Source organism: Cycloclasticus sp. P1 (assembly GCF_000299965.1).
Taxonomy (GTDB): domain Bacteria; phylum Pseudomonadota; class Gammaproteobacteria; order Methylococcales; family Cycloclasticaceae; genus Cycloclasticus; species Cycloclasticus pugetii.
Map to the genome: position 1 here is coordinate 1,383,319 of NC_018697.1, position 115,343 is coordinate 1,498,661.

Here is a 115,343-nt window from a genome sequence, read left to right on the forward strand (position 1 = left end):
ATGCAAGCAGTTTCTCTTTTTCGTAATAGCGTATTGTCTGCACGGAGCATCCGGTCAATTTGGCTAGCTCACCAATTTTCATCCTTCTTCCTCAAAGCTTGACTCTATAGTTACTATAGAGTTTAAACTATGCAGTAATGGTAAAACAAGGGCTCAAATATGACTGATTCGTGTGATGGGGGATGTGCTGACTCTGCTGATAAAAGCATAGCCATGCCGCTGCATAGAACGCGGGGCTCTGGAGGCTTCGCCAGCGTATTTACGATACCCAAGATGGACTGCCCCTCTGAAGAAAGCATGATCCGAATGGCTGTTAGCGCCATCGACCCTTCTGTCGCACTCGAATTTGATACACCGAATCGTAAGGCCACCGTGTTTCATGGCGACAATTTTGCACCCATTCAGGCCGCTATCGAAAATCTTGGACTGGGGGCAACCGTAGATGATACGCGACCCATTGATGGGGAGGACTTCTCAGCAGCGGTCACCTCCGCGCAGGCAACCAACAGCAAGGAAGCTGGCGTCCTCAAGTGGCTATTAGCGATCAATGCCCTCATGTTTGGGGTAGAAATCAGCATCGGTTGGGTTGCACAGTCGACTGGACTAATTGCCGATTCCCTGGATATGTTTGCTGATGCTGCCGTTTATGGATTGGCCCTCTACGCCGTAGGCCACAGCGCTCGCATGAAGCTACGAGCGGCACACTTTTCCGGTTGGTTACAAATGATTCTAGCACTTGGCGCGCTGAGTGAAGTCATCAGGCGATTTATATTTGGCAGTGAGCCCTTATCCATGCTTATGATGAGCTTTGGTTTACTCGCATTGATTGCCAACTCCCTGTGCCTGGTACTGATCAACAAGCAAAAAGACAGTGGTGTACACATGAAAGCAAGTTGGATTTTTTCGGCCAACGATGTGATCGCTAATTTAGGGCTTATCATGGCAGGTTTACTGGTTGCACTAACCGATTCACGTTATCCGGATTTGGTGATTGGTTTCGTGATCGGCTTAATCGTTTTGAATGGCGCACGCCGTATTTTGCAATTGAAATCGTGAATGCAAAAAAGGTAACTTAATCCGTTATGCATAATCACAATCATGAATCATCTGACTCACGCATTGGTTGGGCGTTCTTTCTCAATCTTGGATTCACCATTGTGGAATTTATTGGTGGCTGGCTCACCAACAGCACAGCAATCATGGCGGATGCCATGCATGATCTTGGCGATAGCTTATCAATCGGGCTCGCCTGGATTTTAAGCAAAATAGCGCATAAACAAGCTAACGACACCTATAGTTATGGCTATCAAAGATTTTCCTTGTTAGGCGCACTGGTTAATGGCGCGGTTCTCATCGGCGGGTCTATATGGGTATTAAGCGAAGCAATTCCCCGCTTATCCGATCCAGAAATGCCCCATGCACAGGGCATGATTGTTCTGGCCATATTTGGAATAGCCGTCAATGGATTCGCCGCTTATAAGCTTAGCCATGGAAAATCATTAAATGAGCGCGTTTTGAATTGGCACTTATTAGAAGACGTTTTAGGCTGGGTGGCAGTTTTACTCGTTGCTGTTGTGCTTAGCTTTGTCGATCTCCCTGTGCTCGATCCACTTTTATCCATCGGATTTACCTTGTTCATATTATTCAATGTCACCAAGACACTCATCGACACCATTAAGATTTTTCTTCAGGCAACGCCAGACACAAAAGTTCGGCAGGATATCATTAGCGACTTGAAATCTCTTGAGAAAATTAGGAGTGTACATCACGTCCATATCTGGTCGCTTGATGGTGCTAATGATGTATTAACCGCACACCTTGAACTCGAAAAGGCGATAAGCGATTTAGGCCAACAGGAGCTAAAACGAGAAATTTCAAGGACTCTACAACGCTACGACTTATCGCATACAACGATAGAATTAGAATTCCCCGATGAAGACTGCCGAGATAGCGAAGCAACTTCAACCAAAACAACATTGCCAACAAGTCCTTGAAGTCAACCATAAATGAAAACAGTCGAATTTTTAAACAATTCTACTAAGAATCTTGATCAGATAGACATATTTAGTATCAAACGCATTAACCGTATAGATTATACAAACCGAATGGTATAGAATTAATAGTATGTTGCGGCCATTCATCTCATACCTGTTTATCTTTTCGCTACTCTTTATGGGTATCGAAAGCGCTGTCGATATTACCGGTGGTGAACACCCCCACGGTGACGAATATGCGCATGTCCTGGACAGCGATGACTCGCATTCATCTGATTCAACTACTGACAACGACCACTGCTCACATTGCTGCCACGGTCATACCGGCAGCATTGCCGGTCATGCTCCAGTACTGAACTGTGACATGGCTAATCAACAGTTTTCTTTCTACCAGCCACACTTCCTCAACTTTACCCAAGCACCACCCACTCCGCCGCCCAACGTATAAATCATTTCTGATCTTTATCAGCATACCTACTGTTGTGGAGCGACATTCGCTTACAACAACTACGTGTGCACGAATGTTTATGGAATATCGGACTATGATTTATGCAAACACGAAACATTATTGCTGCCTTACTTTTAGGTAGCCTATCCTTGGTGAGCTGGGCGGATTCGATTAAATCGCCTATGCAAAACACCGAACAAGTGTCGCGGCGCGTCAATGCTTCCACAGCGCTAACGCTGGAAGATGCCATCACCCGCACCCTGAAAAACAACCCGCAGTTGTACCAATACCGTTTTCGTCAGCAGAGCCTTGTGGCACAGCGCGAAAGCAGCTCGCTCTCTCCAGCCCTGAATCTGGGACTGGAAGTCGAAAACATCGCGGGCAGCGGAGAGTTTAACGGGCTTGATAGCGCGGAAACTACCCTTGCACTGTCTTCTGTGATTGAGCTGGGAGCCAAGGCGCGTTCACGGGTTGCGGTGATTGATGCCAGAACCGACCGCTTGAATTTTGAGCGCCAGGCGACAACGCTGGATGTACTCGGTGAACTAACGACAACGTTTATTCGTTCTCTTTCCACCCAAGAGAGCATTGCTCTTGCAATGGAGGCTGTTGCGCTATCAGAGCAAATGCTAAAAACCGTTGAACAGCGAGCGTCTAAAGGTGCTGCCCCTGAGGCGGAGGTTATGCGCGCTAAAGCAGCACACACTCGTACATCTATTCGCCTACAGGCATTGCGCAGCAGTTTTAAGCGTCAGAAGGTAATGCTAAGCAGCTTCTGGGGGAGTACCAATCCCCACTTTACTGAACTCAGCGGTAGCCTATCTGCGCTTGGCTCTTCGGATGATTTTGCCAGTTTATTACAACGCGCCAAGCATTCCCCTGCCATTGCTATTTTTGCCAGCGAGGCTCGGCTAAAAGATGCCGAAGTCAATCTGGCTCAGGCACAAAGTCGCGTGGATATAGGCTGGCAATTGGGTGTCAGGCGTTTCGAAGCAACCGATGACACTGCGTTAACGGCGGGCATTTCGATTCCGTTGTTCAGTGGTAAACGTAACCGTGGGAGCGTCGCCTCGGCATTGGCCGAGCGCAATGCCGTGGACTACCAACAAGCTGATGCCCAGCTCAAGCTACACAACCGCTTGTTCGCTGCCTTCTCTCAGCGTGAAGAGAATAAGGCTGCTGTCGAGCAGTTCAGCACTCAGGTCTTACCCGCGCTGGAGCAGGCATTACTTTTGACACGACAAGCCTACGAAAACGGTCGCTATCGCTATCAAGACTGGATTGCCGCACAGGAAGAACTGCTCACTGCCAAGCAACAACATATTGAAGCCGCTACTGCAGCACAGCTCAATCAAACACTCATCGAGCAATTAATTGCAGAACCACTGGCAGCTAACGCTTTATCTTATTAACACAGCATTTTGGCAAATAAAACACTTTGCCAAGAGCGCAAGGAATTAACGATGAAAACTTTACCACTCTATTTAACCCTGACAATCGCAGTGATTATCGGCGTAACAAACCCTGCTTTTGCTCAGGCAGACTCTGATGATCACGACCACGATCATGAAGCCCATGCCACCGAAGATACCCAACAGGGTGAGAGCGAGGATCATAAGCACCAAAATGAACATGGCGACACAGACAATCAGTCCCACGATGACGAAGAAAATACCAGTCGTATTGATAGCGATATGGCTGTCCAAGTCGGTATTGGTACAACAGCCGCCACAGAAAAAACCCTTCACCAAACCATCACCAGCTATGGTGTGCTCTCAACCGGGCCGGAACAACTCAGTCATATGCGGGCACGTTTTTCTGGGTTGATTACCTCTGTTAAGGCCAGTATCGGCGATACGGTCAAAGCAGGCGACTTACTCGCCGAAGTGGAATCCGATGAAAGCCTGAAGAAATATTCGGTGCGCGCTCCCATTTCTGGGACGGTCGTACAACGTCACGCCAACACCGGCGAAGTCACCAAGGATCAGGTGTTATTTTCCATCGCCGATTTTGGCACTCTATGGGCCGAACTGCGTATCTACCCAGCGCAACGGGATAACGTCTCTACAGGGCAAACCGTTGAAATTGCCTCAGACAAACAAACCATTACTGGCAAGATCAGCCATATCATTCCTTCCCTAAACAAACCCTATCAACTCGCTCGCGTACAGCTGGATAACAGGCAGCTGGGGCTATCGCCCGGCTTGCTGGTCGAGGGGCATATCGTCATAGCCGAATTTAAGGTGCCGTTAGCTGTTGAAAAAGCGGCTGTGCAACAGTTAGGCGGACGTTCCGGTGTTTTTATTCAAGAGGAGGAGACTTACCGCTTCGCCCCCTTAACACTTGGCCGTGCCGATGAGCATTACGTCGAAGTACTGGGAGGTATTAACGCGAGCCAGCGCTATGTCAACCAAAACAGCTATCTGATCAAAGCAGATATCGAAAAATCCGAAGCCGAACACGAACACTAAGGGGCGCACCATGATTGATTCTATACTGCGCCTTGCCATTGAACGGCGCTATTTATTTCTCAGTTTAATATTTGTTGTGATCGGTATTGGCGTCTGGAGTTACCAAAAATTACCGATTGATGCCGTGCCTGATATTACCAATGTGCAGGTACAGATTAACACGGCAGCACCCGGTTATTCGCCTTTAGAAGCAGAACAACGCATTACCTATCCGGTAGAAACGGCGTTATACGGGCTGCCCAAATTGGCATACACCCGGTCGCTATCGCGTTATGGCCTCTCACAAGTCACCGTCGTCTTTGAGGAAGGCACAGACATCTATGCCGCGCGCAACCTGATTGATAATCGATTGGGGGCGATTCAAAGTGTGTTGCCACCCGGCATTGAACCAGAGATGGGGCCAATCTCAACCGGGCTGGGTGAAATCTTTATGTACACCGTGCAAGCATCGCCCGATGCCACCATGGCGAATGGTCAACCTTATGATGCGACCGCCTTGCGTGAAATTCAGGACTGGATCATCAAGCCCCAGTTGGCACAGGTCAAAGGTGTGATCGAAGTCAACAGCATTGGTGGTTTCAACAAGCAATACCACGTTACGCCCGACCCAAAAAAGCTGCTGTACTACCGCATCAGTGTCGAAGAACTGGTCAATGCCCTGCAAGCGAATAATGATAATCGCGGCGCGGGATACATCGAGCGCAACGGGCAGCAATTACTGGTGCGTTCTCCCGGTCAATTGGCGACCGTGGAGGACATCGGCAATGTGATCATTACCGAGCACGACAGCGTGCCGATAAAAATTCAGGATGTGGCCGACATTGGCATTGGCAAAGAGCTACGCTCTGGTGCTGCCACGCAAAACGGCAAGGAAACTGTACTCGGTACAGCCATGATGCTAATCGGTGCTAACTCCCGCACCGTGGCGCGCGATGTCGCCAACAAACTCGAAGCCGTACAAGACTCATTACCCGATGGTGTCAGCGCGGAGCCGGTCTATGACCGAACCCGTCTGGTGGACAAGGCCATTGCTACTGTTGCCAAAAACCTGCTTGAAGGCGCACTGCTGGTGATTGTCGTGCTGTTTACTCTACTTGGCAATTTTAGGGCGGCACTCATTACCGCTGCGGTCATTCCACTTTCCATGCTAGCCACCATGACCGGCATGGTACGCACAGGGGTTTCCGCTAACCTGATGAGTCTGGGTGCACTGGATTTCGGCCTCATTGTCGATGGCGCTGTCATCATTGTCGAAAATGCAGTGCGGCGTTTGGCAGAAGCACAACACAATGGCAACCAACAAACATTGCGCGAGCGTCTGGATACGGTATATGCAGCCACAGCTGAAGTCATCCGGCCCAGTTTATTCGGCGTGGCGATCATTACCGTTGTCTATATCCCCATTTTCTCTCTTACCGGTGTTGAAGGAAAAATGTTCCATCCGATGGCAGCCACGGTGGTGATGGCATTGCTGTCGGCGATGGTGTTTTCTCTGACGATTGTGCCTGCCGCTGTCGCTGTTTTCCTACGCGGCAAGATCAGCGAAAAAGAAAGCGTGGTGATAACCAAGACTAAATCCTTTTATAAACCACTCTTACTGCTGGCGCTTAAATTTCGCTGGGTAGTCGTCAGCTTTGCTGCGCTACTAATCGCGGGGTGTATCTGGTTGGCGACTACGCTGGGTTCAGAATTTGTCCCACAGTTAAACGAAGGGGATATTGCGCTACACGCCATGCGAATTCCAGGCACAGGGTTAGAGCAGGCGGTAGAGATGCAGGAAATTCTTGAACAGCGCATCAAATCTTTCCCGGAAGTTGATAAGGTGTTTGCACGCATTGGCACGGCAGAAGTCGCCACCGACCCTATGCCACCCAATGTTGCCGATAACTTCGTGATATTAAAGCCGCGCAATGAATGGCCTAATCCTGATAAAACCAAGGATGAGCTGGTCACTGAAATGGAAACCGCACTCGAAGAACTGCCCGGTAATAACTACGAGTTTACCCAACCGATACAAATGCGCTTTAACGAGCTGATATCCGGTGTACGTGCAGATCTCGGCATTAAAGTCTTTGGCGACGACCTCGATCAACTGGTATTGACGGCTAACGATATACTCAAGGCAATCAACCAGGTGCCGGGAGCCGCAGATGCTCGTGTTGAGCAAGTCACTGGCCTACCGACCTTGTCGATAATTCCCAAACGTACCGCCCTGGGTCGATACGGGTTAAATGTGGTGGAACTGCAAGACTGGGTCTCTGCGGCAATTGGTGGTGAATCGGCAGGCTTATTGTACGAAGGTGACCGGCGCTTTGAGTTGATTGTTCGCTTACCTGAAACGCTACGCCGCGATATCGACCGTCTCTCGTTTTTGCCCGTACCTCTGCCCAATGGCGACTACATCCCTCTGGAGGAAGTCGCTACATTAGATATTTCACCGGGGCCAGCACAAATCAGCCGCGAAAACGGGAAACGTCGGGTAGTAGTGACTGCCAATGTTAGAGGTCGTGACCTCGGCAGCTTTGTTACCGAAGTCAAAGCACGCATTAACAACGACGTTGATATACCACCGGGTTACTGGATCAATTACGGCGGTACCTTTGAGCAATTGGAGTCTGCCAGCCAACGCTTAGCCCTCGTGGTACCCATCACCCTGCTTATTATTATTGGTTTATTGGTGATGGCCTTTGGCTCACTCAAAGATGCGCTAATTATTTTTACCGGCGTCCCTTTGGCGCTAACCGGTGGGGTTCTCTCTCTATGGTTGCGGGATATGCCACTGTCGATTTCGGCAGGCGTTGGTTTTATTGCCCTATCTGGAGTCGCCGTGCTCAACGGTTTAGTGATGCTGGCCTTTATTCGTGATCTCTGGCATGAAAAAGGTGATCTTCTGACATCAGTTGTTGATGGTGCATTAATTAGATTGCGTCCAGTATTAATGACCGCACTGGTTGCCAGCCTCGGTTTCGTACCCATGGCACTCAATACGGGAACTGGCGCTGAAGTGCAGCGACCTCTGGCAACTGTTGTGATTGGGGGCATTATTTCGTCGACGTTGCTAACACTTTTTGTCTTGCCCGTGCTGTACCACTGGGTACATCGTCATAGCAAGCAAGGTGTCGAAGCCGGATAAACTTGAGAGCACACCCTCCTCCTTAGGGGGTGTGCTAATTTTCGTCCCTACCCAAAGGGACAGATGAAGACCAAAAGGTAAACCCAGGAATTTTGGTTTGGTGACTAAAAATCAGCGTTACGGATGACACCAACAACTATCACTCTCGCTATCAAAAAATCTTACATCCATATTTTCACCTAATTCATCAGATATAAGCTGTGCGACGCGCGTACAGTAGCCTTGATCATTTCCAAATACTGAAATTGCTATTTTTTCGATCCCTGATTTAGCGATTCTGCGCAAAATATGGAGATCATGTTCTCCAATTCCCCAACCGTATAAGACAAGCTCAGAGGGTAAATTGGCCAATACTTCGCGATAAACTGTGTTTAGGTAATAGCTGCCCTGAATGGATTTTACTTTCTGCTGGCTAGTGCCCTCACTAACAAATAGCGGTACGTAACTACCGGCCTCCCATTTGTTTAAGATTTGGTCAAGTAGACTGATCCCTCCTGAGGTTATTTTCCTTTCGTTTTCTATTTTGTCTCTAGCCAGCACCAAACTTCCATGGGGATAGAAAACTAAGGTGCAAGACTGTTCTCCACCAATAGGATCGCGAAAACGAGACCAATCATCGTCAAACTCTGACTGCAAGAAACAGTCTTTAAAAGCATGGCGATCCTGAATATCCAATCCATACATCATCGCCCAATAAACAATCAGGTCATAGTTCAATGGTATGACAGTGTTGAAACTTTTAAGAAAGTTATAGATATTCGGAATGCTTTCCGAGACATGCTCGTACTCAGAATGAATATCTCTAACTGCCGCAATTAGGCAGTCTCTTACATGCAGGTATGCTTGCTCTGTCTTTTCATCTTCAATCTTTAAGGATTTATTTACATTGGTCGCCTGCCATACAATTCTGAGAATAAGCTCAAAGTCATCTGTATGGAAAAAGTCGAACAGACTCTGTATATCGTCAGTTAGCAAGCCATTGTCAGTCGCATGCTCCTTCAATGACCCATAGGCAAAACTATCGTCAATCGCGATGCTTGCTCCGTTCCCCAGCAAGATTGCCCCGCCATTGAATTCGTCTTTGATATCAGACCACTGAAATATTTTGGTCGGCAACTGCACATCCTCCTGATCTATAAAGACAGCTTGTCCACAAATAATGCCGAGCGACAATACACTGATCTAGCTGTAACTGTCACCCTCAAACCCAATGCAAGAGGGTATCACCAGGTACCTTTTAGTGCTGCGGTGAGGTCGAAACCAGACTTTTTAATCATGTAATCAGCAATCCTCTGGCTTGCCTCTCGGAGTTTTGTCATGGAAGGGTGAATATAATGTGCATCCACGCCTTCCCTGGCATGGCTTAGTAATTCATCAATAAGGATTGGGCTGATTTCCAGTTCTGCTCCAATAGACTTGTAGGTTCGTCGCAAATCATGATTCGTAACAGATACTCCAGACGCGTTTTTAACGATCTTTCGAGCATCCTTTGTGTCCCTGTAATGCCCGCTGCCAGTAATTCCCGGAAATAGATACTCCGTCTGTTCAGGCAAATTCGCCAATCGATTACGAACAATCGTTTCAGTGGCAGTGTTCAGGGGTAATTCCACCTGCTTGCCGCCCTTCTTGATAATCTTGAAAGTATGCCTATTGAGATCAATACCGGCGATCCGGATAGTCACCGTACCCGTCAACCTTACACCCGAGAACAGCATAAATAACAAAGCATCCCGCCCATTCCGAAAGGCGGAAGTGTGATCATGCTCCCGGAGGCCCAGCACCGCTTTAAGATAGGGTTTGAAATCGCCATCATCCAGGCGCTCGGTGCGACGGTTAGAGCGATTGATGTTAACACCCAGTTGCTTCATCGCCCGGCTAACCGGATTTCGGAGAAAAAGGTCCGACTCGTCATATTTCGCCTGAGCCCAGTTCCATACTGATCTCAATATGCGCATCGCATTGTGCAATTGGGTTTCGCCTTTACCCACTTGCTGGAGGTATACGGCCTTCACCTGCTCTGCCGATATGCTGTACAGAGGCTCATCCAGTAAGTCCACCAACAAAGCCTCACATTTATTTTTGATATCTATCAAATAACGGTCACCGGGACGCCTCTCCGCAACAAAGCCATCGGGTAAATACTCCCCTTCCTGATCTGTTGGTGAGCCAAATATCATGTCTCTGAAAGATCGCTTAGCCGAGAATAGCTGTTGCTCATTATCCTGCTCTGCGGCTAACTGCTGGGCAAGTAACTGGGGGTCACGCCCTTCTTGTATTTCTAGGAACAGGCTATCCGCTTTCTGCCTCAACTCCGAGATCGGTACTTCCGCGTTTCTCGCTTCGCCGACCTTCATAATTTGCCGCTTATACAGCTTACTTTTTTGCTGGCCGCGAATACGAATCCTTTCGTATACACAGAACGCACTATCTGAATATGATTGATTGGGCCTGACTCTTATGGCCAGATGACTACCATTATCATAAAGGTATGATTCCTTGGTAAACTCACCGCTATTAATTCGGCGCTCAATTGCGGTTAAGGTTGGCTTGCTGAATTTGATCCGGTTTTCTGATGATCTTCCCATGAACAAGAACTCCTTTTCAGGCGATGATGGGGCTAGATTTGGGATACACCTGGGATACAAAACAGAGTAATTTTTGTATCCCAGAGGAAATATCGAGTAACAGTGAAAATTGACGAACCAGGAAAGAATAAGGCATTAAATCCTTATATATCAACCACTTGAGTAGCGAAAATCAACTTTAAGGAACTTCAATCAACACTGAGGAATGATTATACGAGAAGGATTCAAAATCCGGTTTCTTCGGAAGTGCCGGTTCGATTCCGGCCCTCTACCACTTAAGTTTTCAGCAATAGACTGAATCAGACCTCAAAGCCCATTACTAAACGGCTTTGAGGCTCTAAACCCTCTCTTTACTTTCCGCAATAAACCGCATTAAACGGCATCTTTTGTCTTTCATTTACGCCATTTTTACGCCATTTTTACGCCACAATTTACGCCACAATTTACGCCACAATTTACGCCACAATTTACGCCACAATTTACGCCACAATTTACGCCACAATTTACGCCACAATTTACACCAAGTTATTTTTAACGGGGGCGTTGGTGGCTAAACCGAGAAAAGTTCGTAATAAATGGCGAGTTGAATTCAGGCGTAGTAGTTGTACTGAATGAGCTTATTGATCTGCTTAATAAGCGCTGGTGGGTATTGTGCTAAATATTCATTTATTGGCATCTGAGTTTATTGCATCTATTGCGCTGCTAAAGCAACATAGAACAAGCCAAAACCCGTGAGGTGCTTATTAAGATTAATAAGCACCTCACGATCGTAACCAGTGTTACTTTTCGTTAAACACGTCAACCAGCTTGCTAACCTCAACATCGCTAACAATGCTGTGAGCTAACAATACAGCTTCAATGGCTGCTTTGTCTTCTTCAGTTGCTGAACCATAACGGTCATGTGAGGTAACAAAGCCTTCAAACTGCTCATTATCGTTATCCAGGCTAATTAACAAGTTTTTGTCTTCTGCTACATCCGCGAATGCTTCAAGAAATTCCTCGAATTGTGTATCAGAGTCGATATCAACTTTACAGGTGAACTCAAAACCCATTATAGCGAATTCGCCTACATATAATTTTTTGCGCAGACGTCTGCTGCGACCTATTTCTTTAGCCATGATATTTATTGCCTTTATTTAAGATACGAGATAAGAGTGTGTGATCCGTATTGCCCAAAATGCTTCGTTAGGAATCCTTCCAAGCTATTGGACAGAGCGCGCATATTAGCACAAACAAGAAGGCTAGAAGTGGTGTTAATGAGCATCCTTAATATTCGCACTGATAAAGGTTATAACTTACTTAAGAACACCTCGATAGCAACAAAAAAGCCATGCTTAAGTTAAACGCATGGCTTTTTTATGAGATCGTTTGTAATTAATTAAAATTAGCCACAAAGTACCCACGCTTCTTTCTCTGAGCTAAACATTTTTTCTTTCCAGTCATCACATAACGGAATGACTACTTCGGTGGTTACCCCTGATAAATAGTCTCGCGTATCAATATAATAATACTCAATCAACCCATCTATAGTACCGCCTTGGATTATAGGCATACCTAGCGCTTCTAACTCCGGCAAAAGAGCTTCAAACTCTTCCTTTGAGCACATTGAAGGAAAGAAATGATGCACGCCTTCACCCTGCTCTTTTAAAAAATCGTGATACACGCATTTATCTGACTCTGGGGTAATGAGCTCTAAAGCAAACTCACCCACACGGCCAACATGGTTATTATATTTATGATAAACCTGTTCACCAAAGTACGTCGTGTCGCTCATGGTGACACCCGATTCAATTTTAAATTCAATCCAATCTGTCATTGAGAATAATTTCGTTAAGCCTGCCTTGGCCACATCCCTATCTTTACAAACCACCCCAAGGTGTAACATATTGGCTGTTGGTAATAATTTTGGACCTAATAGCGTCAGGTCAATATCAAACACTTCATCAGGCGTCATGGATGCTTGCCAATTTTCTGTTTTTGGGCAAACCACTTCAAACATCACGTTGGACACCAATGAGCGCGTATCTAATAAATAAACATCTGCCACGTCGTAAATGGTGCCAGTTTGACGAATACTAATGTCTAGTTCATCGAGTGTTTTATTTAACGCGTCAACGTTAAAGGCCGTTGATTGAGTCAGGCTAACATGATGAACGCCTTCGCCAACGGTGTCTAACATATGTTGAAAGCTAGATGGCCCGTCGATAGGCTGTATTAACTCTATCGCTAAATCTTTATTTCGCCCCATAACTCGTATAAAGCGGTGCTCAACCAATTCACCTTCAAAGCGTGTATTTGTTAAATGGTTACCGTCATAACGAAAAACCTCCCAGTGACTAATACCAAAAAATCGTGCGTAATTGGTTACCACTTGGCGGTAGTCATGAACCACTATGGAGGTACTATGCCAGCCGTCTATAGGTATGCTTAATGCCATTTATTTCCCCTTAAAATTATTATTGTTATTAATCAAACGTAACATCTTCACCAAGGTCGGCAATTCGTGCGTATGTCGGTGGTGCAACCACTTCTAGAAACATGCCACCTAATTGCTCACGGGTGTCTAAGTAATAAAGTTCTGCAACCCCTGCAATATTGCAATAATTTCCAACCTTTACCCCTTGGCGAGTATATTCTTTAACTAACTCTAAAGGGTTAGGGTGTGATAAATCACCCACATGTTGCATGCCGTCCCCGTGTTCTTTAACAAAATCATCAAACACGGTTTTACCCGAAACCGGCTCGCATAATTCGACCAAGGTATCGCCCATACGTGCAAAAGCTGATATCCAAACAAATTCAGCTGGCTCACCATAGTATTCGGATGTTTCCATCATATCTGATGAAATTTCCATCACTCGCCATGTTTTTATACCCATTAACTTGGCATAGCTTTTTGCGGTTACTCTCCAGTCCTTTACTGCCATTGCCACATGGTTGATAGGCCCCATACTAATGTCTAAATTACTCATTCTTTGCTCCTATTGATTGCTTTTTTGTTGTTCTTTTTGCTCGAGCATTTCTTTTATTTCTGGGCCCAAAACCTCATTAGCCACTTTTAAGCCCAATACCATTGCAGGTGCTCCTAAATAAAAGACGGTTTGGAATAAAACCTCAATAATTTGCTTAGGTTTCATCCCAGCATGCAACGCGACTTTCATATGGTCTTTTAAGGGCCCTTCACGTCCTAATGCTAAATCAGTGCCCATTAAGATCAACGACCTTTCTTTTAACGTTAAACCTTCTCGCTCATATAAAGCTCCCCATGTTTTAGAAAAAACATAGCCCAGCTCATCACCAAACAGAGGGTTATCCAGCAAAGATTCAATATGCTCAGAGGATTCTTCTCCCAACACTTCACGCATCAACGATAGGCCTTGCTTAAAGTCCTCTCCTTCACGTGAAAAAGGAAAACCATCAGCATATTTATTGTCAATATCAGTCATTACTACCCCCTATTTATATTAAAAAACTTAAGTCGTATATTTCGCCATCACAATTAAGCAGTACTACTTTTTTGCTGGTCATTTTCCATTCACCGCCTTGCTTAACTAATTTGTGCTCGCAATTAGCTGCCATTGTTTGTAATGGGTAAAACCGATCTTGCCGATTGGCACGGTACTCATGCAAGGTAAGGTATGAGTCAATAATGACGACTCCATCCACTGTTTTAACCCGTACGTTATTTACTGAGTGTTGCGTTCTTGAGCCAGGTATTTGTGCATGACAAGCTCCGCTTTGTAGCCGTTTAATGCGCTCATCAAGCATTTCCATATCATCATAAATAATGGATACATGTTTTGTTGGATCTACATTGACATCACGGCTATAAGGTAACCAATATAATGCATCCGCAGTGAATAGCTTTCTCCACTCATTCACCTCGCCTTGGTCAAGTAAACATGCTTCAGCAAATAAAAAGTCTTCTGCTTCAGCTCGTGTCATTTGTTCTGAATTATTAGCACTCATGATTGGCTCCCTAACGTCATTAAACGTCTGTATTCAAAATAAGGTGCTCTTTGCTGTGTTTCTTGCGTATGCCCACCATAACGACGCCCGTGCTCATCGACCTCTTCAGATTTAATACCACGATTAAATAAAATCCACGGCACCATGTCTGCCTTCATGCCTTGGCCAGCTCTATCAAACATGGCGTAGTCATCTGGCCCACCAAATGCTGCGGGGCTATAAAAGAACTCATGCTCACGTACGCGTCGAGTATTTATATCATCAGGCGCATCTTTTAACATCGTGTGATACATACGTACTTCTGTTTTGTCGACCCCCATAGGGCGAATCACTCGGAATTGATATTCGAGTATGGCTAAATTGGGGAATATCACTAAATTGAAACGATGACGTAACACATGCATTGCACGCTCTTTGCCATGTTTTTCAATCATTAGGTCAATATACTCAGCAGGCCAGCGTTTATAAACCGCCTCATCCGGTAAGCTATAAACTTCTAAGAGATTATTACCGTAACCGCCATCAAGGCCTTTTGTTCCATAGCCTTGATAATTAGGGGGCATGCCCATTTTTCTAACCATAATATCAAAGGCCGTCGAATGGGTGACCGGTGCATGATAGCCCTCTACACTACCTTCAGTTTGAATCTTCCAGTTGGCATGATAGTAATGCTTGTTAACACCACTATTACCGACAATAATTTCACCAACAGGGGAAAAGTCCATATACATATCTATATATTCTTTTACTCCTCTTAGTTTTTCATCCAATGAAATATCGGGAACAGATAACAGTGAAGCAAAGATAATACCGCGATAACTTTCGACCTTTTTGGCAGCGACTAGCCCTAAACTTTTAAAGTCTAATTCGCCTTCGTTATAACCACGCGGCATCGACACAGCTAATAACTCACCGTCCATACCATATTCCCAGCCATGATATTGGCAAACAAAACTAGGGGTATTACCTTTCTCTAAAGGACACACTGCTACCCCGCGATGAGTACAACGGTTAATAACAACGTTTATTTCATTATTTTCTCCACGCGTTACAATAACTGGAACATCACCCATAAAGGTCGTTTTGTAATCACCCGGATTCGGGATTTCACTTTCGTGTGCGACATATATCCAGGAGCGATAAAAAATCCGTTCCATTTCATCGCTATACACCCCTTGATCGTTATATAAGCTAACATGTGTTCGATCTATTCGAGCCAAATCATCATAGTCACGTTCTACTGACATAATCCTATCTCCCCTAGTTTATTTATTCTAATTTTTATGATCGTGTTACTAAAAAAATAACATACAATAGAAAATACTAATTTACAATATGATTATATTGAATAGAGAAATTGTCTTACGAAGTATTTATTAGGTGTAGCAACAAGTTATGCAGAAAAAATCTGCATAACTTGTTTTAGGTATTAGGCAGGAATGGTTGTTATTGCTGTATAAAAAAGCCCCGCGCAACACGCAAAGCCCAAGCCAAAAGCACTGAAACGCAAGGTTGCCATATTGGTTAAATAGGCAATAAAGTAAACGCCGCGTATAACCACGAAAGAAATGCAGAGCATGGTAACCGTTTCATTTATCGCATTGGTGATAAAAACAGCCAATACAGCGGCTGAAAAAAGCCCTAATGCTTCCCAGCAATTGGCATGTAAATATTGTGAACGAGCCCCTGCACCCACTAGCGTTGCGGCTTGTACACGTGGGTTAACAAGGTCATATTTACCTGTTTGTGAAATTCGGTAATAACCACCAATTGATGAGGCCAAATAAGGCATAAAAGCAATACAAGTCAAACAAATCACAACGGTCAACATAAGAAATCTCCTCTCTCGATTATTTTTAAATTAGTACGTGTCGTACCCGAGTGAGTATAAACATTATTTTCTCGCTTAACACCCATCAACTGTGGCCGTTTAATCGGCATCAACTGATAAAACTTCTCCACTTATTAACAATTGCTCAATGTCTTAATTTCTAAGCAACTTACTATTAATCGAGCATTAGAAAAATCATGTTATTAAAGATACTATCTACTTTCGATTTTCATTTACGACATTCGTAAAAAAACGGTTGCTTTGTATACAGTTAATCCGACCTAACCAAGCGCCTATCTTCATTCCTAGCCAATATCTTCTTCACTGCTATTCTTTATCAAAACCATCAACAATAATCGCTCCCATAGAAGCAGGCATCGTAATAATAATTAGTCGCTTCAAAGCTATCACCGGATCTAGCATTACAGGGAACTTATTTAATGACAACAACACCAAAGCAACCACACAAGCGGCTATAAAATAGGCAATAAATATTCTGCTTATAAATATTGATGTTCTATATTTTATATCGCCTTGAAATACAATTTGATAGGCAAAAAAGCTTAAAAATACAATCGACAAAATAAAAACAAGAAACAGGTTTGCAAAAGGAAGAGTTTCCCCTAGTTTCCAGGCCTCTTCGGAAAACGAAATAGGCACTGCCAAAGCAAAGGACCCAATAACTACCTGACTGGCGTCTTCTTTATTAAAGTTAAGATTCATAGCTAATTACCTGGCGGCTTGTTGACTGTTATGCATTATCGGCTGGCGATTCACGCCTTAACACCACCTTTATTGTTATCATCAGGGATGCTTTTTGCCTCGCTATTATGTCAGATCCTGATAAGGGTTGTAGGCCACCTCCCAGTAATAGCCTTCCGTATCTTGAAAATAACCGGAGTAACCGCCCCAGAAAACCTCCAGCGCGGGTTTAATCAGTCGAGCACCAGCAGAGACCGCTTGATCAAGCACAGCATCCACGTCTGACTTACTTGCAACATTGTGGGCCAGCGTTATGCCAGAGAAACCAACCTGATTCGAATCCGTTAACCCAATATCTTTAGCCAACTCTTCGCGCGGATAGAGCGCCAACCACGTTCCTTCCAAACTAAAAAACGATATATTGTCACCTTCAACATTATGCGTTGGCAAACCAAGGCCCTCACTATAAAAGCGAGTCGCTCTTTCTAAGTCATCTACACCAAGAGTAATAATGCTGATTTTCGGTTTCATAATTCCCTTCCTAACACTTTAATATAAGACGCACGCTTCATTTACCTATCGTCATTGTCACACTTACAAAAACACAATAGGTTTGCCAGCCACAACCGTGCTACACATTAAATCCATCTCCACCCAATTCTTCATACTTATAGCCAACACTGTATACAGATTTAATTAACTCTTGGTCTTTATAGTGATGAGCAATCTTTTTTCTCAGGTTTTTAATATGGCTATCTACGGTCCGATCAGTCACTACACGGTTATCTTCATACAGTTTATGCATTAACTGCGATCGCGAAAATATTCGCCCCGGTTGTTTTACCAATGTGCTCAGTAAACGAAACTCAACTGGGGTTAAATCCAACGCCTGCCCTGCTACTGTTGCTAATATTCGCTGTTCATCCAAGGTTACCAATTGATTCTCAACGGTTGATATCTGTTGCCGGTAAGACAACGTACGAAACAAAGCCTTAATTCTTGCCATCACCTCACGAGGGCTAAAAGGCTTGCAGATATAATCATTAGCACCTATCTCCAAGCCCAAAACTTTATCAATTTCTTCTACCCGTGCAGTAATCATAATGATCGGGATGCCAGAAAAATGTCGTATTTCCTGACAAAGAGTAATGCCATCTTTACTCGGCAGCATTAGGTCTAATAAGATAAGGTCCGGCTGCTCTTGCTGCACCCAGTCAATAACAGCGTCTCCATGGTTAATCCAATGAGTGTTATATCCCTCCTTATGGAGATAGTCTTGCAGTAATTGCGCTATCTTAGTTTCATCTTCAACAATTAGAATGGTACGTTCTGGTTCAGCAGTATTCATAGCGTGATTATCCTGATGAAATGGGTAGCTCCAAGGTGATTTTCAGCCCACCCAGTGATGAAGGCTCGGCTGTCAATTTTCCCTCGTGTGCTTCTGCAATACTCTGCGCAATAGATAAACCGAGCCCAGAACCACCGGAATCTCGGTTACGAGAATTATCTACTCGAAACAACCGTTCAAATAAACGTGGTATCAATTCTGGCGAAATACCGGGTTCGCTATCTTCAAAACAGATCGTTAACGAAGCTTCCTTTTTACATTGTATCTTTACGCGACCTCCTTCATGGGTATAACGAAGGCTGTTTTCTAATAAATTTGTGAACAGCTGAGTAAGTCGCTGAGGGTCAGCCAATACCAGGGGACAGCTTTCATCGCATGCTACGCTCAAAGTAATCTTCTTCTGTTGCATTGGGAGCACATAGCCTTCCGCTACATTTTGTAACAACAAAAATGGATTCACTGCTACCTTTTCATAGGTCAGCGAGCCTTGGTCGGAAAGAGAAAGTTGGTACAAATCATCAACCAGCCGTTGTAAATGCTTAACCTCCAAAGAAAGGGATTGAATCGACTCGCTATTCAGCTCCCTAACATTATCTTCCATGGCTTCCAATTCACCTTTAAGGATGGTCAGCGGTGTGCGCAACTCGTGAGATATATCTGCAATCCACTGACAGCGACTTTGCTGATTTTGATCAAGTGTCTCAGCAAGGGTGTTTAGATCAGTGGCCAAGTCTCCCAATTCATCTCTAGAAATTTTCTCCACACGGCTGTCAAATTGACCAGATGTCAGTTGCCGCGCTATACCTGTTAACCTAGTAATGGGCTTATTAAATGCACGTGCCAGCAATAAAGAAACAATAACAGCAATCACAAACGAGAGTATTCCTGTTAATAGTAAATTCTTAACTTGATCACGTTCAAACCGCTGCTCTATACCCGTACGCATACCTTTCAAACGTCGCATACTCAAATAACCGATCACCTCATCATCCAGCATTATTGGCAGTTTCCGATCATTTTTCGAAGCGGGCGGACCAAAAATGGACGTTTGAGCACTATCCTGCAAGCCTATTCGGCCGCGCAAATGGGGCGGTAAAACAGCTGCGTGATGACGTCGTTCAGAATACACACGGGCTGAACCAAGCCTAGCCGAAGGCTCTTGTCTATGATGCTCTGGCTGTTTAGCATTTCTTGGCGGTGGCGATGCCAGTTCATGTTCAAGCAACAATTGTTGCCACAAAAGAGGCTTATTTTTCAGAAAATCCCAATGGCCATATTGTCGGTACAGCCCACTTAAGGTTCGTTCAACGTTGTTCAGCCTTTTTAACCGAACGTCTTCAATATACTGGCCAAAACCCTGCTGGAAGCTATAACGAGTCACCGCCATATTAACGAGCAAAATCAGAAGTATCACCAATAGAATAGAGAAAAACAGCTTGTGCCAAATTCTAATTCGTATAGAAAACATGCTTTAAACAGCCCTTAGTAAGGATACATAGCCTGAAGCAGCCGTTTGCATAGTCTCTGCTAAATCTCTTCTAGGCTGTACACCTATTTGCTGAAAGGCAGATATGATCGCCTTAAATATGCCGGTAATAAATTCTGTGCTTGCTGTTACGTTTAGGTTTATCATCTTATCCCTACTCTTTATTCATTATTCCACCAACAATAAAATTGTAGCGACTAAATATGGATTAAATATGAAGATTAATCACTTAATCATCTTAGGCCATATCTCCACATTTTCTTCACATTCTCTTCGTAATTGCTACAACATTGCCCCCTATTCTATAACTCAAGAACAGAGACATTAACCGCCCTGTTCTGCTTATTAAATTTAGGAGAAAACCATGAATATTAAAGCAGCTTTATTAACATCAGCAATCGCCCTTACAGTAGCCACCAGTGCCTATGCAGAAAGATCTGACGACTGCTCTAAAGGCAAAATGCAAAAAAGAGGCCCATCAATTGCTCATTTGCAAGAAAAGCTTGATTTAACCGACAAGCAGGCCGATTCACTTAAAGTGCTATTTGAAGAGCAACGAGCCAAACAAAAAGCACTTCGAAAAGCGCATAAAGAAAACCGAGACATCATGCATGAAAAAATCTCTAACATTCTAACAAAAGAGCAATTGGAAGAATTCAAAGAGATGAAGCCTAAAAAACCTCATAGATAACATTAACCACACTACGCACAACAGGCTAAACAGGCTGTTGTGCGTAGTGTTTCTTACTCAGAATGCTAGCTTAAAGTAGCCCACAACAAGCCCCCTAAATATGGCAATTTGATTTCCAAAAATAATTAAATAGCCACACTCTTAAGCTTAGTCAAATACCATAAAACCAAGTTCTTTCGCCCTTTATGGCAAGCATAATACGAGACTTTTAAGTATCGTTTTATTCCACTGACGATTATAAAAAGAAGAAAGAACTAATCCGTTATTACGTTAAATCCTGATGCGGATTGTAGGCTACTTCCCAATAATGACCTTCCGTATCTTGAAAATAACCGGAGTAACCACCCCATTTATGAAACATTTATTGACCATGAAAATGGATAATGCCTTAGCGGGAGTTGATGATTTTCATCCGATAGGCCGCATCGGCACACCGGATGACATTGCCAACAGCATCTTGTTCCTTTTAAATGATTGCTCCAGCTGGGTAACAGGTGCCATTTGGGATGTGGATGGCGGAGTGACTGCAGGTAGAAACTAAACGATTAACTAGGTGCTTAAAATGACGACACAAATCAATACCGATTTTTCACAACGAATTGTAATTCAACCCGATGACTATCGCTGGGTTGACTCGCCCATGCCCGGCGTGGAACGCATGATGCTCGATAGAATCGGTGATGAAATCGCACGTGCAACCTCCATTGTGCGTTACGAACCCTTTAGTGAGTTCTCGTCACATACTCATACAGGTGGCGAGGAGTTCTTGGTGCTCGACGGTGTGTTTTCTGACGAGCATCAAAGCTATGGGAAAGGCTGTTATGTACGAAACCCCATTGGCACATCACACACACCTAAAATAGGCAAAGAAGGCGCAACTATTTTCGTCAAACTACAACAATTTGATGAAGCAGATACACAACAAAAAGTCATCGATACCCAAACACAATCATGGCATCCAGGGCTAGTCGATGGCCTAAGCGTCATGCCGCTGCATGAATTTGGAAGTGAGCACGTAGCGTTAGTAAAATGGGCACCGAACACGCAATTCAATACCCACCAGCACTGGGGTGGAGAGGAGATTTTTGTATTAGAGGGTACTTTTCATGATGAGCATGGCAGCTATCCTCAAGGCTCATGGTTACGCAGCCCACACCTGAGTCGACATACCCCCTTCACCAAAGAAAATGGCGCATTGATTTACGTAAAAACCGGGCACCTGTAAATACAGTGCTTTTGTCCGTTGTGTTTGGTCTGTAGTAGCGTTTTGGATACAGTGGCGAAGCCACCCCAAAGCGGAACGTAGACCAGAACATAAAACCAATAGGGTCCATTAATTGGTGGAAAGTCTCAGATCACGCCTGAACGACTGGCTATGTGTTTTATTTCTCTTTAAACACACCATTTTTTATAAATTCAATAGTTTGATCTGCCACTTCACTGTCATAACGCATCATCGAATGACCCGTTTCTATAATGATAAAATCTGTCATACCATCAATCTTGGTGGCTTCTACCGAAACAAGTCCATCATCTTTTCCTGGTATAACCGTGTCATTCAATTTACTCTTGAGCTCTCCCGCAATAATACCCACGGGATAGTATGGAGGCTTTAGTGATTTTGGAAAACTCTTATCATCGGTACCTAAGGCTTTAGCTGTTGGGCCGAGAATATCCATTAACCAACTGTTACTGAAGTGGTCAGCCGCTTTGCTGCCTTTATTTGGGGTGCCCAATAAAACGACTCTTCCCAGTTTATCTACCTTATTATTTTGTAGGTAAGCTCTAACCATCAATCCTCCGAGTGAATGCCCTACGAAATTAACGTTTTGAGTATGATTTTGGCAACATTGGTTAATTTGTAAACTGATATCTTGCAAGATTTCATCAGGCTTTTGATGTAAAGAACTGTACCCCACACGCTGAACATAATACCCGGCATCTTCAAGTCGAGAAGCTAGCAACCACATTGACGTATTGCTTCGACCTAGGCCGTGAAGAAGAACAATAATTTCCTTATTCTCAGCCACCTCATCATTGTGATTAAACCAAGCGTTGGCAGCTTTAAAAGTAACTAATGTTACTAGTAATATTATAAAAATAAGACTAAATAATTTTTTCATCTTACTGTCAGTTAGACTTATAAATGCAAGTGTTCAGTTGATTACAGTTAGCTCTAAAACACATAACGCTCGGACTCTCTAGGGTCGGAAATCAATAGGGTCAGGCTCGATTTATTTTTACATTACTATATTTACAAGACCTTGAAGGTTTTGTTTTACTCTAACCCCAATTGTTCAAGGCAGAAACCGATCATTCACGTTCAACGATGGGACAGTTACTGCTTTTGAATTTTATCTTAGGCTGTGGCCCCGGCATAGCTCGTGTCAAAAAGCTGGGTGTTTGCCGTTCAAAATGTGCTTCGCAGTCACGATCAAAAAAGATAGTCAGCGATGTAAGGTCAATCTGTTTTAACGACTGAGCCACGCGTTTGTGTGACTTGATAAAAAACACCATCGTATCCAAGTCTCTCAAATTGACGGCGGAAGGTGGCAATGCTGCTTGCGTATAGCTAGCGCTGCTTAATAAAAGAAGACTAACAATACCGCGAATACTCTTCATGCTTTCTCTACCCTATCTCACATTTGGTGTATCGCCATACAAGCGATATGACATTGCCCTTATATCAAACCGTTACTTTGGGCTGATAATAACCTTAGTTTTATTCGCTTGAGATTCAGGCGCACTAATATCAATAGTGTATTGATTGCCATAGGTCAACCAGGTTTCACCAACTTCATTCGCCGTCAAATAACACACTTCACTCCACTTACTTGCTTCGCAGTTCACACTGGCAATTTCAGGCGAGAATGAGACGATTGCAGGGTAGACTCCCCACCAGCCAGGAAAACCATTGCTAATGCTTAAAACTTCTTTGGTTTCGCCGACGGCTAAATAAATAGCCGAGTCATCGCCTCTCGTTTCAATTAAGGATTCGTAACTCGTTCGAGCGCTTGCACACCCTTGAAGTAGTACGACGATGAAAGCGAAGGCAATCATTTTAAAATTCATCATATAAAATCTCTCTGTAATATGGGCTCAAAACAAACCGCTTCATGTGTTGTCATACTCATTTAACACCCCATCGCAATGGCGATATTAATTACCGTTACGACCTGCCATTGTGTATTAATTAATTTTTCTATTTTAATGCGTGCCGTGCTAAGCGAAACCTCGACGGGACTGTATCCTTCTGGCCAACCTTCTCCATTAAGTATCCTTACCCACTCCTCGCCGCCTTTCGCGAATACCGCTGCATTTATTTCATCATGCGTGACTTCTGGAAAGCAGTCCACATTCACCTCATCAAAATTCGGCAATAACACCTTATGGTTGTCAGCGATCTTAAGCCGATGCCATTTGGTCGTGCAGTGTTTCCACTCCGTTAAGTCAAGATGTGGGCCTTCGGCATTGACTGATAAACTCGTTTCAAGCTGCAGAGCAACTCGATAGCTTTCGCGATCTTTACCATGAAGCATGACCGTTGCTTGAGACAGATTCTCGCCAGCCTCAAGCTCAGAAAAATACGTTTTTTTGAAAGGGGCATTATAATTTATCGGGTTCTGAAATGAAATCTGTCCATCGGGTATGAGCGTGATTCTGTCGAATGCGTAAGAATAATTCGACAAACCAATCATTAACAATGCCACAAAATATTTCATCTCTATACGCCCCTTACCCATTGTTGTTTAGTCTATTCAAAATCAATAGTGTCAGACTCGATTGATTTTATTTTTAAACGCTTTCGATTTCCTATCACCATGTTTGCTCCTTGGATGCATGGGTCGGTTAATTTTAGCCTTTATCGTTTCTTTAAAAGAATCACTGCCTAACACCCAAAGTTTGTTCGTTACCTCGCGTATTGCTTGAAGATTTTTTTGCGGAACCTCACCATCAAATAATGCACGGTAGGCTTCACCACGTAGCTAGCTGCTTTTCCCCTAAAGGTTTATATAACTCATGCTCTACGACTCATTCGTTTGCTTTACCCAATCGTTTTATACTTGATGATATTTTTATTATTATTTATCAATCGCTTTATAGAAAGCCTTAATAAATGCGTTATAGTTTTCATAATGAGGCATATGACCTACCCCATCCAACTCAATAAGCACTGAGTCTTTAATCATAGCTTTAGTGCTTTTTCCGAGATCTTTATATTCACCTAACTTTCTAGTGACACCTTCTTTTAACCAACCTCTACCTGGGCCCGTTTTATCTCTAGTACCAATGATTAAGAAAGTTTCATTCTTAATTTGTGAAAACCTACTCACAATATTTTCTGAGAAAATAGGGCCATAAGTTAAAGCATTATTCCAAGCAACAATTTCCCAATCTTTCCCTGCAAGCATTCCTTTTAAAGGAATTAAAAGCTTCTCGTATTCGCTTGACCATTTTCCATCATAATAATTCTTACTTTGATAGCTTCTAGCCTTATCTAATGTTGTAGCAAGCTCTCTTTTATAGAAGAAGTTAACATCTTTGAACTCTACATACTTTCCATAATCCTCTAAGCCAATAGGGTTAATCAGAATCAGTTTATTAACTGATGCAGGATAATTAACAGCAAACGTTGTAGCTAACATACCCCCCATTGAATGACCCACAAGATCAAATTTTTTGATATTTAAACCATCCAATAATGATTTAGTGTTTAATGCCAGCTGCCCAAAGCTATATTGATAGCACTCTGGTTTTGAGGATTTACCAAAGCCAATTTGATCCGGTATAAGCACTCTGTACTTTTTCTTTAAAAGATCTTTTGCAACTTTTTCCCAATAATAACCTGAGAAATTTTTACCATGCAATAAGACAATAACTTTTCGTGCATCTTTATCCCCAATATCCATGTATCGCATTTTTAAACGTTGATTTTGAGAATCAAGATCGAATGTCTTAACTTCAAATGGGTATTCAAAGCCATCCAACTCTTTATTATACTTAATGTGATTTTCAGCAAATGCCTGTGAAATTAAGGCAAAAACTGAAACTAAAATCAAAAAAAACTTTTTCATATTAATTTTATCCATCTAATGGTTATACTAAGCTAACGCCGGAATTAAGGGGTGGCCCGCTTAAGGCCGTCCCAGCCCCCCAGGGGCGACCTTGAATGACTTGTTATACCGCCGGGACTGACAAAGTATTCCCGCCTGAAAAATAAACTTACTAACTTTTGAGCTTTCCGTAAGAGTAATTGCCGTCTTCATCGTAAATCTCTATTTTCCCGTTATCCTTTAATTTTCCGTACGAGTAGTTTCCGTTCTCGTCATAGATTTCGATTTTGCCATTGTCCTTCAGTTTGCCGTAGGAATAATTCCCATTTTCGTCGTAGAGTTCGATTTTGTTGTTGGCCTTAATTTTTCCGTACTTGTACTTACCATTTTCATCATAGAGTTCAATCTTGCTCATTGGGAATTTCCTCCTGCGGTATAACGCCGCATTCAGCGGCTAGTCCGCTGCAATGCCTTGTTAGGCTTAACCGATCTGTAAATAGCAATAGGTTGAACCATTATTCGTGGATATCGACAGGTTCTAATCATTTCCTCTAACCCATCAAAGCCTCGAAAAACGCCACGAAAACCACTTTCAACCGATTGAGCCTCATTGCCATCTTCTTCCAAGTTAGCTTCATCAAATTCTTTCATCGGGTCAAAAGAGTCTCCATCTTTTTGTGGTATGGACGTAATAACACCAAGCATGGTTACCTTAATTGTTGGTTTTGACCCGAAAAGGTAATGAACAGATTCGGTGTTGTCATCTAAAAAGAATTTTCTTTTTACATTAGACATAACGTGAAAATTATTAGAGTCTTCAAAAGGATAGACACGGACATTAAAAACATCAGGTAGAAATACTCGAACCCATGTTTTCAAACCATCAATGATCCACTCTTCAACTTTACCTATCTGACTAGTGTCTAGCAGCGCATTTAGATTGCTTTCAAATTCGTTTAGCTCATTCTTCTTTTTAGTTTTAGCCTGTCCATTTTTCATTTTCTTGATGTCGTCTTTCATGATATCAATTTGATCTGTAATTTCTTTAAACTCAGGGTTATCATTCAAAACTGACTTAATACTATTATTTACAAAAGCAGTGATATCCTCATAGTTATGTGCAATTCTCGTAATTCGCTCATAATCCTCTAGTACGACATAACCTGTTGTTTTTATACATAGTGCATTTTCAAAAATTTTTGTTGCTTCGCCGGAGTCAATATCTTCTTTTGTAATATCAACGCCGATTTCCGCAGTATAGCCTTCTTTAAAAAGTTCGTTTTCAAGCTCATTATATATTTCATGATGACTTACACGAATTTCCTTGAGTGCCTGCGATTCGGAATCAGTTCCACCCGCTTCATGTTTGAAAATTTTGAAATCGTAGTTTCTTAAGTTTTTGTTATTCTCGGCTGACGTAGATGATGCTTCAACAGATTGAACTATCCCGCCAGATAGCTGACTGTATAGTGAGCTAACTTTTTCCATATCAAGATATATAAAATCTTTAATTTCTTTCATCGTACTTCCTGTTTATGAATGCCTAACGTTTGAAATAAGGGGCGCTGCGCGTTTTATGCGCAGCGTCCAGCCCGTGCTTTTTACGGGCGAACTTGATTGACTTGTTATATTTTATTTAATAGGTTTTCAATATTAGCATCTATTTTTTTTGATTCTTCTCTTTGCTTACGTTCTTTATTTCTTGAATTTTTAATAAGTTTCCAAAGTTCACTTTTCTTCTCAGTATTTGTTTCTTTCAATTCTTGAGATACAAGGCTCTCAATTTGATTGTTAAGCCTTTCGCAGTCCGACAATAAGAAAGTCTGGCGAACTGAATATGCCCCCAACAAATTTGAATCCTGTTGTTGTTTAATTTGAAGTTCTAAAGTTTTAGCTTGTGATGTTTGGGCTTTAGTGGATGCTTTAAGTTCTTTTCCTTGAATAAGGATTGCTACTAATCCAAGGACAAGAGCTACAGAGGCAAACAAACTATCAATAAGAGCAAGGGAATCTCCTAACTCAGCTGTCGTTTTTGGTAGCTCTAATTGAGTAAATTTATCAGGAATTTGTTCCTCAGGAATATATCCAGTCAAATATAGGATATACACGAACCATACAAATAAAAACATTAAGAATATCAGAGATAGTAGTTTTTTCATTGTTTCCGTTTTAAATATAACGCCCGCAGCAACTGCGGGCAAAAATGGCGCGGCTTGAAAATCAAAAAATCAATAGGGTCAGACTCGATTGATTTTATCTTTAAACGCTTTCGATTTCCTATCACCACCTTTACTCCTTGGATTCATGGGTCGATTAATTTTAGCCTCTATCGTTTCTTTAAAAAAATCACTGCCTAGAACCCATGATTTGTTGGTTGCCTCACGTATTTCTTCAATTGTTCTTTGTGGAACATCAACGTCAAATAATGCACGGTACGCTTCGCAACGCCGTTCGCTGCTTTTCCCTGAACGTTTATACAGCTCATGCTCTACGACTAATTCGTTTGCTTTACCCAACCCATTATAGGCATAACTTGACCATGGGTACTCCACAGGATGATCGACCATACCTGCTCGAACAGGGTTAAGCTCTATATAACGATAACATTGTAGAGCATACTGCTCACTATCAATTAATGTCGCTTTATAGCGACCCTCCCAGAGTGTTCCCGTTCGCTGATAGGTGTGGTTAAAATACTGAACATAATAGCGCCCCAGCATTTGAATCACTTTAGATAGACCATCCTTTTTATGTGGGGTGATCAGTAAATGCACATGATTGGTCATTAATACATAAGCATGAACATCACAACCGTGTTTATTACAGGCTTTTTTTAATGTTTCAAGGTAAAACTGATAGTCTTCATCCGCATAAAAAATAGGCTCGCGATTATTTCCTCTAACGATAACGTGTTGTGGTTGACCCACTAAAACAAAACGAGGTAATCGAGCCATAAGAAATAGCCTTTATTTTTGAAATTAAAGCATAGGGCAACTAGTCTATAAAATCAATCGAGTCTGACCCCATTGATTTCCCAGGTTTTTATTCCAAAGGTTATTTGCACTAGTGATCTCAGCTATTTCTTCACGTGGCTTTGTAGTTTTCCAAGAGCCTCCGTTATTTGCATCAGGGTATGTGTAACTAGAGTTGTCCTTATTTATAAACCCCGGAACAATTTCATAACAAATCCCATCTTGGAAATTTAATTTTACAACCTGTCCATCACCACTTGTATGGGTAGTGGAATACGTCCTTTTTATCGACTCCTTCACCGCTTGGATTAGTGCTGACTGCCCATTACCACTATAGTTATTATATTTTTCATATTCAGAATAAGGGAGCTCGACAATCATATCGATGTCACTTTTATGAATATCTGTACCTCTTCCATAAGACCCGACAAACAAACTATACCTAGTATCCGAATCTACACTCCTAAAATCAGAGTTGACCCTTTTTGTGATTTGCTTTGCTCGGTACCGAATATTTGAAACGGTTTCATCTGTCATTCTAAGGGCAGAGCAAAATTTAGAAAATTTGTCAGATATACTCAATTAATCATCCTTGCTTATAACGCCCGCATAAACTGCGGAGTGAACTTGGCGACTTTTTTGCGTATCTTTGGAAAAAAGACGACAAGTTTACAGAGTCAGATTTAATGCGATTGTTAGGAATGCTTGCGAATAAACTTCATTGAAGAGTGCCCTCTACGGAAAAAAACAGGCTGTTCATACAGCGCTATGTTTGCTCTGGTGTATCTGTCTCCATTTTCAGGTCTGGAGTCTCTTAATTTTAATGCGCTAAGTGCTTGATCCTCATTTTTTGTAATAAACACGGCCTTCAGATTTTTTTTGAGATATTCACAAACGCTTTCGAGGTTGAGGCAATCTTCGATCATTTCTTCGCGTATCACCTTAATTGGAACTTTGTGTTCATAGACTACTTCTGGTTTTTTATTCTTTTCTAGCAATGAAATAATGCTTTTTGACACATAGACTTTATATTTTTTAGTTCCTTTGTCTGAGTCATTTGTCTCCAGATTAGTCAAATACCAACCAATCGGGCCTAGCACTTCGCGTAATAAATTTGATAATTTTTTTTCATTTACTGAACTCTGGCGCATGTCAGCTAAGGCAACAAATACCAACTGCAAAAGAAGATCAAATGCCTCTCTCGGCTCGTTCAGATTTGTGTCGCCGGCTAAGTCACGAATTTCTTTTGAGGTGATTTTGCTATACCCATCAATACTTCTTAACGCCCTATGGGCCTCTGACGGATTTTTAATGAACGCACCTGCTCGGCAGACTTCGAAAAATTTATCGATTGTTTTTTGCATTGTGGTACCTAATTACTTTAATTGCCTAACGCCGCTATAAAAGGCGCGCGTTAGCGCGTCCAGTGGAGGCCTTTTTTTGGCCGGAACGATTTTTGATAGCCTTGTTAGGGCTGGACGGCCGCGTGGTACCAAACCAGAAGAAGAAGCCTGAGCAAGCACCATAAGCGACATACAAAACTTGAAAGAATATGTTTTGGCTATCAGTTAGTGAATATATGAATGCAACGGCTCCCCCAATAAAAGTAATAACCACCCAATTGGCTGCACCTATTTTTTTAAGAAAATAGTACGCAGGTACTCCCACTAAACCGCAGAACAGCCCCGAGAATAAAATGCTAAAGAAGCCGAACAACGCAAATGAACCAAAGAATGCACCGATTCCATTGGCTATAGAGCTTTCTATAGCTTCGGCTATTGCAACATAGGAAGAAAAAAGAAATGTAACGAGCAGTGGAGATAGAAAACTCCACCCATAGCCACCTCTTATTTCATCGGAATATTTCATGATACTGGTAGCCCTAACGTTTTAAATAAGCCGCCGCGTCTTTTGCGGTCGGATTGATTTTTTTGTTATAAATATTTTGAAGGTATATATGAAGATTAAACACACGATTGAATTAAACGGAACTAAAGCAACTTTTGTTTTTGAAGTGCTGCCTGAAGGCTTTGAGATTTTGCATGGACATCTGCCAGACTCCTCATCAGTTTTAGATACCGACTGGCCATTTTCGGAGGAAGTTTTCCGTAGTATTCGGATGACCGAGAAAGCGCAAGATGCGCTTCGCTCAGTGCATGGTGAGCTTTATCAAAATCTGGTGAATTCTTCATTAGGTCTCCTTACCAATGATTTATAACGCCTTGCTCACCGGAAAAATGGGAGCGTAGCGAGTATTTTTTCCGTGTGCAGCAATTTGTTATGCATTTTTTAACTCTATTTTATCTAGGTGTAATAATCGACCTTTAAACTCAAAGTCACCCAACTCGATGTTCCAGCGCTGCTCCATAAATCGTAGAAAGTCCAAGCCACGCTTTAAAATTTCTAGCGGTGTCCAATCCTTATTTTGCGCCACCTCATTCTCGGAAACCGAGCCGTTGTAATAACCAACACCCGCTCCATTATTGACCTTTTGAGGAAAGCTGTCGTTTTGCAATGCCGAGTTTTTGGAGCGTGAAAGTGGCAACAAATTACCTAATGAGTGGGTTAAATAGCGTTGTTCCTGCTCATTCAGATGGCCGAAACGATCAACCCAATAGGCATCGTCAGGCGTTTGCGGAAAGATATGCTCTAAAGTCACATGGTCTTTTTTACTGGTTTTTAGTACGTCCCAAGAAAGCTTGCTGGTCGCCTGCTTACCTTTCTCTCTAAGCCAGTGCTCATGTTCATACAGGAAGTATCTAATTCCATCCCAGTGATAGAATCCATCCCTATCCAATTCATACTTCTCTTCAATGTGGGCTAGGAATTTCTCAGGATCATAATAGCGATCAATCCAAGTGTTTATAGACTCCACCACCTCTTTAATCGATTTAACCCCAGTCAAAAGGTCTCGTGACATACTGAAGAATTCAGTATCACCCGTATTCGCACGGCGTTGGCTAAGGTTAAACAGTGTGAAGTTATAGCGTTCAGCCGCTGCCAGTAGCTCACTAATCATTTCGGGGTTTTGCTTAGAGACAAATGCCGACAAGATCAGGGGCTTGAAAGACCTGAAACTTAAACGCTCCAGACGATCTAGCCATAGCTTCTGTGATTCGGTCAGCTGATTAGCCTGCGCATAATACGGATCATGCATATAGAACCAATAGACAATAGACTGCTGAAGACTTTTCACGTAGTCGGAGATTTCTTCAACCTTCAACTTATCTCCCGATTTTTTAGGGTGAGTAATATTTCGGGCATTAAATTTCTCATCCAACAGGAATTTAATGTAGTCATCCCCCTTCCGGCGTGTGTATTTGAAATACATTGTCCAGTGGTTGCGAAGAAAGAGATTATCACTAAGGGGAACTTCAGGGTTCTTGCCCAAGTATTCATACATAGTTTTCCATGCATCGTTAATATTTACCCTTAATTGCTCTCGCCCATCATTGTCCTTAAATAAGGTAGAAAGATAGATCAATCTGTTCTTGAGCAGCTCCAAACTAGTAAGCGGCTTACCCCGATTATTCATTGTTTCGAAGGTAACAAAGACGTCAATCTCTTCGTCAATTTCGTACAAATTGAATTTCAGCTTCTGCGTTAACTTCTTATAGATTACGGCTATCTCGTCAACCGACATTCCAGCTAAACGCTCCATAAAATAGCGTTTGGCAAAGTTGAGATTACGCGTATAGAGAGTTTCGACAAATTGATTTGAACCGGAATGTTCACCAAATATCTTGGTTTTCATGTATTCATCACTTGGGTTATCTTTCTCATACCCAAAGATGAAACTCTGCTGCAATTTATTGTCCGCCTCAAAAAATATAAACTGCTTACGAATAGAAGCGATAGATTGATAATTCAGCTCTGCACCTTCCTCGACTGATTCAAGGATTGCCTGCAAAAGGATCATTGAAGTGGTTAAGCGCTGCTGGCCATCCACCACATAAAATGGGCGAAAACCAACTCCTTCTATTAGCCAGAGATCTTTTTCCCAGCGCTGATACAAACTGGATTTTACCGGCTCAAGTGTGATTACACCGGTATAGTGAATTCGATCAGATTCGAGCTGGAGAATATCTTCCCAAAAATCCTCAACCTGGTGCTCCTTCCACGCATAACCGCGTTGATAATCAGGTATACGCAGTAAACGGCGTTCGAAAATATCGCTTAAGCTATTCAATTTCATACTCAAACTTCCATATTAGGATGCATAACGCCGCGCTCTGCGGAAATTTAGGAGCGCTAGCGAGTAAATTTTCCGTAGCAGCGCCTTGTTATGCATTTTGCACCACTTTGGTTGTATTGAAGCCTTCCTCGGGGGTGGGAGCCATAAAATACTTTGTGACCTGCTCAAACATATCTGGTGTATCAGTTGCCATTCTTTCAGGCTGTTCTTTGCGCCGTTTTTCAATCTGTTTTAAGCAGACCTCATTTGACAAGTCGATGTATACCAAATTATGTGGAGCTTCAATCTCGGAGAAAATACTCCGAAACCAATCTCTTTGTGACAGAGTATTTGCCGGGAAGTCCATTACTACATTTGTTCCCGCAGACAACATGGATTGAACAAGCTTTTTAATCTGCGGCTTAAGTAGATTTGAATATTCGATATAGTCATTTAGCGATGAAATCTTATTTGGGTAAAGTGACGCAAGCCATTCATCTTCTGAAAGCAATACCGCATTGCCTTTCTTTGCGATTTCGCTAGCTTTGGTAGATTTTCCTGAACCCATTTTTCCACAGAAGAAGGTCAATATTCCTTTGTTCATCGTTGCTCTCTATTTTGATGCATAACAGTATTAATAAGCGGAACCCATTATCCACGTATTAATTGTATATAGATGGATAGTACTTCCATGTTTTTGCATATTAATAGCCAAAAGTGGATATGGCTTGGTTAATATACGTTTAAATCCTTTTGTTAAATATAACATCTATTTCTATTAGGTACAGAAGTGGGTCTCACCCTTTTTCCGGCAATGCTTTTGCAATAATCGCCGAGAATAATATAAAGCCCGCAGATACCCATAGGCATATTTCAAAACTATAGTATTGGTACAACCAACCCGATAAAACAGTGCCCAGCAAGCGACCTGCTGCGTTAGCCATATAGTAAAAGCCAACATCTAGCGATACGCCATTGCTATTAGCATAGCTTACTATTAGGTAACTATGTAGTGATGAGTTAATGGCGAATAACACACCAAAAGCTGCTAAACCAAGCCATAAGGTGGTACTTATTTGGAATTCGTAATGCAGTGCTATTGCCATTAACATGGGAATGATAAACAGAATAACTGCCCATTGATACAAATGCTGGCCATCCTTTTTAGTAGCCTGTTGCTGGCCGGATAATCTGGGTGCTAGTGCCTGAACAACCCCATAGCCAATAACCCATAAGGCCATAACACTACCGACCTGCGAATAGTCCCAATTAAACTGTGCCGTTAAATACACCGGTAAGGCCACTACAAACCACACATCTCTTGCTGCAAATAAGAAAAGGCGTGCGCCAGACAAGTAGTTAATGGCTGAACTTTTCGAGAACAGGTGTTTAAATTTAGGTTTGCTGCTGGCTTTGCCGAGTTCTTTTTTTAATAAAACGCAGCTTGTTAGCCAAACTATTAATAGGCCGACCACCATAATGAGTACCGCATTATGAAAACCAAATTGGCTAAGCAGTAAACCACCCAGAAAAAAGCCAACCCCTTTTAAGGTATTTTTTGAGCCGGTTAATAAGGCCACCCACTTATACAGTGTATTGTTTGCCTCTTTGGGAACCAGTAATTTAATGGCGCTTTTAGCGCTCATTTTATTAAGGTCTTTAGCCACACCGGATATGGCTTGCGCGGCCATTACCCAAACTATTGTGAGCATCTCGGGTGCTACTAATAACATTGACAAGGCCAACACTTGCAAGACCAAGCCAATGTTCATGGTGGTATTTAAACCAATAATAGCCCCTAACCAACCACCCACTAAATTGGTAATAATGCCAAATACTTCGTAAAAAATGAATAATAGGGCAATTTCTAATGGCGTATAACCCAGCTCGTGAAAGTGCAAAACCACCAGCATTCTTAATGCACCGTCTGTTAGCGTAAAGGCCCAATAATTACCCGTAATAATGAGGTATTGTTGAATATCACTAGACAGTGATTGCAAGCTACGCATATTAGTTTATTGGTTCGTCAGCTGTACCTACCTTTCGTACTAATTCGATGGTTCGGTTAACGTAGCCCCATTCGTTATCGTACCAAGCGTATAGTTTTACCTGTGTGCCATTTACCACCATGGTTGATAGTGCATCAATAATGCTAGAACGTGGGTCTGTTTTATAATCAATAGACACTAAGGGCCGTTCTTCATACCCCAAAATACCGTTTAATTCATTCTCTGCTGCTGTCTTTAGTAGCTGATTAACCTCTTGCACTGTTGTGCTTTTTTCCACCTCAAATACACAATCGGTAAGTGATGCATTGGCTAATGGCACACGCACTGCATGGCCATCTAAACGGCCTTTTAACTCTGGAAAAATATGCGTAATAGCCGTTGCCGAACCCGTTGAGGTAGGAATAAGGCTCATGCCACAGGCTCTAGCACGCCTTAAATCTTTATGCGGTGCATCCAGTATGGTTTGTGTATTGGTTAGGTCATGAATGGTGGTGATTGAACCATGTTTAATAGCCAAATTTTCATGAATAACTTTAACCACCGGTGCTATACAGTTAGTGGTACAAGAAGCGGCGGTTACAATTTTATGTTCCAAAGGGTTAAACAGATTATCATTCACCCCCATCACTATGTTTAGCACGCCCTCTTCTTTTACCGGTGCTGTTACCACAACACGTTTAACGCCCTGCTCAAGATACGGTTGTAACAGTGCTTTGGTTTTCATTTTTCCAGACGCTTCAATAACCACATCACAGCCTGACCAGTCTGTATCGCTAATAGTTGTATGTCGGCTTGTAGTGATCTGTTGGCCATTAATTATTATGCAATCATCTAAATGACTCGCCTCGTAAGACCAACGGCCATGCACAGAGTCAAAGTTTAATAAATGCGCCAAGGTTGCAGCATCGCCCGCTGGGTCATTAATGTGCACAAACTCTATTTGCTCCGTGCCAAACCCTGCTCTTAATGATAAGCGCCCCATTCGGCCAAAGCCGTTAATACCTACTTTTATCGTCATAATTGTTCAGCCTTTTTTTAACTATCGGTGGTAGAAAGAGTATATATGGAATTATACATATATGATTATCCATATATATAAAAATATTAGAATAAAAGCAAAATACTGATTCAGAAGATCAATTAAACGATTAACAGCAGGCTTGGTCGCGCTCAGGTCGCGATCGCATTAGGGATAAATTATTCAGGCTTTCTTTGATTAAAGGTGATTGAACCGCACCCGCTGTATTTAAAATATCTGTCGCCCAGCTTGGTAAAGATGGGTTAATACGATAAAAAACCCATTGCCCTTGTCGCCTATCGGACAATAAATTAAATTTACGTAGTTGCGCCAAATGCCTTGAAATTTTAGGCTGGCTTACCTGCAAGGCTTCCATTAGCTCACAAACGCACAGCTCCCCTTCTTGCTGAATAAGCATCAGGCAGGTTAACCGTGTTTGGTCGGACAGGCATTTGAAGAAGGCTAAAGGTTCCATAAACAAATTATAAAGCACGCTATGATGATCGGCACGGCTGTGATGAATAAAAAAAGGCCTTAGTAAAATACTAAGGCCTTTTAATGCGTCCTGCGTTTAAATTTAAGCCGTTGTTCCTGTTTTAACTTTAATGACTTTCATCGGGTTTTTAAAATGATTGTCTAAGGTTTTCCAGCGGCCTTCTGCCACTTCAACACTTTCTGTTCTTACATGGCCATAACCACGAACAAATTCAGGAACGCGCGCCATTTCTAGTGCAACCTCTTTATTTTCCTCAGTTAGGCCAGTAATAATTTGGTTTAACACCGCTTTATACTGTTTCAACAGCTCTTTATCTTCTTTTCGCTCTGCAGAATAGCCAAATGGATTTAACGGCGTATGTCTCAGGCCTTTAAATTTAGACGCTACTTTAAGAGCCGATAACATCCACCCACCAAATTCTCGTTTTTTCAATTGCCCCGTTATCGGGTCGCGTTTGGAAATAAGCGGTGGTGCCATGTGGAATTTAATTTTATAGTCACCCGAGAAGTTTTCCTTTACTTCATTCGCCCAGGTGCCGTCGGTATATAAACGGGCCACTTCTAACTCATCTTTATAGGCCATTAATTTATATAAGTACCGCGCTGCCGCTTGGGTAATCTCATCGCTATCACCCGCTAGTTTTGCTTCTGCTTCACGCACTTTATCAATTAATTTTGTGAATTTTTTAGCATATGACTTGCTTTGATAAGCCACCAAATCTGCCTCACGGCGACTAATCAACTCATCGGTAGTGGCAGATAGTACTTCCCACTCTGGCGTTGTAGCACCTTGTTCCAATAGTGTTTTAACCGCATCTGGGTCGTGCGCCATTAAACGGCCAATTTTAAATACCCGCTGGTTATAGGCAACCGCTACGCCGTTTGCTGTAATGGCATCTTCCAACGACTGACGTTTAACCGGCAACCAACCTTTTTGACAGGCAAAGCCTAATAACATCATATTGGCGCCAATGGTGTTGCCCGTTAATGTTTCAGATACTTTAGTTGAATCGAAGAAATCACAATTGCCTTTACCTGTGAAACGCTCCAACGCTTGCTTCATATCATCTACAGGGATACTAAAGTCACCATCGCGAGTAAATGCGCCCGTCACAATACCGTGCGAATTAACCACCCCTTTGGTATGCCCTTCACGCAAGCGCGACATGCCTTCATCACTCGCACTGGTGACAATATCTGCACCAATCAATAAGTCTGCCTTACCAATAGATAAACGGGTTGAATTAAGCTCTTCCACATTATTAGCGACTTTAAGGTGGCAATATACCGCGCCAAACTTTTGCGCCATACCGGTTAAATCCAGCACTTGTGAGGCAAAACCTTCTGCTTTGGCTGCTTCACCAATCATTGATGAAATGGTAACAACACCGGTACCACCAATACCACAGACCAAGGAGCCAAACACGCCATCGAGTGGCTTAGGTGTTGGTTCTGGCAAGGTTGCGAACACATCATCTGATAAGTTAACGGAGCTACCTTTTGCCAATTCCCCGCCTTCAATCGTTACAAAACTTGGGCAGAAACCTTTTACACAGCTAAAGTCTAAGTTACAGCCAGATTGATCAATCACACGCTTACGGCCTAACTCTGTTTCTAGCGGCTGCACAGAAAGACAGTTCGATTGCACGCCACAATCACCACAGCCTTCGCAAACACGTGAGTTAATAAAGGTTAATTTTTTCGGTGTTTCCACCAATTTACGTTTCCGGCGTCTACGCAGTTCTGTTGCACACGTTTGTTCAAAAACAAGAATGGTGACGCCTTTAGTGTCGGCCAATTCTTTCATCACCATTTGTAAATCATCGCGGTGATACAAATCAGTACCGGGCGCAAATGCGGCTTTATTTAATGCTTCTGGCTCTTTAGAAACCACTACAATACGAGCCGCACCTTCTGAGTGCATTTGCTGCGTAATACCTTCTACGGTTAACGGGCCATCAAACGATTGGCCGCCTGTCATCGCGACAGCATCGTTAAATAAAATTTTATAGGTAATATTAATGTTTGAAGCGATCGCCTGACGAATCGCGGTAGAGCCGGAATGATAGAAAGTTCCATCCCCCAAGTTAACAAAGGTATGGCGGTTACCCAAAAACGGCGATGCACCTGCCCAGGTAGCCCCTTCGCCACCCATTTGTGTATAGGTAGTGCCTTTTCTATCCATTAAACCCACTAGGAAATGGCAACCAATACCAATTAACTGTTCGCTGCTGTCATCTGGTAATTTGGTAGATGAACTGTGCGGACAACCTGAACAAAAATACGGTGTACGTTCTACCGTATTGCGTGGCACACTCAATTGTTTATCGGTATTTTCCAACACTTCAATCCATTGGGTCATGGAGTCTGTGGTTTTATATGGTTTCAACCAATTAACTAATGCTTTAGAGATCAGCGCTGGTGTTAATTCACCATTAGATGGGAACTGTGTTTGTTGGTCACGGCCTTTTTTACCCATCACCAACGGACGAATATCCATTGGCATATCAAACAAAATATCTTTCACTTGCGTTTCAAGGAATGGGCGAGACTCTTCAATCACCAGAATCTCATCAACCGATTCTGCAAATTCACGCACCAAGCTTTCTTCCATTGGCCAAATAACGGCTATTTTAAAAACCGCTAAACCCAGCTCATCGCGCATTGATTCATCAATGGACAAATCATCTAAGGCTTCTAGGGTATCTAGGTAACTTTTCCCGGCAGTAATAATACCCACACGGCGTTGTTTTGCATCCAGCGTTACTTTGTTTAGTTTGTTTGCTTTAGTAAACGCTTTAACAGCGGGCAAACGCGCATTCACAATACGTTCGTCTTGATCCACCGAGCGGTCTGGCCAACGGGTATGTACGCCACTGTCAGGAATAACGAATTCACTGGCATCGGGCAGTACGGTTTCTGTGCGTTTAGGGTCAATGTCCACCATATACCAAGACTCGGCAATATCAGACACTGATTTAACCGCCACCCAGACGCCTGAATAACGCGACATTTGATAAGCAATTAAGCCAAAATCATAAATATCTTGCACCGATGAACAGTGCATAATCGGAATACATAAGCCCGATAAAACGTATTCACTTTGTTGTTGAATACTGGATGATCGACTCATAGGGTCATCACCCACGGCCATAACAACACCACCGTGTTTGCTCGTTCCCCATAAATTTGCATGATGAAGCGCATCGGCTGCTTGATCTACACCCGGGCCTTTGCCATACCAAAGCCCAAACGCGCCATCGAAGTTATTACCTTCAAAGAAATCAATTTGTTGCGAACCCCAAATAGCGGTCGCTGCCATCGCTTCATTAACACCGGGATTAAAATGAATATCGCGTTCATTTAAAGATGATTCCACCCCTTTACACTCGGTATCAAAATTACCAAATGGTGAACCGCGATAACCTGAAATAAAACCACCGGTTTTTAAGCCCGCTTCACGGTCACGACGTTGTTGCTCAAAGGCTAAACGTAAATAAGCTTGGTTACCTGATAAAAAAACAGGCCCATCTTCCCGTACAAACTTTTCTTCCTTAGATGTTGACATAAACCCTCTTTAATTAGTTTTTGCTTTTAATTTAGCCGGAATAGGTTTTACAACCGCCTCACCTGTAATGATTTTATTACCTTCCTGATCAAAACATTCTGTACTAAACGTTACCGTATTATTTTCTTTATTAATAGCCAAAACCTCTACAACTGCTCGGTATTGATTACCAAAAAAAGCTGGCCTTAAAAATTCTACACTTTGCTTAAGCCAAAGTGTTCCCAAGCCTGGAAGGTCCATGCCTAAAATACCTGAAAATTGAATCACCGAAAACATGCCATGCGCGACACGTTGTTTAAAAATGCTTTGTGCAGCGTAATCCTCGTCGTGATGAGCAGGGTTCCAGTCACCCGACATTTTGGAAAATTGAACCGCATCCTCGTGTTCAATCGTATAGGTTTTTTCTTTACGCATACCAATGGATAAATCATCAATACTCATACAGTTGCTGGGTACGGGAATACTCATTACGCTCCTTTTATTTATACTAAACATATAGTCATCACAACTACGTTACCAAACCAGTGTATCGTTATACACTGCTGCCTCAAATCACATTATGTTAGATACTTAATAAATGATGACTTAAAACAAGCTGTACTCACTTTTCTACTAATGACAACCACTCTGGTATTTTATGATGCCATTGTTTTTAACCAACTATAATTAAAAAATACTCATTAAACCCTATGATTCCTTCTAAGCCGCCTCAAGATTTAACCATAGGGTCTATTTATCAGCACTTAATTCGCCTTGCCATACCCGCGTCAATGGGGATGTTTTTCAACACGTTATATAACCTTACCGATAACTGGTTTGCCGGTAAAGTATCTGATGACGCTTTGGTTGGATTGTCCATTTCAAGCATTGTCTTTTACCTTTTTATTGGACTTTTGGCTGGCCTACAAAACGGCACGTCAGTCATGGTTTCAACAGAACTTGGCCTAAAGCAACCTCAACAATTAAAAAACATTATTAGAAACTGTCTAGGCCTAGGCCTTGCTTTTTCTTTAGTGATTACAGTTGCGGGGATTCTATTTGCAAAAGATGCCATCCACTGGCTAAGCACTAACGACATAATAACTGGGCTAGCATGGGATTATATTGAAGTCTTAATCCTCGGCAATGTCGCTTTTTCTCTAAGTGCTGTTGGCGCTGGCGCGCTGATGGCCTTGGGTGACACAAAGTCTAACCGTAATGCGTTAGTTGTAGGTTTCTTTGTTAACTTGGGCTTAAACCCATTATTAACCTTTGGGCTAGATATGGGCGTTGCCGGGCTCGCTTGGGCAACATTAATTATTAAGTTTGCATCGGCGCTTTATTTACTCAACATTTTATGTAAGAAATTGGGTTACAGACCCCTGCCGTGTTTGAACAAACTTGTCTCACTGGCTATTTTGAGACAAGTGTTACCGGCTAGTTTTAATTTTTTCATTATGATTATTGGCAGCTTGATGATTACTGGTTTTGTTAGCCGCTTTGGTGATTATGCAATAGCCGGTTATTCGGTTGGTTTACGGCTTGAACAAGTTTTATTGCTCCCTGCCCTAGGCCTCAATGCCGCCGTTTTAGCTATTTCAGGACAGAACTATGGCGCTAAAAATTACCGACGAATCGCTGAAACTTACCGTAAGGGATTAATACTTAGCTTATCTATTTCTCTTGTTTGTATTCCCGTTATGATTTTTCTCTCACCCCTGATGATGAGTTTTTTTAGTCAGCAAGATACTATTATTGATATAGGTACCACTTATTTAAGAATCGATGCATTGGCTTTTTTTTGCTACGTTTCTCTGTTTATTAGTGTGGCAACGCTTCAGGCTATAAAACAACCGGACTTCCCCGTTGTCATGGGTTTTTTCAGGCAATTATTATTACCTTTTATCGTCAATTATTTACTCATCATAAAATTCGACTATAGCATTGAATGGGTTTTTGGCTCAGTCGCCAGTATTGTTTTTATTAGTATGATTGTGACGCTGATCTATACACGTTCTCAATTAAAAAAACTGCCGCACATCAACTAGTTAACCTATTTGGATAGTCACTAAAAACCCCATCAACCCCGAGTTCCTTCATGCGCCTAATCTGCACGACTTTATTAACAGTATAAACATACACCTTAAGTCCCAAATCGTGCGCCCTATCTACCCATTTTGGCGTTACCTTTTGTAACCTTAGGTGTATTGAAAAAGCCTTTAATTTAGTCGCCCAGGCAATAGACTCATTGATATTATTACCAGCCAAGACACCTATCTTAACGTGTTGGTTTAACCTAACTACTTGTTCAAGCTCCGGCATTAAAAATGATGAAACAAGCATTTTATTTTTGTAAGTTTCCGGTGTATTTCTAAGCAAACTGGTTAACACTTTACCTGTGCCTAGGCCCTTCAGTTCAATATTCAAGCCGACTTTACCTACGGTTACCTCAAGCACTTCTTGTAAGGTTGGTATTCTTTGCCCAAGACCTGCATCTAAGGCTCTAAGTTCTTCAAACGAATAATCAATTAATTTGCCACGTCCATTGGTGGTTCTATCAACTGTTTCATCGTGAATAACCAGCAGTTTATCGGCGACACAATGTACATCAATTTCAACCCAATCTGCGCCTAACTCGATTGCTTTATGAATAGATAAGAGTGTATTTTCAGGTGCACAGCCCATTGCGCCTCTATGTCCAATCATCAACATAACACACCTCTTTTAAATTTAATCTGGCAGATAAAGTCAGTCTATAAGGAACTTTTAAAAAAGGATAGAATATTCATTTTCTTAAGTGGGTAATGTAGATGACTGATCAATTTAATAATGAATTTAATTTAGACGATGATGTAATCTACCTTAACCATGCCGCAGTTGCTCCGTGGCCCGTTCGTACCGAAAAAGCCGTCAATGCTTTTTGCCGCGAAAACGTTACTATTGGCTCCAAGAAATATGCGAATTGGCTCAACGTTGAAGCCCACTTAAAAAACCAATTAGCTCAGTTAATCCAAGCTGATAATGCCGACGAAATTGCCTTAGTTAAAAACACCTCTGAAGCCCTTTCTTTTGTTGCTTATGGGCTGGATTGGGCTCATGGCGATACTATTGTTACCAGTGATGAAGAGTTTCCCTCAAATATGATTCCGTGGGAGTCACTTGAAAATCAGGGTGTTCGCGTCATAAAAACACACTTGAAAGACACAGAAGACCCAACTGCTGAGCTAATTAAAAATATTGATAGCCGAACTAAACTGCTAACCATCAGCTCAGTTCAATATGCCTCAGGCTTACGTGTTGATCTTGAACGTTTAGGCGAAGCCTGCCAGCAACGAGGTGTTCTATTCTGTATAGACGCTATTCAATCGGTTGGTGCATTCCCTATTGATGTAAAGAAGTATCAGGCCGATTTTGTGATGGCCGATGGACACAAGTGGATGCTTGGCCCTGAGGGCTTAGGCTTTTTTTATTGTCGGCAATCTAGTATTAACACACTCAAACTCACCCAGTATGGCTGGCATATGGTTGAGGATATGGGCAATTATGACGCCCTTGAATGGAGTACGGCAAAATCGGCAAGACGATTTGAATGTGGCAGCCCTAACATGCTGAGCATACATGCACTTTCTGCAAGCCTTAGTTTACTACTGGAAGTTGGTATGAATACGGTTGCCAACAACCTTATTGAGCGTGGCCAGTATGTGATTGATAAGGTACAACAAAGCCCCTCATTAACCTTGTTAACCAAGCCAGACGCACAAGGCAATAACATTATTGTTTTTAAGCCCACAAAGCATGACACAAATGAACTTTTTGACTACTTAACCTCACAGCAAGTGGTTTGTGCAAAGCGCGGCGGTGGGATTCGTTTTTCACCACACTTTTACACACCGTTTAGTATTATTGATCGTGCCTTTACTTTAATTAATCGTTTTTTAACAGATACATAAACACACGCATCCCCTTCAGTTTGCCAACGGTTTTTAAATTACTTCAGCAAGATTATCTTGCCAGCACATTTAAGTAAACGAACAGCTCCGTATTGAATACATTGCTCTAAGCCACTTTGTTGATTTCGTACGCTCGATTACTGTTACGACCCCTATCTAAACTTCTTGCGCTCTTCATTAACGGATAAGCCATACAAACATATATAATGAAGCAGATATATTTACAGATAAAATGAGAAAACCAGCGATGACACGCAATGCTATAACCGTAAAGGTCGGATCCGTTTCAATAGGTCATGAACACCCCGTGGTTGTTCAATCTATGACGAATACAGATACTGCTGATATTGAACGAACCGTCGAGCAAGTTTATCAGTTAGCAAAAGCAGGCTCCGAGTTAGTGCGTATTACCGTGAACTCAGAGGCCGCCGCCGCTGCAGTCAGCACGATTAGAGAGCGACTTGACGCGTTAGATTGCGATGTACCCTTGGTGGGGGATTTTCACTTTAACGGGCACAAACTGTTAGAAAAATACCCGTGTTGCGCGCAAGCATTGGCTAAATACCGTATTAACCCCGGTAATGTTGGCCGTGGTAGTAAGCGTGACCCTCAATTTGCTCAAATGATTGAATGCGCTATTCGCTATGATAAACCTGTACGTATTGGTGTTAATTGGGGCAGTTTAGATCAATCTGTGTTGGCCCGTTTGATGGATGAAAATTCCAGATCCAGCACACCTCGCGATTCTGTTGCCGTTATGCATGATGCGGTTATTACATCGGCGCTAGAAAGCGCAGAAAAAGCCATTGAATTAGGCTTAGCCAAAGATAAGATTTTACTATCTTGCAAAATGAGTGGCGTTCAAGATTTAATATCTGTGTACCAAGACCTTGCCTCTCGCTGTGACTTCCCGCTTCATTTAGGCTTAACCGAAGCCGGAATGGGAAGCAAAGGTATTGTCTCATCCACTGCTGCCCTTGCGGTATTGCTTCAACAAGGCATTGGCGACACTATTCGTATTTCTTTAACACCTGAACCCGGCGGAGATAGATGCCAAGAAGTAGTTGTCGCACAGGAAATATTACAATCCATGGGCATACGTTCCTTTACACCAGCGGTTATCTCATGCCCCGGATGCGGCAGAACCACCAGCGATTATTTCCAGCAGTTAGCACAAGATATTCAATCATTTTTGCGCCATAAAATGCCGGAATGGAAAACTCAATACGCTGGTGTAGAAAACATGAAGGTAGCCGTCATGGGCTGCGTTGTGAACGGCCCAGGTGAAAGTAAAAATGCAAACATCGGCATTAGCTTACCAGGCACAGGCGAAAGACCCGTCGCACCCGTTTATATAGATGGACAAAAAGATGTCACCTTAAAAGGTAACGATATCGCAGAACAGTTTCAGAAAATTGTTGAGCAATATGTCACTAAGACCTACCAACAATAAAAATAGACAATCTATCTTTATTGAAAGCAGGAATCTTAATGTAGCGCTAAGGCAGCAAAAAACTGCCGAGACTTCGCTTATTCTAAACCAGTAACTTCTTCTGCTTGAAGCCCTTTGTCGCCTTTAGTAATTGTAAATTCAACGGCTTGATTTTCTTTTAATGTACGGAAACCGTCACCTTGAATTGCTCTAAAATGAACAAACACATCTTCACCACCAGCATCTGGTTGAATAAAACCAAAGCCTTTTGAATTATTAAACCATTTAACAATACCGCGTACTCTTTCTGACATCTCTTTTCCTCATTATAAATAAACAAAAAAATCAAGCAGTTAGAACATATCCTTTATGATAATAGTTATTAGTTATCTAGCAAGCTTGAATCTTGAGTATACTAAAATCATTTGAAATGTCCTAACTTTTCCTTATGTTGCGTAATTTAATTTTTTTTAATCGTTAGAACCGCTTCTTTTACTTTCTTCCCAAAGCATCATCAGTGTACTTGCGGAGCATTCTTCAACACCCTTTCCAGCTTGCTCTACTGATTGTTCAATATATGAAAATCGTTTTGTAAAACGCTCATTAGCCAGCCTTAGTGACCACTCGGGGTTGATGTCCAAATGACGCGCTAAATTTATACAGCTAAAAAATACATCCCCTAGTTCTTCCTCTATTCTTTTACGATTATTTGCAAGCACCATTTCATCTTTAAGCTCATCAATTTCTTCGTCTAATTTATCGACAACAGCGCCAACCTCATCCCAGTCAAACCCTACCGAGGCTGCTTTTTTCTGTAATTTGTAGGCTTGATTAATTGCCGGTTGATTGGAACTGACACCGGACAACACACTGCTGCGTGTCTCATTTTTATTTTCTGCTCGTTTTTGTATTTCCCATTTTTTTGCTAAATCGTCTTTCGAGGTTATTTCATTATTAAACACATGCGGATGACGTCTGGTTAACTTATCGCAAATTGCGTCAACAATATCGGAGAACTCAAAACTCTGCTGCTCTTTAGCTAACTGTGCATGAAAAACCACTTGGAATAAAAGGTCGCCTAATTCATCCTTTAAAGCAGGCAGGTTTTTTTGCTGAATTGCATCAGCAACTTCATAGGCTTCTTCGATTGTGTATGGCGCAATCGTCTCAAAACTTTGCTCCACATCCCAGGGACAACCGTTATCAACATCTCTTAACTGAGCCATAATTGTTAATAATTTATTCAAGTTATCATTAACGTTAATATTCTTATCTGCCATTGTATCGGTATGTTACAGTTTAATTGACTAAGTGAACGTATCACTTAGGGAGACACCCTACCCTTTGATTGCTGATTGTTTAGACAAGGTTTGCCCTTTATTTTATGTTAAATATTATTTGGCTTGGCTTTTTTTTCATTGCCTTTCTAACCGGCCTTTATCGCCTTTTTATACTCGGCGATATGAACATTTTTAATGATATTACCCTCGCCACATTTACCTTATCCAAAACAGCATTTGAAATTTCTCTCGGCCTGACCGGCGTTTTATGTTTTTGGATGGGGATTATGAAAATTGGCGAAAAAAGTGGTTTTATTAACCATTTAACACGCTTTTTAAACCCACTTTTAAAACGCCTAATGCCCGACATTCCAGATAAGCACCCTGCCTTGGGCGCTATGGTGATGAACTTGTCTGCCAATATGTTAGGGCTTGATAATGCGGCAACGCCCTTAGGTATAAAAGCCATGCAGCACTTGCAAACCATAAACCCATTAAAAGATACGGCCAGCAACGCTCAAATTTTATTCTTGGTAATCAATACCTCAGCTGTCACCCTATTCCCTCTGACCATTTTCACATATCGTGCACAAATGGGCGCTGCTGACCCAACCGATGTTTTTATCCCTATTTTAATTGCTACCTATGCCTCGACGATGGCTGGGCTTATAGCCGTTGCTAGCATTCAACGTATAAAACTTTACGAGCCAGTTGTGCTTTGCTATTTAGCTGCTTTTAGCACCGTTATCGGCTTAATATTGTTCTATTTTTCAAGCCTTGACCAAGCCAGCATGCAACAACAGTCATCGCTGGCGAGCAATTTTATTATTTTTAGTTTGATTATTGTTTTTATGAGTGGTGCTATCAAACAACGTATTAATGTTTATGATGCATTTATTGATGGCGCTAAAGAAGGCTTTCAAACCGCTGTAATGATTATTCCTTACCTAGTAGCAATGTTGGTTGCTATTGGTGTTTTTAGGGCATCAGGGGCACTTGAAATAACGCTGGATTACGCACGCTCGTTGTTAATCCATTATTCGCTGGATAGCCAATTCCTCGATGCGTTACCAACAGCGCTGATAAAACCGCTCAGCGGAAGTGGCGCTCGGGCGATGATGATAGACACCATGCAAACACACGGCGCAGACTCTTTTGCCGGCAGGCTTGCCTCTATTGTACAAGGCAGCACAGAGACAACCTTTTACGTCTTAGCCGTTTATTTCGGCGCAGTAGGTATAAAAAAAGCTCGGCATGCGGTTGCCTGCGGGTTATTTGCAGACTTGATAGGTATTATTACCGCCATCTGTATTGGCTATGTATTTTTTGCCTAAGAAGCGCAATAGCTTTGGTAGAATAGAGAATTTTTAACCCTACTGATTTTTACCTAGATTATGGCCAAACACCGGCAACCCTTTAGCTCTCGCTTTTACCCATTGCTTGGAAAACTTCCATTGCCGATGCTGCACGCACTTGCATATCCCGTTTACTTAATTGGCTATTATCTTGTTGAGCGCAAACGCAATGTTATTTATTCGAACATGCAAAACTCTTTTCCAGATACCCCGAGCAATGAGCTTAAAAAACTGGCTAAATTAAATTTTAAGCATTTGGTCTATGTAATATTGGAAGCCAGTAAAACCCGCACCCTCACAGAAGAACAAATTCGTCAGCGTGTTACCTTAAAAAACCCAGAAGTGATAGAAAAGTTTGCGAAAAACGACCAATCTGTCTTGATGCTTGCCGCTCACCATTGCAACTGGGAATGGATGCTGGCTGGTTGCAGCTTACAGCTTTCTTTTCCTATCGATGCTGTATACAAACCTTTGCACGATAAAATTGTTGATGACTATATGAAAATCTCTAGGTCACGTTTTAACGCTCGCCCAATACCTAACAAAAATGCATTAATTGAAATTATGCAGCGTCGTAAAGAGGTCCGTGGCTTTGCGATGGTTGCTGATCAATCGCCTGTCAGAAAAGAAGAAAAATACTGGACTCAGTTCCTTAACCAAGACAGTTCATTTGCAGTCGGTGCTCAGAAGATCGCCAAGCTCACCAAATACCCTGTTATTTTTGTTGGTATGAAACGCCTAAGTCTTGGTCATTACGAAGTGTTTTTTGAAGAACTTGGACAAGCCCCCTATGAAAAAGAGGGTCACGAAATCACCGAGAAATACGCTAGAGCAACCGAGCGAATGATTCTCGATGCGCCTGAAGATTGGATGTGGTCTAACCGTAAATGGAAGAGAAAGCGTGGTGTCTACGATTAAACCACTATCGTTTAGGGGGTTGTTTTATGCGCAATAAACCCAGCTAACTGTTCAATTGTTGGGTAATCGAAAAAATCTGTTAACTCAACAACCTCTGGATACTCCTCGTCTATCTTCTCGTGAATTTGTGCCAACTTTAACGAGCTTGTTCCCATTTCAAAAATATTATCTTTCAAGCTGATTTTCTGATCGGCTACAACAGAGTGACAAATATCTAATAATATTCGCTCTATGGAACTACCCGCTGCAATAAACTCAGTTGATTGTGTTTCAGACAGCTCTGTTAAAGCCGCTATAATCTCATTAAACGCCCCCGCTTCAAATTGTTCCGCTAATGCAAAACGTTGAACCTTACCACTGGTGGTTTTAGGTACTTTTTTTATAGGTAAAACATGCGCCACATCTAAGCCAGATTTTTCATTTAATTGGCGTCTAACTTCTATCGTAGTTTGGTAAAAGTTTTCTAGCTCACCTCGATATAAAACAAAAACAACCAATTCATCCAGTGCATCTTCAACGTTACGAATACCACAGACGACCACTTTTCCTAACTCAATACCATCAACATGCTCACAAACAGACTCAAGGTCAGGGGCATAATAGTTTTGCCCATTAACAATGATTAGATCCTTGGTTCTACCTGTAATAACCAACTGCCCCTCGTTTAACAAACCTTGGTCACCTGTATCTAACCAACCCTCATCATTAATCAGTTTTTCATTTAACTCAGGCGCGTGATAGTAACCTTTTGTTACATTTTCGCCTTTAATTAACACTCGGCCGATTACATTATCAGCAACAGCTTGCCCACTGCTATCTGCAATTATCATTTGCGTCCCGATAATAGGAGTTCCTAAGCGAACCAACTCTATACTTTGATCGGATGCCTCGCTAACGACCTGTGCTGGCTGCCCCTCTACTAAAGAGCTGCGCAACACATGAAGAGTAGAAAGTGGTTGGGCTAATTCAGGGAAGCTAACTACCAAACACGCTTCCGCTAAACCATAAACCGTAAACATCGCTGTTTCTGCTAGACCGAACGGTTTCATTACCGCGCTAAACTCTCTACATAGGTCTGCAGAGATAGGTTCTGCTCCGTTAAAAAGCAGGCGGACATGTGATAAATCAAGATTAACTTGGTTTTCTGGTTTAAAGCGTTTTAAAACATGTTTATAACCAAAATTTGGTGACGATAAAATCGTCGCTTTTTTCTCACTGGCTTTTTCAAGCCACAATGCCGGACGACGAACAAACAAGTCGGTTGGCATAATATATTGATTTATATTGACGAATAAGGGTGTCAAATGAAAACCAATAATACCTAAATCATGAGTCAATGGCATCCAGCTAAAAAAGCTGTCCCTATAATCAAATGCACTGCATTCAATAATGCCATATAAATTTGTTACTAAATTTTTATGTGTTAATACGACACCTTTAGGGTCGCCAGTAGAACCAGAGGAGAATTGAATAAACGCTGTTTGCTCAGGGTTAATATCTGCCAGCGCTCCTAAAGTATCAAAAGTCTCAATTTTATCGAGCATCAGTGCTTTTTGCTCAATCACTTTGTAAATAGACTCTTTTCCGTGTTCTTCAGCAAAAACTTTTAACCGCTGCAAAGCCTTTCTAGTCGTTGCGATATACGGTGTGTTAAGTTTTTCAAAAACATTAAATACTTTTTCACGGTGTCCATCACTGGTTCCAATCGCTAATGGCACAGCGACAATACCGCCATATTGGCACGCCCAAAACGCATCAATAAATTGTTCGTTTTCAGCTAAGTGAATGATTAACTCGTTCCCTTCAGATGCTCCTTTTTGCTGAATATGGTGCAGCAAGCCTAGCGCCCGTTTTTTTAAAGCGGGGTAACTCACTTGGCGCTCGTTGTCTTTACTACTGATATAGGTAATGGTTTTACTGGCATCTTGGTTGTTATCAAGTGCTTCAACCAGTGTTTTTGGAAATTGATTCATAACGTATGTAAGGTCGTATTTAATAACGTATATTTGATGGCAGCGCGTATTTTATAGCGATTAAATAAATTGAGGTGGATTTTCATGATCAAATGTAGAGATAATTGGTTCGCAATGCTTAGACCGTAGCATTAACGATGCACTGACTTTTTCACCTACCTTTAAAGATACACATGACCAATCTGCTGCACTCCCATACTCAACTGGGCACTCTAAGAGCCTATTTGGTGGTGTCAAACTAAAACCACAACGAGACACACCCATTCCCAGCCCTCTACCCGTTGCTTTGATAAAAGCTTCCTTACAGGTCCAAATGTTAAAAAAAGTCTCTTCGCGTTGTGCTGCGCTAATATTGACCCATTGAGCTTGTTCACTGCTTGAAAAGTTACGCTTTACTAAGCCCTCTAAATTATCTAAATAACGCCAATGCTCAAGATCAACACCAATATCTTCTTCTAAGGTCATTGCCACCAGGGCCTGCGAGCCAGAATGTGAAACATTAAACGATAATGCTTGATTTTTTAGGTACGGTTTACCAAATTCAGTTGTATCAAATTGCAGCTCAACTGGGCTGATACCCAAATAGCATGACAGCAATCGCTTAAGCTGTACTCTCATCGACAATGCTAATGCTCTATTTTGTTGATGCTTTAATCGATTTATTTTTAGCCACTCAGTTTCACTCACTATAGTGTGAGCCTTGCTAGTTATTGGCACCATCAGGTCAAACACCCACACATGTACCTCTCCTTGCTTCAAGTAAGGTAACTGTTGCCTATTTTTTGGAGTAAAACTAACCATAATGAACTACTATGCATTTAAACGTTAAGTTTTTAATTAAAACACGGGCATGAGCGACGACTCAAAAAATAAAATAGAGACGCAGCAATATACGATAAACCCAGGCACTTACCACTGGACTTATCATGCTATGAAAGCCTTATTTAAGGTTCTTAGCCTGACGGTTCGCACTCATGGCAACCCATCCTCTTGGTTAGAAGGCGATATCTTTTTATTCAATCACTTTGCTCGATTTGAAACCTTTATCCCACAATATTTAATTTACGAAAAAACAAAACACTACTCTAGGTCAATTGCTGCAAACGAGTTATTCGCTGATAATGTTTTCGGTCGTTATTTGATTGATTTAGGTGGTATACCAAATAACATTGATGGGCTTTTGTTTCATATAGCAAAAGATATTTTACACCAACAAAAGCTCGTTGCCTTCCCCGAAGGTGGTATCGTAAAAGACCGACGTGTGCTTGATAAAGAAGGCCGCTACAGTATTTATTCACGTTCACATAATGAGCGGCGAAAACTACATACTGGGCCAGCAGTTATTGCCTTAGCAATCGCTATTTTCAAACAAACTGTTCGTGACCTTAGTGAACAAGAAAACACAGAGACCCTCTCTTTATGGGCGAAAGAATTAGGCTTTGAAGACAAACAGCAATTGCTGGAACTGTGCAAAAAACCCACCCTTATCATCCCCTGCAATATTACCTTTTACCCCTTACGAATTGGTGAAAATGCATTAAGCAATACGGTACGATTTTTTGTTAATAACTTACACCATCGCATCTCGGAAGAGTTATTAATCGAAGGCAACTTTTTATTTAAAGATACCGATATGGACATTCGTTTAGCTAAGCCTATTGTCGTAGAGGATTACTGGACCAGATTAGAATCAACGATTACAACCACCTTTGTTAACCACTCAGATTTAGCGCTAAAACAACTTTTAAATAAAGTTGAGCATAACGGTAATTTGAACAACCTATTGTTTCGTCTGAGTTATCAACGCAACGCTAATAGAATTCGTGATGATTACATGCATGCTATTTATGACAATGTCACTATTAACATTGCTCATATTGCCGCAACGCTGATCATGCATTTTGTTGCCGAAGGAAAGACCTATATTAATAAAAAAAAGCTGCATCAATTGATTTATGGAAGCATTAAGGCGTTACAAAAAAGCGACACGCTAAGCTTTCATCGAACGCTGCAAAACCCCTCTATTTATCGCAATTTGTTAATGACAAAAAGCGAGACTTTTGACCTGTTTTTAAAAAGTGCCTACGAGGCAAACTTGCTTGAATCATCGGACGTGTACTATAAATTTACCGAACACCTTTCCGCCGAACAAGATTTTGATAGCATTCGATATAAAAACCCTATTGCTGTAAATGCTAATGAGGCTGCATCCATTCCTCAGGTCAGAATAGCTATTAAAACCAGCTTAGCCTTTAAATTTGACAAACAATCCCACCGGTTTGCCCACCTACTATTTGAAGATGAGTTACTTGAATACCATTGGGATATTTCACAGTTTAAAGACCCAAAACACCAAGTAATCAATCAACAACAACACATCAGCGAAAAGTCCGCCCTTCCCTATCTGTTAATGCCAAAAACATATAATGGGCAGTGCGTCGTGTTTGTTCACGGTTTGCTTTCAACGCCTATTGAACTTAAAACATTGGCTGAAAAATTTGTTGCCCAAGGATATATCAGCATCGGTTGCCGCCTAAAAGGCCATGGAACATCACCATGGGACCTACACAAAAGAAGCTGGCAAGATTGGCGTCAATCTCTTCAACAAAGTATCAAAATAGCACATTGTTACAGCAAAGATGTACACCTCGTTGGTTTTTCAAGTGGTGGCCTGTTGGCTCTGATGGTTACTGCGAGTCATCACCTTAATATACGTTCAGTTACCGCGTGTTCAGCCCCCGTCAGTTTTAAAGACCCTTTATCTCAACTGGTAAAAATCACTCACTACACGAATAAATTTATACAAAAAATCAGTAACTCTGATGGTATTTTGCCATTTAAAGCCAATCTACCCGAACACCCCCACCTTAATTACCACCACACCCCAATTGCAGCCATTAATCAGCTCTTAATTTTAATTAAAAAAACCCTCCCCAGATTAAAAAAAATTAACTGCCCTGTCTTCCTGATCCAAGGTGATAACGACCCTGTAGTTGCCCCATCCAGTTACCAAACACTTGCCAAACACATACCAACTAAACTATTACACTATCAATGGGTTAGCTCTAACCGGCATGGCATTTTGTACGAGAATACAGAGGGCTGCCAACAAAAGGTCATTGACTTTATCTGTCAGCAAAACAAATAGCGTAAAATAAACGTTCTTTAAACCACTAGTACTTTCCAATGCGCGTTCACCTTAAAACATTAGGCTGCCGATTAAACGAAGCTGAAATAGAATCTTGGGCAAATGATTTTGTTGCCGAAGGGCACCAGCTTGTTAATCAAGAAACTGAGGCCGATATTTTGGTACTCAACACCTGTGCGGTCACGCAAGGAGCCGTAAGAAAATCTCGCCAACTTGTGCGAAAAACACATCAAAAAAACCCGAGGGCAAAACTTGTTGTGAGCGGTTGTTATGCCACCTTAAATGAGCAAGAAACTGTTGCCTTAGATGGCGTTGATCTACTCGTTAATAACCAACAAAAAGACCAATTAGTCACCTTAACACTTAATGAACTAAGTGAAGAAACAATGCCGAGCATTGCAACTGAACCTAATGAGGTTGCGTTATTTTCTAGGGGACGCCAACGAGCCTTTATCAAAGTGCAAGATGGCTGCCGATACCGTTGTAGTTTCTGCATCGTCACCATTGCCAGAGGTGATGAGAAAAGCAAATCTATTGACAGTATCGTCGCCGAAGCCAACGCCCTCCACCAACAAGGCATTTCAGAGATTGTTATTACAGGCGTACACCTAGGTGGTTATGGTAGTGATACAGGTAGTAATCTATACAATTTAGTAACAGCCTTATTACAACAAACAAGTATTCCAAGAATCCGTATGGGGTCTTTAGAACCATGGGATTTACCGCAAGGCTTTCTTGAATTATTTAAAAACCCAAGGTTAATGCCACATATGCATTTACCAATACAAAGCGGCTCAGACACGGTACTTAAAAGAATGTCTCGGCGCTGTAAAACAAGTGAGTTTCGTGCGCTTGTATTAGAAGCACGTAAAATAATGCCGAACATCAATATCACATCCGACATCATTGTTGGGTTTCCCGGTGAAACTGATGACGAGTGGCAACAAACGCTAGATTTTGTACAAGAAATGCAATTCGGTGACTTACATATTTTTACCTACTCAACTAGAGAAGGCACCAAAGCAGCCTCTATGCCAAACCAAATTAGTACGCAGATCAAAAAAAGCAGAAGCCAAGCTCTTCATACCCTTGCGGCATCAGCAAAACGCGCCCAAATGGATAAACTAGTCGGTCACACTGTTAATGTTTTATGGGAGGATAGCCACCAAGTTGAGACTGACGGTGTCAGCACATTATTCGGTTATAGCCCAAATTATTTACGCGTTAAAATCACTAGCACAGAGCCTGAAAAACTCAGTAACCAAATCATTCCTTGCAAGCTGACTTCAATTGAAAATAATGTATTTAATGCCGAATTAGCCTAACTCTCCTCGTTCATAAAATAGTTTAGTGGCACCTGCTACTGCTACTGCAGGTGCAAACAAATTGATGACAGGAATAGTGGTTGCCAACAAACTTATACTGCCAAACGTCATCGTGTTGACACGAGATCTGTTTAGCATACGTTTTTGATCACTAAATAAAATCTTGTGGTTTTCAAATGAATAGCCTGCATATTCAAATGTTAAAAACCAAGCACTAAATAATAACCATAGCGGCAGGCTAATTACATTAATGCCAGGTATCACCGACAGTATTAACAGTGGAACCGCACGAAGTAAATAGTATGTGATCTTACGTAATTCCAACCCTAACATCTGAAACATTTCTTTAAGAAACGTGTCAGCATTTACTTCAACATAAGGCTGCCCCTTTAGATGCGCTTCTACGCCTTTGGATAACTGGCCATAAAAAGGTGCCGCAATAATGTTAGCAACCAAGGTAAAGCAATAATAAACAATCGCTAAAATACTGGTCATAAAGATAGGCAAAATCAACCACGCTAACCAAGATAACCAACTTGGCAACATAGAATCGACCATTGTTGATAAATAGTTCCACAGCAGCCAACTTGCCACACTAAAGAGCACCACATTAATCATTAGAGGAATAATAACGAAACGCCTTAATCCTGGCTGGCGGATTAAGTGGAAGCCCGCAATAAAGCTACCAATACCATGAGAAAATGATGTTAGGTTTGTTTTCATTTTATAGATTATAAATTTTTAACTTATTGGGAAGGTATTTTGATAAAATCAAAGTTACTTTAACTTAACGTTTTACAGTAACGGACTAGCGATTGATCAAATGGAATTAGCTTACACTAACACAAGTATAAACAGTATGAGCCAGCCAAAAGCAAAAGTTATCACAGTCACCAGTGGTAAAGGGGGCGTTGGTAAGTCTAGCACGGCCACTAATCTAGCGCTTTCTCTTACCGCGTTAGACAAAAAAGTGTGTGTATTTGATGCTGATGCTAGTTTGGCCAACATTAATATTCTATTAGGTATTCAACCAACGTATACCTTACAACATCTTTTAAACGGCGAAAAAAACTTAAAAGAAATTATTATTGATGGGCCACGCGGCTTAAAAGTTGTTCCCGGCGCGACCGGAATTGCTGAATATGCGCAATTAACAAATGAGCAAAAACTGATCTTATTAGCGGCTTTAGATAAACTCCAACAAGATTTTGATTATCTCATTATAGATACGGCTGCAGGCATTGGGGATGATGTTCTTGATTTTATTAGAGCCTCACAGTTTTCAATTATTATTATTACCCCCGAACCCACTTCTTTAACTGACTCCTTTTCATTACTTAAAGTTTTAAAACGCTCAAACTATAATCGAACTTCATATATTCTCGTGAATATGGCTTTAGATGCCGAGAATAGCCAAGCAATATATAAACGTTTTGAGTCGGCTGTAAAAAAATATATTGATGTTGACATTAACTACCTGGGCTATATTCAAGTAGATGAAACCATGATTTCATCCATCAGGCTTCAATGCCCTGCTGTATTGTTAAGTCCAGACTCTAATGCAAGTGGCTGCTTTAAAAAATTGGCTCAAGAATTAGACAAAGAGGTTGCTGAACAAACTGTCGACTCATTCAGTGAGTTTTGGCGCCAGCAAGATGGCATTGACTCACGTGCTCAAACACCTTCTGAAACACCAGTCGTTACGTTTAAAGAAGACACTTTACCTAATACTGTTACACCGCCTGCTAGTGTAAAAACACCGCTTAGCTTTAAACAAGCCGCCGATTTTTGCATTGCCCAATTATCAACGGGTGATGTAACAGAAGAAGATTCAGCCGCTTTTTTAGAGCAACTTACCCAGTTTCAACCACAAGTACCCGAAGAGCCCACGACTCAAGCAGATCAAGCACCCTCTTCGTCATCTATCCGAGAACTATACAATTACCTTGAACAACGCTCTTTTCCTAAAGACGAACTGCGAGAAATCGTCACAACACTTGAGCAAGTATATTTTGAAAAACACGCGGAAAGTCTTAATAGTTTTGAATCGAGCAGCTTAAAATTATTTGCTCAGTTCAGCGGAAATGAAGACGACTTACACTATCTCAATCAGCAACTTAGTTCATGTTTCCAACGCGAATTTAAGAAGCCGCTATATGATGTTCTTGAGCACCTTGAAAGTTTAGTCAGCTCAAACAATTTTAGCCAGCAAAGCTTTGACGACCTGTTAAGTGAATTATTATCCAGTTATCAGAAAAAATTTAATGAGGCTTATAAAACCATGGCTGATGAAAACCTCAAATCCGCAAGGGAAGAAATTTCAGTTTTACAAAAGCAATTAAGCGACATTAATAACGAACTAAATGACACAAACAACACGCTAACCGAAAAAATAATGCTGTTAAATAAGATCCAAGCACTTCTACCCTCTTCCTAATTTCTTAAGATGGCGCAAAGCCTCGCTAGATTAACGATCAAACAAAGTAGAGTAGTTTTTAGCACTCATTTGTGCTGTGGCGTCTAAGGATAAACCTCTTAATTCTGCCATTTTTTCTGCCACATATTTTACGTAATTAGGGTAATTTGGCTTTCCTCGCATCGGAACAGGCGCCAAATAGGGAGAGTCTGTTTCTATTAAAAAACGGTCATTGGGCACTTTTTTTGCCACTTCTTGAACTTGCTTAGCATTTTTAAATGTAACAATGCCTGAGAATGAGATATAAAACCCTAAGTCCAGTGCTTGTTTTGCCATCTCCCAATCTTCAGTAAAACAATGCAACACACCAGCACACTCACCAGCAGATTCTTCCTGCATAATTCTAATTGTGTCCTGCTTTGCATCACGGGTATGGATGATAATCGGTTTATCAATTTTCTTTGCCGCCCTGATGTGATGACGAAAACGTTGCTGCTGGGTATGTACCTCAGTCTCTTTTTCAATTCTAGAGTAATCTAAGCCGGTTTCACCAATGGCCACAACCTGATCTTTCAAGGCAATATCCACTAATTCATCAACACTTGGATTATGGCCATCCATCTCATTAGGGTGTACACCGACCGATGTAGAAATATTTGCAAAACCGTTCACCAAATCTCGCATTGCAGGGTAATCTTCCCAATTAATTGACACACATAACATATGCTCTAATGAATCAGCTTTCGTAGCTTCTAAATATTCACTAAGACTATTTGAGAAAGGGCTTAGATCAACACGATCTAGGTGGCAATGTGAATCTATAAACATAGGTATTATCCTCTATAAATAAAAAACGGCCTTAAAGGCCGTTTCAAGAACATTCATCAAGTAACATTACATGGTGTGAGTAGGTCGCCCAGTTGCAGAGGTTCCCGCCAAATATGTTTCTATTTTTGCTCGCGCTGCACCACCGTCTTGTTCATTAAATTGAACACCAACACCGTTCGATCTGGAGCCTTCTGCGCCCACTGGGGTTATCCAAATAATTCGCCCAGCAACCGGAATTCTTTCTGCCTCGCCCATTAGACTCAACAACATAAATACTTCATCACCTAAGCTATATTTCTTATGAGTTGGGATAAACAAACCGCCCCCCTCAACATAATCCATAAACGCCGCATACAATGCATTTTTATCTTTAATCGTTAAAGATAAAATTCCTTGGCGAGACTCTTTTCCTGTAGGGGTCATTTAACTAGCCTTTATTTACGTGTTAGTGAATAACTTTGTATCGCGAACTCTTCTAGCATTAACTGTTGGTTAACTTGATTAGACTCTAACGATGTTAAATAATTTAACTGCTCTAACAAAGTATGCATTCCTTTTAAGTGTAGCGTTTCTATAAAAACTTTCAAGTCAGCTCTCAGTTCAGGGTTCATTAGCTGATTATCTAAGGCACCATGAGCGCACTTGATTGCATCAGATAGCCACGACATCAGCCATTTTAAAACAGGCAAGCCTTTTAGGCTAATACATTTTTCAGCAAATAGGACTGGATCTAAACGCCCTTTCAAAAGCTCTATAAAGTTATTCAGTAACAGCTTTCTGATCTTCAAGGCCTCTTTTTGCCATAATTCTTTAGCATAAAGAGGCGCGTTGTTAGCTAAACTCAAATATTGTTCTGGCTCCTTACAGCCCAAACCAACTAACCAATCCTTTGCCTCAGTCAGCTCAATACCCTTAACGGTTATAAGCTGACAACGACTTCTTATTGTTGCGGGTACTTTCGACAGTTGATTCACTATCAAAACCAGGCAGGTATTTTCGCTAGGTTCCTCTAAGGTTTTCAGTAAACTATTAGCCGCTGAATGAGACATCGCATCGGCTGGGTCAATAACAACAATTCTTGGTTTAGTATATTGATTGCTTAATGCTAATGATGACATTAACTGCCGGATGGGTTCAATTTTAATACTCGTTTTGCCCTCTTCAGGTATTACATGAAAGAAGTCTGGGTAATTATCAGCTTTAAACAATAAACACGCTTCACATAAACCGCAAGCAAACGGCTCATCAAGAGATGAAGAACAAACAGCTCGATGGGCAAACGCGATAGCCAACGATGACACCCCTAACCCTTCGTTGCCAACTAGCATCAAAGCACTGGGTAAGCGGTCTTGCTTTAAGTAACGAGATAATGGCCCCCAATAGTTTTGTAACCAAGGGTAAACAGCTTGTAATTGATTACTCATCTAGCAATATTTTGTCTAAGTAAACGGCTATATTTTTCTGTACTTGTTGCAAAGGGTCAGAGGCATCAACAACACCAAAGCGTTTAGGTTCTGCCTTTGCTCTATCCAAATATACTTGCCGAACATTTTCAAAAAATACTTTTTTTTCAGATTCAAAACGGTCTGGATCACTTCTATTCGCCGCTCGTTGTAAGCCAATATCCACCGACAAGTCTAACAAAATGGTAAGGTCGGGCAACAAGCCCTTTTGAACAAATTGTTCTAGCCAGCTAATATCAGCAACTTTAAAATGACGCCCGCCCCCTTGATACGCATACGTAGCGTCCGTAAAACGATCACACACAACCCACTTGCCAGATTCTAAGGCCGGCATAATGACGTTTTTAATGTGTTGAGCCCGTGCCGCAAACATTAAGAGAAGCTCAGACTCATCACATAATGACTCATCATCATGGTCTAATAACAAGCCTCGAATTTTTTCGGCTATTTTTGTGCCACCAGGCTCTCTCGTTGTAACAACCTCTTGCCCGGCTAATTTTATATAGTTAGCAATGAACTCCAGATTTGTTGTTTTACCAACACCTTCAACGCCTTCAAGGGTTAAAAACTTTCCCACTTTCATTATTATTGCTTCCGTTGGTATTTGTTAACCGCTGCATTATGTTGCTTCAACGTTTCAGAAAATATATGCGTGCCATCACCATTCGATACAAAATATAAGTTTTTAGTGTCTTCTGGGTGTAGAACTGCGTCGATCGCCGCCTTACCAGGCATTGCTATTGGTGTCGGTGGAAGCCCATAACGTGTATATGTGTTATAGGGAGTGTCCTTACGTAAATCTCTATACCTTATATCACCGTCATACCCATCTCCCATACCGTAAATAACAGTTGGGTCTGTTTGTAGTTTCATACCTATTTCAAGTCTACGGATAAAAACACCCGCTATCTGCTTTCGTTCGTGAGCAGCCCCCGTTTCCTTCTCTACAATAGATGCTAGAATCAGTGCATCATAAACGCTTGGTATCACTGTTCTTACATCTCTTTTAGGCCATGCTGAATTAACGAAAACCTGCATCGAACGGTATGCACGACGAAGAATATCTACATCAGATGTATTTTTAATAAAAAAATATGTTTCGGGTAATAACATCCCCTCTAAATGTTTTTCCGGAATATTCAATAACGTTAAATACTGACTGATACTCGCTTGTTCAGGCAGTGTTTTTTTAATCGCTGGATGCTCTCTAATGTCCCTTAAAACTTCCTTAAACGTTTGGCCTTCAATGATTGAAATAGCATATTGATTAACCTTGCCTTTGACTAGAAAATTCAATATTTGCACCGGTGTCAAACCTGGAGAAAATTCGTACTCACCTGCTTGTATTCTATTGGCAGCTCCTTCAAACCGAACATGCCATTTAAACCAAGGTCCATCTACCACGCCTTTCTTATCCAGCGTTGAAATAATTTGATTTAGGTTTTGACCTTTTTCAATGTTCACAACAACAGAGCCCATCTCGTTAGAAATAGACGATTCATTCATTGCATAGTTGTACATCATCCAAAACCAACCAAATAATAAACTGCAAACAATAATTGTTATTGCTAATAAGCGCCGCATTAGTTTTTTCCCGCGTGTTGATCGACTTGATGCTGAATATCAGCCAGTACGTTATCTAACGCCCAGTGTGCATACGGACCCGCCTCTTTAATAAAGGCTTTGTCATCAATTCTAAGTTGTTTAATAGCTCGTATAGGCATTAAGCTATTTGTCATAAAAACCTCATCTGCATCTATTACGTTCTCCACAGACAGCTCCATTTCTCTACAATCCATTCCTTCTTGAGTCGCTTGAGCTATTAAGTAATCACGAATGATTCCTCTAACTCCCGCATTTTCTAATGTAGGCGTCATTAAAACACCCTTGCTAACAATAAAAATATTACTCATTGTTCCTTCAATCACTACGCCCTCAACATCGAGCATTAAACCTTCGGTTGAAACAGTATCGCCAAATTCACTACGTGCTAACACTCGTTCTAATTGATTCAAGTGTTTAAGCCCAGCCAATAAGGGTTGGCGGCTTAGCTGAGTATGACATAAAACAAGGTCTAAACTAAGCAGTGGATTTTTTACCGTTGCCTTAGTTACAGAAAAAGACACTAGCCGTGTTACGTTAGGGTTTTTGGGCGGCAAAAAACCTCTTTTACCGACACCTCTTGAAATCAATAATTTTATAACCCCACATTGATTTGTCTCGATGAGCTGAAAGATTTCTCTTTCTAAAATATCCTTATTAAGAGGTGGAAAACCCAGCACTTCGCAACCTTTTTGTAAGCGCTGCAAGTGTTCTTCAAGATAACAAGGGCAACCAAACTCCACTAGAATGGTTTCAAACAGGCCGTCACCATATTGTAAGCCCCTGTCTGAAGCATTAATTGAGTCACCATATTGACCATTAATTAGGGTCTTATCCATTACTAATATTCAACGCTTGTAATAAAGCTTTGGCTTTATGTCGTGTTTCGTCAAGTTCTTTTTCTGCAATTGAATCCGCTACGATTCCTGCCCCTGTCCTCAATGTTAACTGCCTATCATTAATGGTAAAGGTTCTTATTAATATGTTTAGGTCTAGGTTGCCATTACGATTAATGTAGCCCATCGACCCGGTATAGGCACCCCTTGGCGTTTTTTCTAGTTCATTAATGATCTCCATACAACGAACTTTAGGACAACCCGTTATTGTACCGCCCGGGAAAACTGCTTTAATCACGTTTGAGGGCGACATGCCCGAGACCAATTTACCAGTGACGTTTGAGACTATATGATGCACTTCTGCATAAGATTCCAAGCTCATTTTCTCATCAACCTTTACCGTACCGGTTGTACAAATTCGCCCAAGATCATTACGAATGAGGTCAATCAACATAATATGTTCTGCGCTTTCTTTTGCATTAAAAAGTAACTCTTGCGCAAAACTATTGTCTAACAGTTCATCTTTATCTCTGGGCCTTGTGCCTGCGATAGGTCGCATTTGCACAACATCGTCAACACAACTAATTAAACGCTCCGGAGATGATGAACAAATAACCGTCTCGCCGAAACAAGCCAACCCAGCAAAAGGTGAAGGGTTATGTACCCTTAGTGAACGATAAACATCTAAATAATCACTCTGACCAGCAAACTCACCGGCCCATTGCCTAGAAAGATTAACCTGTAAGGTATCTCCTTCAATTAGATATGACTTAATCTTTTTTACACCCGCTAAAAAGGCGTTCGACGGGTCTTCTTTTAACTTGACTGTTGGATAGTTAAATCCACTCTTTTCCAGGGTCTCTAGATCAACCAATACTTGTTTAATTAAAGCATCATGTCCCTTTTCGCACACAATCCAGCAACGGTTATCCTGATGGCTTCTTATGATGGCTAAAGGGATTCTTACAGCACTCACCACCGGTAAGCTTTTATCTACTTGCAGATCGGAAAGTTTTTCTTCAATAACACCAATAAGTTCATAACTTAAAAAGACAAACCAGCCCCCCGTAAAAGGAAGTTTGTCAGCCTTACTTGGTACTTTCTCTCGTTCAAAAGCATGATCAAACTTAGCGAAAAATTGATTATTTTTTATGCTTGATGATTCAATTTTTTCGCCAGGAAAACCGAACAATATATCGAAAGCATTGGCTGAATGACTTGCATCATTACTTTCTAATAAAAATGGATAGCGCTGAGGATTCGCCGCATGGCAATCTAATAGGTCGAAATCTGAAGCAATTTCGATTTTAAGGTAATCGCCACAGTCTTTTATATCCAGTGTCACCTGGCAGGGTATAAGCTAAAGTCGTTTAAAGACGAGCGTGCCGTTAGTACCACCAAACCCAAATGAATTTGACACAACAACATTCATTTCCATTTGACGTGCTTCATTTGGCACATAATCTAAATCACAATCAGGATCAGGCGTAAATTGATTAATGGTCGGTGGCGCCACTTGATCACGCAACGCTAAAACAGAAAATACTGCCTCTGCGCCACCAGCTGCTCCTAGCATATGACCAGTCATGGACTTGGTTGAACTCATCGGTACTTTATAAGCATTATCACCTAATAAAGTTTTAGCTGCGTGCGTTTCAGCAACATCCCCAGCAGGTGTCGAGGTACCGTGAGCATTGATATAACTGACTTGTTCTGCATCTAACGAAGCGTCTTTTAAAGCATTTCGCATGCAACGGTATGCGCCATCACCATTCTTTGATGGCATGGTCATATGAAATGCATCGGAGCTCATTCCATAGCCGGCTAATTCTGCATAAATTTGTGCACCGCGTTTTTTAGCATGCTCATATTCTTCAAGCACCAAAACACCGGCACCATCACTTAAAACAAAGCCATCACGGTCTTTGTCCCAAGGACGACTCGCTGTTTCGGGTGAATCATTCCTACGTGACAAGGCACGCGCAGAAGAAAACCCACCATAAGACGTCACTGACGTGGCCATTTCTGCCCCACCAGCCACCATCACATCAGCATCACCGTATTGAATAATGCGCATTGCATCGCCAATATTATGCGCACCTGTTGTGCATGCCGTTACAATGGCGAAATTTGGCCCTTTCAATCCACGTAAAATTGAAAGGTTTCCTGAGATCATATTGATGATGTTTGATGGCACAAAAAACGGTGAAATCTTTCTTGGCCCACCTTTTTGAAAGCCTTCAAAACCAGCTTCAATGCCTGAAATACCACCAATACCTGCACCAATGGCTACGCCGATTCTTTCAGCATTTTCATCCGTCACCTCAAGACCAGAATCATCTAAAGCTTGGATTCCAGCCGCAACACCGTAATGAATAAATGGATCCATTTTTTTTGAATCCTTACGAGAAAGATAGTCATTTACATCGAAATCTTTAACGGCTCCACCAAAATTTGATGGAAAATCAGTTGTATCAAACCGAGTTATCGGGGCAATACCACTTTGACCATTTAAAATATTTTCCCAAGAATCTGCAACATTACCACCAACTGGTGACAACAAACCCAACCCTGTAACTACTACTCGACGTTTAGACACAATATGAACTCTCTAACATAAAACAAGCACGGCTTACGATAAAGTAAGCCGTGCTTGATAAAAAGAAATTGATTTATTCTGCGTTATTATTAACGTAGTCAATTGCTTGTTGAACAGTTGTGATACCTTCAGCTTGTTCATCAGGAATCTCACAATCAAACTCTTCTTCAAGAGCCATCACTAACTCAACCGTATCCAATGAATCTGCACCTAAGTCATCGATGAATGATGCTTCGTTTGTTACTTCTTCTTCCTTCACACCAAGTTGTTCTGCAACGATTTTTTTGACGCGCTCTTCAATATTACTCATTTTTCTATTCCCTCTGTATTTTTGGAACCACAAATTTAATTTGTGGTCTTCTTATTATATTGCTAAATTAAAAAAGTTTAAACAATTCTATATATCAAACCAAGGACTACTACTAAAAACTTACGATCAATTATTCATTACCCCATATACATGCCACCATTAACATGTAAAGTTTCCCCTGTAATGTAAGCCGCTTTATCAGAACATAAGAAGGAAACAGCATTTGCTATCTCTTTTGCATCACCAAGACGCCCAAGAGGAACCCCTTCCAATAATGAAGCTTTTTGCTCATCTGGTAAGGCTTTTGTCATATCTGTGTCAATAAAGCCTGGAGCCACCGTATTGACTGTGATATTTCTTGAGCCAACTTCTCTCGCTAACGATTTACTAAACCCGATAATCCCTGCCTTAGCAGCTGCATAATTTGCTTGCCCAGCATTACCGGTTACACCAATAACTGAGGCAATACTAACAATCCGCCCTTTTTTATTTTTCATCATACCGCGCAAACAACCTTTACTAACGCGGAATATTGAACTTAGATTGGTTGAAATAATATCATCCCACTCATCATCTTTCATTCTGAGCATAAGATTATCTCTGGTAATCCCAGCATTATTCACCAACACTGTAGGCGCACCCACGGTAGATGTAATGTCTTTCAAGACCGACTGAATTGAATCTGTGTCGGTAACATCTAACGTCATTCCTTTACCTGAATCAGATAGATAATCTGATATAGCCGCCGCGCCGTTATCAGAAGTGGCCGTTCCAACAACATAAAAACCATCAGCGACCAGCTGTTGCGCAATGGCTTTACCTATCCCACGACTTGCTCCAGTAACCAATGCAATTGGTTTATTATTCATCATAATGCCTCTATCGTTTTATTAAATGAGCGCTCATCACCTAACGAGTAAAGTGCTAATGATTTATTAATTCTTTTATTTAATCCACTTAGCACTTTACCTGGACCACACTCAATAATGGTATCTATTCCGGCATCAGTTAACATCTCAACTGTCTCAACCCAGCGTACCGGCGTGTGTAATTGTTTCATCAGAGCCTGCTTAATATCAGATGCATCGTTATGTTGCGCTACATCCGTATTGTGTATGACTGAAATGGTTGGTATTGAAAACCTAACTCCGCCCATTACAGCCATTAACTTTTCAGCAGCTGGAGCCATCAACGCACAATGTGAAGGTACACTGACTGGTAACGGCAACGCTCTTTTTGCGCCCTGTTCTTTCGCCAACTCTATTGCTCTATTAACTGCGTTCGTATTACCTGCAATAACAACCTGACCTGGTGCATTAAAATTAACAGCCGAAACAGTTTCTCCCTCAGCCGCTTGATTACAAATATTTACTAAGTCAGCTACTTCAAGACCTAATATTGCAGCCATCGCTCCCTCACCTTCAGGGACGGCTTGCTGCATAAACATCGCACGTTGCTCAACCAATTTAACTGCATCAACAAAGTCTAAACTTCCCGCACAAACAAGCGCCGTATATTCACCCAAGCTATGGCCAGCCATAAACGAGGGAGTAACTTCCGCTGTAGATTGGAGCACGCGCCACATGGCAACACTTGCTGTTAGTATCAAAGGTTGTGTATTTTGTGTTTGGTTCAACTCTTCAACAGGCCCATTTTGGGCTAACGCCCATAAATCACGGCCTAATGCTTGTGATGCCTCATCGAAGGTTTCTTTGATTTGATTATAGTGAGCAGACAGATCACCTAGCATACCGACAGCTTGGGACCCCTGACCTGGAAAAACAATGGCTATTTTGTTTGATGACATAATGTATTAAATGATTTGAATTTACTGAAGACTTACATTTTTACAAGAGCAGAACCCCAGACAAAACCACCACCAAAGGCTTCCATCAAGACTATTTCACCTTTTTTAATTCGCCCATCTCTAACTGCTTGATCTAATGCAAGAGGCACTGAAGCAGCAGACGTGTTGGCTTGATTTTCTATCGTGAGAACAACCTTTTCCATCGGCATATTCAGCTTTTTTGCAACCGAGGAAATGATTCTTATATTAGCTTGGTGCGGTATTAACCAGTCAACATCTGATTTATCCATGTTGTTGGCTTCAAGTGTTTCATCCACAACACGGCTTAATGTTTTAACCGCGACTTTATACACATCATTGCCGTGCATCGTCATGAAAGCCTGATCACCTTCTTGTTTTTGGTCTTTGATTGGATTGTTCACATACAGCAGATCTTGATATTGACCGTCGGCGTTCATATGCGTTGATAAGATACCGGGCTCTTCTGATGCTTCTACCACAACTGCGCCCGCACCATCACCGAAGATCACACACGAGCTTCTATCTGAATAGTCGAGAATCCTTGAATTCGCTTCTGAACCGACAACCAGTGCTTTTTTTGCGCCCCCAGCTTTTATAAATTGGGTTGCAATGCCCAAGGCATAAATAAACCCTGAACAAGCCGCCTGAACGTCAAAAGCTGCCCCACCGTTTGCGCCCAGCCTATTCTGTAAAATACACGCCGTACTAGGAAAAACCCTATCAGATGAACTGGTAGCAACAATAATAAGATCGATTTCAGAGGCATCTAACCCCGCTGCTTCAAGTGCGTTATTAGACGCAATCTCAGCCATACTAGAGACAGACTCTTTTTCATCGATAACGTGTCTTTGCTTTATCCCCGTTCTGGAATAAATCCACTCGTCAGTCGTCTCTAATATTGATTCAAAATCTTTATTAGTAACAACTTTTTCAGGCAAATAACTACCTGTACCGGTTATTTTCGCATTAAACATTAACTAATGCCTTACCTAACAACACGAAGCTGAACGGCCCGAAGATACGTTAAAACAAAAACCTTATTAATCTTTATCAGCGACAACTTGTTCGCCGCGGTAAAAACCATCTGCACTCACATGATGACGCAAATGAACTTCACCAGTTGTAGGCTCGGTTGATAATGTTTTCGCTGTCAACGCATCGTGTGAACGACGCATACCACGTCTTGAACGTGATTTTTTACTTTTTTGTACTGCCATCTCAAATTCTCCAGAGAATTAATAACCCTTATCGCTTTTAAGCCATAAGTCTTTCCACAACAAAACACATTTATTTTGCTGACATTAGTTTTTGTCCATTGGACATTATTTCTTGAGTAGACGCTAAATCTTCTGTCTAATTCAACTTTAACTTTTCTAAAACCTCAAACGGATTCTTCTTTTTTTCCGTTTCAAGCCCATAATCTTTGCTTGCGCTACTTTTAGGCAACTCAACCGGACACACTTCGTGCCTTGCTATGGATGGAAGCACTAACACCACTTCTGCCTCAACGACATCGCTGATCAGCAAGCGCTCACCTTCATACAAGTAAGGCTCATAATCATCTGGTATTAATGATGCTCTAGCCTCATCATTAATAATCGCCAATTTCACATCTATATTGACCGGAAAATCAGTCAATTCTAAACAAGCGGCGCATTGTAACACGAGATCTGCTGAAATCCGACCTGTTAAAACAACAAATTTTCCGACTTTTGAAAATGTTAAATCTGCCCTTATTGAAGAACTAGACGGATCAATATCAGCCTGTATTTGCTGTAATTCATCGTAAGGCAGTTCGCCTGTAATGTTTCGTTCTTGACTGGCGCACAACGATGGGTCAACTTCTATCTGCAATGTCTTGGTCATATTAGGTAAAATGATCTTAATTCAAATTAACTATATTATATGAAAAATCATCCGACATTAGTATTAGCTTCTAGCTCACCTTTTCGTAAAACGCTGCTAAAAAAAATTTATCCTAACTTTGAAACCGCCTCACCGAATATTGATGAATCGTTTAAAGCCAACGAAAGCCCTATTGAACTTTCAAAGCGTCTCGCGTTTGAAAAAGCGACCGCGTTGACGCCAGACTTTCCTAACCACCTCATTATTGGCTCTGACCAAGTCGCCATGCTTGGGGATCAGCAACTTACTAAGCCCGGCGAATTTAACAAGGCCGTACAACAGCTAACACGCTCATCAGGGAAAACCATTGTCTTTTATACCAGCTTAACGCTTCTAAACTCTAAAACTCACGAGAGCATCACCGAAACAGACATCTGTAGAGTGCATATGAAAACCCTATCTCTTGGGGAAATAGAAAACTATGTACTCAGAGACAAACCATATGGCTGCGCGGCTGCTTTTAAATCAGAAGGCCTAGGCATCGCTTTATTTGATCGCATTGAAGGTGAGGACCCCAATGCACTTATCGGGCTGCCTTTAATCAAGCTGACTAATATGTTAACAACAATGGGCGTTAAAATACTTTAATAGTCAGGCCAGCAACTCTATCGAATAGCCATCAGGGTCTTTAACAAACGCTAAAATACTGTCTGTTCCCTTCATCGGCCCTGCTTCGCGTGTTACCACCCCGCCTTTTTGACGAATTAGCTCACATGCTTCATAGACATCAGCAACTTGTATGGCAATATGCCCAAACGCATCCCCTAGGTCATAGGCACCTTTATCCCAGTTATGCGTTAGCTCTATAACTGTACCGGCACTTTCAGGCTGATACCCGACAAACGCTAAGGTAAAACGGCCCTCAGGAAACTCCTTGCGCCTCAATAGCGTCATCCCTAACACCTCTGTATAAAATTCAATAGAACGGTCTAAATCTGCGACACGAAGCATGGTATGTAATAAACGCATATTTCTCCTTTAGAAAGTCTTAATAGTTAAAGCACCTTATGGCCATTTAAATAATCTTGGTAATAAGTCACTACTTTTTTTACATACTGTTCTGTTTCCGGATAAGGTGGCACCTTATTTCCATATTTCAAAACAGCTGATTCACCTGCATTATAAGCAGCTAGGGTTAGTTTAATATTAAATTTAAACAGTTCTAATAAATACCTTAAATACTGAACACCGCCACGAATGTTTTGCGCTGCATCAGTACGGTTACTGACTCCATATCGTTTTGCCGTTCCAGGCATTAATTGCATCAAGCCTACGGCTCCAGCTCTTGAGACAGCCTTTCTATCATAAGCTGATTCAGCATGAATAATAGCCATCACCAACGCAGGGTCGACCTTATATTGCCTAGCTTGCTGCTTAATCAGTGGTGTCAATTGACGACGATTACGCTGAAAGTTTTTATACTCAATCGTGCCTTTTTTAGGCGTCCGCATAATAAGCTTAAAACCGCCCCCGACGGGGTTATCTGTAAAATAAACATGGCCGTTTTTATCGACTTTTTTGTACAGGTCGGCCTGTATTACTGGTATAGCAACCAGCAACAAAATAAGCAAAATAAAATGATTAACACAACCCATACATTTTCTCAAAAGCCAAGAAGATTCAAAATCTCTTTATAACACAGCTTCTTACCCAACTCCTCGAATAAACCTTTACTGACAGTTACTACACAGGCAAATAAAATGAGACCTCCCTCACAAATTTCATCATATAATGACTAAATAAAGCAGATAAACTCACCAAACTCCAGCTGTTTACAACTGGCTTCAAATTTTGTACTAATATAAATACAAACCGTCAAACAGAGGAATTAAATGTTACAGCAAGACGAACCCAAACAAGCCGCCGAATATTTAAGGCAAGCAATCCCAATGTTGTCACAACATAACTTACCTCCCACCCCCATCAACTACTCTATTTTTTACAGTTATTTATCTGGTAATTCCCAGACCCTTAATGACGTCATCGATAGCATTATTAGTGAAAAAAAACCTTTTACATTAGCTATCATGCTGGAACTTTATGAAAAATACATCAATGGTGGAGCAACCCTAGAACAACAAGAAAAAATACAGCACTCCTTAGAAAAAGTCATGTCTTCAGCATCTGAAGAAGTCCAACAGGTCAGCAGTGGTGCCGGAGAGTTTGACAGCGCAATTAACAAACATGCTGAAACTTTATCCTATACAACCGACCCACAGGCCGCTGCACTTGTGCTCAAACAAGTCATGCAGGATACACGAGAGATGGTTAAGAACAATCAGGCCACCCAAGCAAGGATGCAAGAAACAAATGCTGAAATTCTTAAAATGAAAGCCGAATTAGAGGCAGTAAAAGCAAGCGCTGAAAAAGATGCGTTAACAGGCCTTAAAAACAGAGGCGCGTTTGATAAAGCGATAGATAACGTTGTTCATAGTGAAACCAATTTAAGTGCAACCCTGGTTCTACTTGATATTGATCACTTTAAGCGTGTAAACGATAATTTTGGCCACCTTGTCGGCGATCGAGTTATTCGTTACGTTTCCGCACTTTTAACCCAGATTGTTGGCTCAGAGCACCATATTGCTAGGTATGGTGGTGAAGAATTTGCAGTTATTTTAACCGGCCTAGATATTGACAACGCGAAGCAGCTGACGGAAAAAATACGTATTGCAATGAGCAACAGTAAGCTGCAACGAAAAGAAAGCGGTGAAGCCATTGGAGAGGTAACAATCTCCGCAGGTATCGCAACAGTTAAAGCAACCGATAGTGTTGAACTGTTAATTGATCGCGCCGATAAAGCACTGTACCAAGCAAAAGAAGCAGGCCGAAATAAGGTTGTTATAGCCGCATAATTATAACGATTAATTCTTACCTTCGATCACAAAGGCTCATTTAATGAGCCTTTTCTTTACCCTATAGGCGGCTAAACCACCCGCCGTTATACTAAATATCAACAAGACCAATACATGCAGCAGCACCAATGACACTTCTCCACCTGTCATTAACGGGCGCACCAAGGAAATAGCGTGATACAAAGGTAACACGGTAGCAATCCACTGAACTATTTGCGGCAAGGTATCTATAGGGAAAAAGACGCCACTAACTAAAACCATTGGGGTAATAAATAGCGTCGTGTAATAAAGAAAAAAATCATAACTTTTGGCGCTTGATGTCATTAACAACGCCAATGATGAAAAACACAGCCCCGTTAGAAAAGCAACGGGCAACACTAATAACGCCCAGCCATTTTCCACCAACCCCAAGAAGGCAGCGACAATTAATATAGCACTGACACTGATAAAACTTTTAGTCGCCCCCCAGAGTATTTCACCAAAAACCACCTCACCAACATTCACCGGTGTCGTCAGCATGCCTAACCATGTTTGCTGCACTTCCATTCGAGTATAGGCGGAATACATGCCTTCAAAACTTGCCGAATTCAACGCGCTGGTGCAGACAACCCCTGAGGCCAAAAAAGCCATATAGGGCATTCCCTCAACCTCGCCCACAAATCGGCCCAAGCCATAACCCAATACGATTAAATATAACAAAGGCTCACCAAAGTTACCCAGCAATGAAGGCCCAGCAAGCTTCCCCCAAACGCGAATATTTCGCGACCAAATTGACCGACTTCTGGATAAAAATAGTTTCAGTTTAGCTAGTTTATTCACGCAAATCTCGCCCAGTTAACTTGATAAAAACATCTTCTAAATTCGCGGGACGAAACAGATAATCATCATGCGTCCCTTGCTCTAACACAGCCAAAGCATGGTTCATTTTCTCGCCATAAAAAAAGCAAATATCCCCTGATTTCTCAAACCGAGCGAGCGTTTTATCCTGCTTTAGCACCGATATTAAATCGTCCGAAGCTGCATGAACTTCAAGAACATGTGATTCAATTTCATCCTTAATTAACTCCTTAGGTGGCGAATCGGCCATCACCTCGCCGTAGTCCATCACAATAACCCGATCACATAAGCGCTCCGCCTCTTCCATATAGTGCGTCGTTAAAATTAGAGTAAGCCCCTGTTTTTTTAACTCGCGAAGCTTTTGCCAAATAGCTTGGCGTGCTTGTGGGTCTAGCCCAGTCGTTGGTTCATCCAGAATCAATAATTTAGGCTTATTAATCAAAGCCCTTGCCAATGACAGACGTCGTCTCATGCCTCCAGATAACGCTGATATTTTACAGGCCGCTTTATCTTCTAACGATGCAAATGCAAGAAGCTCTTTTGTTCGTTCTTTTAATGTTTTTTCGTCGATACCAAAAAAACGCCCATAAACGTATAAATTTTCTTCAACGGTAAAATCAGGGTCCAAATTATCCATTTGAGGTACAACACCGACAGATTCCCTGATAAGCGATGCGTTTGCAGGCATCGGCAACCCTAAAATTGACAGTTCTCCGGTATCTATCGGACAGTGACCAACCAACATCCTTAACGTCGTCGTTTTACCTGCGCCATTTGGACCCAATATTCCACAAAAACAACCCGCTTCAATATTTAAATCTAGCTCATTAACCACCTGTTTATTATTATAAAACTTGGAGATTTTTTTAATCTGTACGATGTGCGATGCAGAATTGACAGCATTCATTATTAATAACGATAAACTTTTTATTGGCTAGATATTATAACTGGCTGGCTATAAAAAACAGTTATTATTCTGGGTGCCTGATGCTCATAAGGACTGAACTTTTATCATTAAATATAGACTAACCTTTTATCTACATCATTGTAGGGATACATTTTAGATGAGTGAAAACAATGGAACCAACATTGAATACCTAAGCTATCTTGATGAACACGGAGCGTTATTACAACCTCTTCAAACACCACTCCAAAACCGTGAAACGCTAACTCAACTCTACCGCACACTCGTTACCTCAAAACTTTTTGATGAAACGATTATCAATTTGCAGCGAGTTGGAATCATTTGTTGTTTTACGAGAGATTGAAAAAGAAAATCTAGACGGTATTAAACAAAAACTGGCGACATTAAAAAGTAAAATTGTACAACGAAGTTTTTCAGCCAATGAATTACGAGGCCACACCACAGCCTTCATAGAAGACCTTCAACAGCCCCATTAACTAGCCTGCCATCGCTTTAAATCGCTTAACGTATCGACATCCCAAAGCATCGGCAACAAGCTATATGTCAGTTTTGCACCTGTCAATGCCTTCAAGGTCTGGCTTAGTACCGTTGCTTCACCCCAATCAACCTGACTAAACATATTGTCGCGCACCTTGGTGCAACCAATTAATACAAAACCACCATCTTCTGCCGGCCCCAAAACCACCTTCGAGTCTGTCAGTAACTGAAATGCTTCCATTAAATAATTGAGAGTAAAAACTGGGCAATCGGCACCAATCAACACAACCCTATTTGCCTCGTGAAGCCCTTGCTCAAGAGCATACTTCATCTTATCACCCAGGTTAGCGCCGCGTTGTTTGCGTAGGGCAAATTTATATTTCTTAGCAACCTGCTGAAAAAAGTCATGTTGTAAATCAGGCGCACACCATAGTTGGACGCTGTAACTACTGCTAGCAGCTAACTCAACAACACTGCTTAATAACGTTATATATACATCAGTTGCTGCCTTCACACCTAGTTCGGGTATCAAGCGCGTTTTTACAAAACCGTCTATAGGTGCCTTCGCAAAAATTTGCAGTACTGTATCAGCCATCAGATTTGCTATTATTGTTAGCTTGGAGCGTTTTATCCTAAACGCTAATCACCTATACTACCACGCTACAAAAAATATCCTTTCGTTATGAACCCAGATTTAGCTTCTCTTCAACCGTACCCATTTGAGAAACTCGCTAAACTCAAGCACGGTATTACACCACCCAATCAGTTAGAGCATATCGCTTTATCTGTTGGCGAACCCAAGCACCCTACGCCTCAAATAATTACCGATGCATTGCTAAAACACTTACATACCCTTGGCCAATACCCAACCACAAAAGGGCTAGACGAATTACGACAAAGCATTGCCGCATGGCTTTCTCAACGTTTTGATATAAACCCTAACGCGCTTGACCCAAACACACATATTTTACCGGTTAGTGGCACACGAGAAGCCCTCTTCTCATTCGCACAATGCGTTGTCCAACGAAGTGATAAGGCCATCGTTGCCATGCCAAACCCCTTTTATCAAATATACGAAGGGGCAACTTTATTAGCCGGTGCAAAACCATTCTTCATCAATTGTGATCAAGAAAACAATTACCTGCCCGATTACGACAAAGTAAGCACAAAAACATGGAAAAACTGCCAACTACTTTATATATGTAACCCTGGCAACCCCAGTGGTGCAAACCATACCGAGGCACAACTAAGACAACTTATTGAACTAGCACACCGTTATGACTTCATCATTGCGGCGGATGAATGTTATTCAGAGATATACACCACTGAACACAATAAACCATTAGGTTTATTAGAGGTCAGCCAGAACATGGGCAACACAGATTTTTCACGTTGTGTTGTTTTTCATAGCCTGTCCAAGCGCTCAAACGCGCCGGGTTTGCGATCAGGGTTTATTGCTGGCGATGCTAAGGTTCTAAAAAGCTATTTTAATTACCGTACTTATCACGGCTGCACCATGCCAACGCCGACCCAACATGCCAGTATTGCCGCTTGGGGACACGAAGAACATGTTAATGAAAACCGCATTCTTTATGCTCAAAAATTCAAAGATGTGCTGTCTATAATTGACGATAGCTTGGATGTAAAAGCACCCGACGCGGGCTTTTATTTATGGGCAAAAACACCTATTTCTGATATCGACTTTGCACAGCAACTGTTCGAAAAACAACATATCACCGTATTACCTGGGCAGTTTCTAGCCCGCAACACAAACGACGGCAACCCTGGTTTAAATCATATTCGTATGGCGCTGGTAGCACCAGTGGACGAATGTTTAGACGCCGCACACCGAATTAAACAATTCATACAAACTCTTTAAACTATCATTAAATTATAGGATTAACACATGCAAAACCTTGAAAACATTATCAATGAAGCTTTTGAAAACCGCGCTGACTTTGATTCAAAATCAGTCTCCTCAGAAATTCGCAGTGCCGTTGAACAAGCACTTGCTATGCTAGACAGTGGCGAAGGTCGTGTTGCAGAAAAAAAAGACGGCGACTGGGTGGTCAATCAGTGGTTAAAAAAAGCTGTTTTATTATCGTTCAAGATCAACGACAACCGCGTCATGGACCGTGATGAAAACCGCTTCTACGATAAAGTAGAGACTAAATTTGCTAACTACACTGAAGAAGATTTTAAAAATGCCGGTATGCGTGCTGTACCAGGTTCAGTGGTTCGTGCAGGTTCATACATTGCACCTAATGTTGTCCTCATGCCCTCTTTCGTTAATATTGGCGCCTATGTAGATAGCGGTTCCATGGTTGATGGTTGGGCAACAGTTGGCTCATGTGCACAAATCGGTAAAAATGTTCATTTATCGGGCGGTGTTGGTATTGGTGGTGTTCTAGAACCATTACAAGCAGGCCCTACCATCATTGAAGATAATTGCTTCATTGGCGCACGCTCTGAGATTGTTGAAGGCGTTATTGTTGGCGAAGGTTCCGTGATTTCAATGGGTGTTTACATCGGCCAAAGTACAAAAATTTACAACCGTGAAACAGGCGAAATTATGTATGGACGTATTCCTCCTTACTCTGTGGTTGTACCGGGCAATTTACCATCAAAAGACGGTACATATAGCTTATATGCGGCCATTATTATCAAAACGGTAGATGAAAAAACTCGCAGTAAAACTGGTTTAAACGATTTATTAAGGGATTAATATGCCCATCGTTATGTATGGTATTAAAAACTGTGACACCATTAAAAAAGCCAAAAAATGGCTGACTGATAATGGGATCGAGTTTACGTTTCACGATTACCGGCAAGATGGCCTAAACGAAGCTCTTTTAAGCGCTCTCGAAGGCCGCCTTGGTTGGCAAGCGATGATTAACAAACGAGGTACAACATGGCGCAAACTTGATGATGAGGTAAAATCATCAATCGATAGGGAAAAGGCCATTAGCATCATGTTAGAAAACCCCGCGATCATTAAACGTCCTCTCTTAGATACCGGCAAAACCCTAGCACTTGGCTTTTCCGCTGATCAATACCAACAACTATTGTCTACATGAGTGATACATTAAACCTCACCCTTGCCTTACTTAAAAAGCAATCACTTACGCCTAACGATGCAGGCTGCATGGACTTGATGGCAGAGTACCTGCAAGAACGTGGCTTCAAAATAGAGTGGATGAACTTCGGCGAAACACGCAATATGTGGGCAAGAAAAGGCAGCGAAGCGCCGTTATTTTGTTTTGCAGGTCATACCGATGTGGTACCTACGGGTCCACTAGAAGAATGGAGTACTCCACCTTTTGAACCTACCATCAAGGATGGCTTGGTCTATGCCCGTGGTGCCGCTGACATGAAAGGCAGTTTAGCGGCAATGATGACTGCTTGTGATCGTTTTATTACCGAACATAGCACTCACAACGGCTCTATTTCGTTCTTAATCACTAGCGATGAAGAAGGCCCCGCCCATGATGGTACTGTTAAAGTCATTGACACACTGAACCAGCGCAAAGAAAAAATCGATTTTTGTATCGTTGGTGAACCGTCGAGCCATAAACGTTTTGGTGATATGGTACGCGTTGGTCGACGCGGTTCGATCAATGGTTATTTAACCTTATTTGGTAAACAAGGCCATGTTGCTTACCCCGAATTAGTCGATAACCCTATCCATGCCCTAGCCCCTATTTTGTCAAAAATAACGGCAGAAAAATGGGATGAGGGTAATGAATATTTCCCCCCAACTAGCTTTCAAATCTCTAATATTAATGCTGGAACCGGTGTTGAAAATGTTGTTCCTGGGCAACTTAATTTAGTGTTCAATCTACGTTTCTCGAGCGAATTAACACCCGAAGACATTAAACGGCGTATCACTTACATAGTGGACCAAAATTCAGATAATTATGAGCTTAGTTGGCAGGTATCCGGTTTACCATTTCTGACCGAGAAAGGAACATTAACCAACGCTGTTGAACAAGCCATTTATGAACTAACCGGCAGTACACCTGTTTTATCGACTGGCGGCGGCACATCTGATGGTCGCTTTATTGCCCCAAGTGGTGCCCAGCTCATTGAGCTAGGCCCCATTAACGAAACAATCCATAAGGTTAATGAATGCGTCCGTATTGACGATTTAGACACATTATCACTGACCTACTCTAAAATACTAGAAAATATTTTACTTTAACTACAAAACATAACTGGCTGATTTATATGAACTATGACTTTGATTTAATATCTATTGGTGGTGGTAGCGGTGGTATCGCTGGTGCGAATCGAGCAGCTTCTTACGGTGCTAAATGTGCAGTTGTTGAGCAAGCTAGGCTCGGTGGAACCTGCGTTAATATTGGCTGCGTTCCTAAAAAGGTAATGTGGTTTGCCGCCTCGACAGCAGACATTATTCACTCGGCTAGCGATTATGGTTTTGACGCTTCACTCAATTCCTTTAACTGGCACTTGCTAAAGCAAAATCGAGACGCCTACATCAAACGCCTCAATGGAATTTATGGCAATAATTTACATAACAATAACGTCGAACATATTGAAGGAACCGCATCGTTTATTGATAGTCACACTATTCAGGTTGGTGACAAACAATATACGGCTAAACGTTTCCTCATCGCCACCGGGGGTAAACCGGCTATCCCCAATATTCCTGGTGCGCAATACGGTATTACATCGGATGGTTTTTTTGAACTTGAAAAACAGCCCCGCAAAGTGGCCATCATTGGTGCAGGGTTTATTGCCGTTGAGCTCGCAGGTGTCTTCCAAGCCTTAGGCACTCAAGTAACACTTATTATACGAGGTGACCACGCTCTTCGATCATTCGATAGTATGTTAGGTACTGAGTTAATGAAAGCCATGCAACACCAAGGTATTCAAGTTGAAACTCAAACCACACAAACGTCTATTGATAAAAGCCCAGAAGGAAAATTAACCATCAACACCACTACTGGCGTCGTTGACGGCGAATACGATGAAGTTATTTGGGCAATTGGACGTGAACCAAACACCGATTCATTATCTATTGAAAAGGCAGGTATTGAACTTGATAAACGTGGCTTTATCACCACCGATGAGTGGCAAAAAACATCTCAAGAGCATATTTTTGCCGTCGGCGATGTGACTGGGCGAGCTGCCTTAACACCCGTCGCTATTGCAGCAGCACGCCGCCTTTGCGACCGATTATTTAACGGCCAGCACGAGCGTAAATTAGATTACAACCTGATTCCTAGCGTCATCTTTTCACACCCGCCGATCGGAACAATTGGCCTCACACAAGAGCAAGCCATCGAGCAATTTGGCGATGACGTAAAAACCTACACCTCCACCTTTAACCCTATGACACAGGCGCTATCAGTTGATAAACAGCCCACCACTATGAAACTGGTAACCACAGGAAAAGAAGAAAAAGTGGTCGGTTGTCACCTGTTCGGTGAAAGCTCTGATGAAATTCTTCAAGGTTTTGCTGTAGCTATCAAAATGGGCGCAACCAAAAAGGACTTTGACGATACCGTTGCCATTCACCCAACAAATGCGGAAGAATTAGTGACGATGACCTAGCCTTTAATATCAATAGGCTCTTAGTCATCAACGGTCTTGTCACCCAAAAAACACTAACCTAGGTGGCACCGTAGCAGCATGAAAGGAGGTTAGCTCTAACCTCCTTTACGTCTTGCCTCACCGGCTTCAAATTCTGCTAATTGTTCAGGTGTTGCTGGTAATTGATATTTCTCTTTCCATTCGGCAAACGTCATGCCATACACAACCTCTCTAGCCGCTTCATAATCAATATCAACATCTCGTTCTTTCGCTTCAGCCATGTACCATTTAGAAAAACAATTTCGGCAAAAGTCTGCCAAATTCATCAAATCAATATTTTGCACATCTGTCTTCGTTTGAAAGTGTTTAAGAATACGCCTAAAAGTGGCGGCTTCAATTTCTAATTGTGTTTGTTTATCCATCATTATTCTCCTTTTTAGGGTAAGTGGGGCCTTTCTAAATATTCATGTGATTGCATTTCAAGCAAACGACTGACTGTACGTTCAAATTGAAAAGCCAGCTTTTTACCTTGATACAACTTCTCAGCAGACACTTGTGCTGACATAATTAATTTAACATTATGAGCATATAACTCATCGACTAAATTAACAAAACGGTTCGCATGGTCATTACTCATATCATTCATTACCACAACGTCTGATATCAATACGGTGTGAAAACAGCGCGAAATTTCAATGTAGTCAGCTGAACCACGTGGAATATCACAAATGACTTGATAATCAAACCATACAACCCCTTCTGAGCAATGCTTTACATCAATAATCCGCCCCTCTATTTCAAGTGCTGACTCAGGTTCAACATCTGCAACGGTTAAGTGTTCAAACAACTCATTTAATACCTTGTCTGTTTGATCATCCAAGGGAGAATGATAGATTTCCGCCTGTTCTAATTCTCGCAATCGGTAATCTGTTCCACTGTCTAATTTTCTAACCTTACAGTTGGCCTTCAATGCCTCGATAGCGGGTAAAAACCTTGCCCGTTGTAGTCCATCCTTATATAAACCATCCGGCTCGATATTAGACGTTGCAACTAAACAGATACCACGCTTAAATAAAGCCTCAAACAAGCGGCCTAACAGCATTGCGTCGGTAATATCGGAAACAAAAAACTCATCAAAACACAACACCCTACAACGTTGTGATATTCCATCGGCCACCTTTTGTAGTGGATCTTCAACATTTTTTATCTCACCGAGTTGTTGATGAACTTTTTGCATAAACCGATGAAAATGTGTTCGCTGCTTTTCTTTAAATGGTAAAGAATCGTAAAAGATATCCATAAGATAGGTTTTGCCCTGCCCTACACCTCCCCATAAGTAGAGCCCTTTGGGCGCCAATAAAAGAGGTTCTGATTTGGCCTTAAATATAGAAAAAAAACCTTTCTTTTCAGTTAGCTGGGAGGGTGTATTGAGCAGCTCTTTATACAAATCATTTAAACACTGAATAATGATTTTCTGTGCATCATCTTTAATAAAACTTTTTTGCGCCAGATCAAGTTCATAGCGTTCTAATGGGCTCATAGTGAAATATCAATAATTGTGTTAAATTGTTAATTTGAAGATATTGAAGTCGTTACCAAGCCAGCAACTTAAATTAAGTATATTGTAGCAATTATCCCTCATGAACATTCAAGCAAATTTAACCGGTGTTAGCCTAATACCCAATCCTAAAAAGGCTGCCAACAAACCGACTGGCACACAGGAAGATTTAAATGAAAAGCACATAGCAAGTCAGGAGAAAAACAGCCCGTTAACAACTAAAAACATTGAACGCGCTGAAATAATCCAAAAAATTGAAACGCTAAATGACAGTCAAAAAGCCAATATTCATATTGACAACCTAGACTACAAAAACCAAAAATCAATCCAGTCATACCTTGATCATCAGGCTCTAGAAAGCCAAACTCTACGCGATGAACTCCACAGTCAATTAGGCGTAGATTTTTCTGTTTAAATATACACCTCCTATACCATGAAACTTCTGACTGATTTTTTTCCAATATTACTATTTTTTATTGTCTACAAATGGCAAGGCATATACGCTGCAACAGTTGTCGCAATTATTGCGTCTGGCCTTCAGGTTGCTTCATTTTGGCTTAAAAATAAACGAGTCGATTCAACACATATAATGACTTTCTGCCTTATGCTTCTTTTTGGTGGCGCAACACTCTACCTACAAAATGAAACCTTCATTAAATGGAAACCCACAGTGATCAATTGGCTTTTTGCCTTTGCTTGCATTTCCACGCACTTTATTGGTAACACCCCTCTTGTTAAACGCATGATGAGCGGTGGATTAACACTTTCTGACAAAATTTGGACAAAACTAAATGGCATTTGGGCTCTTTTCTTTGTAGTACAAGGGCTTTTAAACCTGTATGTTATGTACAATTTCGACACAGATACTTGGGTAGATTTCAAATTGTTTGGAATGCTTGGGTTAACAATAATGTTTATTGTGGCTCAAGGCATTTACCTTACCAAGCACATCGAAGACCCTATAAACCAACCAGATAACCATAACTAGGAATTTTTCTACAGATAAAATGACAAACCGTACAGATATAATAAAAGACACTTTAAATAAGGCTATTCAGCCCGAGTTCATTCAAGTATTAGATGATAGCCAATCTCATGCAGGGCATGAAGGTGCTAAATCAGGTGGTGGGCATTTTTACCTGACCATTGTTTCTAATAAATTTGAAAATAAATCAAGAATTCAACGTCACCAGCTTATTTATCGAGCATTAGGTGACATGATGAAAAGCGACATTCATGCACTTAGCATTAAAGCCTTTACACCAGAAGAAAAACCGACAACAGGAGATTTAAATGAAGGGTAAATTAGTCATCATTGGTTCAATTTTACTAGCATCTATCGCCCCACAGGCATTCGCAAACGAAGACCCAACCATCGCTATTGTTAATGGACAAGAACTCAAACAATCAACCTTACAGTTTTACGCCCTAGAAAGGCGTCAAATCGATTCAAAAAACAATGTCCCAATGAACCAACTGGTTGATGATATCGTTAACATGCAACTCCTAAAAGAAGAAGCTCATAAGAATAAGTTAGACAAATCTTCTGACTTTAAGGCACGCATGAAGTTTATTAATTTAAGCATGCTTTCTCAAGTCGCTATGATTGACTTTCTTGACAACAACCCTATTCCTGAAGAGCGTCTAAAAGAAGAATATGATGCTAACATTAACGAAATGGATGTCACAGAACTTAAAGCTAGCCATATCTTAGTATCAGAAGAAGCGCAGGCGAAAGAAGTTATTGAGAAACTCAACAAAGGTACTCCATTCGCTACACTTGCCAAGGAATACTCAACAGGACCAAGCGGCCCAAAAGGTGGGGATTTAGGTTGGTTTGCTCCGCAACGAATGGTACCTGAGTTCTCGAAAGCCGTGCTTTCTTTGAAAGATAATGAATACACTAAACAGGCTGTACAAACTCAATTTGGTTGGCATATCATTTTACGCACTGGGAAACGTGATGGGACGCCGCCAACGTTTGAACAAGTCAAACCGAGCATTACGGCTAGTCTCGAACAAGAACATATTCAAAAACACATTAATGATTTAAGAAAAAAAGCAAAAATCGAAATCACACCACAAAAACCTCAATAGCCCTAAACACAACAGCATAGAGGCCATTTATCAAGGGCCTCTATGCTGCCCCCCACCTTTCTACGTTTACCCGCACCTCATCAATTAAGACGTGACCAGTTCACCTTATAAAACGCGTACTGCTCATCCTCTCACATCAGATAGACCTACTTTATTTAAATAAAAAACATACCCGCCTTCCCGCTCTCACATCAAAAACCGAGCTGATCAATGATGGTATATCTGCCCATTGAGAAGCTTAAAAATCACCACACCTAACGTCTATAACAGCGCTAACAACTGGATTAAAACCTCGTATTATGTTATTTTGCGCGATTAAAATAACAATGGTTTTGAGGACAATTAATGCGCATAATTTTATTGGGTGGCCCTGGTTCCGGTAAGGGGACACAATCGCAATTTATCACTGAAAAGTACGGTATTCCTCAAATCTCCACGGGAGATATGTTACGAGCTGCCGTTAAAGCTCGCACACCATTAGGTATTGAAGCAAAAAAGGTTATGGATGTCGGCGGCCTTGTCTCTGATGAAATTATTTTAGGCTTAATCAAAGAACGATTAACAGAAGATGATTGTTCAAAAGGTTTCTTGTTAGATGGTTTCCCACGCACAATCCCACAAGCCATTGGCCTTGCAAACATGGGCATAGAGGTTGATCACGTCATACAAATTGCTGTCGATGACGAAGAAATCGTCCGTAGAATGGCTGGAAGGCGCGTGCACTTGGACTCTGGCAGAACATACCACCTTACTTATAACCCGCCTAAACAAGAGGGACTTGATGACATTACTGGTGAGCCATTAATTCAACGTGCCGACGATCATGAAGACATTGTTCGCGATCGCTTAACAACTTACCACTCCCAAACAGCGCCACTTGTTGACTTCTATTCAAAGGCTGCTGAAACATCTGCAGTTAAATTCAGCACCATTGAGGGTGTTGGTGGTGTGCAAGACATTACTGCAAAAATATTCGCAGTGCTCGACGACTAGGTGTTTGCCGAGCAAATTCTCGGCGATACAACAATAAAGCATTAGCTTAACTTTTGATTAAGCTGATAATTTCACTTAAAACTTAATGATTTTGCAAGGAATAACCTAAATGAAAACATATGATATTGCTGTTGTTGGCGCTACAGGCGCCGTTGGTGAAACGATGCTATCTATCCTTGAGGAAAGAAAGTTCCCTGTTGGAAATATTTACCCTTTAGCAAGCAGTCGCTCTGCTGGTGGCACTGTTCAATTTAATGGCAAAAACGTAAAAATCGGCAACCTCGCCGACTTTGATTTTAGTCAAGTTCAAATTGGTTTGTTTTCAGCAGGCGGTTCTGTTTCTGCAGAGTATGCGCCTAAAGCTGCCGCTGCCGGTTGTGTTGTTATTGATAACACATCACATTTCCGCTATGACGATGACATTCCACTCGTGGTGCCCGAAGTAAACCCAGAGGCCATCGCGCAACATACCAATAAAGGCATTATTGCAAACCCAAACTGCTCAACCATTCAAATGTTGGTTGCTTTAAAACCCATCTATGATGCGGTCGGTATTGAGCGTATAAATGTTGCCACTTACCAAGCCGTTTCAGGCACTGGAAAAAGCGCCATTGAAGAACTAGCTGGGCAAACAGCAAAATTATTAAATGGCAAAAATGCTGAGGCCAAAGTATACCCAAAACAAATAGCCTTTAATGCATTACCCCAAATTGATGTCTTCCAAGACAACGGCTACACCAAAGAAGAAATGAAAATGGTTTGGGAAACCAACAAAATTTTTAACGATGATTCAATCAAAGTTAACCCAACTGCTGTCAGGATACCTGTTTTTTATGGCCACTCTGAGGCATTGCACATAGAAACTAAAGAGAAAATCAGCGTCGAAAAAGTCCGTGAGCTAATGTCCTCATTTGACGGAATTACACTTCTTGATGAACGCATTGACGGTGGTTATGCAACAGCAGTTACCGAATCAGCAGGTCATGATGATGTTTATGTCAGTCGCATCAGAGAAGATATCTCTCATCCTAGAGGACTTAACCTCTGGGTCGTTGCAGATAATGTTCGTAAAGGCGCTGCATTAAACAGCGTACAAATTGCCGAAGTACTAGTAAAAAATTATCTTTAGTCTATAGTTGATATTAATAATATATTTCACTAATTTATGGATAGACGACTATCGTTAGTTTAGGAGCAACAAAATGAACAAGCCTACAAAAACTATTGCCGCACTTTGCCTGTTAAATTCTGCAAGTGCCCACGCATTAGGTGTCGGGGAAATTACAACGTATTCTGCCTTAAATCAGTTGTTAAAAGCGCAGATTCCGCTTGTTGGCTCCAAACAAGAAGACCCCAGCAATATAAAAATAGGCATTGCTTCAAGAGAGACTTTTGATAAAGCAGGAATTGATAGGCCACACTATCTAACCCAATTAAAGTTCACCCCTGTGCTAGGTAAAAACGGTGAAATTACCGTTGATGTTCGTTCGACTGCAACCATAAAAGAACCTTTCGTAAACTTTATTCTCGAAGTTGAATGGCCCCAGGGGCGTACATTAAAAGAATTTACTATTCTTTTAGATCCCCCCATCACAATGTCTGATGTTAGAACCAACCCACTAGAACTACCTCAAACACCCAGCATTACACCAGTAACACCCGTAAACGATGCATCGGTAACAACATATACACCTCCTACCACTACTGTGCAAACTGCACCTGCCAGTGAATATGGCCCAACAAAAAGTCGCGATACTATCTGGGGTATTGCTAAAAAACTCATTACTAATAATCGTACTGTCACTCATCAACAAATGATGCTGGCCCTTTATGACAATAACCCAGAAGCCTTCTACAAAGAAAATATCAATGCTTTAAAAAAAGGAGCGGTGCTTAAACTTCCAAGCACTGAACAGGCAGAAAGCCTCAGCCCTACACAAGCCAGTGATGAATATATTAAACACAATACACTCTGGTCTTCATCAACTACCGTCTCCAGTACGCCAGCGGCCGTTGCAAAACTAGACCAGAAAGACCAAGCCCTTGCAGCGACATCCGACGTTAAAAAAAAACTTGAAAATAACCTAGATGAGGCAAAACTAACCTTATTAACACCGAAGCAAGATACTGAAAAAAATATACCTATAGAAGGCAACACCACTGATACCCCAATAGGTTCAACAAGCTCTACAGAGCAAGCAAACATTGCCATTGAGATGGCTACAACCCTTGAAGAAGAAAACAAAGAGGTTAAATCACGTCTCAATGATTTAGAAAAACAAGTAGACAAACTACAACGTTTATTAGCTTTAAAAGATGAGCAGCTAGCACAATTACAAGCAGCAAAACCTGTCGTTGCTGAATCAACAGCAACAACTGTAAAGCCAGCCCCTATTGACACACCTGTCGAAAAAAATGATAGCAAGGATAATGATAACACCCTTGCCCTTTATGGCGGCGGCGCGCTCCTTGTTCTACTTGGGCTATTTTTAGCACGTCGAAAAAAGCAACGTAAGGAAACACAGCCTGAGGACGTATTTTCTGATACACCAGCTGTTGTACCAACTATTGATACAGACAATACTGATACCTCATCTACTATACTCGAAGAAGAGCCTCTTTTAAGCGAATTCATACCCAGCGAATTCGGCAGCAGTGAACATACCCAAGAAGCGGACCCTCTAACAGAGTGTGATGTCTATATTGCTTATGGTCGATTCCAACAAGCAGAAGATCTTATCAAAAGCGCGATAGAATCAGAGCCAGAAAACCTAGCTCTTAAATTAAAATTGCTTGATGTTTACTTTTCATCCAATAACGCTGAAGCTTTTGAAGAACAGGCCAGTTCATTATCAGACCTAAAAGATTCAGACCCTGACGCATGGAATAGCATTGTTGATATGGGCATGGACATCTGCCCTGACTCACCACTATTTCTAGCACCAGCAGAAGAAAACATTGAAATTCAAGCAGCACCAATTCAAACTGATGACCTTGACCTTGATTTAGAAATACAACAAGACATTGAGCCTGAAGAAGCTAACCACGACGAAGAACCAAAGAGTGAGTTTGAATTTGATTTTGACCTAATCAAAAATCAAGATACACCACAGGATCTGAGCAACCCTACCAGTGAGAGTATTGAAACCATGTTTTCATTAGCACAAGCTTCTCTCGAAATGGAAGACACAGAGTCGGCTCGTCAAACATTAGAAGAAATATTGGAGAACGGTAACGATTCCGACAAAGAAAAAGCACAAAAGATGCTCGATAGTTTGTAAAAAACCACCTTTAATGCGATCGTAAGCATAAAAGCTGCACCTCCCTTTTATGCTATAAAATGCTCAATACGAACGTACGTAGACAAACAAAACCGACCCTTTAATAAAGGCACCTTGCTCATTTGCAAAGAGTCTGCTGCTTGATTGTCATAAAGAACCCTACTTGAAAATACGTTTAATAATGACTAAGACTAGCGACTGCACAAACGAAGGCTCCATTACAGACGGTTTTCCTTTATAGGTTTTAATCATAAAGAAACTATAAAAGAGATGATTATTTCACGTAGAGAATTTCTAAAATTATTAGCTGTGGGTACCAGCACTTGTTTAACCTTGATATCTCCCCTCACTAGTTGGGCGGCATGGGCTAACAATGCCTTTAATGCCGACACTCTTAATAAGGCATACCAACATTTATTTGGCTCATCGACCCTCATTAACAGTAACGAGGTAAAGCTAAAGGCGCCTAAAACAGCAGAAAATAGCGATGCTGTTCCTATTTCGATCAAAACCAAGCTAAAAGGTGTCGACTCAATTAGTATTTTTGTACAAGACAACCCTCAACCTTTAACGGCGACCTTTCAAATCCCACCAGATACATTAGCATCTGTGTCGACCCGAATTCGTTTAGTTAAAACTAGCACCGTCATCGCTGTTATCAAAGCAGGAGACAAGCTATATAGTAGAAGCCAAGAAGTAAAAGTCTCATCAAGTGGGTGTACTCGTTAGCAACTTAATAATTCGTTATTAATCTCATCTTATTTGGAGATATAAATGAAAGTGAGAGCAAAAATAATAAATAACATCACTCATGTTAGGGTATTAGCTATACACCCCATGGAAACAGGTGAACGTATTGATAAAGACTCAGGCGAAAGGATCTCTGCGAAATATATTCAAAAACTTAGCTGCGAACACAACGGTAAAGAAGTTTTTCTAGCACAATTTGGCACATCAATATCTCAAAACCCTTATCTGGCTTTCTCATTTAAAGAGGGTAAAAAAGGCGATATTTTATCGTTACGGTGGAATGATAATACCGGCGATGTAAAAAAGACTGACACAACCATTAAATAGCTTATTTCTAACTATTAACCGTTGTTAAATAGGCATTAATAGCTTTATGTGCATGCCCTGCTTGCGACATTTCCATACGAAGACTATCACGCTGACTCAATAAAAATTGAGTTAGGATTTTATTTTTATCTAGCACCAATTGAATAGCTTCCGCCAATACTACAGCTTCGATATCTGGCGGTGTTTCAAACAGATGCTGTATGTCTGTATCACGTGCTTTTTCAAGCTTTACCACTGTATCCCATTCACCCTCTTGAGCTAGCTGAATTAGTTTTTCAGTATCCGCAAGAATAGAGTCAAGGCGTTGTAAATCACTTGGCATAAAAATTAACGTTGCGCGGCATCAGGGCTTATTGCATCCCACCCCATTTTGATCTGACTCAAAAGCTTACCCGCTTCATCAAGCAAGGCAGCATCATTCTTAATATTCGCCTGTAATAAAACGTGATTAATATATTCATAAAGTGCATCTAAATTCTTTGATATTTCACCACCTTGTTTGAAATCTAAACTCGCTCTAAGTCCTTCAATAATTGAAATAGCACTTCCAATTTGCTCACCTTTCTTAGCAACGTTCTGTTGCTTTAAAGCGCTTTTTGCAGACAATATTCGCGATAAGGCCCCATCCAATAGCATTTGGATTAACTTATGTGGTGATGCGTCCATTACACCACCATGTACGGATGTTTGTTGGTACTGTTTTAATGCAGTTGCGCCATTCATAGGATTCTCCAATTATAAATGTACTTTAATTATTACTATTTGAATTATAAGCACCTGGTAAATTAGCCAGCTGCTGTGTTAAAAAATTACTCTGATTTTGTAAAGAACTTACCAGTATATCCATGGCGGTAAATTGACTTAATAGCCTACTTTCTAAGGACACTAACCGTCTATCTAGTGCTTCTCGCTGATCGGCAATATCATCCACGCTGACTTGTATACCGGCTGTTCTAGAATCAATGATTCCATTTGAGCCAATATAACCCTCAATAGCCATATCTAACGTATTGGCGATGCCATTACTCGCAGCAAATAATTGTCCAACTTGATCAAAATTACTGTCCAAAGCAGCGTTTAACGTCTCGCTATTTAAGGATAGCTTACCCTCTTCATCTGTTGTAATACCTAGCTCTGCTAACGTGCTAAAAGGACCTGTAAGCCCAGTCACAGAAGAGGAAATTTCTTGTCTTATTAATGTGCTAATACCGCGCAAAGTAGAGTCGCCCAATAGCAATCCTGCTGATTCTGTCGCCGCATCGTATGAACCCAGTGTATTAAAGGTATCAACTAAGCCGTTATAGTTGGCAATAAAGGTATCAATCTTAAACGTAATCGCCTCACGGTCTTGCGCAACCGTTAACTGCTCACCTGCACCAACTGAAACAGCATTAATCGTAATACCATCCAGCACATCCGAAAATGTATTGTTATTACTGCTGATTAATTGACCATCCACTTTTATTTGGCCATCTTGAGCTGCGCTTGGTGTATTTAATTGTGTATTGACTAAACGTGACAAACCAAATTCATCTGAATTTTCGCCATCACTATCGACTGCTGTTATTGTTATTGCATTATCTAAACCACTAGATGTTGCTGTAAAAACTAATTGTTGCCCCGAATCGACATTAATAATAGAAGCTGAAACACCTGTATTATCATTGGCAGCATTAATCGCATCTCTAATATCCGTTAGGGTATCTGTTGCATCAATCGTTAAAGAAAAAGAATCAGCACCCTGGGTAAATGTTAGGGTGCCGTCTCCTATTGTATCCGTATCAGCAAAACCACTGGTTGTTATCAACTTGTGCGCTTGTGCTAACTGAACAACTTCAATGCCATATTGCGAGACATCCGCTGTTTCATCAGCCGTCGCAGTAAAAACCTCATCATTACTGGATAAAGCAGACCTGAGTTGAAAATCCGCTGTATCTTGCAAGTCTCGAACAGCCCCTTGAAAAATAGATAAAGCACTTTTCAAAGAACCAAACGCTGAAATATCACCTAAATATTCAGCTTCATTAAAGTCAAGCCTGTTTGATTTATCGACACCCTCTGCTTCAACCAACTGAGTGATCAATGTATTAACATCTATTCCAGACCCGATACCTGCTGATGAAATTGACATAATGGTTTCCTTATTTACATAATACTGAAATAACTATGCAAAAAGCTTGCCTCCTACGCACTTTCGTTTACCAACAAACCACGAGCCGCATCTTCTGATTGCGCCTTGTTTTCAGCCAAATACGCTGCCATTGCTAACACATCTTCAGACGGAAAAGTCCGGATAACATCACCCGACTCCTTATCTGTTACCGTTATAACGGAACGACCAGTATCATCATGCACACTAAATTGTATAGATCGTTGAACGTTTTGAACAAAGCTATTCAAATCACTCACCGTTTCTTCAATTTTTTGTGCAGCTGATGACTGGCTACCGCTTACCTCTTCCGGCAAAGCTTGACCACCCATTGACTGATTACTTACCTTCTGTGCAATAACACTATCAGTTGATACGGTAACATTAGACGCCTTAGACGTTACCGCCTTTGGTGCCGAACTAACTAAATTTAATGTTTCCATAACTACCTCCTGTTTAGATTAATACTGGCTCTATTTTCATAAAGCCAGTATTTACCCTTAACGCCCTATTGCAACAAGGCTAATACGTTTTGTGGTAACGAGTTAGCTTGAGACAAAATTGACACACCTGCTTGCTGCAGAATTTGCGCTCTAGTCAACGCTGCTGTCTCTGCTGCAAAATCAGCATCTTGAATACGTGAGCGCGCTGCACTTAAGTTTTCTGAGGTAGTTGCTAGGTTAGCAATAGTAGATTCAAAACGGTTTTGAATCGCACCAAACGTACTACGCAAAGAACTCACAGCCGTTAATGCAGAATCAACCTGACGAATGGTCGTTTCTGAATTAGCCACAGTATCCACAGCAGCTGTCGATAAACTTCCAGATACATCTGTTGATGAAGCTAGACCCAATGTTGTCAGACCAGTAGTTCCCGTCACGGTGATGCTTTCGTTAGAAACAACGTTCAAGGTACCATCAGTATTAAGCGCCGCAGAACCCTCACCATTTAACGCTGTATTAATAGCGTCCACTAGGCTTTGTGCTGTGGTATATGTACTATCAGCAACTGTAAAAGCTGTCTGAGTACCTATTTGTATACTAAAATCACCTGCTACTGTCACTGATGTGCCAGCTACCCCTGCTACATCGCCGTCTGTGATTGCAGTTACCGTCTCTGAACCCGCCAATGCAAAGTTACCAGTAGAAGCATCCTCATCGGTAAAAGTAATATTAGTACCATCACTCTCTGCCGTAAAACCTGCGCTAGCATAACCTGTTGATCCAGTTATGGCTGCCAACAAATCAGCCGCATCCGTTATGTTTGTATCCAGTGTTACTGTGAACAAGCTTCCACCTGGTGCCGTAACAGTAAAGTTACTATTTGCTGATGTGTCAGCATCTGAACCAGTTACATCTTGCACAATCGCAATGTTGCCCGGTGTTGCAAATGAAGCGCTAACAGTACGTCCGACTGTTGCTGCTGTACCTTCATTTACATCTGACAATGTAACGGTATCAGTATTATCCGACTCTGTCGTTAATCCAGATAGGGCAGATGTAGTTAACGAATCTGCTTTTGCTGCAGCAAACGCTGCGGCAAAGGAGTCTGCATTTGTTGCAACCGAATCAGCTGCAAAATCAGTAGCAATTGTTACATTATTAGCATCAACAACAGTATAAACATCAGCGTTACCAGAGCCTGCATCTTGGAATGTAAAAACTACGCCTTCGACAGTGATCGTATCATTTGCCGCCGCAGGAGCATTTGCAAATGTGATTGTATCTGAACCCGCAGTGGCCGGTACCGTAGAGTAATCGGCAACAAGACCAGCAGCAGCCGTTGTAAAGGTTGCGGCAGTACCATCAATTAGATCAGTTAGATTAGTCGATGATGTTGCTGTTGCTACCGCTCCAATAGAGTCCAGACGTGTACTTGTTGATAAGTCTAAGCTGATCGTTTCGCCTACATTTGCACCCACTTGAAACTGGGCGCTACCAAACGTGCCATCAAGAATTTTTTGACCGTTAAATGATGTTTGTCCTGCGACTCTATCAATCTCAGCTAAACGTTGTTGCACCTCTAAGTTTAACGCCGCTCTATCTGATGATGAGTTTGTTGAGTTAGCAGACTGAATCGCTAGCTCACGAATACGTTGCAAGTTGTTACCAATCTCACCCAATGCGCCTTCAGCTGTTTGAGAAAGAGAGATAGCATCGTTTGCATTTCGAGACGCTTGGTTTAAACCACGAATTTGTGTGGTAAAGCGCTCTGAAATGGCAAGGCCGGCCGCATCGTCTTTAGCACTGTTAATACGTAAACCGGAAGAAAGTCTTTGTAACGACGTGTTTAACGAACTTTGTGATGTATCTAAGTTACGTTGCGCCGTCAAAGACGCAATATTACTGTTAATAAATTGAGGCATTTTATTGCTCCTATGTAAGCCTAATGCTTACTTTTTCTAAAACATGACGGATATATCTTTGAGTATGACTAGATATTCACCGCCTCCGCTTAAGGTATCGGCGCTATAAAAATATTCTTTAGGATTTATTTTAAGTTTTTTGTAGGTTACAACTAAGTGGCATCACCAAGCCTCAAACATCGACTCTATGAGTCAAAAATATTGACACCACATTTATAGAGTCGACCTAGGGTTTATTTAATTATAATAAATTAAATAATGATAAATTTTGCACTTTAACGAATGACTGCTGTGCTGCCTGCAAACTCACTATTTGAAGATTAAATCGACTGATCGCTTCTGCCATATCAAGGTCTTCAACCTGTGACTTTGCGCTTTGAAGGTTTAATAAGAAGTCTTGATTGGTTTCTTGTTGGCTATCTAGTGCATTTAGCCTTGCACCAATTTGAGAACGCACATCTAAAACACGGTTCAACGCGGTATCTAACTGATCCAAGTGATCATATAAAGGGATAGAAACATTTGTTGCACTGGCAGCGCTTGTAAGCGATACATCAATTGCCAGCTCTCCTTCACCTGGCGTGTTAGCAATGATACGGAGTGTATTATTAGTTTGATCGAGATCAACTGTTGAATCGTTACTGGCAACTGCCGCATTTAAAAGAGCAGCTACGTCATCGCCCGTTACAGCAGCAGAAATATCCACCGCTATGCTTGGTGGTGCAATCGCTGGCCCCGTCCCATCATCAAACTCATAATTAATACCGTTGATAGTCATTGACTGCGCATCTAAAGGCACCGAATTAAAGGTTAACTCTGTTTCTTCTACCGCCGGTCTATTGGTCGCTAAATCCGTCGCTAAACTGTATAACGTAGTGAACACATCCTCTGCATTGCCATTTTTATCTTGCAGATTAAAAAACAATTCTGCACCTGAATTATTGTCTGACACCGTACGGTTTTCACCAATCTGTATCAAACGCTGACCTTGATCGCCTTGAAAACTAAATACACCCGTGGCAGCCGAACCGGTAACCGCCTGTGTTTGTCCTTTAAAACCTGAATACAGATAATCACCATTAGCATCTTTGGTATTGGCGAGCGCCACCATTTCGTCAAGACGCTGAAACATCTCGTTTGCTATAGATTGTCGGTCAGCTGCCGTATTTGTATCGTTGTACCCCTGCACGGCTAATTCACGGACACGGTGTAAACTATTGGTTACACTTTGCAAGGTTGTATCAGACAACGATAAACGATTTTCTGCGTAATTTATATTCGTTTGAAACTGCGTGATTCGGCTGATGGATTGGTTAAAGTCGAGGACCTGAGCTGCACCCGACGGGTCATCAGATGGTGTAAGTATCCGTTTACCTAATGAGATTTGTTGCTGCGCTTGGTTAACTTGAGCCTGCTGAAACATAATCGCATTAATACCCAATTGTTGAGCAAGGCTTGTTGAAATTCTATCGACCATTATCTGAAAGCTCCTAATAGCGTTTCGAAAATTGTACGAGACGTTAACACAACTTGACTAGCGGCTTGATACGCTTGTTGAAAACGAATTAAATTAGCCGCCTCCTCATCTAAATTAACACCACTGACAGCATCTTTGGAGGCGATGGTTTGAGCCAAAAGACCATTTTGTGCAGCCGCATTAACTTCAGCCGACTGTGTCCGGCGACCCACATCGGCAATAACTTGACCGTAAACATCTTGAAATGAGGCGGTACCACCGGACAAACTCAAATTCGTTTGCAACCCAGCAAGGAAATGCCCATTTCGGTTATCACCCGTGCCACCTGAATTATCAACCAATGAGAAGGTATCACCCTCATCAGGCTGACCGGTTAGGGTAAAGCTAATATCGCCAAAACCAGCGACATTAACCGTATAGCTATCGCCGTTATTTGTTGCTGCATCGTAGGCCAAGGGCCCTCCCGTAGCATTACTAACCGTATATTGTTTTAATGTATTGTCATACGTTAAAACAACACCAGCCGGTAACGATGATGCTGATAAACCAGTCACCGCCACATTACTTAAACCGCCAGTTCCAGAGTTGCTGACGGTTTGCTCTGAGACAACCGGAAGCGCAACAGCAATATCTTTAGGGTCAGTTAACGCTAATGAGAAATTTTCAGCCGCATAACGTGTTGGGCTGATCACTCTATACTCATTATTAACATTTGCCGATGATAAATCGAAGGTTAGCCCATCGTAATCAACCGATGCTCCAGACGATATAACACCACTGATAGAGGTATTATCAGATAACCGTGTAATGTTATAGGCTGTATTTGGTAGCGCCGTCCCATCCGTTGTAACACGATAATCGCTATTAATTATTTGTGATGGATCGGAAACACTGACAGCCAATGAGCCTGCGTTGGCATCGGCCTTAACATGGGTAATATTTGCTGTACTAAAAAAGTTTAGCCCCTGTTCGCCCTCTAGGTCGATACCATTGGCATGTTGATTATTTACTGAGAATGACAGACCGATAGCTATTTCACCTAAGGCATGAACCGCTTCATCTAACACCTCATCTTTAAAACGTAAGGCTCCCCCTATTTCACCCCCTGTCATAAACTGGGTAATAGCTGTATCAGCGCCGCCCTGCTGAAAAATAACATCAACTCTAGTAGGGTCTAATGTAGACGGCTGCAAAGCCAGTGTATTGTTCGTATTACCTAAGACTAAGGTTTGCCCATTACCAATAAAAACATTGACCGCACCATTTTCTTGCTCATTGGTTTTTACATTCACTAACTGAGACAAATCATCAATTAATTTATCTCGTTGATCCAATAAATCATTCGGCAAGTTACCATCAGAACCACCTAATGCGCTGGCGATCCTGTCATTAATCAGAGCAATATTTTCAGATAGGCTATTTACCTCGTCTATATTTCCCTGTAACGAACCGTTAACTTGCGTGCTAACACCATCAAACAATCGGTCTAATGTAGCAAAACGGTTTTCCAACACCTCGCCTTCAGTTAATAGCACTTGGCGTGCTGGAATAGATGTTGGATCATCTGCAACAGCTTGAACCGCATTGAAAAAATCTTGTAAGGCCGTACTTAACCCAATATTTTCATCCGCCAACACACCATCAATTTGGTTAGCAAAGTTTAAATAAGTCTCTAATTCAGACACAGCAGTACTACTGCTTCTATATTGTGTGCTTAAAAAAGCATCATAAAGCCTACTAACATTAGTCGCACTAACACCCGAACCAATATACCCAGCACCAGCCAGTTGTGGATTATTAGCATCTAACTCGACCCGTTGACGACTATAACCTTCTGTTGAAGCATTGGCAATATTATGACTGGTCGTGTCAAGCACACTTCTAAAGGCAGTTAAACCAGACAAGCCATTGAGTAATAAGTCACTCATAGGGCTGCTCTTTTTAAATGTTGATATGTCATATTATGTCTTCCATTGTTAACGTATCGGCCTAACTGGCAAAACCTGAAGCTGGAACGGTAAGACCACTAAGCTGCGCACGATTAAGGATCGATAGTATTTTTTGGGCATACGCAGGATCGGTTGCATACCCTGCTTTTTGTAGGCCTTTTACAAACCCTTCGTTTGAATCTACTTGAGTTAATGCCTGCTGATAACGTGGGTTTTGTTGCAAGAACTGCACATAATCGTTAAAGCTCTCTTGGTAACTATCGTATGCTCGGAAAGTTGCTTGACGTTTTTCTGCAATACCATTTTCGTACTCAACCGTTTGTACTGAAACAGTTTTGCCTTCCCAGCCATGCGAGGCTTTTATACCGAATAAATTATGACTACTTTGGCCTATTTTATTTCGCATAATGTGTTTACCCCAGCCGGTTTCTAGGGCAGATTGGGCTAATAATACTTTGGCATCCACACCTAGCTCTTGCGCTGCTTGTTGTGCCTGCGGCCACATTTTATGAAGAAAATCTTCTGGTGAGTTAATGGCTGTTACGTTACTTGAAGGCTCAGCCGTTTTCACTTCTTGTAAGGCCCCTTGAATTCTTCGTACCGAGGCTTCTCGATAATCAGACAACCCCTGTGCCGCCACTGTATTTTCGCTTTTTACTTGGCCACCCATTTGCTGAACAATCATCTCCGCCAACCCCAAATGCCCCCGTTTGGATAAATCTAGAGAAATTTGATCGTCATACATCGATTCATAAAACTTTGTTTTTTCACCATCAATTAACTCGGAATCAGGCACCGTATCTCGCATGCTTTTAAGCATCATTTTTAAAAACACGGTCTCAAATTGACGCGCCACTTGCTCTAGGGCTTCTTGTTTTTCACCCTGCCCGCCAGTGGCCTTAGCTTTTAATTGCGCTAAGCCATTAAAGTCTGCATAAACATCTGCTTGTGAGCCGCTTATATTCATTAGATAACAATCAGCTCTGCAGTTAATGCGCCTGCGCCTTTTAGCGCCTCTAAGATCGCCACCAAGTCACTTGGACCCGCACCCACTTGGTTAACAGCCCGCACAATTTCATCTAGCGATACACCAGGATCAAAAACAAACATGCGTTTATCTTCTTCGGTAACGGTTATATCTGTTTGTGGCGTGACAACTGTTTGCCCATCCGAAAACCCGCCTGGCTGGCTAACATTTAAATTCTCGTTAATGGTCACTGTTAAATTACCGTGAGAGACCGCCGCTGGACGTACTTTGACTTGATTGTTTATGACAACCGTACCCGTTCTTGAGTTAATAATAATACGCGCTGCTGATTGCGCCGGCTGCACTTCTAAATTTTCAAGCAATGACATAAAAGCAACCCGTTGAGCTGGGTCACGCGGCATATTCACTTTAACGCTGCCACCGTTTATTGAATGTGATGTTTGCGGACCAATAGCTTGGTTTATCGACATTGCTAAGCGATTAGCGGTTGTAAAGTCAAAGGTATGCAGGTTTAACGTTAAGGAATTACCATCATTAAAGGGGCTATAAACAGATCGCTCTACTGATGCACCATTAGGGATATTACCTACGGTGGGTATGTTCACACTTATTTTAGAACCATCATTACCCGATGCACTCAAACCACCCACAACTAGATTACCTTGCGCTATCGCATATACTTTGCCGTCAGCACCTTTTAAAGGAGACATTAATAAGCTACCGCCGCGTAAACTTTTTGCCTCGCCAATCGCATTAACGGTCACGTCAATCATTTGCCCTGGTGTTGCAAAAGCAGGTAATGAAGCGTGAATAATAACGGCTGCAACATTTTTAGATTTTATTTGCACATTTGATGGGATTTTAACGCCCATTTGACTCAACATACTGCGCAAACTCTGGGAAGTAAAATCCCCCGATTTCACCTTGTCGCCGGTTCCATTTAAACCAACCACCACACCATACCCCACTAATTGGTTTGAGCGAACACCTGTAATAGAGGCTAGGTCTTTAATTCGCTCGGCATTAGCGTTTGTGATGCTCATTGCTAACAAAACCAATACTATTTTAAAATATCTCATCACCTTCTCCTAAAACGGGAACACCGCACTGATAAAGAAACGTGCTAACCAACCAATTTTATTAGCATCTGCCAGTGCACCTTCACCTGTATACATGATAGTGGCATCGGCAATTCTTGTAGATTCCACACTATTATCGGGGTTAATATCGGTTGGACGAATAATGCCCGATAAGCGAATATACTCATTACCCTGATTTAAACGAACACGCTTTTCACCACGAATTTTTAAATAGCCATTCGGTAAGACATCTATCACGCTAACGGTAATGCTACCGCTGAGGCTATTATTTTGTGTGCTTTCAGTCTCACCTGCAAAGTCACTCGCTGAAGCCAAACTGCTATCAAGATTCAAACCAAATTTAGAGGGGTCACTCATACCCAAAATGGTAGGCGTAGAAATTGAAGTACTGTTATCTTTTTTGATATCAGTATCGGCTTGTTTCTTTGCATTGGTTTTTTCAACCAAATTAATCGTTAAAATATCACCGATTCTTCTGGCTCTTATATCTTCAAATAAACTCACCTCATAACCCGCTTGATAGATAGAACCATTATTGCTTTGTGGCACTTGATAAGAGGTCGGCTTAGCAGGCACATACTCCGGATCGTGGCGAGGTTTACTCATATTATCCATCATCGCGCAACCGGATAGCATGAACACTAAGACAAAGAGTTTAAGGGTTTTCATTATCATGATTCCTTGTTTATAAATCCTGCATTAAACGTTGTAGCATTTGATCTGAATTTGAGATGGCCTTTGAGTTCATTTCATACGCACGTTGAGTTTCGATCATGCTGACCAACTCTTCTACAACGTTCACGTTAGAGGTTTCTAATGAACCACCTGATAACAGACCCACGCCTGTTTCGCCCGGTGTCGTTACCGTTGGGCTACCACTGGACAAAGACTCCCTAAACTGATTTTCACCAATGGGGTCTAGACCTGTTGGGTTAATAAAGTCGGCCAGTGTAATATTGCCTACCTGACTTGGCGTAGAATTACCGGCTTGTAAAACTGACACCGTGCCATCCACACCGACAGTAACACTTAAGGCATCTTCTGGAATGGAAATAGAGGGCTCTAATGGGTAACCGCCTGATGTTACCATTTGGCCATCGCCATCCAGTTTAAAGCTGCCATCACGTGTATAGGTAATACTGCCATCAGGTCTTAAAATCTGGAAAAAACCACGGCCATTTACCGCAATATCAAGCGAGTTTCCTGTTTGCTGAATAGTCCCTTGGGTATGCGTTTTTTCAGTAGCAACCGTACGAACCCCTGTACCAATCTGCAACCCCGTCGGCAAGATGTTATCTTGTGACGATTGCGCTCCAACTTGTCGTACATTTTGATACAACAAGTCTTCAAACACCGCTCTCGACTTTTTGTAACCGGTTGTATTAACGTTGGCTAGGTTGTTTGAAATAACCGACATCCGCGTTTGTTGCGCTTCTAGTCCCGTTTTACTAATCCACATTGCTTGCGTTGACATTTAACTCTCCTAACTGACGCGCATCAATTGAGCGCTTGCTGCTTCGTTTTCACTGACTGTTTTCATCATTTTGACCTGTAACTCAAAATTTCGAGCCAGCTCAATCATGCTGACCATCGCGTTGACAACACTCACATTACTACCTTCTACAGATCCTGATACCAAACGCACTTCGGCACTGGGTTGAGCATCTAGTCCGCTTTTTAATCGGAATAAACCATCCTTACCTTTTTCAACATCTGCTAGCTCAGGGTTCACCAATTTAATTCTATCGATGGTTGATAATGTTGCCGCACTATCACCCAGTGGAATAATACTAACCGTGCCATCGCTACCAATTTCCACCTTGTCAGCCTCTGGTATCGCCACAGGACCACCGCCACCCATCACTGCTAAGCCTGTACCGGTTGTTAGCACCCCATTGGGTGTAATTCTCAAATCGCCCGCACGGGTATAGGCTTCGGTGCCATCTTCTGCCTGAACAGCTAACCAGCCATCACCATTAATAGAGACATCTAAGTCTCGGCCTGTTGACTGTATGGTGCCGTGGTCAAAGTCTATTCCAGGGCGCTCAGCCATCGCATAAACATTCGACGGAAGCCCTGCGCCATATACTGGCATGCTTCTAAATTGAGACAAATCGGCTTTAAAGCCCGTGGTATTCGCATTCGATAAATTATGTGAATTCACCGCTTGCGCCAACATTGCTTGCTTGGCACCGCTCATTGCTACATAAAGGCTACTGTCCATTTAATTTCTCTCTTCTTGAATCAGTGATTATCGAATATTAATAATGGCTGTTTGGATTTCATTCTCAGTTGAAATCGCTTGAGCATTCGCTTGGAAGTTACGCTGAGCAGTAATCAAACTCACCAACTCCGTTGCAATATCAACATTAGAGGCTTCAAGCGCACCAGACTGAAGTGAGCCAAAGCCTGCCGTACCAGCAGAACCAATCACTCGGTCTCCAGCAGCAAATGTATCGGCCCAAGACGTATCGCCTAGTTGACGCAAACCATGTGAATTGGGAAAGGTTGCCAACGCTACCTGACCTAACTCTGTGGATTGACCATTGGTGAACGTTGCAGAAACAATACCTGCCTCATCAACACTGATGCCGCTTAGACGACCAGATGCAAATCCATCTTGACTCAGTGAGTTAACAGCAAAATCGCCGCCATATTGGGTAGTATCCGAGTAATCAAAGTTTAACGCTAAGTTTGCAGCCCCATTACTCATTGGCAATGCATCAAAGGCAACATTGCCACTACTAGGCGTTGCCGCCTCAGCAATACTTTGAAATGAACCAAGGCTATCAAAGGTCATCGTCAAAAAGTCATCGGCTCCCGCATTTAATGTTAATGGGTTACCATCTACATACGTATGCACTTGCCATTCATTACTACTGGGGTCACTTGCAACGTAATACATCGTGGCAGGAAAATCATTGCCTAATGAGTCAAAAACCGTTGTTGATGTTGAATGGTTGTAACTATCCGCATCTGTTGCACTAAATTCTGTTGGATCAATCGGGAAAGTCGTATACGTTGATGGAACAGTTTGTTGAGAATCCAGGTTTAATGTAGGTTCAACACTGGTTGTTGCCGACGGCGCAGAGTCTCCGGTACTTAATTGCAGCGAGGCAAGGTTACCTGTATTAAATGTGCCATTACCATTTGATGGGAATGTTTGTAACTGTCGCCCAGAACTATCAACAACAAAACCATCCTTATCGGTTGAATAAGCCCCTGCCCGAGTATAAACATTAGTTCCATTATCGCTTAGAACAAAAAACCCATCACCGTTGATCGCTAGATCTAAACTACTGGAGGTAAATTCAACATTACCTTGGCCAAACTGCTGCGACACACTGGCAACACGAACACCACTACCCGGTGTATTACCAGACACACCTGTAAAAGAGGTAGCAAACACATCGGCAAACTCTGTACGGGACTCTTTAAAACCATTTGTAGAGGCATTGGCAATATTGTTACCAATCACCGATAAATCAGTTGCTGAGGCATCAAGCCCACTTAATGAAGTACGAAATGACATAGTATTCTCCTAAACGTGTTTAAAATATTCTTGAAACATTGCTAAATGGCACACTGCCTAGACCCGACAGGTTCAGTTGCAATGGTTTACCTAGGCCGCCCAAGGTAACGCTGTCAACATCTGCCGAAATTTGTGTATCCAATTCAAAATTTTGACCGTCGATACGCGCTTTAGCATCAACGTTATAAAGCCCCGGAGACGCCACCGTTCCATCTGAACGTTTGCCATCCCATGAGAAAGCAACAGGGCCTGCAGATTGTGTTCCTAGTGGAATGGTCTGCACTATCTGCCCTGCTTGGTCAGTAATATTGATTGAAACGTCTGGTGAACTGGTCGGTAACGTCAGCTCTCCATCAATTGAGCCCCCCGCTGTTAAGACACCTGCCTGTAGCGGAACATTAACCCTTCTTCCCACTAAATTAGCTGCCTGTAGAGCTTGGTCATTTGATACAGATGACGCAAATTCTGAGAAAGAGGTATTCAATCCATCAATGCCAGTGACTGTACTAAATTGTGCTATTTGACCTAAGAAATCACCACTTTCCATTGGCTTCATGGGGTCTTGGTTATTTAGCTGTGTAACCATCAGTTTGAGGAAATCGCCCTGCCCTAGATCACTGTTTGATTTACTGGTATTTGTCGCCGTACTTTGTTGAGCAAGGCCTAAACTTTGTAGCGTATTAAAATCGACTTCTGACATGGTTATTCTCCGTTACTGACCAATTTTTAATGTTTGTTGTAAAAGTTGCTTTGCCGTATTTAGCACTTCAACATTATTTTTGTAGCTTTGACTTGCAGACATCATGTTGGCCATTTCTTCAACCACATTAACGTTTGGCTTAAAAATATATCCGTCTTGATTCGCCATTGGGTGTTGCGGCGCATATTCGCTGCGAAGAGGCGACTGGCTTTCGACCACGCCCAATACGCGAACTTTTTTTGCGGCCGATTGTTGGTTAGCCATTGCTCCGTCTAGCACTTCAGCAAAAATTGGCTGGCGCGCACGATATGTCTCACCGGTACTGCTGCTTACCGTTTCAGCATTCGCCATATTGCTGGCCACCAAATTTAAGCGGGTTGTTTGTGCGCTCATTCCGCTACCTGCCACATCAAAAATATTATATAAAGACATGCTTATTCACCCCTTAGCGCTGAAAGGTAACTGGAAATTTTGCCGTTCACAAAACGCAGAGACGTTTGATAGTCCATTGCATTTTGCGCATACTTTGCTTGCTCAACCTGTGCATCCACCGTGTTACCGTCTAGCGAAGCGCTTAACGGTGTACGATAAGCAAGAGCAACCGTCGCTGGTGTTTTATCAAACCCAATATGCTGATGATGTGTTTGTTTCACATGACCTGCCGCTGTGTTGAGCCTGTTTAAAACTGACTTAAAATCAAAGTCTCTTGCTTTATAGCCTGGCGTATCGGCATTAGCCATATTAGAGGCTAATACTTCAGCGCGTTTAGAACGATAAATAAGCGCTTGTTCGTGTACACCAAATAATGAGTCAATCGTTGTTGCCATCTGTCACTCCTGTTTCGTTGAAAACAATAAAGCAGAAACCATGCCATTTTTTTAATCTAATTAAATCAATAGGTTACAAAAATAAAAGGGTGGGTAAATAGCGGCAAGAACGGCAAAAAAGCGGCAAAGCGGAAAGCATTGGGGACAAAATTACATACTTTTAATAACGGGGTAAGCTTGTACCAAGCACCCCTTCCTCTGCATTACCTTATATAGAACTATCTAAACGGTTCGTTATTATCATCTCCGATTCCATTTACAAATGTCTTTATTACGGCATATTTAATGCATATATATTTCTAACCTATACATCGTCACGATATTGCACATAACGTTTATGAAATCATTGTTAACACTAATCACTTTATTACTGCTGTTTTCTCCGCTGCTCTTTGCAACAGAGCAACCGTTTGAAGATCATCAAAATATTCTGGACAATGCACATACCTATTTAACCGACAGACTGGCTAAGCAACATTTAGAACACAATATTACCGTTCAAAACATAGACTCACGGCTCAAACTCAAAAAATGTTCTTCAGAGATTGACATAAGCCTCACCCAAGCGCCTGTAAAACCAGGAAAAAATACATTAAAAATTGAATGCATATCGCAGACTCCTTGGCGAATATTTATGACGGCACAGGTTCAACTTTTCAGCCATGCTTTGGTTTTTAACCAGCCGTTCAACAAAGGGCACCTTCTTAAAGAATCTGACATTACATTAAAAAAAATTGAACTGACAGGACATCGATCCGCTTACTTATCAGAGTCAAAACATGCGATAAACCATGTCTTAAAAAGGCGAGTTCGCCGAGGCGATCTTGTCAGTGTCAATATTTTGTCAACCCCAACCCTTATTAAAAAAGGTGACAACATCACAATCATTGCAAAAAACAAAGGCTTCCAAATCAGCATGAAAGGCATTGCATTGATGGCCGGAGGCAAAAATGACAAAATCAAAGTGAAAAACATTAAAACCAAAAAAATCATCCAAGGAATTATTTCTGATTCGCAAACTGTTAGAGTAAGCATATGAGAGCGTCTATTAACCATCAAGTTTCCTTACAAATCGCCGATACAGTGATGCCTAGCCACAGGAGTTATCATGTCTATTAATATCAAAAAAACCGGCCATAAATCAGCTCAGAGCCCTGTTAACAAAGCAAATAACACTAAGAAAAACACCAAAAGTAGCGCCAAAAACGCTACTAAAATAGCTGATAGTGATAGTATTGATTTAACTGAAAACGCATCCAAACTCCAACAAATTGAACAGTCTCTTCAAGACATTCCTGTTATTGATACCGGTCGTGTAGAGGCCATTAGCCAATCCATTGAAGAGGGTCAGTACAACATCGATAATGAAAAAATAGCTGATCGAATTATTAAAAGTGAAACAGCGCTTCACCTTAAAAAGAAATCATCATGACAAAAAAATCATCTGATCAACTCATTGAACTAATACAACAGCTTGAGCACATCTCAGGTCAATTAAACAGCACCTTAAAAAAAGAACAAGCCGTTTTGAAGCTGAAAGACAGTCAGCAATTATTGGAACTTTCTGACGAAAAAAAAGCCTTAGTTACCCACCTAGAAAACCATACCAAAACCACGCATATTTTTTTAAGAAACATGAATATCAACAAAGGTCTTTACGGTTTTTCAGACGCCCTTTCCAGCTTAGCGCCTGGAGGTATCAAGACATTACTAGAAAAAGCCTGGTCCAACATTCAAGCTTTAGCGGAAGACAATAAAGAACTGAATCAAATAAACGGCTCCATTATTGAGCTTAATCGTCGACACACCCAACGCTCACTGGATGTTTTACGTGGACAAGCGAGCACAACCACTTCTACATACGGGGCAGACGGGCATGCCGCTAACAGTAAAGTATCAAGAAACATCTCCATTGCTTAATTACACGTGAACTTTATATCCAGTCTAAAGTCATTATTGCGCTCAGAAGAAGAGGAACAAACACCCAACCCTAACCCAAATTTTATCGTTCGGCCCTCTCGCATTAAACACATGTTGCAAATTCTAATGGAGTCGCATGTACAAGTTTCGCTGGTATTCGATAATCAATTAGAGTGCACCAGTAGATTACTCGACGTATCAACAAACGAATTAATACTCGATCAATTAAATAACCGAGCCGCTCATCTTAAAATGCTACCCGGCACGGTTATACAAGTTAACGCCAAGCATCACGCCGTTCCTTTTAATTTTAGCTCAACTATTACCGGCACATTGCACGATGGCAGCTACCTGATGGCGATGCCCGAAAAAATATATCACCCCCAAAAAAGATCCTTCTTCAGAGTACCCATTGAGAATATCGAAAAGTATAAATTTACCGCTGCCATTCAGTTTTCTGAAAACCTTATTTCAGGCTATGTTTACGATGTTAGCTTCGGCGGTATTTGCATTGCGGTTTATTCAAACTCTTATGTGAAAAAAGGCTCTATTCTAACGCCTGCCAGCATGACCCTTAAAGACGGTAGTACTATTCAGTTAGATTTAACCGTTTGCTCTGTAAAAAAGTCTCCGTTAGAAGGCTTTACACGCGTCGGCTGCGAATTCCTTAACTTGGCCAGCCAAGAAAAAAGAGAGATCCATAAATTTATTACAGCATGTGAACGCGAACGCGCAAAAAAATAGTCTCCCTCAAGTTCACAAAGCTATAAAAATAAGCGTTTTGCGCTATCCCTAAAAAGCCCAATAGTGATATTATTTGACGCGAATTAATCAGGGTTCCATTTTTAAAATACATTTGACAATTCTTTAATATGGCCTCGGTAGCTCAGCTGGATAGAGCGCACCCCTCCTAAGGGTGAAGTCGCAGGTTCGAATCCTGCTCGGGGCACCACTATAGTGCTAAATATTAAGCATTAACAAAATGAGTAATTTAAACCCTTATCTTTTCTTAAAACTCGATTACACTTACAAACCCCTACATAAATTTAGACAGACGGAATATTTTAATGAACAATTTAATGCAGTTATTTAAAAGCACTTCCGCCCTAAATGGTGCTAATGCAAACTTTGTTGAAGACCTATATGAGCAATACCTCAATGACCCAGAATCAGTTGATGAGCAATGGCGAGAAAAGTTTCATTCCATACGATCGAATGCTGAAACAGTTGATATCCCCCATTCATCTATTAAAAAACACTTTTCTAACCTCGCCAAGGCTCCCACCGGAGTTCGTGTCATTCAAGGCGGCCTTTCTTCAGAGCAATTAGCCAAACAAGCTGCTGTTTCAAGACTGATGAATTCATATCGAATTAATGGTCATAAACAAGCTAATGTAAACCCACTAACACCACCAAAATCACAACTAATTGCTGAATTAGATATCGCTTTTCATGGGTTAAGTGAGCTTGACCTTAATACGCAGTTTGACACAGGTACCTTACACAACACGCCTGAACAATTAGCACTGAAAGATATTCTGCCAATACTCAAAGAAACCTATTGCAACAGTATTGGTGTTGAATACATGCACATTAGCGACACTGAAATGCGCTCTTGGGTAAGACGCCGTATGGAAGGCCCACGCGCTCGCCTAAACCTTGAGGCCGATCAGAAAAAATGGCTACTAAAGCTACTGACCGCCGCTGAAGGCATTGAAAACCACCTGCACAGAACCTATGTTGGGCAAAAACGTTTCTCACTAGAAGGTGGGGAAAGCTTAATTCCGATGCTTGATGAAATGCTTCAACGGCTAGGTGAGCATGGCGTCAAAGAAACCGTTATAGGCATGGCTCACCGTGGCCGGTTGAATGTTCTCGTCAATATTTTCGGTAAAAAGCCATCCATTCTTTTTGAAGAGTTTGAAGGCAAGCGTTCTGCCTCTCCAGCCAAAGACGGCTCTGGCGACGTAAAGTATCACATGGGCTTCTCCTCGGACATTAATACGCCAGGAGGGGAAATGCACCTTGCCTTGGCTTTCAACCCTTCTCATTTAGAAATTATCAACCCAGTTATTGAAGGCTCAGTACGTGCAAGACAAGATCGACGCGGTGAAACAGGCGAAGATGAAGTTGTTGCTATTCAAATACACGGTGATTCCGCTTTTTCTGGTCAAGGCGTGATCATGGAAACGTTGCAAATGTCTCGTACCCGTGCCTATGGTACAGGCGGCACGATTCACATTGTTATCAATAATCAAATCGGCTTTACCACCAGTAACCCTGCTGATACACGATCAACATTGTATGCTACCGATGTGGCTAAAATGCTGGAAACCCCTATTCTGCATGTTAATGCAGATGACCCAGAAGCCGTTTTGTTTGCAGCTCAGCTGGCCGTTGATTTCCGTCATGAGTTTAGACAAGACATTGTTTTAGACATGGTTTGTTATCGCCGACGTGGCCACAATGAAGCGGATGAACCGGCTGTGACTCAACCATTGATGTATAAAACTATTCGTGAGCTACCGACTACGCGTAAAATTTACGCCGATCGTGTTGTTAATGAAGGCTCATTATCTGCCGACGTGCCGAAAAACTTAGAGTCGGAGTATCGTTCTTCTCTAGAAAAAGGTGAAATTGTCTCACGGCCAATTTTAGAACATAAAGTTAACCCGTTTGTTGCCAAATGGAATGCCTTTTTATCAAGCAAGTGGGATGACCCTTGCGACACCACGGTACCTGCCAAAGAGTTTCATGAGATCTCCGACCTCATGCTTACCTTACCACCGGAATTTTCACTTCAAAACCGAGTGGAAAAAGTACTAGAAAGCAGAAAAAAAATGTCTGTTGGCGCCTTACCTATCGACTGGGGTTATGCTGAAAACATGGCCTATGGGACATTACTAAGTAAAGGTAGAAATATTAGAATGACGGGGCAGGACGTAGGCCGCGGAACATTTTTCCACCGCCATGCCGTTTTGCATAATACACAAAATGGTGAGACCTATACCTCGCTAAGACATATGTTTCTAGAACAAGGTAGATTCTCTCTCTATGATTCTTTTCTATCTGAAGAAGCGGTTCTAGGTTTCGAGTATGGCTACTCCACAACAGAACCCGATGATCTAGTTATATGGGAAGCACAATTCGGTGATTTCGCCAATGGTGCACAAGTGCTGATGGATCAATTTATAAGCTCAGGTGAAACAAAATGGGGACGTATCTGTGGTCTTGTTATGTTATTACCTCATGGTTACGAGGGCCAAGGTCCTGAACATTCATCAGCCCGTTTAGAGCGTTACCTACAATTATGCGCCGAACATAATATGCAAGTTTGTGTTCCATCGACACCAGCACAGATCTTTCATTTATTACGCCGCCAAACATTGAGTTACTTCCGTAAACCACTGATTATAATGAGCCCTAAGAGTTTACTGCGCCACAAACTAGCAACATCTACCTTAGAAGAGCTCACTGAAGGCAAGTTTCACCCACTGATTCAAGAAGTGGATGATATTGATCCTGATAAAGTCACAAGACTCATCGTCTGCTCTGGAAAAGTCTATTATGATTTACTCGAACAGCGCAGAAGCGATGGCCTTGAAAACGTTGCTATTTTCAGAGCCGAACAGCTTTACCCATTCCCTATCGATGAGCTACATGAGTCGTTTGAGCAATACCCTCAATTAAAACAACTCGTTTGGTGTCAAGAAGAGCCCAAAAATCAAGGTGCCTGGTACCAAATTAGACATCGGTTTTTTGATTTACTCAGCGAGAAGCTAGAACTTAAATATGCAGGTCGGCCTATGTCAGCATCACCAGCCGTTGGTCAATTTAGCCTACATGTTGAACAGCAACAAAAATTAATCCATACAGCACTTTATTAAAAAATAGACTTTAAAAAAAAGGAATAAACATGAGCATTGAAGTCGTAGTACCTAGCCTTCCAGAATCCGTTGCCGATGCCACTTTAGTAACTTGGCATAAACAAGCCGGTGACACCGTTTTAAAAGATGAAAATCTAGTTGACCTCGAAACAGATAAAGTAGTTTTAGAAGTCCCTGCACTGTCAGATGGTGTGTTAGCAGAAATCATTGAGCCAGAAGGTTCTACTGTATTAAGTGGCCAATTGCTGGCTCGCATAGAAGCTGGTAGCGCCAAACCAGAAACCCCAAGCCCAAAAGCAACACCGGCAAAATCAGAACCAGCAACAACAACTTTACCTGCTGAAAAAAATTCAGGTTCAACTGAAGCACTTAGTCCTGCTGTTAGAAAACTCGTTGCTGAGCATGGATTAGACCCCCAACAAATTGCAGCCTCAGGTAAAGGCGGCAGAATCACCAAAACCGATGTGCTAAACCATATCAAGCAACAGTCTAGTAATGGCGTCACAACAGCTTCAGCAACCATGAGCAATTCGGCACCGAGCAAAGCGGCTAAGGCAACACCAATGCCAACTTTACCAACAAGTGAGCGTGCAGAACAACGTGTGCCGATGACACGCCTTCGAGCAAAAATTGCAGAGCGCTTAATTCAAGCACAGCAAAACACGGCCATGTTAACAACGTTTAACGAAGTAAACATGCAGCCTATTATGGACATTCGCAGTAAATATAAAGATCAATTCTCGAAAGTTCATGATACAAAATTAGGCTTTATGTCATTTTTTGTTAAAGCAGCCGTTGAGTCACTTAAGCTTTTCCCATCAGTCAACGCCTCTGTTGATGAACAAGATATTATTTACCATGGTTATTATGATATCGGCATTGCCGTTTCATCACCTCGCGGCTTAGTAGTGCCGGTACTGAGAGATGCAGACCTGAAAAATTTTGCCGCCATTGAAAGCGGTATTGCTGAATTTGGTATCAAAGCCCGTGATGGAAAATTAGGCATCGATGATCTAACCGGCGGTACATTTACAATCACTAATGGTGGTGTATTTGGATCAATGATGTCGACTCCTATTTTGAACCCACCACAAAGTGCTATTTTGGGCATGCATGCCATTAACCAACGAGTGATGGTAGAAAACGGTGAAATGGTTATACGTCCTATGATGTATCTAGCCTTATCTTATGATCATCGAATTATCGATGGTAAAGAAGCAGTGTCCTTTTTAGTCACTATAAAAGACTTCTTAGAAGACCCCGCAAGATTACTGTTAAACGTTTAATAGGGAGCATCCCATGAGTTTAGATAATAAATTTGACGTTGTTGTCATCGGCGGTGGACCGGGTGGTTATGTCGCCGCTATTCGTTGCGCTCAACTTGGCCTAAAAACAGCCTGCGTTGATGAGTTTACTGATAAAAACAATAAAGCATCACTTGGTGGCACCTGCCTAAATGTCGGTTGCATACCGTCTAAAGCTCTACTTGAGTCCTCACATCATTATGAACAGTTAAACCACGGCTTAGATGAGCATGGCATCAAAGTAACTGGGCTGAAGATTGACGTGCCCACAATGATCAAAAACAAAGACGATATCGTAAGTCGTCTTACCGGTGGCATCAGTGGTCTCTTTAAGGCTAATAAAGTCACCAGCTTTCATGGTCGCGGAAAATTACTGGCTGGGAAGCAAGTCGAAATCACTAGCAACACTGATGATGTTTCTGTTATTTCAGCAGACAGCATTATCTTAGCAACCGGCTCACGCCCTATCGATATCCCCTCTGCCCCTGTCGACAACATAAATATTGTCGACTCCACTGGCGCACTGAATTTTGATAAAACACCTAAAAAATTAGGCGTAATTGGGGCCGGTGTCATTGGCCTAGAATTAGGCAGCGTATGGAACCGCTTAGGGTCGGATGTTGTGTTACTTGAAGCCCAAGATGAATTTTTACCGGCAGTAGATACAAAAATAGCAGCAGAAGCCAAACGGCAATTTAAGAAACAAGGACTTGATATCAAAATGGGTGCTCGCGTTACCAAGGCGACCACAAAAGCTAAAAAAGTAACTGTCAATTATGAAGATGCTTCAGGCGAACATACCATAGAACTGGACAAATTGATCGTATCGGTTGGTCGCAGGCCCAACACAGATAATTTATTTGCTCCAGAGTCTCCAATTGAACTTGATGAACGCGGTTTTATTGAAGTTGATGAGATCTGGCAAACAAGTCAACCTTGTGTTTATGCGATTGGTGATTTGATTCGTGGGCCGATGCTTGCTCATAAAGCTTCTGAAGAAGGCGTTGCCGTCGCTGAAGTCATTTACGGTGAAGAACCTGAAATAAACTACGATGTTATTCCAAATGTTATCTACACTGGTCCTGAAATTGCCTGGGTTGGGCAAACCGAACAACACCTTAAATCTGCAGGTATAAAAGTAAAAATAGGCACGTTCCCTTTTGCAGCGAGTGGTCGTGCTCAAGCCCTAGGCGATACCACGGGTATGGTCAAAATCATCTCTGATGAAGAAACAGATCAAATTCTAGGTGTGCACATTATCGGCGCACAAGCTTCTGAGCTTATCGCTGAAGCAGTATTGGCGCTAGAGTACTCTGCTAGCACTGAAGATCTCGCATTAACCATTCATGCCCATCCAACACTTTCTGAGGCTCTGCATGAAGCTGCCCTCGCTGTTGATAAGAGAGCATTGCATATCCCTAACCGTTAAGTTGTAATAGTTAAGGTTGTTTATAGAAGTACGTCAATACCATCACCAAGACGATGTTGACGTGCTTCAACACCTTCCCCCAGCACCAATCAAATAGCACATTATTTAATTATTGCCCATTGGCTAGGCTCATTAAGAATATGATTTTTCAGAGCATAAGTTTTTCTCTTCTCCCAAAATTAAGGCTTTACAAACAGGGACAATTATACTAATTTTATTAACTTAATATAATAATTTAAGTTAATCTACTAACTTATTGATTATTAGGTATTTAAAAATCCAATGGAGAACCGGATGAGTTTAACCCTAACACAAGCAGTCCCGCAAAATGAAATCGCCACATGCGAGCTTCTCCTCGATTATTTAGAAAAAATTGGTGTTGAATATGTTTTCGGCATTCCAGGTGGTGCTATCGAACCACTCTACAATGCCTTAGCTAAAAGTGAGAAACGTGGCGGCATAAAAGCTATCACCGCTAGACATGAAACAGGGGCTGTTTTTATGGCCGACGCCTATGCAAGAAATACCGGGAAACTAGGTGTCTGCTGCTCCACTACCGGCCCAGGTGCAACAAATATGATCACCGGTGTTGCTTCCTCATTTGAAAATAACACCCCGTTACTTGTTATCACTCCTCAGACATCACAGGATAAAGTTGGTAAAAAGGCCATGCAAGAGTCTGGAGATACTGGGGTTAACGTTTCAGGTATGTTTCACTTTTTCACTAAATACACCAGCTACGTTACAGATGTAGAGCAGTTTGAGCACAAACTTGTATCTGCCATCATGTCTGCTTTTAGCAGCCCTGGTGGACCGACGCATCTGAGTATTCCTGCTGATATTCTAAAAAGCAGTGTACCCATTAAACAAACAAAAACTAATATCGATAATTTATTACGCCGACCGGTTTTAAAAGACGAGGAAATCATACAAGATCTATTAACTGAACTCCGTCATTCAAAAAAAATTATTTTCGTAATAGGTGCCGGTACAAAAAACTGTAGTGGTTTAATCGCCCAATGCATTAATGAACTAGACATCGAATTTGTAGCTACGCCAGATGGTAAAAGCTTCATTAACCCCTATCACCCATCTTATAGGGGTGTTATCGGCTTTGCGGGGCATAAAAGTGCTAATAGAACCCTTCAAAACGAAACGGTAGACACTGTAGTCGTTATAGGCTCCTCACTAGGTGAGTTTACAAGTAACGCATGGGATCAATTAACATTACTGAATAATAAGCTCATACATATTGATGATAATCAAGAGAATTTCACGAGGTCTTCAATGGCCAAATTACAAGTAAGCGGCCATATACCTACAATATTAGAAGCCATTTTAGAAAATAATAAGACAAGATTCCCTGATAATACTGAGAAAACTCCTGATAAATCACTTATAGATAAAACTAAATTTTTCACACACATACAAAGTGATAACCAAAAATTGATGCACTTTGAATTTGATGAACCTAATAAAACCACTGATGCCTCTACACCATTAAAGCCACAATATTTGATGACACAGCTGACCCGGCTTTTCCCCCCTAACACTCGCTATTTAGCAGACACTGGAAATAATCTCGCTTGGTCTATTCATTACCTCAACCCATACGATAGGCGCTTCACCAAACGCAGGCTAACAAAAAGAGGGGAAGAGGATAGACGTTCTGAAAGTGCGGGACTATTGCAAATATGTGCAGAGTTCTGCTCAATGGGTTGGTCAGTTGGAAGTGCTATTGGTACTTCGCTCGCGCACCCAAGTGACCCTGTCGTTTGTATTGTCGGTGACGGAAGCTTCCTCATGTCAGGTAACGAAATAACAGTCGCTCTACAGGAAAAATTAAATATTATTTTTCTTGTTATGAACGATCAACACCTTGGCATGGTTAAACATGGTCAACGGTTAAATAAATCAGCTGATATAGCCAACACATTACCCAATATTAGTTATGCTTTAATGGCATCAGCCATGGGCATCATGAGTCATACCATTGAAACAGCCGATGACTTACTGCAGCTCGATACTAATAAAATTTGTGAACGCAAAGGACCTACTCTACTGGACATTAGAATAGATGCAGAAGAAGTTCCCCCTATTGCTACGCGCTTAAAAGGGATGAAGTAACAATGGAACAAGAAAAAATAAATACTAAAATTTGGTTTGAAGAAGAAGAACCTGACAACCCATTTGCCGCCAAAACATCTTACTGTTCTGGTTACGATGTTTATGGTGATTTATTGGGTAAAATCTCTTGGCCCGAATACATTTTTTTATTATTTAAGCTTGAAAAACCCTTACCCTGGCAGTCTAAACTATTAGAGGCTATCGCTATTGCTATTGCCAATCCGGGCCCTCGTGATTTAGGTGTCCGTGCTGCTATGAATGGTGGGGTAGGTGGCTCAACTGCCGCCTCCTGTCTAATGGCTGCCTTAGCACCCAGTGCTGGCAAAAATGGAGGGGCAAGGGAAGTTTATCAAGTGATGCGCTTATGGCAACAGTGTGAATTTGACCTCCCACTTTGGCTACACAAATTACCTAACTACCAAGACGAAGTAAAAGTTGAAGTTTGGCCAGCTAGTGAACACACCCCTGGTTTTGACCCATATGGGGCTAGTTGTGCCACCCCCATTTTACAAACATTGGATCACTTAACGTCCATATACTCTGACGGAGCTCTTGCCTACCTATCAACTAACCGGCAGATATTTGAAAAAGCTGCTGACGCACCATTAGGCATGACTGGTGTCATAGCCGCAGCCTTCACCGACTTAGGTTTTACGGATGAACAAGCAGAAATGCTATACCTTTTGCTTCGCCTTCCTGGCGCTGCAGTACATTCACTTGAACAAAAAAAGCTTGGCTGGCGTAAATACCCATTCTTTGGAGACGGCTTAACCCTCACTAATGACCCAGGCCCATTAAATTCTAACCAAACACCCCAAGACAAACTATGAAAGGTCCCACA

Annotated in this window: 121 protein-coding genes and 1 tRNA gene (1 of these 122 running past the window's edge); 44 read left to right on the top strand and 78 right to left on the bottom strand. The window is 41.7% G+C overall.

The features are described from left to right. Positions 1-82: the beginning of a Cd(II)/Pb(II)-responsive transcriptional regulator gene (gene cadR / locus Q91_RS06635; protein WP_015006111.1), read on the bottom strand. 326 nt of this gene lie to the left of the window's left edge; the window shows 82 of its 408 coding nt (coding positions 1-82); its start codon is at positions 80-82; the stop codon falls past the left edge of the window. Between the two features lie 77 nt (positions 83-159). Here cadR and Q91_RS06640 point away from each other — a divergent pair, with 77 nt between their 5' ends. Further along, positions 160-1,056: a cation transporter gene (locus Q91_RS06640; RefSeq protein WP_015006112.1), complete on the top strand. Its 897-nt coding sequence runs from the start codon at positions 160-162 to the stop codon at positions 1,054-1,056. 26 nt (positions 1,057-1,082) lie between these two features. Continuing rightward, positions 1,083-1,994 (top strand): cation diffusion facilitator family transporter, encoded by a 912-nt coding sequence (locus Q91_RS06645; protein WP_041230518.1) that lies wholly within the window; start codon positions 1,083-1,085, stop codon positions 1,992-1,994. A gap of 301 nt (positions 1,995-2,295) precedes the next feature. Here the strand turns inward: Q91_RS06645 and Q91_RS11610 are convergent, their stop codons facing one another. Then, positions 2,296-2,466 (bottom strand): hypothetical protein, encoded by a 171-nt coding sequence (locus tag Q91_RS11610; RefSeq protein ID WP_020162271.1) that lies wholly within the window; start codon positions 2,464-2,466, stop codon positions 2,296-2,298. Positions 2,467-2,543: 77 nt separating this feature from the next. On the opposite strand from Q91_RS11610, the gene Q91_RS06650 reads away from it, so the two are divergent. The 3 genes from Q91_RS06650 to Q91_RS06660 are packed head-to-tail and all read left to right on the top strand — an operon-like array spanning position 2,544 to position 8,046. Next, positions 2,544-3,854 carry a TolC family protein gene (locus tag Q91_RS06650; RefSeq protein WP_015006115.1) on the top strand — a complete coding sequence of 437 codons (1,311 nt, stop codon included), beginning with the start codon at positions 2,544-2,546 and terminating at the stop codon, positions 3,852-3,854. Between the two features lie 51 nt (positions 3,855-3,905). Beyond that, positions 3,906-4,913: an efflux RND transporter periplasmic adaptor subunit gene (locus Q91_RS06655; RefSeq protein ID WP_015006116.1), complete on the top strand. Its 1,008-nt coding sequence runs from the start codon at positions 3,906-3,908 to the stop codon at positions 4,911-4,913. Positions 4,914-4,923: 10 nt separating this feature from the next. After that, complete coding sequence (locus Q91_RS06660; protein ID WP_015006117.1) at positions 4,924-8,046, top strand: efflux RND transporter permease subunit; 3,123 nt, start codon at positions 4,924-4,926, stop codon at positions 8,044-8,046. A gap of 117 nt (positions 8,047-8,163) precedes the next feature. On the opposite strand, the gene Q91_RS06665 is transcribed toward Q91_RS06660, so the two are convergent. The 14 genes from Q91_RS06665 to Q91_RS11615 all read right to left on the bottom strand — a co-directional run bounded on the left by Q91_RS06665 (position 8,164) and on the right by Q91_RS11615 (position 20,114). Continuing rightward, positions 8,164-9,162: a DUF4917 family protein gene (locus Q91_RS06665; protein WP_015006118.1), complete on the bottom strand. Its 999-nt coding sequence runs from the start codon at positions 9,160-9,162 to the stop codon at positions 8,164-8,166. Positions 9,163-9,269: 107 nt separating this feature from the next. Then, positions 9,270-10,631: a tyrosine-type recombinase/integrase gene (locus Q91_RS06670; protein WP_015006119.1), complete on the bottom strand. Its 1,362-nt coding sequence runs from the start codon at positions 10,629-10,631 to the stop codon at positions 9,270-9,272. Between the two features lie 779 nt (positions 10,632-11,410). Beyond that, the gene (locus Q91_RS06675) at positions 11,411-11,749 is read right to left on the bottom strand and encodes a YggL family protein (RefSeq protein WP_020932391.1); all 339 of its coding nucleotides are present in this window, start codon (positions 11,747-11,749) and stop codon (positions 11,411-11,413) included. 266 nt (positions 11,750-12,015) lie between these two features. Next, positions 12,016-13,068: a VOC family protein gene (locus Q91_RS06680; RefSeq protein WP_015006121.1), complete on the bottom strand. Its 1,053-nt coding sequence runs from the start codon at positions 13,066-13,068 to the stop codon at positions 12,016-12,018. Positions 13,069-13,096: 28 nt separating this feature from the next. Further along, positions 13,097-13,603, bottom strand: coding sequence for a VOC family protein (locus tag Q91_RS06685; RefSeq protein ID WP_015006122.1), 507 nt, complete (start codon positions 13,601-13,603; stop codon positions 13,097-13,099). Positions 13,604-13,612: 9 nt separating this feature from the next. Continuing rightward, complete coding sequence (locus tag Q91_RS06690; RefSeq protein WP_015006123.1) at positions 13,613-14,077, bottom strand: carboxymuconolactone decarboxylase family protein; 465 nt, start codon at positions 14,075-14,077, stop codon at positions 13,613-13,615. Between the two features lie 13 nt (positions 14,078-14,090). Further along, positions 14,091-14,600 carry an aromatic-ring-hydroxylating dioxygenase subunit beta gene (locus Q91_RS06695; RefSeq protein ID WP_015006124.1) on the bottom strand — a complete coding sequence of 170 codons (510 nt, stop codon included), beginning with the start codon at positions 14,598-14,600 and terminating at the stop codon, positions 14,091-14,093. Further along, positions 14,597-15,847 (bottom strand): aromatic ring-hydroxylating dioxygenase subunit alpha, encoded by a 1,251-nt coding sequence (locus tag Q91_RS06700; protein WP_015006125.1) that lies wholly within the window; start codon positions 15,845-15,847, stop codon positions 14,597-14,599. Before Q91_RS06700 ends, Q91_RS06695 begins: the two co-directional genes overlap by 4 nt. 182 nt (positions 15,848-16,029) lie before the next feature. Continuing rightward, on the bottom strand, positions 16,030-16,431 hold the full coding sequence (locus tag Q91_RS06705) for an MAPEG family protein (RefSeq protein WP_015006126.1): 402 nt from the start codon (positions 16,429-16,431) through the stop codon (positions 16,030-16,032). A gap of 327 nt (positions 16,432-16,758) precedes the next feature. Continuing rightward, positions 16,759-17,154: a DUF2391 family protein gene (locus Q91_RS06710; protein ID WP_015006127.1), complete on the bottom strand. Its 396-nt coding sequence runs from the start codon at positions 17,152-17,154 to the stop codon at positions 16,759-16,761. Positions 17,155-17,259: 105 nt separating this feature from the next. Then, entirely contained in the window at positions 17,260-17,664 is a 405-nt protein-coding gene (locus Q91_RS06715; RefSeq protein WP_015006128.1) for a VOC family protein, read from the bottom strand. A gap of 100 nt (positions 17,665-17,764) precedes the next feature. After that, a complete protein-coding gene (locus Q91_RS06720) occupies positions 17,765-18,481 on the bottom strand; it encodes a response regulator (RefSeq protein ID WP_015006129.1) in 717 nt (238 codons plus the stop codon). 7 nt (positions 18,482-18,488) lie between these two features. Beyond that, positions 18,489-19,949, bottom strand: a complete 1,461-nt coding sequence (locus tag Q91_RS06725) for an ATP-binding protein (protein ID WP_050999772.1) — start codon at positions 19,947-19,949, stop codon at positions 18,489-18,491. A gap of 3 nt (positions 19,950-19,952) precedes the next feature. Next, a complete protein-coding gene (locus Q91_RS11615; protein WP_015006131.1) occupies positions 19,953-20,114 on the bottom strand; it encodes a hypothetical protein in 162 nt (53 codons plus the stop codon). 217 nt (positions 20,115-20,331) lie between these two features. Here Q91_RS11615 and Q91_RS06730 point away from each other — a divergent pair, with 217 nt between their 5' ends. The 3 genes from Q91_RS06730 (at position 20,332) to Q91_RS06740 (ending at position 21,883) form a co-directional block, all read left to right on the top strand. After that, complete coding sequence (locus tag Q91_RS06730; RefSeq protein WP_015006132.1) at positions 20,332-20,658, top strand: Spy/CpxP family protein refolding chaperone; 327 nt, start codon at positions 20,332-20,334, stop codon at positions 20,656-20,658. 352 nt (positions 20,659-21,010) lie between these two features. Beyond that, positions 21,011-21,199 carry an SDR family oxidoreductase gene (locus Q91_RS06735; RefSeq protein WP_015006133.1) on the top strand — a complete coding sequence of 63 codons (189 nt, stop codon included), beginning with the start codon at positions 21,011-21,013 and terminating at the stop codon, positions 21,197-21,199. 21 nt (positions 21,200-21,220) lie between these two features. Beyond that, complete coding sequence (locus tag Q91_RS06740) at positions 21,221-21,883, top strand: cupin domain-containing protein (RefSeq protein ID WP_015006134.1); 663 nt, start codon at positions 21,221-21,223, stop codon at positions 21,881-21,883. A 157-nt stretch (positions 21,884-22,040) separates the two neighbouring features. On the opposite strand, the gene Q91_RS06745 is transcribed toward Q91_RS06740, so the two are convergent. From Q91_RS06745 to Q91_RS06800, 12 genes are all read right to left on the bottom strand, one after another. Then, positions 22,041-22,781, bottom strand: coding sequence for an alpha/beta fold hydrolase (locus tag Q91_RS06745; protein WP_015006135.1), 741 nt, complete (start codon positions 22,779-22,781; stop codon positions 22,041-22,043). 190 nt (positions 22,782-22,971) lie between these two features. Beyond that, the gene (locus Q91_RS06750; RefSeq protein WP_015006136.1) at positions 22,972-23,280 is read right to left on the bottom strand and encodes a hypothetical protein; all 309 of its coding nucleotides are present in this window, start codon (positions 23,278-23,280) and stop codon (positions 22,972-22,974) included. Positions 23,281-23,352: 72 nt separating this feature from the next. Beyond that, a complete protein-coding gene (locus Q91_RS06755; RefSeq protein ID WP_015006137.1) occupies positions 23,353-23,733 on the bottom strand; it encodes a hypothetical protein in 381 nt (126 codons plus the stop codon). Positions 23,734-23,792: 59 nt separating this feature from the next. Beyond that, the gene (locus tag Q91_RS06760; RefSeq protein WP_238538319.1) at positions 23,793-24,197 is read right to left on the bottom strand and encodes a hypothetical protein; all 405 of its coding nucleotides are present in this window, start codon (positions 24,195-24,197) and stop codon (positions 23,793-23,795) included. A gap of 543 nt (positions 24,198-24,740) precedes the next feature. Next, on the bottom strand, positions 24,741-25,748 hold the full coding sequence (locus Q91_RS06765) for an alpha/beta fold hydrolase (RefSeq protein WP_238538320.1): 1,008 nt from the start codon (positions 25,746-25,748) through the stop codon (positions 24,741-24,743). Between the two features lie 136 nt (positions 25,749-25,884). Continuing rightward, positions 25,885-26,127, bottom strand: coding sequence for a hypothetical protein (locus Q91_RS06770; protein ID WP_041230519.1), 243 nt, complete (start codon positions 26,125-26,127; stop codon positions 25,885-25,887). Positions 26,128-26,159: 32 nt separating this feature from the next. Next, positions 26,160-27,233, bottom strand: coding sequence for a hypothetical protein (locus tag Q91_RS06775; protein WP_015006140.1), 1,074 nt, complete (start codon positions 27,231-27,233; stop codon positions 26,160-26,162). Between the two features lie 104 nt (positions 27,234-27,337). After that, positions 27,338-27,871 (bottom strand): hypothetical protein, encoded by a 534-nt coding sequence (locus Q91_RS06780; RefSeq protein WP_148271138.1) that lies wholly within the window; start codon positions 27,869-27,871, stop codon positions 27,338-27,340. A gap of 78 nt (positions 27,872-27,949) precedes the next feature. Continuing rightward, positions 27,950-28,666: a transposase gene (locus Q91_RS06785; RefSeq protein WP_015006142.1), complete on the bottom strand. Its 717-nt coding sequence runs from the start codon at positions 28,664-28,666 to the stop codon at positions 27,950-27,952. Positions 28,667-28,711: 45 nt separating this feature from the next. Further along, entirely contained in the window at positions 28,712-29,266 is a 555-nt protein-coding gene (locus Q91_RS06790) for a hypothetical protein (RefSeq protein ID WP_190274367.1), read from the bottom strand. A gap of 113 nt (positions 29,267-29,379) precedes the next feature. Continuing rightward, positions 29,380-30,048, bottom strand: coding sequence for a hypothetical protein (locus Q91_RS06795; protein WP_015006144.1), 669 nt, complete (start codon positions 30,046-30,048; stop codon positions 29,380-29,382). Positions 30,049-30,082: 34 nt separating this feature from the next. Continuing rightward, on the bottom strand, positions 30,083-30,553 hold the full coding sequence (locus Q91_RS06800) for a hypothetical protein (RefSeq protein WP_015006145.1): 471 nt from the start codon (positions 30,551-30,553) through the stop codon (positions 30,083-30,085). Positions 30,554-30,641: 88 nt separating this feature from the next. Between Q91_RS06800 and Q91_RS06805 the strand changes: the two genes are divergently transcribed. Continuing rightward, on the top strand, positions 30,642-30,902 hold the full coding sequence (locus tag Q91_RS06805; protein ID WP_015006146.1) for a hypothetical protein: 261 nt from the start codon (positions 30,642-30,644) through the stop codon (positions 30,900-30,902). Positions 30,903-30,962: 60 nt separating this feature from the next. Here the strand turns inward: Q91_RS06805 and Q91_RS06810 are convergent, their stop codons facing one another. The 7 genes from Q91_RS06810 to Q91_RS06840 all read right to left on the bottom strand — a co-directional run bounded on the left by Q91_RS06810 (position 30,963) and on the right by Q91_RS06840 (position 40,416). Next, positions 30,963-32,879 (bottom strand): DUF262 domain-containing protein, encoded by a 1,917-nt coding sequence (locus Q91_RS06810; protein WP_015006147.1) that lies wholly within the window; start codon positions 32,877-32,879, stop codon positions 30,963-30,965. 88 nt (positions 32,880-32,967) lie between these two features. After that, the gene (locus tag Q91_RS06815; RefSeq protein WP_041230520.1) at positions 32,968-33,462 is read right to left on the bottom strand and encodes an ATP-binding protein; all 495 of its coding nucleotides are present in this window, start codon (positions 33,460-33,462) and stop codon (positions 32,968-32,970) included. Between the two features lie 193 nt (positions 33,463-33,655). Then, complete coding sequence (gene arsJ, locus Q91_RS06820; RefSeq protein ID WP_015006149.1) at positions 33,656-34,867, bottom strand: organoarsenical effux MFS transporter ArsJ; 1,212 nt, start codon at positions 34,865-34,867, stop codon at positions 33,656-33,658. Position 34,868: 1 nt separating this feature from the next. Further along, positions 34,869-35,885, bottom strand: a complete 1,017-nt coding sequence (locus tag Q91_RS06825) for an ArsJ-associated glyceraldehyde-3-phosphate dehydrogenase (RefSeq protein ID WP_015006150.1) — start codon at positions 35,883-35,885, stop codon at positions 34,869-34,871. A gap of 130 nt (positions 35,886-36,015) precedes the next feature. Further along, on the bottom strand, positions 36,016-36,360 hold the full coding sequence (locus Q91_RS06830; RefSeq protein ID WP_020162322.1) for a metalloregulator ArsR/SmtB family transcription factor: 345 nt from the start codon (positions 36,358-36,360) through the stop codon (positions 36,016-36,018). Between the two features lie 102 nt (positions 36,361-36,462). Continuing rightward, a complete protein-coding gene (locus Q91_RS06835) occupies positions 36,463-39,948 on the bottom strand; it encodes an indolepyruvate ferredoxin oxidoreductase family protein (protein ID WP_015006152.1) in 3,486 nt (1,161 codons plus the stop codon). Between the two features lie 9 nt (positions 39,949-39,957). After that, complete coding sequence (locus Q91_RS06840) at positions 39,958-40,416, bottom strand: MaoC family dehydratase (RefSeq protein ID WP_015006153.1); 459 nt, start codon at positions 40,414-40,416, stop codon at positions 39,958-39,960. Between the two features lie 221 nt (positions 40,417-40,637). Here Q91_RS06840 and Q91_RS06845 point away from each other — a divergent pair, with 221 nt between their 5' ends. After that, entirely contained in the window at positions 40,638-41,975 is a 1,338-nt protein-coding gene (locus tag Q91_RS06845) for an MATE family efflux transporter (RefSeq protein WP_015006154.1), read from the top strand. On the opposite strand, the gene Q91_RS06850 is transcribed toward Q91_RS06845, so the two are convergent. Continuing rightward, positions 41,968-42,639, bottom strand: a complete 672-nt coding sequence (locus Q91_RS06850) for a glycerophosphodiester phosphodiesterase family protein (RefSeq protein ID WP_015006155.1) — start codon at positions 42,637-42,639, stop codon at positions 41,968-41,970. The two genes, Q91_RS06845 and Q91_RS06850, sit on opposite strands and share 8 nt — an antisense overlap. A 98-nt stretch (positions 42,640-42,737) precedes the next feature. Between Q91_RS06850 and Q91_RS06855 the strand changes: the two genes are divergently transcribed. Both Q91_RS06855 and ispG read left to right on the top strand, forming a co-directional pair. Beyond that, complete coding sequence (locus Q91_RS06855; protein WP_015006156.1) at positions 42,738-43,877, top strand: aminotransferase class V-fold PLP-dependent enzyme; 1,140 nt, start codon at positions 42,738-42,740, stop codon at positions 43,875-43,877. Between the two features lie 232 nt (positions 43,878-44,109). Next, complete coding sequence (gene ispG / locus Q91_RS06860; RefSeq protein WP_015006157.1) at positions 44,110-45,330, top strand: flavodoxin-dependent (E)-4-hydroxy-3-methylbut-2-enyl-diphosphate synthase; 1,221 nt, start codon at positions 44,110-44,112, stop codon at positions 45,328-45,330. Between the two features lie 77 nt (positions 45,331-45,407). On the opposite strand, the gene Q91_RS06865 is transcribed toward ispG, so the two are convergent. After that, positions 45,408-45,623 (bottom strand): cold-shock protein, encoded by a 216-nt coding sequence (locus Q91_RS06865; RefSeq protein ID WP_015006158.1) that lies wholly within the window; start codon positions 45,621-45,623, stop codon positions 45,408-45,410. Between the two features lie 156 nt (positions 45,624-45,779). Next, positions 45,780-46,589, bottom strand: coding sequence for a nucleoside triphosphate pyrophosphohydrolase (gene mazG / locus Q91_RS06870; RefSeq protein WP_015006159.1), 810 nt, complete (start codon positions 46,587-46,589; stop codon positions 45,780-45,782). 104 nt (positions 46,590-46,693) lie between these two features. On the opposite strand from mazG, the gene Q91_RS11840 reads away from it, so the two are divergent. After that, positions 46,694-47,923: a nucleoside recognition domain-containing protein gene (locus Q91_RS11840; RefSeq protein WP_015006160.1), complete on the top strand. Its 1,230-nt coding sequence runs from the start codon at positions 46,694-46,696 to the stop codon at positions 47,921-47,923. Between the two features lie 60 nt (positions 47,924-47,983). Next, positions 47,984-48,862, top strand: a complete 879-nt coding sequence (locus Q91_RS06880) for a lysophospholipid acyltransferase family protein (RefSeq protein ID WP_015006161.1) — start codon at positions 47,984-47,986, stop codon at positions 48,860-48,862. Between the two features lie 11 nt (positions 48,863-48,873). Here the strand turns inward: Q91_RS06880 and Q91_RS06885 are convergent, their stop codons facing one another. Together Q91_RS06885 and Q91_RS06890 are read right to left on the bottom strand one after the other, a co-directional pair. Further along, on the bottom strand, positions 48,874-50,835 hold the full coding sequence (locus Q91_RS06885) for a non-ribosomal peptide synthetase (protein WP_015006162.1): 1,962 nt from the start codon (positions 50,833-50,835) through the stop codon (positions 48,874-48,876). 60 nt (positions 50,836-50,895) lie between these two features. After that, a complete protein-coding gene (locus Q91_RS06890; protein WP_020932358.1) occupies positions 50,896-51,636 on the bottom strand; it encodes a 4'-phosphopantetheinyl transferase superfamily protein in 741 nt (246 codons plus the stop codon). Positions 51,637-51,685: 49 nt separating this feature from the next. Here Q91_RS06890 and Q91_RS06895 point away from each other — a divergent pair, with 49 nt between their 5' ends. Both Q91_RS06895 and mtaB read left to right on the top strand, forming a co-directional pair. Then, the gene (locus tag Q91_RS06895; RefSeq protein WP_041230521.1) at positions 51,686-53,983 is read left to right on the top strand and encodes an alpha/beta fold hydrolase; all 2,298 of its coding nucleotides are present in this window, start codon (positions 51,686-51,688) and stop codon (positions 53,981-53,983) included. 38 nt (positions 53,984-54,021) lie between these two features. Continuing rightward, positions 54,022-55,308 carry a tRNA (N(6)-L-threonylcarbamoyladenosine(37)-C(2))-methylthiotransferase MtaB gene (mtaB, locus tag Q91_RS06900; protein ID WP_015006165.1) on the top strand — a complete coding sequence of 429 codons (1,287 nt, stop codon included), beginning with the start codon at positions 54,022-54,024 and terminating at the stop codon, positions 55,306-55,308. Here mtaB and cysZ read toward each other — a convergent pair. Continuing rightward, positions 55,300-56,031: a sulfate transporter CysZ gene (gene cysZ / locus Q91_RS06905; protein ID WP_015006166.1), complete on the bottom strand. Its 732-nt coding sequence runs from the start codon at positions 56,029-56,031 to the stop codon at positions 55,300-55,302. The two genes, mtaB and cysZ, sit on opposite strands and share 9 nt — an antisense overlap. A 136-nt stretch (positions 56,032-56,167) precedes the next feature. On the opposite strand from cysZ, the gene Q91_RS06910 reads away from it, so the two are divergent. Continuing rightward, the gene (locus Q91_RS06910) at positions 56,168-57,745 is read left to right on the top strand and encodes a MinD/ParA family protein (protein ID WP_020932354.1); all 1,578 of its coding nucleotides are present in this window, start codon (positions 56,168-56,170) and stop codon (positions 57,743-57,745) included. 30 nt (positions 57,746-57,775) lie between these two features. On the opposite strand, the gene Q91_RS06915 is transcribed toward Q91_RS06910, so the two are convergent. From Q91_RS06915 to Q91_RS06980, 14 genes are all read right to left on the bottom strand, one after another. Next, positions 57,776-58,552: a TatD family hydrolase gene (locus tag Q91_RS06915; protein ID WP_015006168.1), complete on the bottom strand. Its 777-nt coding sequence runs from the start codon at positions 58,550-58,552 to the stop codon at positions 57,776-57,778. A 66-nt stretch (positions 58,553-58,618) separates the two neighbouring features. Further along, entirely contained in the window at positions 58,619-58,975 is a 357-nt protein-coding gene (locus Q91_RS06920; RefSeq protein ID WP_015006169.1) for a PilZ domain-containing protein, read from the bottom strand. Between the two features lie 11 nt (positions 58,976-58,986). After that, positions 58,987-59,976: a DNA polymerase III subunit delta' C-terminal domain-containing protein gene (locus Q91_RS06925; RefSeq protein WP_015006170.1), complete on the bottom strand. Its 990-nt coding sequence runs from the start codon at positions 59,974-59,976 to the stop codon at positions 58,987-58,989. Continuing rightward, the gene (gene tmk / locus Q91_RS06930; RefSeq protein WP_015006171.1) at positions 59,969-60,598 is read right to left on the bottom strand and encodes a dTMP kinase; all 630 of its coding nucleotides are present in this window, start codon (positions 60,596-60,598) and stop codon (positions 59,969-59,971) included. Before tmk ends, Q91_RS06925 begins: the two co-directional genes overlap by 8 nt. A gap of 2 nt (positions 60,599-60,600) precedes the next feature. Continuing rightward, complete coding sequence (gene mltG / locus Q91_RS06935) at positions 60,601-61,599, bottom strand: endolytic transglycosylase MltG (protein WP_015006172.1); 999 nt, start codon at positions 61,597-61,599, stop codon at positions 60,601-60,603. Beyond that, positions 61,599-62,456, bottom strand: a complete 858-nt coding sequence (gene pabC, locus Q91_RS06940; RefSeq protein WP_015006173.1) for an aminodeoxychorismate lyase — start codon at positions 62,454-62,456, stop codon at positions 61,599-61,601. Before pabC ends, mltG begins: the two co-directional genes overlap by 1 nt. Beyond that, positions 62,449-63,798, bottom strand: a complete 1,350-nt coding sequence (locus tag Q91_RS06945) for an aminodeoxychorismate synthase component I (RefSeq protein ID WP_015006174.1) — start codon at positions 63,796-63,798, stop codon at positions 62,449-62,451. The genes pabC and Q91_RS06945 overlap by 8 nt, the downstream gene beginning before the upstream one ends. A 15-nt stretch (positions 63,799-63,813) precedes the next feature. Next, positions 63,814-65,052 carry a beta-ketoacyl-ACP synthase II gene (gene fabF / locus Q91_RS06950; protein ID WP_015006175.1) on the bottom strand — a complete coding sequence of 413 codons (1,239 nt, stop codon included), beginning with the start codon at positions 65,050-65,052 and terminating at the stop codon, positions 63,814-63,816. Positions 65,053-65,125: 73 nt separating this feature from the next. After that, complete coding sequence (gene acpP / locus Q91_RS06955; RefSeq protein ID WP_015006176.1) at positions 65,126-65,362, bottom strand: acyl carrier protein; 237 nt, start codon at positions 65,360-65,362, stop codon at positions 65,126-65,128. Between the two features lie 137 nt (positions 65,363-65,499). Then, positions 65,500-66,231 (bottom strand): 3-oxoacyl-ACP reductase FabG, encoded by a 732-nt coding sequence (fabG, locus tag Q91_RS06960; RefSeq protein ID WP_015006177.1) that lies wholly within the window; start codon positions 66,229-66,231, stop codon positions 65,500-65,502. Further along, complete coding sequence (gene fabD, locus Q91_RS06965) at positions 66,231-67,169, bottom strand: ACP S-malonyltransferase (protein ID WP_015006178.1); 939 nt, start codon at positions 67,167-67,169, stop codon at positions 66,231-66,233. Before fabD ends, fabG begins: the two co-directional genes overlap by 1 nt. A 32-nt stretch (positions 67,170-67,201) precedes the next feature. After that, a complete protein-coding gene (locus Q91_RS06970; protein ID WP_015006179.1) occupies positions 67,202-68,164 on the bottom strand; it encodes a beta-ketoacyl-ACP synthase III in 963 nt (320 codons plus the stop codon). Between the two features lie 66 nt (positions 68,165-68,230). After that, entirely contained in the window at positions 68,231-68,407 is a 177-nt protein-coding gene (gene rpmF / locus Q91_RS06975) for a 50S ribosomal protein L32 (RefSeq protein WP_015006180.1), read from the bottom strand. Between the two features lie 136 nt (positions 68,408-68,543). Continuing rightward, positions 68,544-69,056, bottom strand: coding sequence for a DUF177 domain-containing protein (locus tag Q91_RS06980; protein WP_015006181.1), 513 nt, complete (start codon positions 69,054-69,056; stop codon positions 68,544-68,546). A 39-nt stretch (positions 69,057-69,095) separates the two neighbouring features. Here Q91_RS06980 and Q91_RS06985 point away from each other — a divergent pair, with 39 nt between their 5' ends. Further along, entirely contained in the window at positions 69,096-69,683 is a 588-nt protein-coding gene (locus tag Q91_RS06985) for a nucleoside triphosphate pyrophosphatase (RefSeq protein WP_015006182.1), read from the top strand. 3 nt (positions 69,684-69,686) lie between these two features. Here Q91_RS06985 and gloA read toward each other — a convergent pair whose 3' ends face one another. Together gloA and Q91_RS06995 are read right to left on the bottom strand one after the other, a co-directional pair. Continuing rightward, positions 69,687-70,064 (bottom strand): lactoylglutathione lyase, encoded by a 378-nt coding sequence (gene gloA / locus Q91_RS06990; protein WP_015006183.1) that lies wholly within the window; start codon positions 70,062-70,064, stop codon positions 69,687-69,689. Positions 70,065-70,090: 26 nt separating this feature from the next. Further along, positions 70,091-70,690, bottom strand: a complete 600-nt coding sequence (locus Q91_RS06995) for a transglycosylase SLT domain-containing protein (protein WP_015006184.1) — start codon at positions 70,688-70,690, stop codon at positions 70,091-70,093. Between the two features lie 237 nt (positions 70,691-70,927). On the opposite strand from Q91_RS06995, the gene Q91_RS07000 reads away from it, so the two are divergent. Further along, the gene (locus Q91_RS07000) at positions 70,928-71,947 is read left to right on the top strand and encodes a GGDEF domain-containing protein (RefSeq protein WP_015006185.1); all 1,020 of its coding nucleotides are present in this window, start codon (positions 70,928-70,930) and stop codon (positions 71,945-71,947) included. 36 nt (positions 71,948-71,983) lie between these two features. Here the strand turns inward: Q91_RS07000 and Q91_RS07005 are convergent, their stop codons facing one another. Both Q91_RS07005 and Q91_RS07010 read right to left on the bottom strand, forming a co-directional pair. After that, the gene (locus tag Q91_RS07005; protein WP_015006186.1) at positions 71,984-72,766 is read right to left on the bottom strand and encodes an ABC transporter permease; all 783 of its coding nucleotides are present in this window, start codon (positions 72,764-72,766) and stop codon (positions 71,984-71,986) included. After that, a complete protein-coding gene (locus tag Q91_RS07010; RefSeq protein WP_015006187.1) occupies positions 72,759-73,691 on the bottom strand; it encodes an ATP-binding cassette domain-containing protein in 933 nt (310 codons plus the stop codon). Before Q91_RS07010 ends, Q91_RS07005 begins: the two co-directional genes overlap by 8 nt. 302 nt (positions 73,692-73,993) lie before the next feature. Between Q91_RS07010 and Q91_RS11620 the strand changes: the two genes are divergently transcribed. After that, on the top strand, positions 73,994-74,185 hold the full coding sequence (locus Q91_RS11620) for a hypothetical protein (protein ID WP_041230522.1): 192 nt from the start codon (positions 73,994-73,996) through the stop codon (positions 74,183-74,185). Here the strand turns inward: Q91_RS11620 and Q91_RS07020 are convergent. After that, entirely contained in the window at positions 74,182-74,781 is a 600-nt protein-coding gene (locus Q91_RS07020) for a TIGR04282 family arsenosugar biosynthesis glycosyltransferase (protein WP_015006189.1), read from the bottom strand. The genes Q91_RS11620 and Q91_RS07020 overlap by 4 nt on opposite strands. 87 nt (positions 74,782-74,868) lie before the next feature. On the opposite strand from Q91_RS07020, the gene dapC reads away from it, so the two are divergent. Genes dapC through gorA form a run of 5 tightly spaced genes read left to right on the top strand, consistent with a single transcriptional unit; the run spans position 74,869 to position 79,763 of the window. After that, complete coding sequence (dapC, locus tag Q91_RS07025; protein WP_015006190.1) at positions 74,869-76,065, top strand: succinyldiaminopimelate transaminase; 1,197 nt, start codon at positions 74,869-74,871, stop codon at positions 76,063-76,065. A gap of 27 nt (positions 76,066-76,092) precedes the next feature. Beyond that, the gene (dapD, locus tag Q91_RS07030; protein WP_015006191.1) at positions 76,093-76,911 is read left to right on the top strand and encodes a 2,3,4,5-tetrahydropyridine-2,6-dicarboxylate N-succinyltransferase; all 819 of its coding nucleotides are present in this window, start codon (positions 76,093-76,095) and stop codon (positions 76,909-76,911) included. Position 76,912: 1 nt separating this feature from the next. Next, positions 76,913-77,263 (top strand): ArsC family reductase, encoded by a 351-nt coding sequence (locus Q91_RS07035; protein ID WP_015006192.1) that lies wholly within the window; start codon positions 76,913-76,915, stop codon positions 77,261-77,263. Further along, positions 77,260-78,387 carry a succinyl-diaminopimelate desuccinylase gene (dapE, locus tag Q91_RS07040; RefSeq protein ID WP_015006193.1) on the top strand — a complete coding sequence of 376 codons (1,128 nt, stop codon included), beginning with the start codon at positions 77,260-77,262 and terminating at the stop codon, positions 78,385-78,387. The genes Q91_RS07035 and dapE overlap by 4 nt, the downstream gene beginning before the upstream one ends. A 26-nt stretch (positions 78,388-78,413) precedes the next feature. Continuing rightward, the gene (gene gorA, locus Q91_RS07045) at positions 78,414-79,763 is read left to right on the top strand and encodes a glutathione-disulfide reductase (RefSeq protein ID WP_015006194.1); all 1,350 of its coding nucleotides are present in this window, start codon (positions 78,414-78,416) and stop codon (positions 79,761-79,763) included. Positions 79,764-79,858: 95 nt separating this feature from the next. Here the strand turns inward: gorA and Q91_RS07050 are convergent, their stop codons facing one another. Continuing rightward, positions 79,859-80,167 (bottom strand): DUF1244 domain-containing protein, encoded by a 309-nt coding sequence (locus tag Q91_RS07050; RefSeq protein ID WP_015006195.1) that lies wholly within the window; start codon positions 80,165-80,167, stop codon positions 79,859-79,861. An 11-nt stretch (positions 80,168-80,178) separates the two neighbouring features. Beyond that, positions 80,179-81,282 (bottom strand): cell division protein ZapE, encoded by a 1,104-nt coding sequence (gene zapE / locus Q91_RS07055; RefSeq protein WP_015006196.1) that lies wholly within the window; start codon positions 81,280-81,282, stop codon positions 80,179-80,181. A 100-nt stretch (positions 81,283-81,382) separates the two neighbouring features. On the opposite strand from zapE, the gene Q91_RS07060 reads away from it, so the two are divergent. The 9 genes from Q91_RS07060 (at position 81,383) to soxZ (ending at position 88,748) form a co-directional block, all read left to right on the top strand. Beyond that, positions 81,383-81,715 carry a hypothetical protein gene (locus Q91_RS07060; protein ID WP_015006197.1) on the top strand — a complete coding sequence of 111 codons (333 nt, stop codon included), beginning with the start codon at positions 81,383-81,385 and terminating at the stop codon, positions 81,713-81,715. A gap of 18 nt (positions 81,716-81,733) precedes the next feature. After that, positions 81,734-82,288, top strand: a complete 555-nt coding sequence (locus Q91_RS07065; protein WP_015006198.1) for a septation protein A — start codon at positions 81,734-81,736, stop codon at positions 82,286-82,288. A gap of 19 nt (positions 82,289-82,307) precedes the next feature. Then, positions 82,308-82,604: a BolA family transcriptional regulator gene (locus tag Q91_RS07070; protein ID WP_015006199.1), complete on the top strand. Its 297-nt coding sequence runs from the start codon at positions 82,308-82,310 to the stop codon at positions 82,602-82,604. Continuing rightward, positions 82,594-83,397: a peptidylprolyl isomerase gene (locus Q91_RS07075; RefSeq protein ID WP_015006200.1), complete on the top strand. Its 804-nt coding sequence runs from the start codon at positions 82,594-82,596 to the stop codon at positions 83,395-83,397. The genes Q91_RS07070 and Q91_RS07075 overlap by 11 nt, the downstream gene beginning before the upstream one ends. A gap of 345 nt (positions 83,398-83,742) precedes the next feature. After that, positions 83,743-84,390: an adenylate kinase gene (gene adk / locus Q91_RS07080; protein ID WP_015006201.1), complete on the top strand. Its 648-nt coding sequence runs from the start codon at positions 83,743-83,745 to the stop codon at positions 84,388-84,390. Positions 84,391-84,499: 109 nt separating this feature from the next. Beyond that, positions 84,500-85,519: an aspartate-semialdehyde dehydrogenase gene (locus Q91_RS07085; RefSeq protein ID WP_015006202.1), complete on the top strand. Its 1,020-nt coding sequence runs from the start codon at positions 84,500-84,502 to the stop codon at positions 85,517-85,519. 73 nt (positions 85,520-85,592) lie between these two features. Further along, a complete protein-coding gene (locus Q91_RS07090; RefSeq protein ID WP_015006203.1) occupies positions 85,593-87,671 on the top strand; it encodes a FimV family protein in 2,079 nt (692 codons plus the stop codon). Positions 87,672-87,941: 270 nt separating this feature from the next. Continuing rightward, positions 87,942-88,400: a thiosulfate oxidation carrier protein SoxY gene (gene soxY, locus Q91_RS07095; RefSeq protein WP_015006204.1), complete on the top strand. Its 459-nt coding sequence runs from the start codon at positions 87,942-87,944 to the stop codon at positions 88,398-88,400. A 45-nt stretch (positions 88,401-88,445) separates the two neighbouring features. After that, positions 88,446-88,748, top strand: coding sequence for a thiosulfate oxidation carrier complex protein SoxZ (gene soxZ / locus Q91_RS07100; protein ID WP_016390086.1), 303 nt, complete (start codon positions 88,446-88,448; stop codon positions 88,746-88,748). A gap of 7 nt (positions 88,749-88,755) precedes the next feature. Here the strand turns inward: soxZ and Q91_RS07105 are convergent, their stop codons facing one another. The 16 genes from Q91_RS07105 to flgB form a co-directional block, all read right to left on the bottom strand. Then, on the bottom strand, positions 88,756-89,070 hold the full coding sequence (locus Q91_RS07105; protein WP_015006206.1) for a flagellar protein FliT: 315 nt from the start codon (positions 89,068-89,070) through the stop codon (positions 88,756-88,758). Between the two features lie 5 nt (positions 89,071-89,075). Next, positions 89,076-89,471: a flagellar export chaperone FliS gene (gene fliS / locus Q91_RS07110; RefSeq protein WP_015006207.1), complete on the bottom strand. Its 396-nt coding sequence runs from the start codon at positions 89,469-89,471 to the stop codon at positions 89,076-89,078. Between the two features lie 25 nt (positions 89,472-89,496). After that, entirely contained in the window at positions 89,497-90,879 is a 1,383-nt protein-coding gene (gene fliD, locus Q91_RS07115; protein WP_015006208.1) for a flagellar filament capping protein FliD, read from the bottom strand. A 53-nt stretch (positions 90,880-90,932) separates the two neighbouring features. Continuing rightward, the gene (locus tag Q91_RS07120) at positions 90,933-91,340 is read right to left on the bottom strand and encodes a flagellar protein FlaG (RefSeq protein ID WP_015006209.1); all 408 of its coding nucleotides are present in this window, start codon (positions 91,338-91,340) and stop codon (positions 90,933-90,935) included. A 65-nt stretch (positions 91,341-91,405) separates the two neighbouring features. Next, positions 91,406-93,262, bottom strand: a complete 1,857-nt coding sequence (locus tag Q91_RS07125; protein WP_015006210.1) for a flagellin — start codon at positions 93,260-93,262, stop codon at positions 91,406-91,408. Between the two features lie 241 nt (positions 93,263-93,503). Beyond that, positions 93,504-94,739 carry a flagellar hook-associated protein FlgL gene (flgL, locus tag Q91_RS07130; RefSeq protein WP_015006211.1) on the bottom strand — a complete coding sequence of 412 codons (1,236 nt, stop codon included), beginning with the start codon at positions 94,737-94,739 and terminating at the stop codon, positions 93,504-93,506. Beyond that, a complete protein-coding gene (gene flgK, locus Q91_RS07135) occupies positions 94,739-96,667 on the bottom strand; it encodes a flagellar hook-associated protein FlgK (RefSeq protein WP_015006212.1) in 1,929 nt (642 codons plus the stop codon). The genes flgL and flgK overlap by 1 nt, the downstream gene beginning before the upstream one ends. 61 nt (positions 96,668-96,728) lie before the next feature. Then, positions 96,729-97,655: a flagellar assembly peptidoglycan hydrolase FlgJ gene (gene flgJ / locus Q91_RS07140; protein WP_015006213.1), complete on the bottom strand. Its 927-nt coding sequence runs from the start codon at positions 97,653-97,655 to the stop codon at positions 96,729-96,731. After that, the gene (locus Q91_RS07145) at positions 97,655-98,755 is read right to left on the bottom strand and encodes a flagellar basal body P-ring protein FlgI (protein ID WP_015006214.1); all 1,101 of its coding nucleotides are present in this window, start codon (positions 98,753-98,755) and stop codon (positions 97,655-97,657) included. Before Q91_RS07145 ends, flgJ begins: the two co-directional genes overlap by 1 nt. A 9-nt stretch (positions 98,756-98,764) precedes the next feature. Beyond that, entirely contained in the window at positions 98,765-99,445 is a 681-nt protein-coding gene (gene flgH / locus Q91_RS07150; protein WP_015006215.1) for a flagellar basal body L-ring protein FlgH, read from the bottom strand. Between the two features lie 16 nt (positions 99,446-99,461). After that, positions 99,462-100,250 carry a flagellar basal-body rod protein FlgG gene (gene flgG, locus Q91_RS07155; protein WP_015006216.1) on the bottom strand — a complete coding sequence of 263 codons (789 nt, stop codon included), beginning with the start codon at positions 100,248-100,250 and terminating at the stop codon, positions 99,462-99,464. Positions 100,251-100,259: 9 nt separating this feature from the next. After that, complete coding sequence (flgF, locus tag Q91_RS07160) at positions 100,260-101,000, bottom strand: flagellar basal-body rod protein FlgF (protein ID WP_015006217.1); 741 nt, start codon at positions 100,998-101,000, stop codon at positions 100,260-100,262. A gap of 27 nt (positions 101,001-101,027) precedes the next feature. Then, positions 101,028-102,308, bottom strand: coding sequence for a flagellar hook protein FlgE (gene flgE, locus Q91_RS07165; protein ID WP_015006218.1), 1,281 nt, complete (start codon positions 102,306-102,308; stop codon positions 101,028-101,030). A gap of 19 nt (positions 102,309-102,327) precedes the next feature. Next, a complete protein-coding gene (locus Q91_RS07170) occupies positions 102,328-103,008 on the bottom strand; it encodes a flagellar hook assembly protein FlgD (protein WP_015006219.1) in 681 nt (226 codons plus the stop codon). A gap of 12 nt (positions 103,009-103,020) precedes the next feature. Next, positions 103,021-103,440 carry a flagellar basal body rod protein FlgC gene (flgC, locus tag Q91_RS07175; RefSeq protein WP_015006220.1) on the bottom strand — a complete coding sequence of 140 codons (420 nt, stop codon included), beginning with the start codon at positions 103,438-103,440 and terminating at the stop codon, positions 103,021-103,023. A gap of 2 nt (positions 103,441-103,442) precedes the next feature. Further along, complete coding sequence (flgB, locus tag Q91_RS07180) at positions 103,443-103,835, bottom strand: flagellar basal body rod protein FlgB (protein WP_015006221.1); 393 nt, start codon at positions 103,833-103,835, stop codon at positions 103,443-103,445. Positions 103,836-104,172: 337 nt separating this feature from the next. On the opposite strand from flgB, the gene flgA reads away from it, so the two are divergent. The 10 genes from flgA to Q91_RS07230 all read left to right on the top strand — a co-directional run bounded on the left by flgA (position 104,173) and on the right by Q91_RS07230 (position 115,332). Beyond that, a complete protein-coding gene (flgA, locus tag Q91_RS07185; RefSeq protein WP_015006222.1) occupies positions 104,173-104,874 on the top strand; it encodes a flagellar basal body P-ring formation chaperone FlgA in 702 nt (233 codons plus the stop codon). Positions 104,875-104,943: 69 nt separating this feature from the next. Next, positions 104,944-105,267 (top strand): flagellar biosynthesis anti-sigma factor FlgM, encoded by a 324-nt coding sequence (gene flgM, locus Q91_RS07190; protein ID WP_015006223.1) that lies wholly within the window; start codon positions 104,944-104,946, stop codon positions 105,265-105,267. Next, entirely contained in the window at positions 105,264-105,755 is a 492-nt protein-coding gene (locus tag Q91_RS07195) for a flagella synthesis protein FlgN (protein WP_015006224.1), read from the top strand. The genes flgM and Q91_RS07195 overlap by 4 nt, the downstream gene beginning before the upstream one ends. Before the next feature lie 6 nt (positions 105,756-105,761). Continuing rightward, a complete protein-coding gene (locus Q91_RS07200) occupies positions 105,762-106,499 on the top strand; it encodes a flagellar brake protein (RefSeq protein ID WP_015006225.1) in 738 nt (245 codons plus the stop codon). A 131-nt stretch (positions 106,500-106,630) separates the two neighbouring features. Then, positions 106,631-106,707: transfer RNA gene (locus Q91_RS07205), tRNA-Arg, on the top strand. A 115-nt stretch (positions 106,708-106,822) separates the two neighbouring features. Beyond that, positions 106,823-109,642, top strand: a complete 2,820-nt coding sequence (locus tag Q91_RS07210; protein WP_015006226.1) for a 2-oxoglutarate dehydrogenase E1 component — start codon at positions 106,823-106,825, stop codon at positions 109,640-109,642. A 29-nt stretch (positions 109,643-109,671) separates the two neighbouring features. Further along, positions 109,672-110,928, top strand: coding sequence for a 2-oxoglutarate dehydrogenase complex dihydrolipoyllysine-residue succinyltransferase (gene odhB, locus Q91_RS07215; protein ID WP_015006227.1), 1,257 nt, complete (start codon positions 109,672-109,674; stop codon positions 110,926-110,928). A gap of 13 nt (positions 110,929-110,941) precedes the next feature. Continuing rightward, a complete protein-coding gene (gene lpdA, locus Q91_RS07220; protein ID WP_015006228.1) occupies positions 110,942-112,375 on the top strand; it encodes a dihydrolipoyl dehydrogenase in 1,434 nt (477 codons plus the stop codon). Positions 112,376-112,669: 294 nt separating this feature from the next. Then, positions 112,670-114,502: a thiamine pyrophosphate-binding protein gene (locus Q91_RS07225; RefSeq protein WP_015006229.1), complete on the top strand. Its 1,833-nt coding sequence runs from the start codon at positions 112,670-112,672 to the stop codon at positions 114,500-114,502. A 2-nt stretch (positions 114,503-114,504) separates the two neighbouring features. After that, positions 114,505-115,332 carry a citryl-CoA lyase gene (locus tag Q91_RS07230; protein ID WP_015006230.1) on the top strand — a complete coding sequence of 276 codons (828 nt, stop codon included), beginning with the start codon at positions 114,505-114,507 and terminating at the stop codon, positions 115,330-115,332. Positions 115,333-115,343 lie beyond the last annotated feature (11 nt).

Bases quoted from the DNA above. Each gene is read 5' to 3' on its own strand.
- Q91_RS07070 (WP_015006199.1), top strand. From the start codon at position 82,308: ATGACAAACCGTACAGATATAATAAAAGACACTTTAAATAAGGCTATT.
- Q91_RS06805 (WP_015006146.1), top strand. From the start codon at position 30,642: ATGAAGATTAAACACACGATTGAATTAAACGGAACTAAAGCAACTTTT.
- Q91_RS11620 (WP_041230522.1), top strand. From the start codon at position 73,994: ATGAAACGATTATCAATTTGCAGCGAGTTGGAATCATTTGTTGTTTTA.
- Q91_RS06890 (WP_020932358.1), bottom strand. From the start codon at position 51,636: ATGGTTAGTTTTACTCCAAAAAATAGGCAACAGTTACCTTACTTGAAG.
- odhB (WP_015006227.1), top strand. From the start codon at position 109,672: ATGAGCATTGAAGTCGTAGTACCTAGCCTTCCAGAATCCGTTGCCGAT.
- zapE (WP_015006196.1), bottom strand. From the start codon at position 81,282: ATGAGCCCATTAGAACGCTATGAACTTGATCTGGCGCAAAAAAGTTTT.
- dapD (WP_015006191.1), top strand. From the start codon at position 76,093: ATGCAAAACCTTGAAAACATTATCAATGAAGCTTTTGAAAACCGCGCT.
- Q91_RS06895 (WP_041230521.1), top strand. From the start codon at position 51,686: ATGAGCGACGACTCAAAAAATAAAATAGAGACGCAGCAATATACGATA.
- tmk (WP_015006171.1), bottom strand. From the start codon at position 60,598: ATGAAAGTGGGAAAGTTTTTAACCCTTGAAGGCGTTGAAGGTGTTGGT.
- Q91_RS07145 (WP_015006214.1), bottom strand. From the start codon at position 98,755: ATGAGATATTTTAAAATAGTATTGGTTTTGTTAGCAATGAGCATCACA.
- flgA (WP_015006222.1), top strand. From the start codon at position 104,173: ATGAAATCATTGTTAACACTAATCACTTTATTACTGCTGTTTTCTCCG.
- flgE (WP_015006218.1), bottom strand. From the start codon at position 102,308: ATGTCATTTCGTACTTCATTAAGTGGGCTTGATGCCTCAGCAACTGAT.
- Q91_RS06770 (WP_041230519.1), bottom strand. From the start codon at position 26,127: ATGAGCAAGATTGAACTCTATGATGAAAATGGTAAGTACAAGTACGGA.
- Q91_RS06920 (WP_015006169.1), bottom strand. From the start codon at position 58,975: ATGACCCCTACAGGAAAAGAGTCTCGCCAAGGAATTTTATCTTTAACG.
- fliD (WP_015006208.1), bottom strand. From the start codon at position 90,879: ATGTCAATTTCATCAGCAGGTATCGGGTCTGGAATAGATGTTAATACA.
- Q91_RS06690 (WP_015006123.1), bottom strand. From the start codon at position 14,077: ATGACTGATATTGACAATAAATATGCTGATGGTTTTCCTTTTTCACGT.
- lpdA (WP_015006228.1), top strand. From the start codon at position 110,942: ATGAGTTTAGATAATAAATTTGACGTTGTTGTCATCGGCGGTGGACCG.
- Q91_RS06745 (WP_015006135.1), bottom strand. From the start codon at position 22,781: ATGAAAAAATTATTTAGTCTTATTTTTATAATATTACTAGTAACATTA.
- Q91_RS06985 (WP_015006182.1), top strand. From the start codon at position 69,096: ATGAAAAATCATCCGACATTAGTATTAGCTTCTAGCTCACCTTTTCGT.
- Q91_RS07010 (WP_015006187.1), bottom strand. From the start codon at position 73,691: ATGAATGCTGTCAATTCTGCATCGCACATCGTACAGATTAAAAAAATC.
- Q91_RS06910 (WP_020932354.1), top strand. From the start codon at position 56,168: ATGAGCCAGCCAAAAGCAAAAGTTATCACAGTCACCAGTGGTAAAGGG.
- Q91_RS06750 (WP_015006136.1), bottom strand. From the start codon at position 23,280: ATGAAGAGTATTCGCGGTATTGTTAGTCTTCTTTTATTAAGCAGCGCT.
- Q91_RS06810 (WP_015006147.1), bottom strand. From the start codon at position 32,879: ATGAAATTGAATAGCTTAAGCGATATTTTCGAACGCCGTTTACTGCGT.
- flgM (WP_015006223.1), top strand. From the start codon at position 104,944: ATGTCTATTAATATCAAAAAAACCGGCCATAAATCAGCTCAGAGCCCT.
- Q91_RS06730 (WP_015006132.1), top strand. From the start codon at position 20,332: ATGAATATTAAAGCAGCTTTATTAACATCAGCAATCGCCCTTACAGTA.
- Q91_RS06980 (WP_015006181.1), bottom strand. From the start codon at position 69,056: ATGACCAAGACATTGCAGATAGAAGTTGACCCATCGTTGTGCGCCAGT.
- Q91_RS11615 (WP_015006131.1), bottom strand. From the start codon at position 20,114: ATGATAAACCTAAACGTAACAGCAAGCACAGAATTTATTACCGGCATA.
- Q91_RS06865 (WP_015006158.1), bottom strand. From the start codon at position 45,623: ATGTCAGAAAGAGTACGCGGTATTGTTAAATGGTTTAATAATTCAAAA.
- arsJ (WP_015006149.1), bottom strand. From the start codon at position 34,867: ATGCGTAGCTTGCAATCACTGTCTAGTGATATTCAACAATACCTCATT.
- Q91_RS06995 (WP_015006184.1), bottom strand. From the start codon at position 70,690: ATGGGTTGTGTTAATCATTTTATTTTGCTTATTTTGTTGCTGGTTGCT.
- Q91_RS06675 (WP_020932391.1), bottom strand. From the start codon at position 11,749: ATGGCTAAAGAAATAGGTCGCAGCAGACGTCTGCGCAAAAAATTATAT.
- flgF (WP_015006217.1), bottom strand. From the start codon at position 101,000: ATGGACAGTAGCCTTTATGTAGCAATGAGCGGTGCCAAGCAAGCAATG.
- Q91_RS07125 (WP_015006210.1), bottom strand. From the start codon at position 93,262: ATGCCTCAATTTATTAACAGTAATATTGCGTCTTTGACGGCGCAACGT.
- Q91_RS07210 (WP_015006226.1), top strand. From the start codon at position 106,823: ATGAACAATTTAATGCAGTTATTTAAAAGCACTTCCGCCCTAAATGGT.
- Q91_RS07230 (WP_015006230.1), top strand. From the start codon at position 114,505: ATGGAACAAGAAAAAATAAATACTAAAATTTGGTTTGAAGAAGAAGAA.
- Q91_RS06835 (WP_015006152.1), bottom strand. From the start codon at position 39,948: ATGTCAACATCTAAGGAAGAAAAGTTTGTACGGGAAGATGGGCCTGTT.
- ispG (WP_015006157.1), top strand. From the start codon at position 44,110: ATGAGAAAACCAGCGATGACACGCAATGCTATAACCGTAAAGGTCGGA.
- Q91_RS06925 (WP_015006170.1), bottom strand. From the start codon at position 59,976: ATGAGTAATCAATTACAAGCTGTTTACCCTTGGTTACAAAACTATTGG.
- Q91_RS06795 (WP_015006144.1), bottom strand. From the start codon at position 30,048: ATGCAAAAAACAATCGATAAATTTTTCGAAGTCTGCCGAGCAGGTGCG.
- Q91_RS06815 (WP_041230520.1), bottom strand. From the start codon at position 33,462: ATGAACAAAGGAATATTGACCTTCTTCTGTGGAAAAATGGGTTCAGGA.
- Q91_RS07000 (WP_015006185.1), top strand. From the start codon at position 70,928: ATGTTACAGCAAGACGAACCCAAACAAGCCGCCGAATATTTAAGGCAA.
- Q91_RS06780 (WP_148271138.1), bottom strand. From the start codon at position 27,871: ATGAAAAAACTACTATCTCTGATATTCTTAATGTTTTTATTTGTATGG.
- Q91_RS06695 (WP_015006124.1), bottom strand. From the start codon at position 14,600: ATGAGTGCTAATAATTCAGAACAAATGACACGAGCTGAAGCAGAAGAC.
- Q91_RS06685 (WP_015006122.1), bottom strand. From the start codon at position 13,603: ATGAGTAATTTAGACATTAGTATGGGGCCTATCAACCATGTGGCAATG.
- Q91_RS06885 (WP_015006162.1), bottom strand. From the start codon at position 50,835: ATGAATCAATTTCCAAAAACACTGGTTGAAGCACTTGATAACAACCAA.
- Q91_RS06785 (WP_015006142.1), bottom strand. From the start codon at position 28,666: ATGGCTCGATTACCTCGTTTTGTTTTAGTGGGTCAACCACAACACGTT.
- Q91_RS06700 (WP_015006125.1), bottom strand. From the start codon at position 15,847: ATGTCAGTAGAACGTGACTATGATGATTTGGCTCGAATAGATCGAACA.
- mazG (WP_015006159.1), bottom strand. From the start codon at position 46,589: ATGGCAGATAAGAATATTAACGTTAATGATAACTTGAATAAATTATTA.
- gorA (WP_015006194.1), top strand. From the start codon at position 78,414: ATGAACTATGACTTTGATTTAATATCTATTGGTGGTGGTAGCGGTGGT.
- mltG (WP_015006172.1), bottom strand. From the start codon at position 61,599: ATGCGGCGCTTATTAGCAATAACAATTATTGTTTGCAGTTTATTATTT.
- Q91_RS06715 (WP_015006128.1), bottom strand. From the start codon at position 17,664: ATGAAACCGAAAATCAGCATTATTACTCTTGGTGTAGATGACTTAGAA.
- fabD (WP_015006178.1), bottom strand. From the start codon at position 67,169: ATGTCATCAAACAAAATAGCCATTGTTTTTCCAGGTCAGGGGTCCCAA.
- Q91_RS07050 (WP_015006195.1), bottom strand. From the start codon at position 80,167: ATGATGGATAAACAAACACAATTAGAAATTGAAGCCGCCACTTTTAGG.
- Q91_RS07120 (WP_015006209.1), bottom strand. From the start codon at position 91,340: ATGGAAACATTAAATTTAGTTAGTTCGGCACCAAAGGCGGTAACGTCT.
- soxY (WP_015006204.1), top strand. From the start codon at position 87,942: ATGATTATTTCACGTAGAGAATTTCTAAAATTATTAGCTGTGGGTACC.
- Q91_RS06855 (WP_015006156.1), top strand. From the start codon at position 42,738: ATGACTGATCAATTTAATAATGAATTTAATTTAGACGATGATGTAATC.
- dapC (WP_015006190.1), top strand. From the start codon at position 74,869: ATGAACCCAGATTTAGCTTCTCTTCAACCGTACCCATTTGAGAAACTC.
- Q91_RS06740 (WP_015006134.1), top strand. From the start codon at position 21,221: ATGACGACACAAATCAATACCGATTTTTCACAACGAATTGTAATTCAA.
- Q91_RS06765 (WP_238538320.1), bottom strand. From the start codon at position 25,748: ATGGATAAAATTAATATGAAAAAGTTTTTTTTGATTTTAGTTTCAGTT.
- Q91_RS06915 (WP_015006168.1), bottom strand. From the start codon at position 58,552: ATGTTTATAGATTCACATTGCCACCTAGATCGTGTTGATCTAAGCCCT.
- Q91_RS07020 (WP_015006189.1), bottom strand. From the start codon at position 74,781: ATGGCTGATACAGTACTGCAAATTTTTGCGAAGGCACCTATAGACGGT.
- Q91_RS06970 (WP_015006179.1), bottom strand. From the start codon at position 68,164: ATGTTTAATGCGAAAATAACCGGTACAGGTAGTTATTTGCCTGAAAAA.
- Q91_RS07035 (WP_015006192.1), top strand. From the start codon at position 76,913: ATGCCCATCGTTATGTATGGTATTAAAAACTGTGACACCATTAAAAAA.
- Q91_RS06655 (WP_015006116.1), top strand. From the start codon at position 3,906: ATGAAAACTTTACCACTCTATTTAACCCTGACAATCGCAGTGATTATC.
- Q91_RS07065 (WP_015006198.1), top strand. From the start codon at position 81,734: ATGAAACTTCTGACTGATTTTTTTCCAATATTACTATTTTTTATTGTC.
- dapE (WP_015006193.1), top strand. From the start codon at position 77,260: ATGAGTGATACATTAAACCTCACCCTTGCCTTACTTAAAAAGCAATCA.
- Q91_RS07060 (WP_015006197.1), top strand. From the start codon at position 81,383: ATGAACATTCAAGCAAATTTAACCGGTGTTAGCCTAATACCCAATCCT.
- flgJ (WP_015006213.1), bottom strand. From the start codon at position 97,655: ATGAATATAAGCGGCTCACAAGCAGATGTTTATGCAGACTTTAATGGC.
- Q91_RS06660 (WP_015006117.1), top strand. From the start codon at position 4,924: ATGATTGATTCTATACTGCGCCTTGCCATTGAACGGCGCTATTTATTT.
- flgL (WP_015006211.1), bottom strand. From the start codon at position 94,739: ATGGTCGATAGAATTTCAACAAGCCTTGCTCAACAATTGGGTATTAAT.
- flgH (WP_015006215.1), bottom strand. From the start codon at position 99,445: ATGAAAACCCTTAAACTCTTTGTCTTAGTGTTCATGCTATCCGGTTGC.
- Q91_RS06680 (WP_015006121.1), bottom strand. From the start codon at position 13,068: ATGGCATTAAGCATACCTATAGACGGCTGGCATAGTACCTCCATAGTG.
- fliS (WP_015006207.1), bottom strand. From the start codon at position 89,471: ATGAATGGCGCAACTGCATTAAAACAGTACCAACAAACATCCGTACAT.
- Q91_RS07090 (WP_015006203.1), top strand. From the start codon at position 85,593: ATGAACAAGCCTACAAAAACTATTGCCGCACTTTGCCTGTTAAATTCT.
- Q91_RS07105 (WP_015006206.1), bottom strand. From the start codon at position 89,070: ATGCCAAGTGATTTACAACGCCTTGACTCTATTCTTGCGGATACTGAA.
- fabG (WP_015006177.1), bottom strand. From the start codon at position 66,231: ATGAATAATAAACCAATTGCATTGGTTACTGGAGCAAGTCGTGGGATA.
- Q91_RS06705 (WP_015006126.1), bottom strand. From the start codon at position 16,431: ATGTTGACCGTTGTGATTTGTTTGACTTGTATTGCTTTTATGCCTTAT.
- Q91_RS06845 (WP_015006154.1), top strand. From the start codon at position 40,638: ATGATTCCTTCTAAGCCGCCTCAAGATTTAACCATAGGGTCTATTTAT.
- flgG (WP_015006216.1), bottom strand. From the start codon at position 100,250: ATGTCAACGCAAGCAATGTGGATTAGTAAAACGGGACTAGAAGCGCAA.
- Q91_RS07075 (WP_015006200.1), top strand. From the start codon at position 82,594: ATGAAGGGTAAATTAGTCATCATTGGTTCAATTTTACTAGCATCTATC.
- flgB (WP_015006221.1), bottom strand. From the start codon at position 103,835: ATGGCAACAACGATTGACTCATTATTTGGTGTACACGAACAAGCGCTT.
- Q91_RS07170 (WP_015006219.1), bottom strand. From the start codon at position 103,008: ATGTCAGAAGTCGATTTTAATACGCTACAAAGTTTAGGCCTTGCTCAA.
- Q91_RS06755 (WP_015006137.1), bottom strand. From the start codon at position 23,733: ATGATGAATTTTAAAATGATTGCCTTCGCTTTCATCGTCGTACTACTT.
- Q91_RS07085 (WP_015006202.1), top strand. From the start codon at position 84,500: ATGAAAACATATGATATTGCTGTTGTTGGCGCTACAGGCGCCGTTGGT.
- Q91_RS06825 (WP_015006150.1), bottom strand. From the start codon at position 35,885: ATGACGATAAAAGTAGGTATTAACGGCTTTGGCCGAATGGGGCGCTTA.
- acpP (WP_015006176.1), bottom strand. From the start codon at position 65,362: ATGAGTAATATTGAAGAGCGCGTCAAAAAAATCGTTGCAGAACAACTT.
- Q91_RS06760 (WP_238538319.1), bottom strand. From the start codon at position 24,197: ATGCTTCATGGTAAAGATCGCGAAAGCTATCGAGTTGCTCTGCAGCTT.
- Q91_RS06800 (WP_015006145.1), bottom strand. From the start codon at position 30,553: ATGAAATATTCCGATGAAATAAGAGGTGGCTATGGGTGGAGTTTTCTA.
- Q91_RS06725 (WP_050999772.1), bottom strand. From the start codon at position 19,949: ATGTTTTCTATACGAATTAGAATTTGGCACAAGCTGTTTTTCTCTATT.
- Q91_RS11610 (WP_020162271.1), bottom strand. From the start codon at position 2,466: ATGCTGATAAAGATCAGAAATGATTTATACGTTGGGCGGCGGAGTGGG.
- Q91_RS06720 (WP_015006129.1), bottom strand. From the start codon at position 18,481: ATGAATACTGCTGAACCAGAACGTACCATTCTAATTGTTGAAGATGAA.
- Q91_RS06650 (WP_015006115.1), top strand. From the start codon at position 2,544: ATGCAAACACGAAACATTATTGCTGCCTTACTTTTAGGTAGCCTATCC.
- Q91_RS06830 (WP_020162322.1), bottom strand. From the start codon at position 36,360: ATGGAACCTTTAGCCTTCTTCAAATGCCTGTCCGACCAAACACGGTTA.
- pabC (WP_015006173.1), bottom strand. From the start codon at position 62,456: ATGGATAAGACCCTAATTAATGGTCAATATGGTGACTCAATTAATGCT.
- Q91_RS07195 (WP_015006224.1), top strand. From the start codon at position 105,264: ATGACAAAAAAATCATCTGATCAACTCATTGAACTAATACAACAGCTT.
- Q91_RS07225 (WP_015006229.1), top strand. From the start codon at position 112,670: ATGAGTTTAACCCTAACACAAGCAGTCCCGCAAAATGAAATCGCCACA.
- Q91_RS06710 (WP_015006127.1), bottom strand. From the start codon at position 17,154: ATGAATCTTAACTTTAATAAAGAAGACGCCAGTCAGGTAGTTATTGGG.
- Q91_RS06840 (WP_015006153.1), bottom strand. From the start codon at position 40,416: ATGAGTATTCCCGTACCCAGCAACTGTATGAGTATTGATGATTTATCC.
- gloA (WP_015006183.1), bottom strand. From the start codon at position 70,064: ATGCGTTTATTACATACCATGCTTCGTGTCGCAGATTTAGACCGTTCT.
- Q91_RS06670 (WP_015006119.1), bottom strand. From the start codon at position 10,631: ATGGGAAGATCATCAGAAAACCGGATCAAATTCAGCAAGCCAACCTTA.
- soxZ (WP_016390086.1), top strand. From the start codon at position 88,446: ATGAAAGTGAGAGCAAAAATAATAAATAACATCACTCATGTTAGGGTA.
- adk (WP_015006201.1), top strand. From the start codon at position 83,743: ATGCGCATAATTTTATTGGGTGGCCCTGGTTCCGGTAAGGGGACACAA.
- Q91_RS06850 (WP_015006155.1), bottom strand. From the start codon at position 42,639: ATGTTGATGATTGGACATAGAGGCGCAATGGGCTGTGCACCTGAAAAT.
- Q91_RS11840 (WP_015006160.1), top strand. From the start codon at position 46,694: ATGTTAAATATTATTTGGCTTGGCTTTTTTTTCATTGCCTTTCTAACC.
- Q91_RS06880 (WP_015006161.1), top strand. From the start codon at position 47,984: ATGGCCAAACACCGGCAACCCTTTAGCTCTCGCTTTTACCCATTGCTT.
- Q91_RS06775 (WP_015006140.1), bottom strand. From the start codon at position 27,233: ATGAAAGAAATTAAAGATTTTATATATCTTGATATGGAAAAAGTTAGC.
- Q91_RS06735 (WP_015006133.1), top strand. From the start codon at position 21,011: ATGAAACATTTATTGACCATGAAAATGGATAATGCCTTAGCGGGAGTT.
- Q91_RS06640 (WP_015006112.1), top strand. From the start codon at position 160: ATGACTGATTCGTGTGATGGGGGATGTGCTGACTCTGCTGATAAAAGC.
- flgC (WP_015006220.1), bottom strand. From the start codon at position 103,440: ATGTCTTTATATAATATTTTTGATGTGGCAGGTAGCGGAATGAGCGCA.
- flgK (WP_015006212.1), bottom strand. From the start codon at position 96,667: ATGAGTGACTTATTACTCAATGGCTTGTCTGGTTTAACTGCCTTTAGA.
- mtaB (WP_015006165.1), top strand. From the start codon at position 54,022: ATGCGCGTTCACCTTAAAACATTAGGCTGCCGATTAAACGAAGCTGAA.
- rpmF (WP_015006180.1), bottom strand. From the start codon at position 68,407: ATGGCAGTACAAAAAAGTAAAAAATCACGTTCAAGACGTGGTATGCGT.
- cysZ (WP_015006166.1), bottom strand. From the start codon at position 56,031: ATGAAAACAAACCTAACATCATTTTCTCATGGTATTGGTAGCTTTATT.
- Q91_RS06645 (WP_041230518.1), top strand. From the start codon at position 1,083: ATGCATAATCACAATCATGAATCATCTGACTCACGCATTGGTTGGGCG.